Genomic DNA, 97,240 nt, shown 5'->3' with positions numbered 1-97,240 from the left:
AAAATCGAAATTAAATTTACTCATAACGAAACCCCCAAGATTGGATTTTTTCTGTCCAATCTTGGGGGTTCACTTTACAGAGATTAATACTCTGCGCGACTTTTTACATACTTACATATAGTAACATTAACAAAAACAACCCAATTAGCTTCATAAGTAATTAAAGTTTAGTAAGATAGCACTTTACCGGTGTACTTCTTTGAGCGTTGAAATCAAAATTATAGTGTTAACCAATCACGAACATGTAACAAAACCTAGGTCAACATACAGCCAATTATTTACGTATATCAACGCTATATCCAATGACTTCACACTGATAATGCATCCAAAATCACACGCCAATCACTAGGAAATCCAAAATAGCTGATATCAACTAGTGGAAACGTTGCAAAGGCTTGCGCTAATAAATCGACTGTATCTTCAAAAAAGTTTTTGCTTTTACACATTTTTTTAGCCACAAATAACGCTGAAAACAAATTTCCAGAGGTCAATTTGTTTGTTCGCCGTTTTTCTTTATTATCGATCCGCGGTGTAACAGGAAATTGACGCCGAAACGTTCTTGAATTATGTGCACAATAATTTCGTACAGTCACCATATAGTGAATCCAGCTCTTAACATAAACGTAGTTCTGGCCATATACTTTCGCAAACTTTTTTTGATCGGCGATACTAATATCGGAATAAAGCTTGGAAGCATTACCAAATGAAGACATTTCTAAAACAACCCAAATTGGGAAATCATTTTCATAATCATGTTGATAGTGTTGCACATAAAGCTCGTGACGCATTGTAGCGTTTTTTTGTCCGCTATTTAAAGTAACCAGCCAATTATTGAATAATTTTTCATTACGAAATAAACTATCATCTTGATAGCCTAACGGACCATAATTTGTAGCAATATAGCAGCCTAGTCTAGCTTTAAATTGCGTTTCAATTCGACTAGCTAAGCCAAAAAATAGTAAATGGATTTTTTGATCTAAAATATAAGATTGATAGATTTCTTCAAATGTGTACTTTGTACCCTTGTCTGCATCTTTCAATGCAAACTTATCCTTCGTGGCGTAAAACGGAAAGCAATAGCCTTTGAATTTAAAGTAGCCAATATTTTCTAATTTTTGTATCGTTGTTTTATCGTTGGTTATTGCTAAGCCGCGCTGCGCTAAGATAGCTATTTGCTCATCAATGGTTGTCGCCTTGCGCGTATAATGTGCCATATTTTTCTCCTGATATACAAAAAAGTCCCCACTTGGGACACATTGTTAGGAGGTGTGTGGGGTGCGATTAATGCCATTTTAGCATCTTTAAGCCTTTAACGTCAACATACTACATATTGTAGTACGGGCTACCCAAGCGACCAACTCATTTAATAGCCAGCCTTCCTACAAAATGTCGGTCATCAATTTTTGTCAGAAGTACATTGTTCGCGATCATATTTCAATCCTACAGATAATACTTAGCCACCCCTAGATTAATTTGACCACCTTGCAATAGATAAGGTCCGTTAGTCAGCCACTTTAACGTGGTTATCAATAACTCGGTATTTTCAATAAACGGCTCCAACTTGTCGCAGTCTACAGATGTCAACTATGCTCTGCTAACCCGATTCACCATTTTCCAATTGGTGGCACACTGTCATCGTAATAATATCCTAGATGCCTCACTTAAATACCTTGACCTTATCCAATGAATTATTGGCTGATGCAAAAATAATTACTTCATTCCAGTAATTATTCAACTACCGCATTAATCAATTATCTGCTCTATTGCTAACAAATATAGCACCTTCTTGACAGCTACTGCGGCTATTTTTGCAGCTTTAATTTACACTTTAAGTGCAACGAAAGAGACTTCCTTTAGTAAGTTAGAACAAAAGTAAAGAGAGTCACATTTAGCATTTTCCCAATTATCATGTCGAGTGGTGCGTCCTTTAGTATAGGGTTGGAAATAGCGATTTAATCTTGTCTCATCGTCCATCGGTTGGCTCATAGCAGTGAATAATCAGTTACTAGCCCCGCGACCTTATCATATCAGGATCTGAGCTAAAGACGAATAATTTTGACTTCGAAAACACACCCCTAGTACAAAATAAAAAGGCAAGAACTTGTTCGGTCCTTACCTTTCATTTAAAAAATCATTTTTTAATGTTCACGTTTACCCCAATACTGGAATAAATCTGTTCGTAGGGCTCCATTATACAGCTTACGGCGTTTGGTTGCCTTAGCCCCATAATAACTTTCAAATTGTAGATCACTAGTTAAGATGTACTTACTCCATGAAGTTAACGGCCGATAAACGTCACCCATTTGCTGGTACAATACGCGCACGCTTTCCTGATCACTCAAACGTTCCCCGTATGGTGGGTTGGCAACTAGTACGCCATTCTTCTTTTCCGTTCGAAAATCCTGCACGGCAACTTGCTTAAACGTTATATCGTGTAATACACCGGCTTCGTTGGCATTTAGTTTTGCAATATCAATCATATTTTGATCAATATCGGCGCCCATAATATCCAGGACAACATCATTATTTCGCTCAGCCTCTGCTGCTTGGCGTTTTTGCGTCACTAACGTATTATCTACCCAATCCCAATTTTCAAACGCAAATTGACGCTTCAAACCAGGCGCAATGTTTAGCCCAATTAAGGCTGCCTCAATCGGTATTGTTCCTGAACCGCAAACAGGATCCAAGAATGGCATATCTGTGTGCCAATTGGTTAGTTTAACTAATGCGGCCGCCATATTCTCTTTTAGTGGCGCATTGCCCTTCTCAACCCGGTAACCACGTTTAAACAGGCTACTACCAGTAGTGTCCAAAGTTAACATCACGTGGTTTTTCAAAATTGCGACTTCTAAAGAAAATAGTGCGCCTGTTTCTGGTAAGCGTGAGCTGCGATGATAAACAGAACTCATTTTTTCAACAATTGCCTTTTTTGTTAAACGTTGCACATCCGAAACACTGTATAACTTAGATTTAATTGACTTACCTGCTACTGGAAACTCGGCGTCTAACGGCAAATATTGATCCCATGGTAAGGCCTTAACTTGTTCAAATAAGCTATCAAACGTGATTGCATCAAATTCACCAACAATAATTTTTACCCGATCGGCCGTTCGTAGCCACAGATTGGTCCAAATAATATCTTCTAGATTTCCTTGAAAACGTACACGACCATTTTCTGTTCGTCCTTTATAGCCTAGTGATTTTAGTTCATCCGCTGCCAAAGCTTCGATTCCACTAGCAGTGGTCGCAATTAAATTATAAGTTGTCATTATTTACTCCAATTTCTTTTGCTATTTATTTTTATTTTGCGCGTGCAATAAAATGCGTTTTTTAAAACGATCCTCTGACACCCACTAATTTTTACCTAATGAAAAACCCTCCATAAAGGAGGGCCATCCTGATAGCGTGTAAATTTCTATAAGCCATGTTTCGTCTCGTAAACACTTTCAGGAAAAATGTTTCGAGGGTAATCATCTATCTGCAGATAAAAATCTGCTCTCATGCATCGTTCAATTCCTTACATGAGACGCCCCTACCAAAGTTTGGGTTACTCGCTCGCGGGGTTTACCCGTTCCAAATCGGCTGTTTCCAACCGACATCGTCACTGTGGCACTTTTCAGGAACGTGACTGCGTAGATAATAAAATCCTTAGCAGCTTATTCCGCCATTACTTTTAAAAAAAGCACCTTAGCTTATTGGGCTAAGCACGAACACTACAGACATCGCAGTCTGTGCGGGCATGGACTTTCCTCAGCTAGCAAAAGCTAACCGCGATTACCCGAAATTTACACGTTATGGTTAACTATTTAACTTACGCGGACCATCTTGATTATTGTCATCCAACTTTGCGCCAAAGACATGTCGTTCCAAATTAGATAACCGTTTCAAAATATCGAAATTGGTTACAGTTGGATTAGGCTGAGCACTCTGAACATCCTTATTAACAGTTACCTGTTTATTCAATTCATCGTTTTTTGCTCGTAATCTTTGATTATCACTTTGTAATTTTTCAGCTTCTGCCTGATAAGACTCGTAATCTTTAATCACTGAGTCCAAAAATTCATCTACTTCTGTGGGATCATAACCCCGCATCTTGTTTTTGAATTCCTTTTGCAGAATATCTTGGGTCGTAAAATTAAGATTTTCCATTAGATGTACACCTCATTGTACGCTGTCGTTAACATGACTGTCACTAAGTATAGCAAAGTTTATTCCGCTTGAAAACCATTTTCTTCATCATTTGCCAAATTATCCGCAACTTCCTGTAAAGTATCAAAATCAATCGTGACTAAACGGTAGTCATGGGTCTCCTGAAATCGCTGAATTGCTTCGATTGTGTAGTGTAACTTTGCCGGCGCCTGTGGATCGTAAATAAATAGCGCTTGGTCAGTGTGGCTTAACATGAATGCTTGATAATTACGGAGTTGCTGTGGCGAATGGTACGGCTTATCACTCACTGCGGCACTAAACGTTGCCTTACTTTTAACGACTGCCAAATTTGTTTGGTTCGCTTCGTTCCAATTTTTTCCGAAATCGGCAAATGGCTCCATTAAAGCTGTTCGCAATTCAGGATAATCCTTTTGGAGCCCAGCTGCAACCTCAAGCGACCACTGCTCGACACCTAGCTGACCGCCTGTTATCAGCCAGTCTAGGCCTTCATCCAGTAATTGTTCCAGAGATTGTCTTAACGCTTCTTTAATAACTTTTAACTTTTTGTCATGCTGATCAAAAATACCTAGTTCATAGCTTCGGTAGCCGCTTACCCAAACACGCATGACTAACACTTCCTCAATTAAGTTTAAAAAGGCCGGCGCAATTGCTATAATAAAGCTCTAGGAGTGTGATAAAAATGCCATTTCATTATCCTAATGGCAAGCTTTACTTAAATGATGCCAAAGACAACCCAAAAAAGCAACCCAAAAACCAAGAAGTCCGTTTTGACAATCGTGGTATGTCGTTAGAAGAAGAAATAAATGAAAGCAATCGTTATTACCTAGCTCACGATATCGCCGTTGTTTATAAAAAACCATTACCAATTCAAATTGTCAAAGTTGATTATCCAAAAAGAAGTGCGGCCGTCATTAAGGAAGCTTACTTTCGTAAACCCTCAACAACTGATTATAATGGTGTTTACAAAGGTTACTATCTGGATTTCGAAGCTAAGGAAACCAAAAATAAAGCAAGTTTCCCACTAAAGAACTTTCACCAACATCAAATTGAGCATATGCGCCACTGTTTACGCCAAGACGGTATTTGTTTTGTAATTATTCGTTTTGTGTCGTTAAAGCGACTGTTCGTTTACCCAGCTACACCATTAATTCGTGCGTGGGATACACAAGAAACGGTCCAAGGTCGTAAATCAATTCCACTAAAAACAATTGAAACTGAAGGTTTTGAAATTCATTACGCCTTAAATCCATTAATTCCGTATCTTAGCGCAGTTGAACAACTCATTCATTATCTCGAATCACGTAAAGGAGTCCATTATGGCAACTAACAACTCACGGGTCGCCCGTAACTCACGACAAAAACCGAAAAGGCCACACTACTTTAGACGGATTTTTCTTTGGCTAATCGCTATTGTGGTCGCCATTATACTACTTGGTGGTGGTTTGTTCACTTATTACGCAATGAGCGCACCAAAAGTAACCACCGCTAAGTTATCCAGTAAATCCTCATCAGTCATTTATGATAGTAGTGGTAACCAGATTAAAACGCTTGGCTTAGAAAATCGAACTTATGTCAGTGGTGACCAAATTCCCCAAACTTTAAAGGACGCTGTTGTGTCCACTGAAGATCGTCATTTTTATACCAATATTGGGATCGATCCGGCTCGGATTGTTGGAGCAGCATTTTCTAATGCCCGGGGAGAAAGTGGTTTACAAGGCGGTAGCACTTTAACCCAACAATTAGTCAAGTTATCCGTCTTCTCTACTAAGTCTTCTGATCAGACCCTGAAGCGTAAGGCCCAAGAAGCTTGGCTCGCGTTAAAGGTTGACCGTACCTACTCTAAGGATCAAATTCTTGAGTTTTATTTAAATAAGGTTTATCTGGCCAATGGTGTTTACGGGATGGGAACGGCTGCCGATTATTATTACGGTAAATCGCTTAGCCAACTAAACCTGCCACAATTGGCCTTAATCGCAGGTATGCCCCAGGCACCAACCACCTACGATCCTTTCGTTAACCCCACTGCAGCTAAAAGTCGGCGGGACACGGTTCTGCAATCGATGGTGGCAAATAAAAAGTTAACCCAACAACAAGCTAATCAGGCTAAAAACACGCCAATTACGGATGGCCTAAAAACACAGGCCCAAGCACAAGCTAGTGAAAAGAGCGAAAGTGATCCAACAATTGACGCTTATGTTAGTCAAGTTATCGCGGAGGTTAAACGTAAAACTGGCCTTAACCCTTATACAAGTGGTCTAAAGATTCACACAAATTTAAATCTGGATGTTCAAAAACGCTTGTACAATATTGTTAATTCTAATGATTACGTTAATTTTCCTGATGATCTACTTCAAACTGGCGTTACTATGACAAACGTAAAAAATGGTAAAGTCATGGCCATGATCGGCGGTCGTAAACAAGGTGACGTTCAACTAGGCCTAAACCGTGCCGTCCAAACTAGTCGTAGTAACGGATCAACGATGAAACCAATGTTAGATTATGGTCCAGCAATTGAATATTTAAATTACTCAACCTATCAGCAGATAAACGATACAAAGTACGTTTATCCTGGTACTAATATTCAATTAAATGATTGGGACTTTAAATATATGGGTCAGATTTCACTACGGACGGCTTTAGCACAGTCAAGAAACGTTCCTGCTGTTCGAACTTTGGCCAAAGTTGGTATCAATCGTGGTGGTGAATTTCTAAAGGGTCTTGGTATTACCCCTAAACAGCCCTTAACTTTACAGAACGCAATTGGTGCTGAGGTCTCTTCCCTACAGGAATCCGCGGCCTACGCTGCCTTTGCTAATGGTGGCACCTATTACAAGCCTTACTTGATTAATAAAGTTGAGAAGCCTGACGGAACAACACTTTCATTTGATGCTTCAGGTAAACGGGCAATGAAGAAATCAACAGCCTATATGATTACCGATGTACTAAAGGACGTTATCACTGATGGTACTGGAACTAACGCTAGTATTAGCGGTGTCCACCAGGCTGGTAAAACCGGCACAACTAATTATTCAACGGCCGAATTACAAAATAATACGAATATTTCTAGTAGTATGTCGAAGGATTCTTGGTTTACTGGCTATACGCCTGACTACGCAATCTCCGTTTGGACAGGTTATGATCAGCCACAACAACACGGCTTAGATGCCACTGATCAACGGATTGCTGGTAGCATCTATCAATCGCTAATGTCCTACGCCATGACCAGTACAGGGGCTTCAAATAGCGACTGGATCAAACCAAGTAGTGTCATTACCGAGAATATTCTCAAGGGTTCTAATCCGGCTCAAATTGCGGGATCTGGAACAAGTAGTAGCAAGATTACCAAGGAACTATTTGTTCGCGGTACCCAACCTAAGAAAACGTCTAAAAGCGTCAGTCGTAGCAGTAGTAGTGGCTACAGCAGCAGCTTTATGAGCTCGTCTTCTTCAAGTGAGCAACCATCCAGCTCTAGCAGCAGTTCTGCGGAATCCAGCAGTCAACCTGAAAGTAGCAGCACCGAAAGTAGTAGTTCTTCTGAATCCAGTAGCCAATCAAGCGTTTCTGAAAGTAGTTCCCAACCAGCACAATCCGAAAGCAGCGCCGAACAAAACACTGCTTCAGTAGCACAGCCGGAGACTAATTCGCAGCAATAAAATAACTAAACAGTAAGAGGCCAGGACAAAAGTCCTGGCCTCTTACTGTTTCCGAACATTGCTCTAGAACGTGCGCCAAAAGTCTGGATTTACGTTACGCAGTAAACCCAAAACCGACTTTTGTCACACTCCCTTCCTTTTTGGCTATTTTAGAAACAACAATAGCACACAGAACTTATTTTGCCTTAGCCAAACGCTGTTGCCCAGCTAGGCAAACGGATAGTAATGGGCACGTTGTACACTTTGGCGCCCGCGCAAGACACTGATAGCGGCCAAAATAAATCATTCGGTGGTGAGCCGTAATCCACTTTTCTTTAGGTAGTTTTTGCATCATCAACTGCTCAACTTCTAGAACGGATGCCTTTTGCGGAACCATGTGTAACCGCTTGGTCACCCGTTCAACATGTGTATCCACCGCAAATGCTGGTTCAGCAAACGCATCGGCCAGAACCACATCGGCAGTTTTTCGACCAACACCGGGTAGACTCATTAAATCTTGCCGATTGCTCGGGACAACCCCCGCAAAGTTAACCAAAAGCGCCTGACTAGTCGCCTTTATGTGCTTCGCCTTATTTCGGTACAAGCCAATTGAATGAATATCCTGCTGAATAGCCGTTTCGGTCGCCGCGGCCATTTCAATCGCTGTCGGAAAATGTTTAAAGAGTTGTGGGGTTACCTTATTAACTGAAATATCCGTTGCCTGGGCGCTTAACATCACCGAAACCAAATATTGAAACGGACTTGCCGCACGTAACGATGGCCGCGCATCAGGAAACATTTCTCCCATTACCTTAACAGCATACTGTGTTTTAGTTTTAGATAACACCACATCATCTCCCTATTCTTTTGATCCAGATTGCTCATCAGGATCGGCCCAATTATACATCGGAATTTGTGGTCCATTATTAGTAGTGTTAGCTGGTTGTTTCGCATTTGAATCACGTTGCGTTCGTTTCTGCTTTTCCTGTTGAATCTGCTGTTTAGTTGTCAAGTGCTTTCGTTCCCAGCTTAATAAAATTCGATCCATGTACTTAAGACTATAAGCCTGATTCAAAACGGCCTCCCGTAATGCTAATTCGATTACCTCAGGTTGGTAGTGATCTTCATCCAGCCAGGCGCCAATCGTTTCCAATTCAATTGGTGACAGTGGCCGGCCGAACTCAGCCTCAATCGCTTCAAATAATTTCTGCCGACTATCATCTTTTTTTGCAGTGGCAACCTGCTGCGTTTGTTGTAATGATAAAGTGGCCAATTTATCGTACAGCAATGAAAAATCGTAATGATCTTGACTGCGACCTGATTTATCTTGTGAGGTCTGAATTTCCAGAACTTTTTTTTGAATCAGTCGGTGCAACATTTGATAAACCTGTGAGGTTGCCAAGTGTAAACGATCGGCAACCATCGTCATATCTGGAAAATCATTGCCACCAGAATGAAAACTTTCCAATTGTAAATAAAGTAAAAATTCATCGTTAGTTAGACCAAGCTCGTGAAAATGAGCTAACAACAAATTAGAAATTGCTGTTTCGCCAGCATTAATAAATTGATGCATAAAGTTGGCCTCTGCCATATTCTTCATCCTTTTTTATTTGTCTAAAGAACGCGAAACAAAAGAATTAACTAGCGTGTCCAATAAAAAACAGTAAAATTCTGTCTTTTATCCATCATTACGCTAAAATAAACGATCTTTTGCTTCGCGCCTGTATTTTATAAATTATCTAACTAAAAATCAATTCAGCTGACTAAAAACTTACGGGTAAATTCGATTTAATAATCTAGGGAACGGAATTGCCTCACGTACATGGTCAATGCCACAAATCCAGACGATTGCTCGCTCTAAACCAAGTCCAAAACCAGAATGTGGCACACTACCGTATTTGCGTAGATCAAGGTACCATTCATATTCTTTTGGATCCAGCCCAGCAGCCCTAATCTGCGCTAATAAATAATTGTAGTCAGTAGCACGTTCACTACCGCCAATGATTTCACCATAACCTTCCGGCGCTAATAAATCAGCACAAATGACGACATCATCCCGTGTTGGGTGAGGTTTCATGTAAAATGGTTTGATTGCCTTCGGGTAGTTTAAAACGAAAACAGGCTGTTCAAACTGATCGGCCAAATAAGTCTCTTCTGGCGAACCAAAATCAAGGCCCCAGTCGGCGTCAAGGCCACCCTTTTGCAACATTTTAATTGCTTCATCATACGTAATTCGATTATAAGGCAACTTAGTGTAACGCCGTAAAACTTCCTTATCCCGGCCTAAAACATCCAGTTCATAGTCACAATGATCCAAAACGTTTTGAACCAAATAGGCGACGTATTCTTCTTGAATTTTTAAACTTTCTTCTTGGTGCATAAAGGCCATTTCTGGTTCAATCATCCAGAATTCGATTAAATGCCGGCGTGTTTTAGATTCTTCAGCACGAAAAGTTGGCCCAAACGAAAAGACTTTGCCAAACGCCATGGCTCCAGCTTCTTCATATAATTGCCCACTTTGAGATAGATAGGCATCCCGACCAAAATATTCAGTATGAAATAGTTCAGTGGTTCCTTCAGGTGCACTACCCGTTAGAATTGGTGCATCAATCTTAGTGAATTCTCGATCGTTATAAAATTGGTAAGTTGCCCGAATGACCTCGTTACGAATCTTCAAAATGGCGTGAGGTCGTGTCGAGCGCAGCCACAGGTGCCGGTGATCCATCAAAAAATCGACACCGTGTTCTTTTGGCGTAATTGGATAATCATGACTTTCTCCAACTAACTCCAAATTGGAAATCTCAATTTCATAGCCAAATTTAGAGCGCGTATCCTGATGAATTTCACCGTAGATCCACAAGCTCGCTTCTTGATGGAGTTCCTTGGCCAACTGGAAAATTTCTTCAGAAACTGCACTTTTGACCAAAACGCCCTGAAAATAGGCCGTCCCGTCACGTAATTGTAGAAAAGCAATTTTGCCGCTTGAGCGTTTATCCGTTAGCCAAGCACCAATTTTAACCTGTTCATTGACGTGTTCTTTAGCGTCAATAATACTAATCTGTTCAACCATTTAAAATTCCCCTAACTCTGTTATTACTTACTTTTTGTTTCCAAAAAATCTTTGGTTCGTTTGTAAGCCTCATCTAATGACGCCTGATCCGTTGCGTAACTGATCCGAATGTAATCGGGTTGCCCAAAAGAACGCCCGGATACTACTGCAACGTGAGCTTCCTCAAGTAAGGCTTCAACAAATTCCTCAGTTGTTGAATAACCACATTGAGCAACCGCTTGTTTAACCTTCGGGAAAATGTAGAAAGCTCCCTGCGGCTTGGTCTCAATTTCAAAGCCAGGTAGACTTTGAATTTTCGGGTAAAGGAGATTGAGTCGCTTTTCAAAAGCTAACCGCATTTTTTCAGCATCCTTCTGATCACCATTAAGGCCTGCCAAGGCAGCGTACTGACTAACTGCCGCCGGATTACCCGTTGCGTGACTAGCCACTGTATTCATGGCCTTAATAATTTGTGGATCACCTAAAACGTAGCCAATCCGCCAACCTGTCATCGCATAGGTTTTAGAAACGCCGGTCACTAAGAGTGTCTGCTTTTTAATTGCTTCACCCAAACTGACCAATGACGTAAACTGATTGCCGTTATAAACTAGGTTACTGTAAATATCGTCAGCAACAATTAAAATATCGTGTGCCACTGCCCAGTTACCTAATTCCCGTAATTCTTCCGCTGTATAGAGTAGGCCAGAAGGGTTTTGAGGTGAATTAATGACCATTGCCTGCGTTTGCGGCGTCCGCATCTGTTCCAGATCTGCCACCGTTACTTTATGGTCCTTGCCACTTGCCTTAATGGCTAATGGCTGACCACCAGCTAAGCGAACCTGTTCTGAGTAACTTACCCAAAATGGTTCTGGCAATAAGACGTTGTCACCAGGATTTAAAATAACTTGAAAAATTAAAAATAATGCAAACTTAGCGCCATCCGTGACAATCACTTGATTTTGCCGATAATCAACGCCATCTTCTGCTTTAATTCGGGCTCGAATCGCCGTCTTTAATTCAGGCAGTCCACCTGCTGGCGTATAAAAGCTTGCTTTGCCAGAGTTGATTGCTGCGATTGCTGCATCCCCGATTGCCTTTGGCGTTGTAAAATCTGGTTCCCCAATGGAAAGATTAATCACGTCAATCCCCTTTGCAATCATTTCCTTTGTTTTACTAGACATGGCCAGCGTTGCTGATGGCTGAACCTGTTGAACCTTACGTGATAATGCCATACTTGCCACTTCCCAACCTTATAAATTTTCGACTAATTTCAATTGCTTACCATTTTTAAAAGCAAGCGTTTCGTAACCTAATTGACCATTTTTCTCCCGATAAGAAACTTCCCAAGCAGGTTGCCCCTGATAGAGTCCTAAATTGATATTATAAACTTTCTTCGGTGAACGCTTTTGCCAAACTTGCTTTAAAGCGGCATTTCGACTCAATCCATCAGCTTGATGGATGACCCGAATCTTACCCCCTTTTTGAGCAATAATCACGTAAACACGCGTATTATCCTGTGTTGTTCCCGCTACGGTAAAATAGCTCTTTTGCCGGTTAAACCAATAAAAATGGTCCACTGTTTTTAAGTGTGCGTATTTCTTGGCTAAACCCACCGCCTCATCCTGAGCCGTCGCCACTGGCTTATTAGCCTCGTGAAAGACTAGAAAGCCGCTTAACAAAATTACCACTAACAACCCAATTAAGGCGTAAGGCTGCCAACGTTTTCGTTTCCACTGTTCTCGCATTTGCCGCTCCTTCTTAGTCTAAAGATACATCCCATATTATAGCAGATTTTATTTTCTGATTACCGCCTTCAAAAAAAATTAAGGGTTATTTTTAAAAAAAGCATCGATGGCCGGAACTACCTCCGCCAAGTCGGCCTTAATCTGCGGTAGGCCAGTTGGTAGTGCCTTTAACATTTTTTTGCCGTAAGTTGTTGTCAAGACCCGGTTATCAAGAATCACTAGAACCCCACGATCAGTATTCGTCCGAATCAGGCGACCAAACCCCTGCCGTAAACGTAAAGTTGCTTTAGGTAACGCATCATTAATAAATGGATTCAAGTTTTGCGCTTCTAATTGGTGGTAACGTACCTTCGCCAACAAGCCATCAGGAGAATCAAATGGTAAACGAGTCATGATAAGTTGTTCTAAGGCCTCATTCGGCAAATCAATGCCCGTCCAAAAACTACTTGCCCCGAGTAAAATACCACCCTGGCTTAATTGAAAGCGCTTGGTAATTCGTTCCCGACTTCCTGTTACTCCTTGGGCAAAAAGTTCATGATCATTTCCTAAATCACTTGCCAACAAGGCATGGTAAACATCATTAATCATTTGTAATGAATTAAACAGAACTAATGTCTGCCGCCGGTTGTCCTTAGTTAGGCGATAGATGGCAGACGCAAGATAGGTCACGTAATCCACGTGGGTACTGTTCTTGATTGCTGGGCTGTCCGTCGTTAAATATAATCGTGCCTGGCGTTTATAACGAAAAGGACTGGCAAAACGTTTTTCAATTAATTCTGTCCTGGATAGACCAAGTTGTTGCTTAAAGAAACTAAAATCACGCTTAATACTTAAAGTCGCACCCGTATACACGGGCGATTCGAAGTTTGCCGCTAATGCGGTCATTACTGGCGAGACATCTAGCAGGCTAACGTGAATACTAAGACTACGACTATCGCTATAATCCCGTAATGATAACCAAATTAAGTTTGGCTCAGGTTGAACCAGCTCTAAACTTGCTAACATTTGTTGCCAAGTTTGCTGGGCAGTGGTTAAATGATTTGCCTCGTTACTAAAACGTAATAACAAGGCGTAATCACGTGGCAACCAGCGTTCACTCTGCCGATTAAAAGACTGAATAATTTTACTAGTCAAGAATAAATTATCCGTTAATAACTGATCTATTTTAGTCAATTGGCGTTGCCAGTCCTGGTACCAAGACTGTAAGCCCGCTGTTAAAGGAACTTCTAAGTAACCAATCCGAGCCGTTTTTTTGACGTGCTTGAGCACAAAATTTTGGTAGAGACTTTCCTGCAATTGAGTCAGTAAGCCTTCCAATTCACCTAAACCAAAATCTAATGAAGTTATATTGTAAAGTGCCACGGCATCTTCCTGAAATAATGGCGGCAAAGTTTTCTTTTCGTGCTTAGAATTCAATAACTTACGCAAATTTTTAATGGTTTGGTAAACTGCCGCAAAAATAAATTGTCGGCTACCCGCCTGCATGGCTGCTCCGGCAAAATTCTGTGCTTCATCAATAACCAAGTAAGGTTGATTCTTAAAATCGGTGGCGTGCTGACTGAGGTAGGCGTGGTTAGTTACCAAGACATCGGCCACCTTTTGTCGTTCTTGCTGGCGACGTAAAAAATCCTCTTCGTAAAATGTGATTCCCGGCGCAAACTGATCACCATTTTGATGACTGACAGTTCCGAAAAGTGGTGATTGGTAAGTGGTCAAATGTAGCTCTTCTAAGTCACCAGTTTGGGTCATCGTTAACCATACCAACAATTTCATTTTCAATAACTGAATTTGCTTAACCTTTTCATCCACAATAATGACCTGGCTAAATTTATTCAAATCCAAATAGTGGCGAGCGCTCTTAACTGTCGCAACTTGTAAATCAGTTTTTAATAGTTGATTAAGTAACGGAACAGTTTGATCCGCAAATTGATCCTGTAGAATAGTTGTTGCCGTAGAGACCACCAATTGTTTCTGACTACTGATTAAGTAGGCAAAAGGAAGTAAATAACCCAATGATTTACCCAAACCAGTAGCGGCTTCCAACAGCATACCTTGCCCTTTCTGCGTATAATTGGTATAAATCAGATCCATCATATTGCTTTGCGTTTTACGCCACTTCAATAGTGGTTTAAATAATTGCTTCTTCAGTTGTTCAGTTTCTGGATAACTACCTAGCTGGTTAGTTAAGTGCGTTAGTGGAACGGTTGTTTTACGTAAGGCTAACCCCGCCTTGATGAAGAGATAGTCAGGTAATGCCTGCGGGTGCTGTTCCGCTTGCTGAGCACTCAATGCAAAAAAACGGCCGGTTTCTCGCGTTAAGCTGGTTGAGCACTTGGCCAAACGCTGTTGGGTTACGAAGGGTAACTGCTGTAGTCGTTTGCTTAAAGTAATAAATAATTTGGCCGTTACCAGTGCGTCACTATCGGCCTGGTGTGGATTATCATGGGTTAAATTTAAATAGCGCGCCAAGTCCGTTAGCTTAAAGCTCGTACTCGTTGGTAATAGAATTTGCGCTAGATCAACGGTATCAACGCCCTCCAGCTCTAGTGGTTCCTGACCCACCCGTACTAATTCAGCGTTTAAAAAAGGATAGTCAAAATTAATGTTATGGGCAACAAAAACACAACCGCGCAATAAATTGACGATTGTCGGCGCCACATCCTCAAATAAAGGGGCCTGGTGCAGTCGTGTTTCCGTCAGGTGGGTTAAGCTAGTAATTACCTTAGGTAGCGGTTGTTCAGGATTAACGTCTGTTGCTAGGCGATTAATAATTTTATGGTGTTGAACTAAAACACAGCCAAATTGGATAATTCGGTCACCAGATTTAACGCTGGTACCCGTTGTTTCCAAATCTACAACGGCGTAAATGGTATCTTCATTCATATTTGCACCAAAGTCTCTTTTCTAAATTTTCTAACCAAATAGTAGCATTTTATGGACTAGTTGGACAACACATACTAGCAGATTACCGTCACAATTAACCATTAAATTAACGAAAGCGCTTCAGACATTTACGACTAAGTATTTACAAACATTGTGACAATGTTTAAACTGTTTATGTTAAGTTGTCTTATACAACAACTAATTTTACGGAAAAGAGTGGCAATATGACTTTAGCAGAAGGTATTGGTGTTAGCAATGCAAAAATCATCTTAATTGGTGAGCATTCGGCCGTTTACGGCCAACCGGCAATTGTAATTCCGTTAACATCAATCCAATTAACCGCTAGCACAACACCAATTCAATCTGGTCAGTATATTGACAGTAATTATTATACAGGGCCATTGCAACGTGCTTACAAGAATTTGGCAGGTGTCAAAAAATTAATTTTGACTGTTCTTCAACAGCTTAACCAAACAAACGCCAACTTTAAATTAACAATTAAGAGTGCTATTCCCTCTGAACGGGGCATGGGTTCTTCGGCCGCAGCAGCAATTGCTATCATTCGTAGCCTTTACGCTTATTTTGAGCAACCACTTAACCGAGCTACTTTGTTAAGGCTAGCTAACGTGGCAGAGACCGTTACCCACGGTAATCCTAGCGGGATGGACGCCGCAACAACTAGTGCCCACGCCCCAATTTGGTTTGTCCGTGGTGAACAGAGTCACAATTTACCGATTAATGCCTCAGGTTATTTGGTCATCGCCGATAGTGGTATGAAGGGACAAACTGGTCCCGCGGTCGCAACTGTTCGTGATCGGCTTGCTGACTTTCCCCAAGAAACCGATGTCTTTATGAAGCAATTGGGTGCTCTTGCAGTGACTGCGCGGGATGCCCTGGCTAATAATCAATTAACTACTTTGGGAACATGCTTGTCTCACGCCCAAATAATTTTACAAACACTAGGTGTCAGTAACTATACAATCGATCATCTCGTTTTTTTGGCTCAACATAATGGTAGTCTTGGAACTAAATTAACCGGTGGTGGCCGTGGTGGCTGTATTATTGCCCTTGCCCCGGATAAGGCCACAGCAACACATTTAATTGACGTTTTAACAACGGCTGGTGCTACCCAAACTTGGTTGCAGCCACTGGCCCATCTCAACGCTGCAAATGAGGTGCAAAATTAATGACGGCCGTTACTGCACGAGCTCACACAAATATTGCTTTAATTAAATACTGGGGCAAGTTAGACCAGAAATTAATTATTCCGCAAAACAGTAGTTTATCGCTTACTTTGGATCAGTTTTACACTGACACTACTGTTCAGTTTTTACCTAAATTACAGCAGGATCAAATTCAGTTAGACGAGCAGCAATTAACTGGCCCTGCCGCTGAACGTATTAGCCATTTTCTCAACCTTATTCGGCAACAGGCTCACTGTCAGCAATTCGCTTACGTCGATTCAACTAATCACGTTCCCACTGCGGCCGGTCTAGCCTCCTCGGCTTCCGGCTTTGCCGCCTTGGCCGCCGCTGCCAGCCGTGCTGCTGGTTTGCGGCTTGAACGCCCGGCACTTTCTCGCTTGGCCCGGCGTGGTTCTGGTTCGGCCACACGCTCTATTTATGGTGGTTTCGTTGAATGGCAACAAGGTCATGACGATCAGACCTCATTGGCTATTCCTTTTAGCGAAGAAGTCGATTTCGATATCCAGATGATTGCGATTGTTTTAAATAATCAGCAAAAGCGCGTATCCAGCCGTTCTGGGATGGCGGAAGTCGTTGCAACTTCCCCCTACTACCCGGCTTGGGTAAAAGCAGCTAACGCCGACTTAATAGGAATGAAGCAAGCAATTCTTAAAAAAGATATAAATTTAATTGGTCAAATTGCTGAGAGTAACGCAATGAAGATGCACGCGACAACCCTTAGCGCCAACCCACCCTTCACTTACTTTGAGCCAAAAAGTCTGACGGCAATGCAGGTTATTCAAAACTTGCGTCAGGATGGATATTCTTGTTATTATACTATGGATGCGGGGCCAAACATCAAGGTTATTTGTTCGGCAAAAGAAACGCCCGCAATTCTAGAACGGTTAGGTCACTTTTTTGACCAACAGCAATTATTAGTTGCCAAACCTGGTCCAGGCGTTCAGTATCTTTAAATTAAGCAGTGCTTTAAAAAGCAAATTCTAATTACCTTTTTAAGACACCCATAAATTAAAAAGCTCCCAAGTGGTGCGAAAGGAAATGATTGTTTGATAACGGCTCAGGCCCCTGGCAAACTTTATATTGCGGGCGAATACGCAGTTGTTGAGACTGGTTTACCCGCGATTATTGTTGCACTAAATCAATTTGTAACGGTTACAATTGAAAAAAGTGAGGACTACGGGAGTATTGTTTCAAAACAGTACCAAGAAAATTCCATTTATTGGTTGCGACAGGGCGACAAAATGGTATTTGATAACCGGGATAATCCTTTTCACTATATTTTATCCGCCATCCATTTAACCGAAAGGTACGCTTTAGAAATGGGTAAGCACCTAACCCTTTATCATTTGCACATCAACAGTGAACTGGATTCTGAAGATGGCAAAAAATACGGCTTGGGTAGTTCCGCTGCCGTGACGGTCGCTACGGTTAAGGCCTTACTGGATTTTTATGAGTTACCGATTACTAAGGATAAGCTCTATAAATTGGCCGCCATTGCCCACTTAGATGTCCAGGGCAATGGTTCTTTAGGCGATATTGCTGCTAGCGTTTACGGCGGCTGGATTGCCTACCAGGCCTTTGATCGCGGTTGGCTAGAAGCAATGCGCCGAGAAACCAGCTTACACGATTTATTGGCCATGGCGTGGCCCCAACTAAATATCGATCTGTTAACACCCCCAGATAATCTGAAATTAATGATTGGGTGGACTGGTTCGCCTGCTTCAACTTCGCAATTAGTTGATAAAATCACGATTGCAAAGGCAAAAAAGCGGCAGGATTACCAACGTTTTCTTCAAAATAGCGAACAGTGCATCAAGCAAATGATTGTTGGCTTTAAAACTAAGGACTTAACTTTAATTCAGCAACAAATTCGGAGAAATCGAGAATTATTACACACCCTGAGTTCCTTTAGCCACGTTTCGATTGAAACGCCACTTCTACAAAAGATGTGTAATTTAGCTGAAGGTCTCGGCGGTGCAGCAAAAGCTTCCGGTGCCGGTGGCGGTGACTGTGGCATTGCCATCCTTAATAAAAGCCTGGCAACAGAAGAGTTGGCCCAAAATTGGGTTGATAATGGGATTGAACGATTAAATTTGGCTGTGCATAACGTGACTTTATAATATAATGAGACAAGAACGTAACAAGAATCCTTTGGTTTATTTTTTGTTACCCGTTCTCATTAATACTTAGAAATACACATAGGGACTGCGGCAAAATTAACTTTTGTCCCAGCCCCTACTTTTTAGGTCTTATTCAAGTTCTGCGTTTGGAGGAAAAACACCTTGACGAATTCACAATCACACCGTAAAGACGAGCACGTTTTTTTAGCAGAAAAATTTTATCAATCAGAACGGGCAAATGATTTTGACCAACTGTGCTTCATTCACCAAAGTTTACCCGAGATTGCTTTTGACGAGGTTTCACTAACCACAAAAATAGCTAATTTCACTTTACCCCTTCCCTTTTACATTAACGCGATGACTGGTGGGAGTCCTAGAACTGGTGAACTAAACCGTCAATTAGCCCAAATTGCGGCCACACTTGGTGTCCCTATTGCAACTGGCTCCCAAAGTGTCGCATTGCGCCATCCTGAACTGATGGCCACCTTTCAAATTTTACGGGAAACCAACCCAACTGGCCTAATCTTCGCCAATTTAGGCGCTACGGCTAGTGTAGACGCTGCTAAGCAGGCCGTGACAATGTTGCAAGCCGATGCCCTACAAATTCACCTGAATACCCCTCAAGAAGTTGTTATGCCTGAAGGTGACCGCGACTTTCACTGGTTAAAACAAATTCAAGCAATTGTCGCAGCGTTAGATGTTCCAGTGATTATTAAGGAAGTCGGTTTTGGGATGGCCCAAAAAACTTTCAAACAATTATTAGAGGTTGGCGTTCAATACATTGATGTTGCTGGCGCCGGTGGCACTGATTTTATTGCCATTGAAAATGAACGCCGTAAAGCACGTAATATGGCTTACTTACGCGGCTGGGGCCAATCAACCGTTGAATCACTTTTAGAAAGTCAATTCTATCAAAACAAGTTAACAATTCTGGCTTCTGGTGGCGTCCGTAATCCATTAGACATTATCAAGGCCTTGCGCCTAGGTGCACAGGCAGTGGGCCTATCTGGTACCATTTTGCACCTGTTACAAAAAAACGGTCCCAAGACCACTACCGAAATATTATTAGATTGGAAGGAACAATTAACTGCCATCATGGCTATGCTTGGCGCGCATGATCTAACAGAATTACGCCAAAAACCCATTATTTATGGAACTAAATTACAAAGTTACATCGTACAGCGCCAGCTTGAGGTAAAGTAATTAAAAATAGGAACGTGGCTTAAAAGATAGATCCGCTAATTAATAACGGATCTATCTTTTAAGCCACGTACTAACCGTTTCAAAATTAATCAGCAACAAAGCGTAATCCCTTAGGAAAAAAATTCTTCACTGTTTGATTGACAAGTTTGCCAAAACCAACTGTTTTACCCTCGTACAGTAAAAGTAGCCACGTCTTCCCAGCTAATTCACTAGGAAAAGTATCTCCGTGAACGTAACGCTGGTAATCGGCCGTAGTTAACGTCAGCCGCCGTTTAAATTGTTCTGGAACTAAAGCTAAGGCCAAGGCGTAGGCTGGCTCAAAACGGTGGGCTTTGAAGGTTCCGAGATGTAGCCCTGGACGAACAATGTTTAAGCGATCTAACTTTAAAGCTTGCGGTAGCGCATAGAGTTGCTCACCAAAAACAATTAACTGCTTAAAAGTAATCCCATTTAGATTTTCTTGGGCAAATGCCTGCCAAACAGCTAGCTGTTCTTTACTCAACTGATTGGTTGATTTGGCCCGTTTCTTTTTGCGTGGTCGTTTAACGTCAATTACTTCTGGCTGCCCGGCCTTTTGTAATTTAGCGATAAAATGACCTTCCCCGGCTAAAAGATGTGGAAATAGGCGAACCGTATTCTTTAAAGTCGGATTACCATCCGCCCAATCAGGCCGCCCCGCCACCATTCCGGCAGCACGCTCAACTGGCACTAGGCTAAATTCTGGATAAGTCGCCACTAACCACGCCATCATTTGCTCGTCTTCTTCTGGACTAAAGGTACATGTAGAATAAATTAATTGGCCACCGGGTTTCAACATCTTAACGGCCTCAGTTAGAATTTCCCGTTGCCGCTTAGCACACTCGGCCGGATACGCAGGGGTCCAGTACTGGGTAGCACTGTGATCCTTGCGAAACATTCCTTCCCCTGAGCAAGGTGCATCCACTAAAATACGATCAAAGTAATCTGGAAAATGCTTAGCGAGGTGATCAGGCGTTTCGTTTGTAATTACAACGTTACGGCAGCCAAAACGTTCCACATTTTCTGCAAGAATTCGCGCACGTTTGGGCATAATTTCGTTACTCACTAATAATCCAGTTTGTTGCATAAAACCAGCTAAGTGAGTTGTCTTGCCACCAGGTGCCGCACATAAGTCTAATACACGTTCACCAGGCTTAGGTGCAGCAACCTCGCCCACATACATGGCACTTGGTTCTTGACTGTAGACGTAGCCTGCCTGGTGATCAACAGTGCGCCCATTGACACTACCAAAATAGCCCCACTGGGTGTAATTAATCGGCTGCGTTAGATCTAAATTAACTTGCTTAGGTCGGGGTTTTAAAGGATTCAAACGAAAACCCTTGTAGCCTGATTTATCAAAGCTGGCCAAAAAAACGGCTGCTTCATCACCTAATAATCGTTGATATTTCTGCGTAAAACCTTCTGGTAAAAGCACTCGTTCTAGTCCTTTCCACTTTTAATTTGTTGCCGTAAATAATAATATAGCCGGCCACCATAATAAATTTGTGTTACAAGATAGAAGGCCAATAATAGCCACCACAAGGCAGTGTACTGTGAAATGTATAAGCGCCACATTCCGAGAATACCGCCGACTAATAGCCCACCTAAACTACTAACCGCAAACTGACGCCATTCACGGCCAAAAATCTGCCAACGAGTTGTCGCCTGGAGTACATTAGTCACTAATGCAGGCCGGGAAACAATGACGCCAAGCTCCGCAACACCAACCAATAAGATAAAGACCAGGACAATCGCTAAGCCATAACCCCAGTAACGAGCAAGCCAAGAGGTCCCAACAATTGGTGTTCTACGTGGCACTAAATGAATCGGTGTTTTGGCCGCAAAGATGGATTGAAAAGTTGTCCGCTTTTTTAGATAGGGCTTCCCATCAATAACAATTCGAAATTTATTAACTTTGGCCGCCGTTAAACTTTGCTTGGTTGAAGTTGAGATAAAAATTCGGTTGTCCAAGTGGCTGCTGCTTCGATTACCAACAACCCCGATCACCGAAATGTACCGGTTACCGTATTTTAAATAACTTTGTTCGGTTGGTGAATATAACTTTTTTGCCACCTTTTTACCAACAACGGCAACTGGAATTTGCGATTTAAAATCACTATCGTTGAAAAAGCGACCTGAAATCAGCGGTAAGGTTTTAAAATTACCAGCACCGTAGAGGTAAACTGTATTGCTATGTGGCAGCTGGTACTGGACCTGATAATTCTCTAGGTCATGCTGGGCCGCAAACGTTTGGTTTAACGCCACAATTGAAGATTGCTTCGGTGACTTAAAAACATAAGCATTAGTTGATAACCCGCCCCGGTCCAAAATATCCTGATAATCGGCACGATTCATTTGACTGAAAAAAAAGACACCAGCAAACGCTAGAATTGCCGTCAACACGGCAAGCATTGATTTTCGTTTAAACATATTAGTTAGACCTATCCTTACTTTATTTACGCTTAATTAAGCATAAACGGTGCCCATTAGGTTGTCAAAAAATCTTGCGGTAAATTAATTAAAAAGAAATTTTTACATATTTTACTTTAATTTTTCATTTACTGGACCCAAAACAGCGCTTCTTTAACAAGATCCAGTTGCGGTAAATGGCGGTTCAATTTACTTACGAGAGCATCAGTCTTGAAATTAGCCGTTTGCCAAAAAATAGGACTATTCGTACAGCCATTTTTTTCACCAATACAAAGTAGCGGTAACTGTGGTTTAGTTTGCCGCATTAATTGTAATAATTGCCAATCAATTGGAACACCATCAGGACTCCAGCTCATAATGACGTAATCAATTTGCGAAACGTATTTTTTATAGGCCGCACAAGCATCCAATGCTTCAACTTCTGTCACTAAATGGCGGCCCGTTTCATTTTCATGAACCCAACCCAATGTGTCCGTTGCAAAAACTGTCTGGCCTAAGTGACGTAAACCTGCACTAATATAGCCGTTACCCGCCATGACCTCTAAGTACCGTCGACCTGGTAAGCGCGCCAAATCAGCAACAAATTCCTGGCTTGTATGAGACCACATACCAAAATGGACTTCAAGGTAGTCCCGGTAAGCACCAAAAAGTTGATCAAGTTCAGTAATTTGTTGGCTTAACGCAGACAAGGTCCACCGTCTTTTTTGAATAAACTCTGGATAGACTTGGATAAAGAAACCTTCTGGAATCCCTAAATAAGTCAACTCATGTGGCAGGCGATCATGCCTTAATAACCAAATGTTTCTTAAAATGCCGTCAAGTTGCTGACTGACGCCGGGATAGTCCGCAAATAGTTGGCGAAATTTGTGTAAGCTCGCAACATACTCTGTTGTCGGCAGTGCCATTAAAAATAACCTCCAAATAAAAAGCGTGAGCCAAAAGGCCGCTTTTAAGAAAGTTAGCTGTCAATTGATTTATTTTCAATCAACCGCAACTAGCTACTCAAAAAACAATTACCTTTTGGTCCACACTTACTATCTATTAACGAATCCCCAACGCAATACGCGCATAACGACTCATTTTATCAACACTCCACGCTGGGTACCAAACAAGTTCAATATCAACATCCTTGACCTCGGGAACCTCATTTAAAGCTTGGGTAATTTCATCATTTAACAAATCAGACAGTGGGCAACCCATAATTGTCAGGGTCATCTTAATGTGGCATAAACCTTCTTCATTAAGATCTACCCCATAAATTAGGCCCAAATTGACAATATCAATCCCAAGTTCTGGATCAATCACAGATTCAAGCGCCGTTAGGATTTGGTCTTTAACGTCATCAATATCTTCTGCTGCTACCTTCTTTTCCTCACTCAAGAAATTCACCCCTTTGTTTTTCTACATTATACTTAAAAAACAAAGCGGATACAATGCTAAATGAGAAACCTTTTCAACTGGTATCTAAAATCAACGTTTTCTTGGTTTAAATTTACGTGCTGCCGCAACGGCCTGCTGCCAACCGATTAATTTTTCTTGGCGGATCTTTGTGGAAAGCTGGAGTTTGATCGGTTTAATTTGTTTGGCCAATTGTTCTAAATGATCAAAATTCTTAAAGTACCCGGTTGCCATCCCGGCCAGAAAGCCGGCCCCCAACGCAGCACTATCTTGATAATCATTAGCCGGCAAAACTGGAATGCCTAAAATATCGGCTTGGAATTGTTGCAGGTAACGGTTGCGCGCGGCCGGACCATCCATGTGCAATTCAAGTGCCTTTACGCCAGTAATTTTTTGAATTGCCGCTAACAAATCACTGGTTTGGTAGGCCATCGTTTCCCAGGTTGCCCGTGTTAACTGAGAACGATTCGTAGTTTGCGTTAACCCGAATACGGCACCTTTGGCCACATTGGCGGTGCCCATATCGGCAATCGCAGGTACAATGTACAAGTCAGTTGCGGCTAAACTTTTAGTAGCTAAATATTCTGACTCGGCGGCAGTAGCGAAAAAGGCCAGTGTCTCCTGCAACCATTTAATTGTTGCCCCTGCCGTTAAAATGGTTCCTTCTAAGGCGTAAGTTGGTACTTGACCGGCAGTTTGGTACGCCAATGTCGTTAATAACTCCGTTTGCGTCGTTGCCAGCGCTTTTGTTCCAGTATTAAACATTAAAAATGTACCTGTTCCGTAAGTTGTTTTTACTTTTCCTTTAGTCAAACAATCTTGACCAACTAAAGATGCCTGTTGGTCACCAATAATTGCCGTAATCGGAATTTGTCGTCCAAATGTGACCGCCGCGGCGGTTTGCAGTGTTGTATTAGTTGACGGATAAACGGTTGGTAGAATAGCTGATGGCAACGCAAATAACTGTAACAATTCTGCATCCCATTTTAGCTGGTGAATATCAAATAATAACGTCCGACTAGCGTTGGTCACGTCCGTCACGTGCGCTGCCCCCTGAGTTAGCTGCCAGATTAGCCAGGAATCAACTGTCCCAAATAATAGTTCACCAGCCTGAGCCTTCACTAGCGCTCCTGGGACTTGTTCCAAGAGCCAACGAATTTTGCTTGCTGAAAAATAGGCGTTCACAGGTAGCCCTGTTTTACGTTGAACTAACGTCTGCTCAGTTTTTGTTGTTATTCGGGCCGCAATTGCCGCCGATTGATTGGAACGCCAACTAATTGCGGCGTGAATTGGCTGGCCAGTTTTTCGATCCCAAACAATCGTTGTTTCCCGTTGATTAGTAATTCCAATACTAGCTAATTCGGCAGGACTCACACTAGTATTCAGTAAAACATCCGTCATGGCCCGTTGAACACTGCGCCAAATTTCTAGCGCATCCTGTTCAAACCAACCTACTTGTGGTGTCGCCGTTGCTACTGCTACTTCAGTCGCACCAATAAGTGTCCCGGCCTGATCCATAACAGAAGCCCGGGTTCTAGTTGTGCCTTGATCAATAATTAAAAGGTAACGTGCCATCGCACTCTCCCCCTTTCCCCTTAAGTCTACGTAAAAAATTACACAGAGAAAAGAAAAAGGCTTACAGTTTAACTACTATCACAAAAATAAAGTTACCTTTAAAAAAGATTAGTCACCGGTAATTTCCAATTTATTAACTAGAAGATAAACTTCACTGTAACAAGCAGTCATGATTTGCGGTGTTCTTTTGGTCTAACCTAATCATCTGCTAAGAGTGTCAAGCACTTTGTCAATCGCTGAACTAGTACTACTGCCTGCTCAGGGGTTAACTGCGCAAAACTTACCCGAATGGTGTTTTCTTGTAACCCAAATAAAAAGCCGGGTAAAACCAACAAACCATTTTTCAGAAAAACGGTGTAATCGGATGGCGTTAATTGACGGCCTATGTGTAATTTAAGCCACAAGTTATAGCCAATTTGCGGCAATTGAAAACTAATTTTATGCTGTTGTTGCAGTGGTAATAACAATCGTTGTAATTGCTCTTTTTTTTGCTTTAACTGCTGTTGCAATTGTTGCAGGTAAACGGTCAAATCTGGATCAGCCAATAAGCCAGTCGCCACTAATTGCGGGAAAATACTGAGCCCAGAATCTAATTGCTGGCGGATGTCGGCCAAGCGCTGAACGATTTGGCTAGGTGCTACCAGCCAACCAATTCGCGTGTTCGGCCCGGTTAAAGTGGATAAAGTTCCCACGTAAAGAACGTTTTCTGGATCAAGTGCCTTTAATGGTGGAACTAAGACATTCGCGGCCCGTTGTAAAAGTGCCAGGGGATCATCTTCAACGATCGGTAATTTTAATTCGGCGCATAGTTGAATTAACGCCTGCCGTGCACTCAACGGCATTGTGCAGCCAGTCGGATTTTGGCCGATTGGGTTAACAAAAATAAATCGAACATGATGTTGATAATATAATTGGCGGAGTACCGCTAAATCCAAACTACCGTCAGAGCGCAGTGGTACCCCAAAAATACGAATTCCAGCGGCCTGAAATAAACCTAATTGATAAAAATAAGAAGGTTGTTCAACTGCGATGGCATCCCCAGCAGCCAGTAAGCCTTGGGTAATCAAAAAGAATGCCTGCTGAGCCCCTGAAGTAATCAAAATTTGACTAGTAACCACGTTTTGCCGCAAATGTTGGCCTAAAAACGACTGCAATTGCTTTTTCAACTTAGGCGCACCACTAATTGCTAAGTGGGCTTCTTGGGTCAATACCGTTTGCCAAGTCATTGCTGGTAAAGGGCTTTTAGCGAGTAGTGCCGCTGGCAAAGTTGCTTGTGCCAAATTAAGTCCCTTTTTTTGATCGAGTAAAACCTGTAATTGTGCCATGTACTGTGTTGGATCAGCCAACCGATCGGCCGTTAAATAGGATTGCCAATTAATACTGTTAGGTAACACACCCCACTTTTCAGTATTGACCCAAGTACCACTGCCAACTTTACGAACAAGAATTCCTTGACTAACGAGTTCGTCAAAAGTACGCCGCACCGTTGAGCGACTTACCGCCAAGGTTGCGGCCAATTGACGTTCTGGTGGTAACTGTTGGCCCGGTAATAAAGCACCAATTTCTAAACTATGACGAATAAAATTAATCAGCCGAAGATAGGCTGGCTGCGACCCGGTCGGTAATTGCCAGTGCAATAAAAACACTTCCTTAAATGAAGCCGGAACAGACGTCCTAGCCTCTTATTGTTTCCGAACTTACTCTAGAACGTGCGCCAAAAATCTGGGTTCACGTGCCTAATCCAAAACCGACTTTTGTACCACTTTCTTTCTAATTTACCTAGCCACTTCTTAATGATCACCTAAAATAGGTCAATCACGCTAGGTCATATTCTGAAACTGCTATTGGTAAATATTCTATAGCAAAATTTGCCGATTGAGAACAATTATTTAAATAAAAAGTGCGTTAATAAGAATACCCTGAACACCTTGGCCCACCGTAAATTCTGCACTGGCTAAAAAGTTTATACAACAGACTTAAGAACTATGAAAGTTGTATTACTAGTTCTAGCCTCTTATTGTTTCCGACATTACGCTAAAACGTGCGTTAAAACCGACTTTTATTCCACTCCCGACCGTTTAAATTTGAAGAAGACCTAACTTCATCAGAAATTAGGTCCACATGCTTTCCACTGGTTATTCACTTAGTTAATACTTTTCAAACTTTAGCGACGTAATTGAAGTCCCAATAATAATTGACGTGCTCCTAGATAACAGAGATAGGTTAGCAATATCGAGGTAGCAAATAAAGGCCATGGATTTGCGCCAGTAGTTGATAGTCCTAATAAAATTTGCATAATCTTTGCAAATATAGGCTGTAGCGTCGCACCCAACGTATTAAATACAATTATCAATGCAACAATAATAATTCCCAACAGCCACTTGCCCAAACTACTTAGACGGACCCATAGACTGGCAAAAAGGAAACCAATACTACTATAAAGTAATGTTTCAACAAAGTAACCCAGAACGATGGTTATTTGAAAAACTAATGAATGCTGAAAATAACCTTTGTATAGGGCTAAATTTGTTGCCGGTGTAATGGCCATAAAATGATCGAAAATCAATTCAATAGTCATTAAGCTCATAACAAATGCGGCATCAATAACAAAGCCTAAAATTAACAGCCTAACAATTTGTTGACGGGAATAACCATTTTGTAATAAGAACCGATATGGACCGCCAACTGCTTGACAGCCTAGAATTAGAACAACAATCTGCAACGTTCCAAAAATGCCACTAGCTTTCCAACCATGAGTAAAATAAGCAATCCCACTAAATAAAGCCAGTAAAATCAAGCAAGTCACAGCGATTACTTTCATACAATAATTTAAATAATACCGTATTCCCGCGCGCGTTCTAGTTGTCATTGACCGCTACCTCCGTTGTTGTTAGATGAATAAATAATTCCTGTAAGGCAACTTTTTCTAATTTAACGACATCTGGCAAAATTTTGGTTTCATCTAGGTCACCTAAAACATAGACAACTTTAAGCCCACCTAATCTATCGCTGCCAATTACACGCACATTTTCTGTGTAATCATCAACTACTTTTGCCGGTCCACTAACTGCGTGACTTTGTTCTAACAATGATTCAGTTGATTGATTAACGAGCAATTCGCCATGCACCAAAATAAAAACGTGGTCGATTAAATGTTCAATCTCACCAATTAAGTGCGTGGCAATCACAAAGGTACGGGGGCGCTGCGTATAGCTTTCGATCAGTGCCTGATAGAATAAATCACGGTAATTAGCGTCCAGACCTAAAACAGGTTCATCTAAAAAAATAAAATCGGCCGGCACGCAAAGCGCCACAATTAATTTAAAAATCGTTCGATAACCAGTTGAAAGTTGACCAATTCGCTGGTGTGGTGCAAGTCCAAATTGATCTAATAGCTTAGTCGCAAAAACTTGATCAAAATGATCATAAAACTTGTTGGTCCAGTCAAGTGCTTGCTGCACACGCATTGAATTAGGGTATAAATCAGTCTCACTCATTAAAAATAGTCTAGCCGCTAATTCCGGCTGCTTTCGGATATCCATATTTGCAAATTTAACTTGACCTGCATCAGCGAAGATTTGATTAGTCATAATCTTAAAAAGTGTACTTTTACCCATGCCGTTGCGTCCCAATAGACCATAAATACCAGATGCCCCTAATTCAAAGGACACTTGATTTAAAATCTGGTGGTGGTGAAAGCTTTTACTGATTTGCTCAACTTTGAGTGTGCTCATCCGAATATCCCTCCATTATCATTTGCTCTAATTCCTCGGCCGTAATATTCAGCGCCTTTGCGGCCGTAATAAACTGGTGAACATCGCGCTGCAAAAAATGGGTTCTTCGCTGCTGTTGCAGCTGTTGATGCGCACCAGCAGTAACAAACATTCCCAGCCCCCGTCTTTTTTCTAACAGTCCCTTCTCAACCAATTGATTCATTCCCTTCAAAATAGTTGCCGGATTGACGTTAAATTGCTTTGAAATTTCTGTTGTTGAAGGAACTTGACTTCCTTCGGCAAAGGCGCCGGTAAAAATAGCAGCCTCAAGTTGTTCAGCAATTTGCCGGTAAATTGGTTCTTCATTAGTAAAATGAAATTCCACGGTCACACCTCGCTTTTAATTAACTGGTAAGCTGGTTAACTACTTATGCAACTAACTATATAGGCCGAATAATTAATTGTCAACTTTAATCGGTTAACCACGGCCAACAGAATTAAATACTAACCGGTCTAAAATCATTTTCTGGATATTTCTACAATTAGACAAAGAAGAATTAATTTCAATTAAATACAGATCCATTTTTAAATCGAAATTCTAAATTTGAATGTCATTTTGCTAAATTTTTTATGTCCTTTTATTGTCCGTCGCAAACAAATGAATTCATTTGTTAATTTCCAGTGAGAGTACCTAAAAAGGCAACCTTAATTTCCGAAAACCTAGAATTAAGGTTGCCTCTTAATTATCGTAGAAAACATTATTCTCAGTATTATGTTTAAAAATGACCCAGAACACTTCTTAAATAAACGCGCAATTGAAAAATAATCTAACGAGCAAATCTTGCCTTTAGTACTGGCCAAAGTGCCCGCAGTATAATGTAGCCAACTATTACACCAACAAGTGCACTGAGGAAAAAGCTAGGTATGAATACCCACAAAGCACCAGTCGTGCCTAGAAAAAGTGCTGCTAACGGGTAGGCGACTAGTGCACCCAGAATACCAGTTCCAATTAATTCACCTAAGGCCGCCGCCAACAAATTCTTAAACCAACGATAACAGTACCCAACGCAGAGGGCGCCAATCATACTACCAGGGAAGGCCAGCAAGGTTCCAGTGCCTAGCATGTTGCGTAATAGTGACGTTAAAAAGGCCTGGGCAACCGCGTAGTACGGACCTACGAGCACACCACTAATTAAATTAATCAAATGCTGTGTTGGCGCAACTCGTGCTGGTCCAATTGGAAATTCAAATAAATTACCCCCAACTACCGCAATGGCCGTTAGCAACGCTGTCAAAACTAATTTTTGATTCCGTGTTTGCCGCATAAAAAAGACTCCCATCCATAAAATCACTAGGAGTCTCGTTAACGTTGTCCATTGGCACAACAAAATATAACCAGTACACTTCCCTTCGCTAGTCCTAACTAGAGCAGGTTTAAAGGGTTTGACCACGGTCATCTCAGCAACTAAGCACCCCTAGTGAATTATTTTATTGTTATTAGTATACCTAAATCACTTGGTAAATGATAGCGCTAACGTAAAATTAGCAACCATGTTACCATAGTTACAAACTGAGACGAAAGCTATCAAGTCAATGTTATCCCAAAATAATTGCTTTTTTTCCATAAAATTCACGTCCTAAGTCTAATTTTAGTAAAAATTAGCCACAAAAAGACACCTTACCTTCCAAAGATAGAGAGCAAAAGTGTCTTTTCGTGTGTTTACGGCTACTTCGCTACTACCGCGTACTGTTGTTCCAACACTTGTTGTAAGTACAACGCTAAATGCTCGTGAGCAAAGATTTGGGCCTTGCTTTCGGCTTGATCATTATAATTTGTATTAGTGTTTACGTCGTACACATATTTTTGGTGATTGGCGTCTTCTACCCACTCCACCGCAGCCACATCTAGCCGGTTGGCCGTTAAGAATTGTTCATAGGCACTTTGCTGCTGCGCTGCTAGTGGTGCAATAATTTTAAACTTGGATTCAGAAACGTTAGGAAGTTGGCACTCATCCGCTGGGCAAAGCTCAAACCCTTGACTAGAATCAATTGCTACTGTGTAAAGAAACTTACGACCAATGAATTCTGAGCGGCGAATGCGACCATCAATTGGTTTAATGTATTGTTGCAGTAACGTGATTCCATCAACTGGTTCCTCAAAATCGGTGCTGTTAACGTAGCGTTCTAATTCAGCGATTGAATCAAAACGGTGCACACCAGCACCTTTACCGGCCCGATTATGTTTAGTGATCAGCGGAAAAATATTCAATTGCTGGGCGGCCGCCACTAGTTTTTCTTTACCGAGAACGGCAATTGTTTTTGGTGTTTTGATATTACTTTGCTGCAGGGCCAAATACTGTCTGACCTTGCTAATCTCCAAATCAATGGCATTGGAACCGTTAAGAACAATGCGGTGATTGTCTTCCAGCCACTTAATCACTTGTTGCCCAAACTCCGGCGTAAAGCGATGATTACGGGTATGAGCTGACGCTGAAATTCGATTATAAAAAATTCCTTCCCGTGGCGTACTGGTTAAATCCAAAACACCAGTAGCGAGATCCCATAATTCGTACGGAATAGCGTTTCGTTCTAACCAGGTAACTAAATGTTGGGTCCATTCCAAATTTTCGTGTAAAACGTAAACTTTTGGTTGTTTTGCAGTCATATTAATTCCTCCAATATAATTAAATTAAGTCGGCCTAACTAAGGGCCGCTACCAAATACTAATTTTTCGCAACTTTAACAATTGACTGTGGAATTTTTACTGTTTTAGATTGCGCATCCAGTGCTTTAGCCGCCAAGGCATTGCCTAAGACGTTTAAGGCTGTCCGACCCGCGTTAGCAAAGAAATCAACGGCAAAGATCAACGCCACGCCTTCCTTAGGTAACCCTAGCTGTGAGGCCGTGGCCAGTAATACGACTACGGCCCCAGACGGAACAGTCGCAATGGTTTTGCTGATAAAAGTCAACAACAGCGTAATCGTCAACAGTGAGGTCAAAGACATGGTCACCCCATAACTATTGGCAATAAAGGCCACGGCAATGGCTAAATAGACCGCCGCACCCTCTAAATTGAAGGTGTAACCTAGTGGTACAACAAAGTCAGTAACGGTGGCAGATGTGCCGGTTTGCTTTAAACGTTCCAATAATTTTGGTAATACGACGCTGGAACTACCGGAGAAAAAGGCCAAGGAAAATAAATCCTGAATACTACGGAAAGTTTGAAAATAAGGAACTTTGAAAAATAAGGCGATCAGTGGAAAAACAATTAAGGCCAAGGCTAGATAACCGATATACAGGCCACCAATAAAGTTAACCAGGGAATACAGTTTCCCACCGCCAACTGTATTAATATCATGAGCAATGATTCCAAAAATTCCAATTGGTGATAGTTTGATGACAAAATCAGTAATTTTATAAATTGCCTTGATCCAAATATCGAATAACTTCAGTAACGGCGCCGCATTTTTTGGTCCATAAGCACCTAAGCCAAGCCCTAAAACAATGGCGAAAAAGATGACGGATAACAGATTATTATCTGAAAAGGCCGCAAACAGATTTGCTGGAACAATATTAGCGATAAAGGTCCATAAATTGACCTTCGTGGCGATTCCTTTTAACGTCTGTGTACCGGCACCACTTTGAAGACTGGTGCCAAATTTGAAATAATAACCAGCTGCTAAATACACTAAAATAATCACTGTGGTGACAACGAAAAAGTAAACAAAAGTTTTCAACAGAAGTTTACCAAAAGATTTTTGCGTAAAAATCTGCACTACCGCTACCACCACCGTGGGAAAAATTAGCGGTAAAATCACCATGGTAATCGCATTGATGAATAGTGTCCCCAATAAATTATAGAAATTATCGGCTGCGGGGATGAATTTCCCTAAAATAATACCTAAAACTAAAGCAATTAATAATTGATACGGTAACGTAATTTTTTTAATGGTCTGCATCGTTCAAACCTACTTTCGTATTGTCTGTTGTTTCAAATTATTTACAACAGACAACACATGGCCGTGTCACTACGGGAACTTCCCCGCCATAAAATTAACCATTTATTAACTGGATTGATTCGTAAGCGGCTCATATGAGGCCCTCCTTTTATGCAAGTAATTGCGTGATTGGTACTAATCGATCCCCTGAAAAATGAGCACCATCGAAAATAATCGTTGGTAGACTGGTAATGCCTTCAGCAGTAATTGCCTGATCAATCTGGGTCAGTACTTCTTGGGTAACAACTCGGTCGACCTTGAATTTAGTGGTCACAAATTTATTAACATCAATTGCGGCGTTTAAATCCGCCTGCTGCGCATAAACTGCCGCAATGAACTTCAAGGCCGCTTGAGGTTCGGTATAATCCACAAACTTATTGGCCTCATTACCATTGGCCAAATCGGCTACTGGTTTATTCCAAAATTTAATTTCAAGTTGAATCTGACCAGCCTGAACCGTTTGAAGCAGCACTTGCTGATTGGCCAGGTACCATTGTCGACTATCTGGACAACCTAAATTTAAAATTGCGGTGACTTGATGTTTCGCTGTCGTTTTTCCAAAATCAAGTGCCGCTGCGACACCTAGATGCTTTTTACTCATTATTAACCAATCCCTCTCATGAAAATTTAACAACTAACTAAAAAACGCCCCTGCAAATTAATGCAGGGACGATCATTTCGTGGTACCACCCAGATTTGTAACCAGCTTTACAACTGGTCACCTTAAAAGCACAAACATGCTTGGAGTTATAACGTACCCTAACGTGCTAGTGGCTTGCACCACCAACAAGACTCTGGACTCATGTTCAGTTTTGTCTTTGATCTGCCCTTTCACCAACGACAGTCGCTAATAATCAATTCACAAAGCTTACTCTTTCCATCAACATCTTTTTTAATTAAAATCTAATTTTTATTGAGTATAAGAGCTTTACTTATAAATGTCAACTAGCTAATTCAAACTTTTAAACAATCAAGTAGATTTTAATTGATGGAAGCAGGAAACTTGCCTAAATTACTACTAGCACCAAGGCCACAATTAAAAATTAGCTTTTATTCGATAAAACTTCAGCAAAGCTCCCTTGCCAGATACTTTCGTGGTGGGCGCGGATTTTAATTGCAGGTAACAATTCATTATCAAACGTGGAACTTAATCCAGCCAAAATACTCATTTTAAAACCAAGGTGATGGCCAACTCGCAATGCAGTATCAACGCAATATTCAGTTTGCAAACCACAAACCTCAATTGATTGCAGGTTGCGGTGTCGTAAATAGCTTTTTAGGCCAGTTTCAAAGAATGAATCCGAATGGTATTTCAAAAACACCCTATCCGTCGGCGAGCGTGTGATTTTGGCGTCTAACTGCCAGGCCTCACTACCATAAGGTAATTCGGCGTCCGTGTGCTGAACGTAAATAACGGGTAAATTTGTTTGGTGGTAGGCCTTAATTCGTTGATTAATCTTTTCGATTAATTCAGTATACTGATAGGCACCATTTAGGCCATTTTGCATATCAATAACTAATAAACTATGGAGTGTTTGAAAAAGTGCTCAGGTTCCGAGCATTAGTCTAGATTGACGAATTATCTGTGAAACAGATGATTTGGCGATCGTAACTAAGCACAGGAACTTACTTTTTCAAACATGAACTAGTTTGCATTTAAATTTCCTCCACTGGTTAATTATCATTTATTAACTAATTTGAGCAATCTTTTACTAATCAATTTTGACTGTCATTCAAACAATACCCAAATTCTAAATATTAGCCCGAAATCTGAGCCAAACACACTATTCGTTAATCCAATTTTCTGCCTGTGCGTAAAGTTTCTTAATATCAGCGGGGCGGTCAATCCCTAACAAATCAGGACTAATTTCGCCACCAGCGTTTTTTCGCGTGTAAGCTAAATAACGGTAAGAACGACGGAGACCCACTAGGTCCTTAGGATCAACTTTTAAATCAGTGCCTGGAATTGCCGGGTGTAAATTATCACTTTCGTTAATTGAAATCATTGTGGCAATTTTCCAAACACCATTACGCTTTTCAACGTGGTAAATTAACCGACGAAAGGATTCTAGTTCGGCTTCAGCACCGTTCACCGTTAACCACATGTACGTAGTCGTAGGAAATTCTACGTAAGCGCGCTGACCATTTTGGTGAATCGTCGGTATACTCATACGACCAACAATCATGGTTTGATCGCTAACCTCAGTTGGCTGGCCATTGATAAATGAAGCTACACTGCCACTTTGCCAACTTGTCTGAATCGTTGCGTCAGGATAATAACAATCAGCCAATTCCTTAACGTGTCGCACTCGGTACTGCCGTTCTCGAGCAACTAACTGACTAATTTCCGCATAATCATTCATCTAAAAACCTCCTAATTATTAATCGGGCTTAAAAGCCACCTAGAGATATTTTCTAATTCTTGTAAATGGTCGGTGTTGGGAAAAATGGTTAGATTCTACTTCACAATTGAGGATTATTGGCCCAAATCGCTAATAATTTTGCTATGCCATCTAATGTCCATTCAACTACTACTTCGCAATGACAGTTAGTTATTTGCAAAGAACGCAAATAACTCATGATGCTTCGAATGTTGCCTATTCTTGTGGCAAAAACAAGGAACACAGTTATAAAGTCCATAACTGCTCGCAACTAAGTTCGCCTCGGTCACCGCAAGAACTAGCAAGGCAAAGAGCTCGAAGTTGAACCATAGCAATCCCCAGGAATCCGCTTTTTCAAACAACTCCTTATACCAAACAGGTAAAACCGTAATCGATCTGCTCACCAACACTGCCAAATAGGTTACTTGTTCTAGCTATTACTGTTAGTTAGGCCACGTAAAAAATTAGAAAACATAAAAAAAGTTATTTGTATGTTTTACAAATAACTTTCTATTACTATAAGATAGTAGCCCAATTACTATTAAGAAACAAGGTGTTCGTTTATTGAAAGAATCCACACCTGAAATGGAAATGTACCAGTTCAGAATAAATACTCTTTTCAACGCTTACTGACTACTTTTTCTGTGCCAGTTCATCTTTTAAGCGTTGATTTTCTTCGCGCATCTTACGGCTCTTACGGTGCATGATGAACCAGATGAGTCCACCAAGTATTAGTAAGATACCAAATCCAATTAGCGTGTACAGCAATGTGTGGTCAGGCTTAATTGAAACGTCTCTCTTATTCAACTTAGTGGCCGTTTTACCACTAATCGTAAACTGCTTCTTGAAGTGCCAGGTGTGGCCCTTAGATTTAGCTATAATATCCATTTGATAAGTTCCCGCCTTCAAACGCTCACCGTTCAACCGTAATGGATAGCTAAAAACAGAATTCGGTGCTAATTGTAAATTCGTACTCTTCTGTTGATGGATTTTCTTGCCGTTTTGTAAAACTTTTGCGTTAACGGAGAACTTATTAATGTACATTGCCGAAACGTTGCGTAACTCCGATGTAATCACGTTACGATAATTAGTTTGTGTAGCGGTAACTTTACCTAGTTTGAGTTGCGGTGTAATCTTCTTAGTCGATTGTTGTAGCACAATGCCAAGGAGGTAGGCGTATTGATTTTGTACGGTAGTCCCTTTTTTCTGCTTTTTTTGAGCATCAAGTTGATTTTGATCTTGTAGTCTCAGACCACCGGCGATAACTCCCCTAAAGGCGCGATTAGGCATCGTCACATTCAATTTAAGCTGCTTAGTTTCATGTGGCGCTAAGGTCAATGTCTTCTCAGTAGGTTGAACGTAGTCAGCAATTTTATACTTCAAAGTTTTATCAGACTTAGCAATTCCCTTATTATACTCAACTACCCCGTTTAAGTTCGTTGTCGCTTGACTAACAGTTGGTCTTATTTTTACTTCTTTGGCCGTGCTGTTATTCACAGTTACGCTTATTTGTTGTTTTTGCCCAGGATCAAGCTTAAGATCAAAGTAATTAACGGTTCGATCAACTTGATTATCAGGCAAATTTGCCTGAACACCAAAAGTTAACTCGTTGGCTGCCGCTGGTTGAACTACAACGAACAATCCAATTAACAGGAACAATCCAATTAGCCAATTTTTTTTCCGTAACAAAGTCAATCACTTCTTCCTCAATGACAATTTAATTTTTACTGATTAGCGTGTCTCGAAATTATTTTTCAACGAATTTAGCGTGGACGTGACTAAAAGGCCTGTTTAGTTACTGATCCCCCAAACGATCCATTTTGTAAATTATTGGTGGATTTAGGCTAAACCTGAATGGCCATTTAGTCACTTGCTAGTAATAACAATTAATTTTTACGCATTAGCAGGAGTATCTTCTAAATTCCAAGTTAACGTTGTATTATACGCGTCTGCTTCTGGATGGGCCGCCGCCGGAACCATAAGTTTAACCGTTGAACCACCTTTTTGGCCAAAACTATCAACCCATGTACCAAAACCATTTCCAGTAGTTGCATTCATTACTTGGGTTGTTGCACCATCTGTGCTTAATTTAGCTTCACTAGAAGTTACTGTACCGCCAGCAGTATTATCCGAAGTTGTTTTTGTAGTCCCTTTGCCTAAGCTCAGTTCAGCACCAGTTAATTCAGTCCCACTTTTTGCTGCCTTAAACTGAGCATCCTCAGAAACGGTCAATGACCAGCCTTTAACGGCACCAGAACGTTGGTCAGTTACCTGTGCGTAGTTAGCGAAAGTTGTGCTGCCATCCTTGTTGTGATCATCTTTAGCTATATAAGTGGTATTAGTTTTTGGTACGGCATTAGTACCAAAATCTAGATTTGACGCGTAATCGAGACTTAATGGTCCAGGGTTTTCTGTTTCACCGCCACCACCAGGATTGTCGATATCTGGATCTTCTGGATCAACTGGATTAGTTGGATCTGTGTTATCCGTAAAACTAGCAGTTGCGTCTGTATTCGCCGTACTTGTACTTGCTGCCAAAGCTGTTCCTGAGATACCACCACTGATTAATAGGCCACCAGCTGCGGCCAAAGTGAGTAAAGATAGTTTTTTCATAATATTCGAGCTCCTTTATTGTTTGGTTTGTTTTAACTGATAAATACGACTGGTTATTGCCACTAAAGAGATTAAAGTAATGCCAATCAGGCTTAAAAACCATGTGGATTGACCACTAGTTTGGGGTAACATTAAGGCCACCTGTGTATGCGCACCTTTGGTTGGTACTGCGTTCTGCTTTTTCCGACTGTTAGTTGCAGTATCAGTTGCGGTTATCTGACCACCATTATCTGGCCGATTCGTTGGTGACTCACCTCCGGGTTTAACGTCAGTCTGTCCTGCCTGAAAACCAATCGAAGCGTCAGTATTAGTTTCGGCCCGAATCGGCGTTGCCACTAAAAAGGCACTGCTGAGAACTAATCCTAACAGTAATTTTCTTGAAAGCATTTGCCTATCCTCCTTAACTATTTATTAGCTGGCGTTTCCTGTAAGTTCCAATTGACAGTCCCACTATATTTTTCACCAGTTTTAGGCTGCCCTGGCTGCGGTTCAAAGGCCAGTCCAGTTGTGCCATTCCAACCGCCCGAAATGGAAGTTGTTTTTCCTGGTGTAGAAGCTGCTAAGTTATACACGGGTGAAGCGGCACTACTCAAGGTATAATCGGTGCCACCAGCTAAATAGTGCAGGCTATTCGTCAAGGTGCTACTAGAAGTTGTACTGGTCATTTGCTTAACTAACGAAGCGGTAACTTCCCAGCCGGTCAATTGAACACCAGTTGGGATCGTTCGCGTATCTTCGACTGCCAATTTTTGTGTTGAATCAGTAATTTTTCCCATAATGGTTGGCTTAGTTGCAAAATCTGCCGACATGGTTCCGAAATCAATTTGGCTAGGCGCCACAAGATTAAGTGTTCCCTTTACATAAATGAGCCGGAAATTATTACTAATGGTATCCCCCTTACCAGTACTTACATCGAATCGCAAGCCATAAATACTACCTAGCCCGCTGGCGAAGGGCGCCAGTTTTGCGGCAGGAATTGTAATTGAAAACGGTGTTTTTACGTTATTTCCAGTCGTTCCAATAGTACCTAATGGCTGGGACACAGCGTTCCCAGGGGGATTGGGTCCGGAACCAGAAATCTTTTTAGGAATATAGGACATAATCAGTGTCTCCTTAATCGAGTCCGTAATGTTCCCGGTTAACGTCACACCCGTGCTATTTTCGTAATAATAAATATCACTTAGACCACCAGATAAGACTTGTTGGTCAACCTTGACTGTAAATGATGCTCTGGCCGACTTTCCACTATCACTTTCTTTAACCGTTTGTTTTGCTGGACTTTTAGTTGTTATCGCACTACTACTTGAACTATTGTTCGCGGCCGCACTACTATTAGTTGCCTCATCGCTTGCTGCCTCATCGCTTGCTGCCTCACTGCTTTTTCCTTCATTGTTCGCTACTGAACCACTAATGACTGTGGAACTATCCGAACTGCTACTGGCTGCTTCACTGGTAATTGAACTGCTACTTGCTACCTCGCTAACACTTGGAAGTGAACTGCTACTTTCAGTATTTGCAGGTGCAGCAACGGTAAACGCTAATGGATTACTGGCCGCCTGACCATTTGCAAATTGTGCGGTCATTTGGTAATCGCCTGCCGTCTGAAGTTTTACCGGTAAATTAATAGTTTGTGTTGCGCCTATCTTAGTTAGTGTTAAGGTAATCTGTTGCGGTTTTGCCTGATTAACTTCATAATCAGTTTTTTCATCAACCACCCTAGCTAGATCGAATTGCACCCCCTCTGGTAATGTAATTTTGACCTGATCCTTCTCCGTCGCACCAGTTACATCTAACTTAAAATCTGCCGTTTCACCGACAACTAAGGCCTGCTGCGGCTGTTTCAGAATCAGCTCTGGTTGGCTTGCTAAACTGTCGGTTGGGCAAACGATTAAAAGAAAGCCACCTAGGATTAGCAACATAACTTCAACTATTTTCTTCAAAAGCCAATCACCTCCCAACTTTGAAAAATAGGTTTAATAACTTCCTCTATTACAACCCAAATTCTAGCAGCAAAAGCAACTTATGCGCTTTCATTTAATCGACCAAATCTGTTTTTTTTTGATAGTTATAAGTCGGTTATGCTTATCATTACGGCATTTCTAGTCCCAATCATCATACTTACTTCACAATTTATTCATATTTAGAAAGCATAAATTAATCAATATGAACACAAAAAGAGCCTTATAAATAACCAATCATGATAATTAGCCGTTTATAAGGTCCATTTTGAATTATTTTTGAATTCATTTAGCTACTTTTAATAATTTATTTAGTGTAAATATGCTAAAAAATAATTCAGAGTGTTACTGAAGCCTATTTGTGGCCTTCAGTAATAACTTAGCGTACTTGCGCAGCCAAATCTAAGCACTTTCTAATCTAACAATCAACTCATATTTTTGGTAGCCACTTTTAATTAAGTACAACTGTGTCCTCACTCAGAATTAGTGGATTTTATGCAGATTAAGTTGTCCCAAACTAGGGCCAGAATCTGACCACTTTCATGAATAGTTCTGAATTTAGGAATGCCGTTCTAGTGCCAAGCCATCATAGTAGTTTTGGTGAATTAAATCGTGAATATTCTTAATGTCACTTTGGTTTCCCAAATTAGCAATCCAATAAGTACGATCCGCGTCATCATAAGCACTCGTTGCTGTATTAGTCACCACTAAATCGTAGGCGTATCCCGGTTGATACAACATGACGATTACATTTAAATCAGTGCGAAATTGCTGCTCTAACTCCTCACGCAAGATCCGTTCTAAGTGCGCATTAAGGTTGGTATCTAAACCAACAAAAATTTCGCGCCGTTGCTGATACTGAAACTCACGTAAAACCAAGTGAAAGCTCTGGTCAAAATACAACCAATTATTTTGCACTAAATTTCGTAATTGCGGTCGGCTACTCTTCAGTAGGCGGTCATGAATTACGTTGACTAATTGACTCACATTGGCCGAAAATATCGTTGTTTCATAATATTGCGCATATTGTTGATCAAAATTAGAAATAGTACCGGTAAAACAATAGGGCCGGGCACAGATATCAAATAAAAATTTTGAAAGTTCAAAGGACCATTCATCAGACGTAATTTTTAATGCGGCAAAAAATTCAGCCTCAATATGACGCACAATTTGGTTTAGCCGCGTTTGATTTTTCCGATTAATAAGTGAAAAACGGGAAACAACCTGATTTTTACTGTTAAAAACCGCCAAACTGATTAACATCGTACATAACGATTCAACCTCAAACGGCCGGGTAACTTTAAAAAATTGCTGAAAACAATGCTGTACCTTCCCGTACAAAACATTATTTTGGTATAGCTCGCGAATGTGCGTCGGAATTGTTGAATCCATATCCACTGACTGCCGAGCACGCCGATTAGATATTTGTAACCAGCGATTAACGTGCCGGCGAGCTGATTTGGAGAAAGTAAAGCCTAACTCCTCTTGCAAACAGTGAATAAAATCATGAACGGCTGGCGTAGAGGCCACTGGATAACTTGATAGCCCGAACAGACAATAGTAGAAATACCTTACCTGTAACTCGCTACCAATCAATTGGCCATTTTGAACCGTTAGCTTAAACTCCGCAAGAATAGGTCTTATTTGTTTTAATCGGCGGTACAAGGAGGCCTCACTGATATTAAGCCCATTAGCCAAATTAAACATACTAATACCCGGCTGCTGGTAAATTAGCACCAATAACCGGTAATTTATTGACTTTTGAACGTATGTTTCCGTAATAAATTGTTCCACCGATAATTGCCCTTTTGTATTAAATTGTAACGTTGTTCCAGTATTCATCAAACTAGCGGTACGTGTTGGTTCGTAGGCCTGTAAGTCTTCCTGAAGGTGTCGACCATAACGATTTAATGTGCTTAGTGAAATCTGTAATTCCTGCACTAATTGCTGTTTGGGTAACGCATTTTCCGCAAGATAAAGTTTTTCAATCAGCCGCGTCAGGACCTGTTCTGATTTATCTAATAGATCTTCTTTTAACATACTATTTATTCCCCCCAGTTGAGCGGTTTAGTCTGACGACAGTATTCACGAAGTTACGTTTATGACTAGTATTAAATTAATATATTCGCAAATTTTTAGCTTATATGTCAAGTCTATCATTTTTGGATAAATTACGGTAAGTTGCGGATTATGAGCATCGGCAAAAACGATCAACTTAATTAAAACAGCATTCCGAATCCTTGTTTAGGTCCGTTCAAAATCTATTTATTGTTAAAAGTAACCATAATTCAGGCCTAATCATCTTTTGATTTTTAACCACTCAAAAACCAGTAAACTATGTGGAGACTTCTCCAAAACTCATAATTTACTGGTCCTTATTGACTTAACCCAATTATTTAACGCTAATTTTTTGACAAAATTATTAAATAAATCGGCCTTCCAAATGGTCAATCAATTACCTTTATAAGATAAAGGTAATTTTTCGCTTACAGGTCGCCGGCCGTAATTTCACCCTTATCGATGGCCCGAGTATTCAAGAACCAATATTGGTGCCAGTCACCAACTAATGCCGAATAAGGCACTGGTTCCTGCCCATTATCCGCCACTTTATCATTTAGATAATTGCGAAGAATCCATGGATCATCCATGGATTGCTGCGTTAAACTAAATAAATGATCGAGCTTAGTCATACTGATATTCAAGTCACTGGCCACCTGCTCCTTGGTCAAACCACTACGGACAAAGTTTTCGTGTAATTCATTGATCGTATTTTTAATTTGTTGTGGATTTAATGACATAAATACTACCTCCCAAAATTTTTAATGGTTGTTTTATGTTTTGCATAAAATTTATAATTTACGCGCAACTAGTATGGCAAAATTATCGTCATATTTGATCCGCTCTCCATAACAGTTACCAAAATAGGTTTGAACTGTTTACTGGCACTCTTCTGGCACGAAACTCGCACACTGAAAATAGGTCACCCTCTAAAACGCATATTATTTTGTGCCCTATACAAAAAATCTCACAAGTTTTTGCGGACTGTTTTGTGTAAAACCAATTCTATAATCATTTATTATTATAGAGACACTAAAGTAAAAATTAAAGAGAATTATGATACGTATTACTAAATATGTCTCATAAATAAGATCAATTATAAAAATAGTGTAACAGCGTTTCAGAAAACGCCATTACACTATTTGATCATTTAAAATTTTAATTATTTACAACCGTGAATCGTTGCCGTAAGTGTGTTGGTTTCTCCATTTCAGCAACTACGGCCGAAGCAAAATTACCCGTTGTCACAGTTTGTTTACCGTTACTATCAGTCATTGCATTATCCGTTCCGATACGGTAACTGGTTGCTGGTCCCACCACAAATTCGATCTGCGGTGAAACGGCCGTCCATTTAACGTTGTCAACCCATTTTAAATAATTATATTCATGTGTTTGCTGAATTGGGGTTCCAATCCAAGGTTGGCCCGCAGCACGTTTCAAAACCGCATCTAGTAATAAATTGCCGTTTTCATCGCGCAACGAGCTAGATCCAAGAATAAAAAGTAATGTTGTATGCGTATCTTCTCGAAATTCAGTAATTAACTGCGTCGCTAAATCTAAGTGTTGGTAGGATTTCGGTGACGCAAACGCATCAACGACGTAGTCAAAATTATGTAAGTCGCTATACGTCAGCGCCAGCGCATCCTTTTCTAAAATTTTAGCGTCGGTCCCAAACATTTTTTGTGCCTTAGCTTTATTACGCACAATTGCGGTCACCGTATGCCCTTTTTTTTCAGCCATTTTAAAAATTGCACTGCCGGCATTACCAGTCGCGCCAATAATTCCAATTTGCATAAACATCAACCTCCAAGTTTTATTCGAATTTATCAAGTTCTGGCTGTTACTATAACACTACTAAGGATAATTTACTAAGTAAAATGTCCATTAAATTAACGGCTTAATTTTTTCAAAATAATTTCTTAATCCAGATTTTCTTCCATTGATAAACGGATAAATGCCGCCACGTAAAAACGCTACCGAAATTTCGGCAGCGTTTTTTTAATTATTGATCAGCAGATCTTACCACCGAGTTCAGTCATTTCGGCCTTTAAAGCTTTCTGATCTTGCGTTGGTACAGTGGCTGGTGCAACCGTGACGGCACCATCCAGAATTCCGCTGTCATCAGTTAGTTTAAGCATTGCATTATTGTAATCTAAGGCCAAACCATTCCCCAAAAAAGTGGTTTCTGGTTGCGCCGTGGTTAACGTCAGACCCAGATTATTATCTACCTCAATGTTATATTCGGCATCGGCCTGGTCAGCGACAACTAATTGAAATTTATTACCAATCGAGCAAGAACCGCCCAGTTTGGAAAACTTGTTTGAACCATCGTCTAAGGCCAAAAAGACGTTTTTCCCAACCGGAATCTTGGTGGCCAAATAAGTTGCAGCCGCTTGTTTGATATTAATTTTCATTTTAATTCACCATCCTATAATTTAATTGGAGCCGTTTAGCGTAAAATCAATTGACGTAAATAATTCTGGTCACTACTAAACAAGTCACTGTCTTAAAGCTAATTACTTGAGTACATAAATAAGTCTATCGCAAAACTATATTTTGCACAATTTATTTGCTCAAAAAGCGACCCCCTTCGTTTATTTACTTATCAGTCACTTATAGACCCACCAAAAACCTACCCGGATTCAGTTAACTTTAACTAATTCGATAATATCTAGGTCACGTTTGGTAAATAACTTACATTATTAAAATAATAACAAGTGCAGCCGCTAGTAAAATCTCTGATGCCGCTGTTTACGTCCTCGTAATAACTATCATGCCAGACAGTCTTAGCCGACCATTTCACACCTACTTCAATTCACAAAAGATCAACTTAAGCAAAACTTTAGTTATCCTTCAGTTCGTCTTCACACCTTCTTCTTGATAGTGTTGTAAACTGACATCAACAGACTTGAAAAAGTATTCTGAAGTTATAAATAAGCCGGACTGATTGGAGTTGTAAAAATGGCGAATAATGATTCTACTATGAGTCGGACGGAATTACGTCACCAGAAAAATGAACAACAAAATAAACAAACGGAACGAAAGCTTAGTAAGGATAAAAAGAGAAAAAAGCGTCGTCATCACCGAAAATTATGGATTTCTTTAATCCTCATTATTGCGGTCTTAGTTGGTGTCTTTGTTTGGACTGGCTCACGCTCATCTTTATCTGGTTCTTGGGTTGAGATCAATAATGCTAGTGGGACGACGTATTCGACAACGGATAATATTGACAAACTCAGCAGTTTAACAATCAAAAGTAGTAAATACACCTATACCCCAAACAATGAGCAAAATAATGCAACTACCGGCGAATTTAAAGATAATAGTTCTAATGAGCTGGCCACATTTGATACTGATACGGCCAACTACACCCTTACTGCCGACAATGATCAAGTGACCTTCACTGCCAACAACGGTTCGATTACCGGATTAGGCGGTGCTTCCACGGTTACATTTGTTCGAAAAAATTCAACAGAATATAAGCAAATTAAAGCTAAAATTGCGGCGCAAAATGAAAACAGCCTAAACACCACCAGCACTAGTTCAAGTAATACGAATGATTCTAATTCGGCTACTGATTCCAGTTCTGGTAAATTGAGCAGTGCCTTCTCCAGTATTAAAGATAAAGTTGCGGGTAGTTCATCCTCGACGGCAGATTCAAGCAGTATTAGCGAGCCTGCTACCACGGACTCGGCAAGCAGCAGTGATGCTGAATCGAATCCCACCGAATCAAGTACCACTAATGACGATACGAATAGCTCTAATATTTTGAACAAAATTCAGAGCCAAGTTCAAGATTGGCTAAGTAATTTCGGCATTCAAACCAACTAATGACGTAACACAAATTAGTGACAAAAATAATGGCGCACCAACCAAGCTAGTGTGTACTTAGAAAAGTGGTTAAATTCTACTCTGTAATTAAGATTATTATTGGCCTGGATCGCCACTAATCCTGATGCTACGAATGTTGTCTATTCTTGTGGCAAAAGTTATGGGGCACAGTCATAAAGCGCAATAACTGTGCTCCCTCAACTAAGTGCAAGAACTAGCAAGACAAAGAGCGCTAAGTTGAAATATGACAAGAATCGGCCCTTTTCAAGCACGTTTACATTAAATTGATCAGGAAAACACTAATAAAGGTGTTTTCCAAATATAGCCTAGCTTATAATAAGAACAATTATAATCAATAAAGGAAGCCATTAACGTGCGTCAAAAATTTTTAATGCTCACCACCGTGTTGGTCATCGGTCTAATCTTCTTTATCGTCAGTCCGTCTACGGCCACAGCACCTACTAATTCCACTAACCAAACTTACCAAAAACAAAAAATTAGCAATCTGACCAGCACAACGAAAAAGGGTGACTATTTAAATGGCAGCAATGGCGTCATTTTAACTTTTCTAAAAAATACCACACCCATTGCTAATTATTCTCGCACTGGTTTGCAGTTCAGTAACCTTTACACCACTGTTTATGCTAGCGGTCCGGAACCCCAACGAAATTTATTGAAATACCCCGCCGTTTTTGCTGATGGGCATCATGCAGTTTTTGATCGACCTAAAACAAAGATGGTCAACCACCATTATTTTGTCGCCTTGCTAGTCAATACTGACATCAAAAACACCACTAATCACACGATCACATTTACGGGCCTAGCTGGCAATCCGCAAGATCGTTACCGCGTGACAACTGGAAACAAAACAAAAAATATTAGAAAATCTGCCAAAATTGGCATTAACGATACCACCGCTAATTTAAAGTTAGCACCAGGACAAAGTGTCACCGGCAAAACTTTTCGTATTATCCTTGCTTCTGGTGTTTCCATTCAGCAGGCTTTTGCAAAAGTTCCCCGTGGCCACCTTAGCGTTAAAACTGGCGGCGTTAATGGTACCACCAACGGTAATGCCCGCGTATTGAAACTTAACTTGCATTAACTTTCATCATTATTTGCCCATCCAGAATAATAATGGATAACTTAAAAGGCCAGACTACCGCAAAAAAGAGGTAGTCTGGCCTTTTTGAAATACTATTTATAAATACAACGATCTAAATCGAGTTTAAAGATTACTTCACTAATACTTTTCCGACCAAGCTAGCTTACACTTGAATCACTCCAAAATATGCTCCAACTTCATAGAGTGATCATTTATTAATTACGGTAAAACAACAACCTTACCAAAACTATCTTGACTGTCTAAAAAGGCCGTTGCGGCACCAGTGTGGGCTAAATCAAACGTTTTTTGTTGGCGAAACATCTAGCCGATGTGTCGCAATTAATTTCAAAAGTTCATTAAACTTGGTTTCGGTGACACTGTCGGAACCAAAGTTTGTCAGATAAGCACCTGTAGGAATTGCCATCGGGTCGAAGTCCTTTACCGTCCAAATACCGCCCAGCTCACCAGTCAGACAAATAATACCGGCCGTTTTCAATGCAGTCAAAGAATTCGCCAAGGTCAATGCGCCAACTAACTCTAAGACCTTGTCGAAGCGTTCGTTGTCAACTTGTAATTGGTTATCCTTGTCTTCAAAGACACCGTCAAAACCGGCCGCCTTCAATTCATCACTTTTGGCAAGATTACGTGTTGTCCCGTAAACTTTAACGCTTGGCTCCATCGCTTTGGCCAATTTGACCGCTGCCACACCGACACCACTAGTGGCACCGCGAACCAACAACGTGTCATTCTTTTGTAATTTCAAATTTAACAGTGAACCATAGGCCGTAAAATAAGTTTCAGGAACGGCCGCTAAATCTGCCCAACTCAAATCAGTTGTAACAGGATAAATATTATCGTTAGGAATTAACGCGTATTCTGCGTAACTGCCATCAAACGCCCGGCCCATGCCACCCATCAGTGTAACTACTTTTTGACCTTTGGGTAAACGTTTTTCGTCAGACGTGTCAGCAATCTCACCAACGCCTTCGATTCCTAAAATTCGTGGTAATTTAACACTCGGAGACCAGCCATTACGCGTAAAGATTTCGGAACGATTGATCCCGAATCCTTTAATTTTAATTAGCGACCAGCCTGGTTTGATCTCCGGTGTAGCAACTTCTTTATAATCAAATACACTGGCGTCCCCAGTTTTTGTTAAAACGACTGCTTTCATATTAATTCCTCCTCATATCATTTGATTAGAGTTAAAATACGATCGACGTTTTCCGTAAATATTTTCTGATCATGAATAATTTCTAACGATCCCATTGTCACTAAGGCCAAATTACCGGTTATAAAATTTAAAAATAATTCTTCGTTTTTATTCACATTGACCGGATCGTTGGTAATATCACTGATAATAGTGACCAATAATTTCCGTAAGTTTGTAAGTTGCTTCACTACTTGTGGCGTGTGGCCGTATTCAGTTAGACCGCTAACCATTTCCGCAAACGGAATACTAATTTGGCTATAGGAAATAAAGTAAATTGCAAATTGACGTAAGGCTTCTTTACCCGAATAAGGTAATAATTGTTTTTGCAAACTAGCAATTAAATGCTTAACGTATTCTGCCACAACACCAGCCTTTACGTCCGCGATATTATCCACATACCGGTAAAGCGACTGGGGTTGCACATCTAATCCGCGGGCCAAACCATTATAGGTAACCTGACTAAAGCCCTGATTACTTGCCATCTGTAAAGCTTGATCAAGCACAATTTGTCGGGTTAATGAATTGTGTTTCAAACGTTCACCTCTTTGAAGCCTTTCGTTTACCTAACTCATGACATGAGTCTATACTATTTTTTTAGAGTCCGCAATTTATAACCTGACTAAAGACGTTGAGGTTTAACTAGCAACGCCGTTAGGTACAGTATTAATCCAAAAATAAACTTCGTCCGTAATTGCTTTACATTATCGGATCGATCGAACCACAACCTTAAGTTTCGCCTGTAGGTTACTGGCCAATCGTTTGGCCGCTATACTTGTGTCTGCGTTAACAATAAAGTAGCCCAAACGATCATCAGAGTTTTCCGGAATTTTAACCTTTGTACCGACTTTGGTTTCAATAACATAACGTTTAATAAGTGCATTATTTTCAAGTAAGGGCAGATTCTCAATTTTTTCAAAAATACCGGCCTTAGTTGCAAATATAAAACCCGTTGCGGCGGCCTGCCGTTTGCTTGGTTTCAACGTTAACGCTAAACCCAAATACAACTTGATTGTCTCCGTAAAAATATTAATTCCGTAAGCATCATAAACTAGGTCCGAGGTAATCGAATCACCGCCTGGCCGTCCATTCACTTCAACAATTCGTGGTCCAGTAGCCGTTACTTTCACTTCTACGTGCGTAGGACCAGCTTGGAAACCTAATGCCGAAACTGCAGCAAAGGCTGTTTGAATAATTTTGCTTCGCTGTTCTTTTAAAATAGTAGTTGGAAAAATATGCATTGTCTCAACAAAAAATGGTGGTTGTGTCGTCTTTTTTTCGGTTACTTCGGCAAAAGCAATCTGACCTTGTTGCAAAAAAAGTTCCACGCTAAATTCAGGTCCTTGGAGAAATTCTTCTAACAAATACTCATGCCGTACTTGAAAGCCTAAATAACTCGTTTTAAGTCGCGTTATTGTCTGAAAACGACGTGCTAATTCTGCTGCGGTGCGGATATAAAAAACTGCAATACTACTGGCCGTATTAGTTGGTTTCAATACCAACGGGTAACCAATTCTGTTTGCAGCGGCTTTGGCGTTATTCAATGTGGTTACTTTTTGAAAGGCCGCACTACTGACGCCCTTTTCTTGGTAGATCTGTCGGGCAAGATCCTTGTTACGAGCGGCCTGAGCAGCTACTAATGGTGTTCCAAAGACACCTAAAGACTGAGCAACTGCCGCAGTTACTGCGGTAACGTAATCTGTGCAAGGAATCAGAGCAGCAAAATGACTATAAGGACTTTCCTGAATTGACGTTAAAATTGCCGTAACAGAACGCACATCGGTAATAATTAAATCATCAAATAAATCTTGATAACCATATTTTTCAGGATCGGTTGCAGCTTCAACCAGACAGATTACTTCACAACCTAATTCTTTGGCCGAGCGCACAAATTCAACACCGTAAAAACTTGGTTCAACTAATAAAACTCTTTTTTTCATACGTAAACACCTCAACTGTTTTTAGACATGGCAGTCGTCAAAATCATACCAATTGCCATGATGAACGCCATGCATAAAAAACCATAATTTGCGCCGTAAGAATCATTTAGAATACCAATGTAGGTTGACGCAAAGATCTCAATGAATTGCGCTAATCCATTCCACAACGAAGTGGCCCGCCCCATGAACTGACCATCAATGTGCGTCATTAAAATTGTATTTAGAACAATTCGTAAAGATGAGTTGGCCAGGCCGATTAGAAAACTAGCAGCGTACATGAGACTAATTTGGTGACCAAGAAACAGCGCAATTAAGGCTAATACAACTAGGCCAAATAAAGTAATCGTAATCATCTTTTTTCTGAATTTTTTTAAAATATTGGCCATTAATAGACCAGAAACTAAACCACCAATCCCGTAAGACATATCTGCAAAACCATAAACAACACTATTTGACCTTAATATTGTTGCAACATAATCTGGTGATGATACATTAAAAAGTTGGGTGACAATCAAAGGCAAAATTGAGAGCAACCCGACAATTAAAACTAGGCGATTATGCAAAACATATTTCAAACCACCCTTAAACCCACTGTTCGTCCCCTGGGTCATAGAAGGCGGATCTTTTTTTATTTTAACGATGAGTAAACTACTTACCAAAAAGACTAAGGCATTGATCACTAAAATAACCGTAAAACCAGTGTAATGTAAGATCACACCAGAGGCAGCGCCCGCCGTAAACATCCCAACTTGTAAAGAAATTTCAATAAATGAATTGGCCGAACCGAGCATTCCTTTTGGGAGCACTGTTTGCACGTAACTACGTGAGGCCGCCATGTAAGTAATCCAGCCGGCACCTGTGATCAGTGCTAGTAAATACATTAACCACAGTGAAAAACCAGTAATGGCAAAATAAAGGGCAATTAAAGCAATGAGCCCGCTGCGAACCAAAAAGGTTATAAAAATAACGGTTTTTCGAGAAAAACGATCGGTAATGCTTCCAGCCAGCGGCGCCATTAAAAATCCCGCTAACACGTTAAGTGTTAAATAAATTCCCACGTATTTATTTGAATGTGTTTGTGCCAGCAAATACCAGTTGGCTCCTACCGTAGTCATGCCAACGCCAAAACTAGAAATAATGTCGGCAAAAAAGAAGTTTCTAAATTCATGGTTTTTTAATAAATTAAGCATGCTGGTCACCATCCCTTTTAAGTTGGTGACCAAGTTGGGCCGCAAGTTGCAAGGCCGCCTGATCATTTTTAATTTCTAAGGGCCGATTTGCTTCACCAATAAGCACTGTTTTAAAGTTCATTTGGAGAAACTCACAAATATAACGAAACTGTTGCTCAATCAATTGACCTTTTTTACGGGGCCGGTCACCACCAACTAAAACTAAATAAACCTGCTTGCCTTTCATTCCTTCCCGAAAGCCTTGCACCAGCTTAAGTGACTCTGACCAGCGATCAATAAAGGTCTTCATTAAACCGGACATGCCATACCAATAAATTGGAGTGGCAAATACAATAACCTGCGCCGTTAAAACCTGCTTAATTAGGCGCGGATAATCATCGGCCACGCGGGGCCACTCCCGGTCGTGTCGGTGATCAACAATTGGCTGGAGCGTAAATGTTTTAATCTCAAGCTCCGTAAATGGTAATCCCGCTAACATCGTCTTCGCCAGGTAGGTTGAATTACTTGCCTGGCGTGAGCTACCAGTAATCAAAACTATTTTCATGTCGCCATCCCCTCATTTATTTTTTAGTCTAGCATGCTAACCGCTAGAGACGTATACTTGTTGCATATAGTTCACAAGGAGTGTGAAATCGGCTTGATTACTACTTTCGGTACCACTTATAAACGCTTGCGCGAGGCCAAAAACATCACCATGCAAAAGGCGGCAAACCAAATTGTTTCTAAATCATTTTTATCACGCTTTGAGCGAAATTTAACCAACATTAGCTTTGCAAAACTTTACGCATTGCTCTTAAATATCAACGTTTCCGTTGCGGAATTTATTTTTATTGATAACGTCTACCACCACCGGCACCAGGCCTTTTATTTTGACGACACCAAGGATTATCTCGATCAAATCACAAAACTTACTCACCAACAATTGATTAACGACTACTTTAAAAAGTGGCAGGAAAATCAATCAACTTATAATTATTTCAATTATTTGAAGCAAAAACATTTAACCCGCACTGAGCATTTAACGCCCACCGAAATTCACGAGATTAGTAATTTTTTATTCAATATTGAAACCTGGACACACTACGAAATTCGTTTGTACATGAGTACCATGGATGTTTTTCCTGCACCAACCGTTTACGCTTTGACCAAACAATTACTTCACAACGGCGAAATCACCTTGAATGTCGATTGGAATCACCAGGCAGATTTCACCTACATTTTATTAAAATCGGCCTTACTAGCCAGTTATCAGCACGATCTGGAAGACGCCGTTTATTTTTCTGATCAGGTAGCCCAAACTATTGATAACGAGCAGTACCTTTACGAAAAAACTGAACTACACTTTATTCACGGCCTGATTTACTTGCAAAAAAATAAAACTGCCTTGGGAAACCAAACTATTAATGAAGTCTTTTCAATATTTAAACAATTAGATTCACCAAACCTGTTACGCCTTTACCAGCAACGTCTGAAAAAGTTTCAGGCCTGGCAGCATTAAGGAGAGCACTGACTCGCTTTTACATTTTGAATGTGATTTAGGCAAAGGTGTATCGACGCAAATAAAACGCTAATCGTGAAGTTACACCAGTCATATTTGAAAATAATTTTCCAGGTCAGTTCAGTCTAAATGTATAAAAAAAATGGGTTGCTTTTTTAATTACACCACTTCAAAATAAAAATGGCCTGTAATCAGAACAATCTGGTTACAGGTCACTTAATTTAGAGAATGTTTAAATTACACCATAACTGAGCCTTATTACAAACTTCATTGGCAATGTTGATCAGATTCTAGAAAAAATTAATTCTATCTAATTTAACGTGACCACTAAACAATGTGCACTAAAACACTAAATTGAATTATTTAATCATCTGAACTAGGCTAAGTTTGCGAGGTGATTGGATGTCGTATTTTAAAACTAACGACAATGTAAAACTTTATTATTCTGAATCAGGTCAGGGCCAAAATTTATTATTGGTGCACGGTTATGGTTGTTCCGGAAAATATTTTGAAAGAAATATTCCTGAGCTTGGCCAACATTTTCACGTTATCACAGTTGATTTACGCGGTCATGGTAATTCTAATACCGTTAACAGCGGTGCCAGGATTTCTCGATTGGCAACTGATATTCATGAGTTATTAACGCAATTGAACCTAACAAATGTTACTTATCTCGGCTGGTCAATGGGCTGCTCCGTTGGCTGGTCATACTGGGATCTTTTCCAAAATGATCGATTAAGTAAATTTATCTTCGTTGACGAACCTGCATGGGCGCTTTCTACCAAAGAAAATCCATCGGGCCTACTAAATTATCAGGCTACACTCGATTTTTGTAAGTCCCTATTTACCAATAAAGAAGAAGCACTCGGTAGTTTTATTAAGGGTATCGTAATTAATAAAGCACTTAATTTAACAGATTTATTGGCCGAATCAAATAAGGGTAAAGCTGATTTCATTGCCCCTTTATTTTATAATCATATGGTAAATAATTGGTCAGATGTTATCAAAACAATCACAATTCCTAGTTTGGTAATCTCAGGTAAAAAAAGTTTCTTTAATTGGAGACTGGTCAAGCAAGTTAGTGATGAATTACCAAAAGGTCAATTTGAAAGCTTTGCTAACGTTGGCCATATGCTATTTTATGAAGAGGCAGATCGCTTCAACAAATTAGTTACTAACTTTGTCCAAGCATAACTGGTCGCTTTAGTAAACTGTTAATCACTTTATCTATACCAAATTAGATTAGCCAGACTAGATGCTAATAAGGGAATGGGACAAAAGTCGGTTTGGGGTTTACGCCGCGTAACGTAGGCTAATTCAATAACCGTATTGTGGCTATTGAATTAGCCGTAGTTAGGCACATGAACCCAAACCTTTGGCGCACGTTCTAAAGTAATGATCAGGAATAGTAAAGAGGCCAGGACTTTTATCCCGGCCTTATTTACCAACATGAATTAGGTACGTGTTCGGAAATCGGGTTTAATTTTATTTTCGACAGTTCATCCGGAAAAGGCTATTTATAACTTTCCTTTGCTTTATCGCCGACTGATAGCGTATGATAGAAATTAAATCATTATTTACAAATTTTACCAAGGCGAAATGACACGTTCATTCGTTGTGCGGTGCTTGTATATCTTTGTGGCCTCTAGGTTACCATTGAAAAGTACCTTCTGTAGTTTGCATACTACTGAAGTGCGTTTTCCTTGGTTCTGGAGGTTATTTTTTGCACCAAATAGAAAAACAAGTCCCATTGCAAACCAAACTGGCTATTTTCGGAACCGCTGGACTAGCCTTTTGTGGTGTATTAGTTGAAACATCGATGAACGTTACCTTTCCCACCTTAATGAACCAATTTAACACATCATTAAGTACCGTCCAGTGGGTAACCACCGCCTATTTACTGGCAGTGGCCGCCACTATGATTGTTGCGGCCTTTGTTCAGAACAATTTTAAAACGCGAACGATCGTCAACATTGGTGGACTCGCATTTGTTTGTGGTGGCCTACTATGCGCCACAGCACCGATTTTACCAGTACTCTTATTAGGTCGCATCATTCAGGCCTTTGGAACCGGCTTTGCCATGCCTTTAGTTTTTGCACTAATCATGCAGCAAGTGCCGTTTCATCAACAGGGCAAATTCACCGGAACTGCTGGAATGATCATTGCCATGGCCCCTTCATTAGGCCCAACCTATGGGGGGTTGATCACTCAGTTTACCACCTGGCCCGTGATTTTTTGGATCACAATTCCTATCGGCGCAATCTGTTGGTTAATCGCTAGTAAAAACATGCCCCAATTAGCTAACACGCAACAACAAAAATTTCCGCTGTCCCAGTTTATTTTCGCAGTAATCGGCCTAATTCTATTGACACTAGGCCTTAATAATGCTGGAACTGCCGGCCCTGGTGCCCCCAGTTGTTATCTGCCAATAATTCTCGCTTTACTCGCCTTTGCCACTTTTATCCACTTGGCCAACCATAGTACACACCCACTGATTCAACTGGCAGTTTTCAAAAATCAAACCTTTGTTAAAGTACTATTGCTCTACTTTTTAATTCAGTTCGTTCAAATTGGCATGTCTTTTTTACTACCAAACTTTGCCCAACTAGCTTTAGGCCAAAATGCCTTAATTTCTGGTTTACTTCTATTAGCCGGTAGTTTGACCTCTGCCATATTATCGCCACTCGCTGGTGCTTTGATGGATCGTCGTGGCTTCAAACAACCAATCTTACTAGGAACTGTTTTCTTGCTGGTCTCCACACTGTTATTTGCACTCTTTGCCCAGCATTTAACCATTTTGCCGATCATCATTTTTAATGTACTTTACATGGTTGGTTTCAGTTTCATGTTCAACAATTCATTGACTTTCGGATTACAGCAGGTCCCCCGCACCCAAATCGGTGATGGTAATGCGCTTTTCAATACCTTACAACAATACGCAGGCTCCCTTGGAACAACAGTCATGGCGGTTATGCTGGCCACTGGCGTCCGCTTAACGCCTAAAGCAACTTCAGTGGTCCAAACAGTCAATGGGAGTCAACTTGCTTTATGGCTGAGCTTCGGCATAATTGTGATCGTTGCCCTGTTAGCACTATCAATTAAACCTAACCGCCAAAAATAGAAAGTGTTTGGAAAAGTAAATTAGTTAAAAAAGTACTACCGAAGGGACTTTCAAAACAAATATTAACGTATTACTGCCCACAAAGAGGCTAGGACAAATGTCCTAGCCTCTTACTGTTTCCGAACATTGCTCTAAAACGTGAGCCCAAAACTGACTTTTGTTCCACTTTCTTTGTGGCTTACCAATTAGATATAAATTTATTTTTGCCTAATTCGACATTTTTTCAAACACTTGCTAATTGATTGCGGCCGCGTAGTCTACACCTAATCGTGTAGCGATTCCAACAATCTCCTCCAACGTTCGATCGTCAATAATGATGCCATTTTGCTTCCGATCTTCGTAAGCAATTGCCTCTTTATCACCGTGAACGTAAATTGTTTTACCTGGAATGGCCGGCAATTCGCGAATATCCTGTAAGTAACGAGAAAAACGATCAATAATTTTATCCTTATCACCAAAAATAGCGGGATCAATCACCGTGAAACTTTGGCACGGGCCAACACTCAAATCATCCGGCGTAATCTCAGTCGAAATATTACCCATCGATAAAATTGACGTGAAGACTTCAACAATAATACCCAAACCAAAACCTTTGTGACTGCCGGTATCCTCAGAAACGCCACCTAAGGGCGCCAAACCAACATTGGCTTCCGGATCCCGAAGTGCCGCAAAATCGGCTTGATCACGGTGATCATAGACTGGCTCGTTACCATTCTTTGCCACCCATAATGCTGGCAAATCTTTTTCCAATTTATTATAAACCTCGATTTTCCCCTGAGGGACTGTTGTCGTCGCACAATCAAAGATAAACGTGTGCGGCTTGGCCGGCATGGCAAAAGCAATCGGATTAGTGCCAACAAAGGCCTTAGTGGCGTGCGTCGGTAACATCGCTGGTCGTGAATTACACGAGGACATTCCGATCAACCCCTGTTCCGCCGCTAAATTGGCGTAGTACCCGGCAATTCCGTAATGACCAGAATTCCGCGTAGTCACAATACCAATCCCATGTTGTTTGGCCTTCTTAATTGCTAAATCCATGCTAAAAATACCATTCAACTGTCCAAGACCAAAATGGGCGTCAACCACAGCAGAAACATCCGTTTCCTTAACGATTTCTGGCTTACTATGTACGCGAATCTTACCATTTTGAATGAAGTCATCATACATGATCAACCGCTGCACCCCGTGCGATTCAATGCCGTGTAAATCAGTATAAATGAGCATCTCCGCCAACTGCTCACTTTGCTCGGCGGAAAATCCATAACCCTGATAAATCTCAAAAACTAGTTGTTTCATTTTATCACTATCATATCTTTTTACCACGTTGGCCACCACACTCTTTAGATTCTTAAATAAACCGCTGTACAATTCAAGTTATGCTATTTATGCTAAAGAAAATAATGTTATTTGTCAACCTTATTTTTAATCAAAAACAAATTATTTTACAATAATATCCTCTATATTTTAATTAATTATTCATAATATTAAATTCTCTAGTAAATAATTTATTTTCTAGATGTATTGAAATTACGCCCACTGGGTTCTATCCATAATTTGAATTTGGTTACTATTGGTTTAATATTGGTTTTGCGCTGCTTGCAGCGCTATTTTTTGTTTAATTAAGTTAAAGTAACTTTTTTATGTTATACTTTAGTTAATTATTAAGAAAGTAAGTGCTGCCATGTCCTTCCCTTATCAAAAGAGTTTCAATAAATATTTACAGAATAAAGAATTGGCTCCCATCACAATTTCGGAGTATCAGCACACCTTGACCGATTTTTTTGACTACCTTCAACAATTTAATTGGGCCTACCAAAGTGATCCGGATTTAAATAATATTTTAGAAAACGATATCCGCGATTACCTCACCATGCTACTGAATCAGCGTGCCTTAAAAAACGATACCTATAACAAAATTATGTCCCACCTAAATAATTACTTTAAATTTCTTTTTACTCGCGAATTAATTACCAATTATCCAACAGTTGGCCTAAAAGGTTTACCTAAAGAACGTTTGACTACAACTTTTCAAACTGATTGGTTACAGGAATTACCTGAACTACTACAAAATGAACAACTAACTTTTTATACACGGGCGGCCCTTTTATTATTGGCCAAGGGATTCACAGTCAAGGAATTTCTTAGCCCCGGTTTTTACCAACAACTTGATCTATCAAAATTAACACCCAGTGAACGCCAATTCTGGTCGGAATTTCAGACTTACCGCCAGCCATTTGCCACATTACAGGCTAGTCAGGATTTATTTCTTAAAACACGGCGGGATACCGACCAGCCGCAGTTAACCTTACCTGGTTTACACAAATATTTGAAGCGGGATGGTAATATTCTAAAAATAACTTTGTTACCTAGTAAGCTGCACCAAGGTTACCTGATGTACTACATTATTAATCACCGAGAATTATCTGACCAAGAACTAATGGCGGCCCTACGCCTTGATCCCGCCTCATTGGCGTACTATAAAAAGAATTTACCATAACAAAACGGACCAACAAAGTTGTCAGCGCAACTTTGTTGGTCCGTTTTATCGATAATTTGATCTACTTTATTCTTGTTGGTATTCTTCTAAAAGTAAGGCCATATCATCGTCGGTGGGCACTAATTTAACGTAACGCTGTAAGGCCGCCAGAGTTTCATCGCGCAACCCTTCTTCGCGAAAGAAATTAATGATTTGCCGCAAAAAATTAGGCTCATTTTTAAAGGTTGAATAGGCTAGTAAATAGTTTTCCCGTGCTTTTTTATAGGCCTCTAAGCGCTCGTAGGAGACGCCTAAATTCCAATAGGCCTGCGGATCTACATCCCCCTGATCAACCGCCTTAGCCAACAATTTAACGTTATCAGTATCTCGTTGCTGCTTAACGTACAAATTACTGAGCTCGATTTTTGCGGCCATATTATCCGGGTCAATTTGCAGTAGCTGAATTAAATATTTTTCCCCAGCCTTACTGTCATCCAGCCGCAACGCAACGTGGGCCGCCTTATTATAGAGAACCTCATTGTATTGATCCATACCAATACCTTCCTGCAAAACCCGCATGGCTTCCTCTAATTGTTGGTTGGCCTCCAGAGCCTCCGCCAAATAGGGATAAAGTGATGTGTACTGCGGATCTTGATCACGCAAACCTGATAAAACTTCAATTGCTTTTTTGTAATCCTTTAACTGTAATTCAACAAAACCGTACTGAAAAGCGGCATCAGGATCCAATTCTTCAGTCGGAATTTGTTCCAAATATTCTAATGCCCGCTCAAACTCACCAGTATTAGCGTAAGCAACTCCTAAACGTTGAATTATATTAACCTTAGAAAGTTCAGTCACCCCGGCCGCTACTAATGTTTCGTAATAGATGACCGCCTTATGGAATTCCCCACTATCAAAATAGAATTCGGCCAACGCAAACGTAATCACTGATTCATCTGGGAACAAACGGCGAGCAGTTAATAACTTTTGTTCACTGACCTCATAGAGCCCTTGTTGCTGGTACATATCGGCCGCAACCAGTAAACTTTCCGCATAAGCAGGTGAATCCGGTTTGATTGCGTCCAAATAGGTCAGCGCCTCATCATTATTACCATCGCTAATCGCAATATCGGCCAAAGTGGTTCGAATCTCATCTTCATCGGGATACTTTTTCAATAGTTTTAAATACGTGCGTTTGGCTTGTTTTAAAAATCCTAAGGCATATAGATTCTCAGCTAAACTAAATAGGGTTTCGTCATCATCACGCCGTAACGCTTGAATAAATGCCTTGTTGGCCGCATCAAGTTGGCCGCTAGAGAGTTTTGTTAACATTTGTTCTGAATAACTCATCTAAAAACACCCTTCTTCGTTTTGTTGTCAAATACACATTAGTTTAGCATAAAAGTACTTAATTTGCTCAAAAATTGACGACAAAAAAACTAGCAATCTAAATTGCTAGTCCTTCATTACTTATTTAACAGCATCTTTCAATGCCTTACCAGGTTTAAATGCTGGTACCTTGCTTGCTGGAATTTGAATTTCAGCGCCAGTTTGTGGGTTACGACCCTTACGAGCAGCACGGTCACGAACTTCGAAGTTACCAAAACCAATCAATTGAACTTTTTCGCCTTTTGCTAATGTATCTTGGATTGAACCAAAAACAGCATCAACAGCAGCAGTTGCGTCCTTTTTGGTTAAACCAGTTTGACTTGCAACATTTTCGATTAATTCAGCTTTATTTGCCATAGTGAATTCACCTCCGCATCAAAATAATAGACTCATCGTCTAATATCAGATTTGCCATTTCTATTAAAAATAGAAAGTGACGAAATAATGAAACAAAATCATCATTTCTGAATCAAAGATATCATAGGAATGCCTTGATAGCAAGGTTTTTTCGTGATTTATCACGTATTTTTTAATAAAATAGCCAAAATTAGTAAATCTGGCATCAATCTGGCCAAATTTGCGTTACAGCAAGCTCTAACTACTTTCGCCGCCGGGTAATAATGTGAATTGGCGTTCCTGAAAATTCGAAGGCCGCGCGAATTTGATTTTCAATAAAACGTTCATAAGAAAAATGCATCAAATCAGGATCATTCACAAAAATAACAAACGTTGGTGGCTTAATGGCCACTTGTGTTGCGTAATAAACCCGCAACTTTTTACCGTTAGTCGACGGTGTTGGGTTAGTTGCAATTGCATCCATCAAAACATCATTCAAAACAGAAGATTTAATTCGACGATTTTGATTTTTACTTACTTCTTGAATCATTTTCGGTAGCTGATCAAGGCGTTGCTTAGTTTTAGCCGAAACAAAAACAATTGGGGCGTAATCTAGGTAAGCAAAATTGGCCCGAATGGCATTTTCAAAATCACTTAACGTATGGTTATCCTTTTTAAGCGTATCCCATTTATTAACTGTTATAATAATTCCCCGACCGGCCTCATGCGCGTAACCCGCAATGCGCTTGTCCTGCTCGCGAATACCTTCTTTGGCGTTTAACGTGACTAAGACAACATCAGAACGATCAATTGCGGCCATTGCCCGTAAAACACTGTATTTTTCGGCATTTTCGTAGGCCTTACCCCGTTTACGTAAACCAGCCGTATCAATCATCGTAAACTCTGAATCATCAGCAGCAATAAACTGCGTGTCAACGGCATCCCGTGTTGTCCCGGCAATACTAGAAACAATGACCCGGTTCTCGCCTAAGATAGCATTAACTAGTGATGACTTACCAACATTCGGTCGGCCAATCAAACTAAAATGGATTCGATCATCATCAACTTCATCAATTTCTTCGGGAAAATGCTTAACAATCTCATCAAGTAAATCACCCATCCCAATGCCATGAACGCCAGAAACACCAACTGGATCACCAAATCCTAAAGCATAATAATCATAAATATCTTGCCTTAGTTCTTGGTTATCGACCTTATTAACTGCCAAAACAACTGGCTTATCCGATCGATAAAGTAATCTAGCAACTTTCTCATCAGCATCAGTTAAACCTTCACGAACACTGGTCAAAAAAACAATAACATCAGCTTCATCAATTGCAACTTCGGCTTGTTCTTTAATTTGTTCTAGAAATGGTTCATCACCAATGTCGATTCCGCCGGTATCAATTAAATTAAACTCATGGCCCAGCCATTCTGCCGGCGCATAAATCCGATCACGCGTCACACCTGGCGCGTCATCAACAATGGAAATTCGTTCGCCAGCAATTCGGTTAAATACAGTTGATTTACCGACATTAGGCCGACCTACAATTGCCACTACAGGTTTTGTCATTACAATCCCTCACTTTCATTTAAAATTCACAACTTCAAACAAAAAAGAGATTGGTATTGGGCCAATCTCCAAATTGTTATAAAACTGATTTAGTTCTTATCATCATCGTTATTAGACGTACTCTTTTTTAATTCATTGCCAATAAGATCGCCTAATGTGAAGCCACCTTCATCATCATTACTTTGATAATTGCTGGTTTCTGCAGGTGAAGCCGTATTTGTTTTATCATCAGTATTTGGTTTTGGTGTTAAAGCCTTAATCGAAAGTGCTAAACGGTGCGCCTCAGGTTTAACTTCTAAGACTTTAACCTTGATTGTCTCGCCTTCAGAAAGTACTTCATTCGGTGTTGCAATATGTTCATGTGAAATCTGAGAAATATGAACTAAACCTTCAACACCAGGGAATACTTCAACAAAGGCACCAAAAGTTGTTAATCGTTTAACCGTACCTTCAAGGACGGTACCAGCTGGTGCCTTATCCTCAATACCATCCCAAGGTTCAGGAAGTAAAGCTTTCAATGAAAGTGAAATCCGGTTCTTTTCAGGGTCAACTGCTAACACCTTAACCTTAAGCTGTTGACCTACTTTAAGAACATCGGAAGGCTTAGCAACACGTTCATAAGAAATTTCGGAAACGTGAACTAATCCATCAATGCCACCAAGATCTACAAAGGCACCAAAATTAGTCAAACGAGCAACAGTACCTTCGACAGTGTCGCCGGCCTTAATTGTTGCTAAAATCTTTTCGCGTTGTTCAGCCTTTTGAGCTTCAACAATCGCACGGTGCGATAAAATCAAACGATTCTCGCTTGGTTCGATTTCGATAATCTTAAGTTCTAATTCTTGACCTTTGTATTGTGACAAGTCATCAACAAAATGGTCAGAAATCATCGATGCTGGGATAAAACCACGAACACCAGCGTCAACTACCAAGCCACCCTTAACAACTTCGGTAACGGTTGCGGTAAGCGTATTGCCAGCTTCAAATTCCTTCTGAATATCGGCCCAGACCTTACGTGCTTCTAACCGACGTTTAGAAAGGAGGTAACTACCATTCTCTTTATCCTTACCAATAGTTGAAATAACGACTAAATCAAGTACATCACCAACTTTGGCAATATCCTTAATGTCATCAACTGGTTGACTGGCCAATTCCTTAAGTGGAACAACGCCTTCAACCCCAGTACCCTGGAATACCAACGATTAATTGCTTATCATCGTCAATTGCGAGTACTTCACCTTTCACAATGTCACCGATCTTCACATCGTGGACGCTATTTAAAGCATCCGCCATGGCATTTTTATTTTCATTTGTATTATTATTTTCACTCATGCCAAAAATCCTCCTTAAACAGCTTGAAACTACAGTGTCTATTTTATAGTAAAAGCAGACGAAATGCTAGGAAAAGCTATTATTTATTATGATCTTTCTCTTTTTCTTGGACAATTCTAATAATTCGCGCAACAACTTGATCAATATTTAATGACGTTGTATCAACTAACACCGCATCTTTTGCTTGAACTAACGGGGAAATTTTACGCGTAGAATCCTTTTTATCCCGTAATTCAATTTCTTGCTTTAAAACGGCAAGGGGCGTATTAATCCCCTTCGTTAAATTTTCTTTATACCGTCTTGTAGCCCGTTCGGAAACACTGGCAACTAAGAAAATCTTAACTTCAGCGTTAGGTAACACGGCCGTTCCAATATCGCGACCATCCATCACAATATTTCCCACCGCCGCAATTTGATGTTGTAGCTGAACTAACTTCTGCCGGACGCCACCTAATGCGGCAATCGTTGAAACATTATTGGTCACATCAGGTTGCCGAATGGCCGCTGTAACCTCGGTTTCATTAAAGAAAACCCGCTGCTCAACCTCTCCCGGCTCAAAGCGAATCGTACTTTTATCCAATAAAGCAACAACCGCTACTTCATCAGTTAGCCTTAAACCATGTTGCATCGCCGCCCAAGTAATTGAACGATACATCGCACCTGTATCACAGTAAGTATAATGTAATTGTTTAGCAACCAATTTTGCTACTGTGCTTTTCCCAGCCGATGCCGGACCATCAATTGCGATCTGTAAACCCACTGCCATTAATCAAAACCCCTTTTTCCACAAAAAAATTGAGGTCAGCCACAGACCTCAGTAGTTAACTTTTAATATTTTATTTAACCCGTAATTGCTGACCTGGCTTAATTGTGGCTGCACTAGTTAACCCATTTAATTTCAAGAGTTCTTGAACACTTAAACCATTATTAGCCGCTACCCGGTAAACACCTTGGCCAGCCGCAACGGTCACGTAACTGCCACTGCTGCTATTAGCAGAAGCGGCACTACTGCTAGTAGACGCTGCACTTGAACTACTAGAACTCGCGGCGGCCACTTGCTCAGAAGAAGAGGCCGCCTGTGCAGTACTTGTTTCTGTTGTGGCAACCGAACTCGTCTTTTGCGCGTTACTTGTCGTTACTTTCTTACGACTGCTTGCCTGTGCATTTTTTTTTGACTGCGTTTTTTTGCTAGTAGCTACCTTTTTCTTAGAAGAGCTCACAATTGCAGTCGTGTTATGTGGTGTCACTGGCTTATTCATCTGATTTTGAAAAATCATCCAAGCCCCAATAGGTAGTGCAGCTAAAGCTAACAAAGCAATCGTCAGGATTGTCACAAAAGTTGCGTTACCCCGGTCTTTTTTTCGAGTTGCAGCACGCGAGACGTTGCCCCGATCATCACGGGTATTGTCAAACTGCTTGGCCCAAGGACGTTCTTCATGAGCAGCAGTTTTTTTATTTGGTTCCTCATTCTTATTCATTGACGCTCCCCCTCATTCACGAAATACCATTAACAATACCTGGTTTCGTTAGCGGACCAATCATATTCTTAGGTCGAACTTCTAGGAATTATTGTAACATAAACCACTTTCAAATTCTTTAATATTCCGTAAAGAAAAGTTGCTTTAGGCGGCTTTGCCAATCGGCATAGGCAACGCTCTCTTTTTGTTCTTCCTTTTTTGTGATCAAATTCAATTGTTCAAGGTAATCGGTCATTTGATTATGGCAACAACAATCGTTATCACAAGTGATTGATTTATGGTCCGCAAAATAAGTTAAAATAAACTGCCGTTTACAATTTGGCGTTGTGATGTAACTTAGCATACCACCTAACGCCAAACGTTTTTCCTCTTGCCGTTTTTGTAAAAGTTGCTGAATGGCCGAAGCAGAATAACCATGCTGTTGATAGAAGCGGAGCAAATCGATCTCAGGAAAGTGCATTGCTTTAAAATTATTTGGATTCTTAAAATATTGATTAATGAGCCCCTTATCCGGAATACCACTCGCCATTAAATTGGCTTGAATTCGGATATCGCTAGGTTGAAACAGTAAAATGGCAATACTTTGTTGCCCATCGCGACCTGCTCGACCTGTTTCTTGTAAATAGCTTTCTAGATTAGAGGCTAAATGATAATGCAAAACAAATCGAATGTTGGCCTTATTGATCCCCATTCCAAAGGCGGTAGTTGCACAAATAATTGCTAGGTCGCCTTGCATAAATTGTTGCTGAATGGCGTAGCGATCTTGACTAGGTAGGTCTCCATGATAAAAGCTAGTTCTTATACCCGTTTCTTTTTGAATTTTATCGGCCATTTCTTCAGACTTTTGTTTGCTAGAAAAATAAACAATTCCTGGTTTTTTTAGTTGCCGACAGAATTGAATCAAGGCCCGCTCTTTTTCGGATTCATTTGCGTATTGTTGAACGTCTAAATAAATATTAGGTCGGTCAACAGAATAAATAACTTTTTTCGTTGTGGCCGCCGTTAAACCTAGTTTGACTAGAATATCGGCCTGTACACGTTTAGTGGCCGTGGCTGTCATGGCCAACGTTGCACGCGGTTGTAACTGCTCACGCAAAGAGGCCAATTCAAGATAATCCGGCCGAAAATCCGTCCCCCACTGTGAAATACAATGTGCCTCATCAATCGCTAGCAGTGAAATTTCTAGCCGGCCTAACGCAGTGCGAACACGCGGTTGATTAGCCATTTCTGGTGATAAAAAGATAAAACGGTACTGCTGTAGCTGTTGTAATACGCCATTTTTCTCCATTATTGTTAGGTCTGAAGTCAAGGCCACTACTTTTTTTTCACCTAAATAGTGTAGCCGTGCTACTTGATCTTGCATCAGGGATAATAATGGTGAAACGATAACAACACTTCCGCTGGTCGCATAACCTGGTAATTGATAACAGAGCGATTTACCAGTCCCAGTAGGCAAAACCGCAAACGTATCTTGACCTGCTAAAACCGCCTGAATAACGTCCAATTGGCCTGGTTTAAAAGTTGTATAACCAAATCGTTTAGTTAATATTTTTGTCAATTCCGCCGTATTCATGGCTTCTCCTCCATTCAATTTGGTATAAACGAAATGTAAAAAATGAAATATCTTGCGCCGCTACTAGATCATATTGCCAGTCATCAATAACTGTTCCAGAAAAGGCCGTTGCTAATTTTTGCCGTTGCGTCGCTGTTAGATAAGTTTTATAAGGAAAATTTGGTGTTAAGATAGCGGCCTCTAATAAATGTTCAGTAATTGTACCCGGCCTTAAACGCCGCATTTGCGCAATTTTAGTTAGGTCAGTGCCCTGAAGTGCCAGACGATAAGTCAATGCGCTACTCTGACTAAGCACACCTTGTGCGAGCGGTTGCCAAAGCGCGGCCAGTAACGGAAAATCCACCGGTGTCTTTTGCAGTAAATTAATTAAATGGGCCGTAATATCAATTTGATACAGCGCAACCTCAAGCGGCATTAGTTTAAATAATTGTGCAACTTGGGGCAACGCAAACCGCGTAATTTTGTAGCCAACTAAAAATTGACTGTAAATATCGGCATCATGCTGGGGTAACTGTTGCAAAAATTGCTGCCATTCCCTTAATAAGGCATGACCTAATTGCGGTGATTTATGCTGGGTAAACCACACTTTTACGGCCTGCTGATCAACTTCGGATACTTCAAGCGGATAGTAACGTGCATTATGGCGGGTATACTCGGACGTTACTTGCGTGGCCAAAAATAATCGCGCCATAAAATGCTGCAAATTAGGTTGCTTAAATCCATTGAACCACTGGGGAACAAAATGCGCCAACATAAAGGTCTGCTGTGATTTTAAACCGGCTTCAGTTAACCGGTAACGTTTTTCTTCCATCTCCAATTGGCCACGTTGTTTTAATCGGTCAAGGCCACGCTTAAAATTCACATCATTTAAGTGAGGCATAAGCTGGTATAATGAAAGTAACTGATAGGTCAATCCGGCGTATAAATTGGACACTGTCCGTTTTCCCTTGAGTAAATTTAAAATTGCTCGCGATCGCCGCCACTGTACCCGATCAAATAATAGTAATAAATAATCTTCTTGTTCCATGAGAATCCCTTCTTGGAGGCCAAATTTATGTACAGTAAAGTTCAGCAAGAACAGTGTATTGCCTGTGGCCTATGCCAGATCAATGCACCCCAACTTTTTGACTACCAAACTAACGGTATTGCCTACTTTAAGCCCGACAACAATTTAGGAAAAACACCAATTGCTGCTGACCAGTTAGCAAATTTCAAAAAGGCATACCAAAACTGCCCAACACACGCAATTATCCGCCAAAATATTCCATTTAATATAAAACAAATTTACTAAAGTAGCTTTAAAATATAAAAAGAAGTGTGCCTTAAGTAATTCTAATTATTAATTATATGTATTTATATGCCGTAAGACCTTAATTACGCTCAATACGCACTCGTGCCTAAAAAATAAAAGAGAGGCTGGGACAAAAGTCCTGGCCTCTTATTGTTTCTGAACATTATTCTAGAACGTGGGCCAAAAGTCTGGGTTCACATGCCTACTTTAATAACCATAGTACGGTTATGAACTAACTTACGTTACACAGTAAACCCAAAGCCGATTTTTGGCCTACTCCCTTAATTTTAACATATCGTCGTCTGACTTCGGCAAATGTGTCCCGGCTAATGAATTTTACCAGTTCTGGCCAACTTTTTAAGAGCCGCTACTTCCTGAGCCTGAAGTGGTCGTGAGTCACCAGAGACTAAACCATCAGCAGTTAAAAAAGCGTACCTTTCCCGCCGTAACTTTTCAACTGGATAACCAACTGCCGTTAACATGTCACGAACTTCATGGTTCATTCCTTCATGAATTGTGACACTGATTTGGGCAGTTCGGTGTACCTTATCACTGGAAAGTAACTTAATCTTAGCGGCAGCCGTGCGTCGTTTTTCTAAACGAACGCCTGTCCGTAACGTTTTCTGGGCCTCACTAGTGGGAATCCCCGTTACTTTAGCGATGTAGGATTTTTCAATTTGGTAGCGCGGGTGCGTTAGTAAATTAGCTAATTCACCATCGTTAGTTAAAATAATCAACCCTGATGTGTTGTAGTCCAAACGACCAATCGGGTAAATTCGTTCATTAACTTCAGGAAAGAAATCAACAACCGTTTTACGCTTTTTATCATCGCTGGCCGCCGAGATAACCTGCCGGGGTTTATAAAATAAGAAATAACGCTTTTTTTCTTGTTCTAACGGAACACCATTAACCTCAATCTGATCCCGATCACTAACTTTAACTCCCATTTCCGTGACCGTTTCACCATTAACGGTAACTCGACCGTCACTAATTAAGGTCTCGGCCTTTCGCCGGGAAGCAACTCCTGCTGCTGCAATAACCTTTTGTAATCTTTCCATTATTTTTCTTCCTTATCTTTTAATTGCGCCTCAAAGGCCTTAAATAGATCAGCTGTATCTGCCGTTTCTAATTCAGTAGTCGTCGCTTTTTCTTGCGTCAAAGGCGGTAGTTCATTCAATTGCTTTAGCCCAAAATAATCAAGAAAAAAAGGACTAGTTACGTATAAAATTGGTCGTCCAGGCGCATTTTTACGGCCTTTTTCTTCGATTAGTCGCCGTAAGGACAAGCGTTGCAGTGCACCGCTACTTTGAACACCACGAATTTCATCAATTTCAACCCGCGTAATCGGTTGTTTATAGGCAATAATTGCCAAGGTTTCTAATGAGGCCTGACTAAGATTAGTCGTTAGTGGTATTTCGTAGTAGTGCTTAATAATTTCGGCGTAAGCCTTTTTAGTCACTAATTTATAGTGATCGCCAAACTGAAAAAGTGTCAGTCCCCGGTGATGATCCGCTTTTAGATCACTCTCAAACTGTTGAAGGGCGCGCATAATCGTTGTGCGCCCTTCAGTTAGTAATTCGTCCAGCTGATCCAGCGTAATACCCTCGTCACCGGCAACAAAGAGTAAACTTTCTAAAGTTGCCGTTAAATTCATGCTTTTGACTCCTTTAAAGCAACCGTAATTGGTGTCAAAACAGCTTCCTGATAACAGGACACTTGACCATTTTTCATTAGTTCTAAAACCGACATAAAAGTGGTTACTGTCTCTTCGACACTTGAATTATTTAACAAATCATCAAAATCCACTATGCCGCGTTTATTTTGCTGTAATTGTTTTATGATTGCTCGAACTTTATCCTTAATTGTAATCGTTTCCCGAACCACATTGCGTACCGAAACCGGCTTAACAACTTTACCTTGCAGTAAATTGACTAGCGCCGCCGTGACCTCATCTATCCGCAAATGTTTCTTCGGCATTGGTAAAGGTTCGGCACTGGCAGTTAGGCTAGGTGCCTTACTAAAATGTGTCTTACGGGCCAGTTCCTTTTGTTGCAAATCAGTTGCGGCTTTTTTGTAGGTTTGGTAAACAAGCAATTGATTAACCAATTCATCCCGTGGATCAATCGAGATATCCTCATCTTCAGTTAATTCAACAGTTGGCTGCCGTGGCAGTAAGGTTTGACTTTTAATGCGCATTAAAGTTGCCGCCATCACAAAATAATCGCCGGCCACTTCTAACCTTGAGGCTTGCATATGGTGCAAATACTCCAAGTATTGGGAAGTAATGGCGACGATTGGAATGTCGTAAATATTCATTTCTGATTTCTTAATTAAATGAAGTAATAGATCTAAAGGACCTTCAAACTCCGGTAATTTTACGGTTAAGGCCAAATCAATCATCCTTTAGTGTGTCTGTTCCCACTTTGCAATTAACGGCGATGTACTAATGGTTCCCATTAATTTATTGTCCGGGTATAATTCAGCCAACTCTGTCAACATCGCAAAACTATTTCCTTCGTTGCGGTCAGAAGGACTTAGTGCAAGGTGGCGTATGATAACGTAATCTTTATTCAATTCGATACCAATAACCCCGGCAAAATCACCACTTGCATTCTTCCACAGGTATAGCTGCCGGCTGGCCTCAGTTTGGTACCAAGTTAGTTCTTCCTTTAAATGACTCACTTCATCCAAATCAGGAATAAAAGACAGTAAGCCCATTGCAATTTTTTCGTAATCTGTTTTGTATTTAAACAGCACTATAAACCTCCAAGGTTAAAACCTGCTTAACTATAAGTACTAATAACCATAACACACAAAAAAATGAAATACAATTCACCTTCAGGCCCGCGGATGATACTTATTATAAACTTCACGGATCCGCTTTTGACTAACGTGAGTATAAATTTGTGTCGTTGAAATGTCTGCGTGGCCCAATAATTCCTGAACAACTCGTAGGTCGGCACCATTTTCCAGTAGGTGCGTTGCAAATGAGTGCCGTAACGTATGCGGCGTAACATCTTTTTTTATTCCCGTTTTTTTAACTAGGCCCTTCAAATTTTTCCAAATACCTTGGCGGGTGAACGGTCGACCATAGTGATTAACAAATAGCGTATCACTACGCTGACCAGACTTTAAAAACTGCGGCCGAGCCGTTTTCAGATACCGTTGAATCCAATCAATGGCAACATCACCAATCGGAATAATTCGTTCTTTATCACCCTTACCAATTGTTTGAATTAAGCCCAAACTTAAATGTAGTTCACTCATTTTTAAGTGGGTTAGTTCGCTAACCCGCAATCCAGTTGCGTACATCACTTCCAAAATTGCACGATCACGAATACCAATGGCCGTGGTTGTATCCGGTGCCTTCAACAAACTGACAACCTCATTTTGCGATAATACCTGAGGCAAATGTTGTTGTCTTTTAGGCGAATCAATTTGAAGCATTGGGTCAGTTGTCATTTGCGCCGTTTCAAGTAAAAAACGGTAAAATTTACGTAGACTTGAGACCATCCGAATAATGCTATTTGTTGCTAAATTTTCATTGTTTAGTTCACTTAAAAAATTTAAGATGACAAAATGGTCTTGATCAAAACTGGTTAATTTCTGAGCCTTTAAATAAGCCATAAAGCGCTCTAAATCACGACAATAACTAGAAACAGTGTTAGGTGCCAGTCCTTTTTCTACTATTAGGTAATGTTTAAAATCAGCTATTAATTCATCCATTAATTTCTCCTAGACCCCTATAAAAAGAGAGCGAAATTAAAAAGTTAGTAATAATACCCACTACTAAACTAATTTATTCCACTCAACCAATTTAATCCTTCGCCATCTGGTTCTTATTTTTACGTTGACAGTCCGCACACAGACCCTGAAAAGTAAGCTTATGGTCCGTAACTTGAAAATGATACCATGAAGCGACAACCTGCTCAACATCGGCTAATAAGTCTTCATGAATTTCTTCAATCTTGCCACACTGGACACATAATAAGTGATGATGAAAATGCTGCTGGGCACCTTCACGCCGCAAATCATAACGAACTAAACCATCCGTAAAACTTACTTTATTAACAATTCGTAGTTCACTTAAAATATCCAACGTTCGATAAACGGTTGCTAGGCCAATATCAGGAGTTGTTTGCTTAACTCGTAAATAAATTTCTTCAGCACTCAAATGACCTGCCTCATTCGCAAGCAATGAGACAACTGTTGCTTCACGCTGTGGGGTTAATTTAAATCCCGCCGCGTGTAGCTGCTGTTTGATTTTTTTGACGTATTTATCATCAACCATCTAAACGCCCCTCATCCGATTACGTACCAATGACTAAATTCTATAATAATTTAGGGCCAATTGCAATTAGTCTAAAAGTTGCCCAGATTCTAATACACAACGATGCCGAACAGATTGGAATAAATCAAATTTTACAACATGGCCAATTTAATGCCACTGACACTAACCAGCCAACTATTACTTCGTGAACGTAAAAGCTTTAAGCATGATCCGGTTGATCAGGGTCGCCTAAAAGATGGGTTTTACCGTCAGCCTGTTCCACTAAATGTAGCTTCATTAAATGGCCCAGTGCACGCTTAAACTGCCCCTTACTAATACCAAAGAATTCACGAATTGCTTCCGGATCACTCTTATCCGTATAGGCCATAACGTTACCTGGCTGATGTTTGAGTACAGCCAAAATCATCGCCGAATCATCACTAATAGCTTCATAAGCACGCGGGCGCAAAGAAAGATTTAAAACGCCATCTGGTCGAACACCAATTACTCGTGCCTTTAGTTTTTGACCAATCCGTGGCTCAGCATCACGTTCACTAGGGTGAATAAAACCAATGTATTTCTCATCTGTCAGTAAGAAACTACCCACAATTTTTAACCGGTAAATAATGCCTTGCACATCAGAATTATTTTGCTGCTGCGTTGCTTTCTTAGCCATTTCTTGAAAAATATCTTCATCGGCTAATTGCCCCCAAAGCCGGCCCTTCTTATCCACAATAAGACTGACCAAGAGCTGATCACCCTTTGCTGGCCATAAATGGTGAATCGTTGGTAATAAATCGCTAGAAACGACAATATCCTTATTTGGTAAACCAATATCAACAAAGACACCCAGATCACGTCTTGAGGCAACAACTGTCGCCCAAGCGTAGTGTCCGATTTTAACCATTGGCAATTTAGTGGTTAACTGTAGTTCATGTTCTTCATTTTCGTAGGCAAACCCCGTAATGGCATCCGTAACTTGGTGGGGTTTATCAAATTCACTTTTTTCAATTCGAAAAGTTACACCGTCTTTTTGTGCAAAATAATCCTGTTCATTTTCATCGGTTACCGTAACCGAAATAATTTGGCCCATATAATCTGTTGTTTCCATTCAAAAACACCTCACTTTAAAATTGGACTAACATGTAACAATTGCAGAATAACGTACGTCATTCCGGAGGCAATAACTGGTCCAGCAGCAATACCTCGAAAAAAAACAACTCCCATAATTGTACCAAAAACAAGGGCAACCGTAATTTCAGGACTTTGGGCCAATAGTCCGACACCCTTACCTGACAATATGGCCACTAAAACACCACAGAACACGGCAACATATCCAACTGGCGATTTAAACGCGTTAATTAGATCCTTATAACCAATTTGACCAGTGGCAATGGGAACTAAAATGGCCACCGAAATAATTGTAACACCCCAATTAATTCCTTTTGCTTGAATCGTTGTTAATAGTTTTTGCGTGTGCGGTATTAATTTAATTACCAAGACAATTGCCGACGCAATTAATAATGATTGGTTTTTTGCCAAATAGGCAATTAATAAAATAACGCCTAAAAATAACCAGCTTTCCATTGGATTCTCCTTTATATTTAGTTGAATTCTACTTCTTACGGAATAATTCTAATCTTTTTTAACAGTATTTCCTACTTTACCCAGTATTAATGGGCCTAAAAAGAGACTTTTTATTCACCAAATAATCCATTGCCATTCAGCCCAGCAACATTATTGGCAACTAAGGGTTACTGCCTCTTTGTAATACTGGCAACACTTCTTATAGTAAACACTAAAAAAATCCATCATGCAAACGCATGGTGGATTTTAGAGTAACTAATTGATTACATTGCGTTTGAAGCACCGCGATAAACAATCCCACGACGAGAATCAACCGTAATAACTTCATCATCAGATACAAGACTAGTTGCGTCCTTGGCACCAACAACAACAGGAATTCCCATTGCGATACCAACAACAGCAGCATGGCTTGTTAAGCCGCCTGCTTCAACAACTAAGGCACTAGATTTTTCGATTGCTGGTAAGTAATCTTTATCTGTTGTCTTAACGATAAGGACGCCGCCTTCAACAGCTTTTTGGTTAGCTTCTTGAGCGTTAGATGCGATAACAGCCTTACCAATAACGGTTTGGTCGCCAACACCTTGGCCTTCAACAAGTTTAGAACCAATTAACTGAATCTTCATGACATTTGTTGTGCCACGTTCACCAACTGGTACACCAGCAGTGATTAAGATCAAATCGCCTTCCTTAGCAAAACCAAGGTCTTGGGCTTTTTGAGAAGCTAACGTGAACATATCATCAGTTGATGCTGGTTTTTCAGCAACAATTGGGAAAACGCCCCAGTTGATTGCTAAGCCACGACGAGTACGTTCGTCAAATGTGATTGCTAAGATATCAGATTTTGGCCGGTACTTAGAAATCATACGAGCTGTGAAGCCTGATTCTGTAGCCGCAACAATTGTACGGATACCAAGGTTCCGTGCAGTATGGGCAACAGATTGACCAATGGCTTCAGTAACATCAGTCTTACCGAATTCCTTCAAAGCAAATGAATCAGCATCGACCATGGCTTTTTCAGCACGTTCAGCAATCCGTGCCATTGTAGCAACAGATTCTACTGGGTACTTACCATTAGCGCTTTCGCCTGAAAGCATTGTTGCGTCAGTACCATCAAAGATGGCATTGGCAACGTCAGTAGCTTCAGCACGTGTAGGTCGAGGATTTTCTTGCATTGAGTCTAACATTTGAGTTGCAGTGATAACTGGTTTACCAATAGCATTGCACTTCTTGATCAAACGTTTTTGAATAATCGGAACGTTTTCAACAGGAATTTCAACACCCATATCACCACGAGCAACCATCAAGCCATCAGAAACCTTCAAAATTTCATCCATATTATCGATACCTTCTTGAGATTCGATCTTAGGGAAGATTTGAACGTGTTCCATGTGCTTTTCTTCTAATAATTCGCGAATATCAAGAACATCTTGTGCTTTACGAGCGAAACTAGCAGCAATGTAGTCAATATCATGGTCTAAGCCAAAACGAATATCACTAGCATCTTTTTCAGTAATACCTGGTAAATGGATGGCAACGCCAGGAGCGTTAACACCTTTACGGGAGCCTAAGAGACCATCATTTTGAACTTCTGTAATCAGTTCTTTATGTGCGTCATCTTTTTCGGTAATCTTCATATCGATTAAGCCATCATCGAACAGTACATGGCCGCCAATATGAACGTCATCAAAAAGGCCAGGGTAAGTAACGGCAATCTTTTCGTGGGTGCCTTCAAGTGAGTCATCCATTGAGATACGGGCTACATCGCCAGTCTTAAATTCGATTTTGCCTTCTTTTTCAACTGTGGTACGAATTTCCGCACCCTTAGTATCAAGCATGAAAGCAACCATTTTGCCCGTAGCCTTTTCGGCATCTAAGGCCATTTGCATACGTGCAGCATGTTCTTCATGATCACCATGTGAGAAGTTGAAACGGAATACATTAGCACCAGATTCAATTAGTTTTTGAATTGTTGCTTCATCGTTACTAGCAGGACCAAGTGTACTTACGATCTTGGTTTTCTTCATAGGTAGAATCTCTCCCTTTACATTTTTTATAAAATGGCTTTACGCCAGTTTTAACAGAATTAATAGTAGAACTAAGAGCATCTCAAAAGGCGCTTAAATTCTGAGCATTGACCTAAATTGCCAAACACAAGATTCTGACGTTTAACCCACTTTTGCTACAAAATAGTCGCCAAAAATAATTTTCAAAATACTCTTTAAAAACTAATAAGAAATATCATTGTTTAAATCATACAAAGATATCTCTGAATGGTGTTTGGCATCAAATAAGTCTAAGATATCGTGTGAAACGACCTTGTTATTTTCAATACCAATGGCCAAACCGCCCTTACCTTGCATTAATAATTCAACAGCGTAAGACCCCATTTGTGAAGCCATAACACGATCACGGGCAGTTGGTGAACCACCACGTTGAACGTGTCCTAAAACCGTAACCCGTGTGTGGAAGTCACCGAATTTACCAAGTTCTTCAGCAAATTCATCAGCGTGCATTACACCTTCAGCTAAAACAATCAAGGCGTGCTTCTTACCACGATTACGGCCGGCACGAATCTTGTTGGCAACTTGCTTCATATCGAATTCCTTTTCAGGAATGATAATTGCTTCAGCACCACCAGCAACACCAGACCAAAGTGCGATATCACCAGCGCCACGACCCATAACTTCAATAACAAAAGTTCGTTCATGACTGGTTGCAGTATCACGAATACGGTCAATTGATTCCAAAACGGTATTAACTGACGTGTCAAAACCAATTGTGAAATCAGTGTAAGGAATATCATTATCAATTGTTCCTGGTAAACCGATGGCATTATAACCGTGCTCAGTCAAACGTAAAGCACCATGATAAGAACCATCACCACCAATAACAACTAATGCTTCAATTCCAAACTTGTTTAATTGTTCAATCCCCTTCAATTGCCCTTCTTCTTGAGCAAATTCAGGGTATCTAGCAGAATACAAGAATGTCCCACCACGTTGAATGATATCACCAACAGTTGCTTCGTCCATCTTAAAGATATCACCCGCAACAAGTCCAGCGTAACCGTAGTTAATTCCGTATACTTCTAGTCCTTCATGGATAGCTTTTCGAGTGACTGCACGAATTGCCGCGTTCATACCCGGCGCATCGCCACCACTTGTCAAAATCCCAATGCGTTTCATTTCTTCACCTCAGGCATTTTTAATAATTTGTTAAAGCGCAGCTCTTCTGCACTCAAACCCAAACAATATTCTAACACTTTTCTGAAAACATGTCTGCTTATTCTCGCTTTTTTTCACAAGAAATCCAATTTAACTTTTATTATGAGAAAGCTCTTGATTTGTCACTGCAACGTTGGCTTTACCAAGCAATTTTTGCAAATCTTGAGTTAGTGCAGTTGTAAGCGTCACCCAATAATCGCGGTGCAATAATATTTTATTTTTAGTGGTGGGATCAAACAGAACAACTGGAATTGGTCCATTAGATTTTTTTAATCTTTGTGGTAACTCCAATTTGGCCGCCGCTTGCTCAGTTACTCGCAAAAAAAGCGTTTGCGTCGTTTTCTTTGGAAGCAAATTATCGGCCAATTGAATCTGTTCAGCCAATAATTGAAGCTCACCGCGATCATTTGCTACCTTCCCCTGGACCAATAACACTTGATCGTTGGCCAACCATTGACTGATTTGCCGGTAAACTCGGGGAAACACAGTGACGTCCAAATCAGCGGTAGCATCACTTGTACTGAGAAAAGCCATCTGTTCTCCGCGTTTGGTCCGAATTACCTTTATTTTCTTAACAAAGAGTAACACGCTACTCCGCTTCCCGACAACTAAAGCGCTAACTTGGTCAATTGGCTGCTTGGTTAACAGGTTAGTGTATTTCTCCACTGGATGACCAGATAAATACGCCCCTAAATAACGATCTTCAACCTCAAGTTTCTCGGCCAAGCTCAAATCTGGTACTGCTTTTTTCTTAGGCGCCAGCGTTTCAAATAATGAAACGTTTGCACCACTTAAATTTAGCGCCTCAATTAATTCCGGTAGCGCCTGCATTAATTCCGCCCGATTGGCATTAAATTGCGTAAAGGCCTCGGTATAGACTAACGGTGCCAAATAATCCATTTTTAACCACTTGGCATCAATGCGTTGTAAGAAATCTTGTAACGATTTAAACTGGCCTTGTTTTTTTCGGTTTGCTAAAATTTGCAATACAAATTCCCGCCTTAAACCCTTTATACAAAGTAAACCGAACAAGATTGCCTGCTGCTTGAGGCGATAATAGAGCTGACTTTGGTTAATGTCGGGCGGCAAAATTTTAATTCTACGCAGTTTGGCCTCTTGCAAGTAACTTTTAGTTTTAGTTGGGTTATTAATTGCTGAATTTAATAAAGCGGCGAAAAAGGCGGCTGGATAATGAGTCTTTAAATAGGCCAGTTGAAAAGCTATCATACTGTAAGCAACCGCATGGGAACGATTAAATCCATAATTAGCAAAACGTTCAATGTACTCATACATTTGAGCAGCTGCTTGTTTCTGGTAACCCTTTTTAAGGGCCCCACTAATAAATTCGGCTTTCTTTTCGTCAATAACGGCCTTTTTCTTCTTGCTCATTGCCCGGCGTAAAATATCAGCCTCACCTAAACTAAAACCACCCATCGCCGCCGCAACCTGCATGACTTGCTCCTGATAAACTAAAATGCCGTACGTAGGTCCTAAAATACCGGCAATCGTTTCATTTGGAAACTCTGGCTTAGTGTTGGCGTGCTTTCGTTTTATAAAAGTTGCAATGTTTTCCATTGGCCCGGGACGATACAAGGCGTTAACCGCAACAATATCTTCAAAGCTAGTTGGTTTTAATTCCCGGAGGACATTCTTGATGCCACTTGATTCAAATTGAAAGACACCATTTGTATCCCCCGCTTGAAAAAGGTTTAAAGTCTCCGGATCATTTAGTGGGATTTGATTGATTGGTAAACTTTCACCCGTTTGCTGCTTCACTAATTGCAAGGTATTCGCCAAAATACTGAGATTTCGCAAACCTAGAAAATCCATTTTCAATAAACCAAGTTCTTCAACGTTTCCCATTGGCAATTGCGTTAGTAAAATACCTTCACTACCTGTTTGTAAGGGTAAATAATCGGTTAAATCTTGGTCGGCCAGCACAATTCCTGCCGCGTGTGTAGAATAATGCCGGGGTAATCCTTCTAATCGCAGCGCCGTTTTGTATAATAATTGATTACGTTTGCTATCGCTAACTAAATTGCGTAACCGCAACGATTGCTTGTAGGCATCCGTTAGATTAATGTGTAAAATGTTTGGAACGGCCTTTGACCAATCGGCCATTTCAAACTGCGTTAACCCAAGAACACGACCAACATCGCGCAATGCCTGTTTGGCCGCAAGTGTGCCAAAAGTGATGATCTGGGCCATGTGGGTGTGACCGTATTTCTGATGGACGTACTGCAAAAGATCCTCCCGGCGGTTATCCGGAATATCCAAATCAATATCCGGCATGTTATGCCGCTCTTGATTCAAGAAGCGTTCAAACAGTAAATTATATTTTAATGGATCAACTTCCGTAATAGCCAGCGCGTAGGAAACTAATGCTCCAGCGGCCGAGCCTCGCCCAGGCCCAGTCATAATATTTACCTGGTGGGCATAGTGCATAACATCCCAAATAATCAAGAAATAATCGTTAAATCCCATTTCGTTAATTACTTTTAACTCATGATCCAACCTGGTTTGGTAAGCTGGTGGAATAACTTTATCAGCAAAACGTCCTTTTAAACCAGTCGTTGCCATTTGCCGCAAGTAGTCGGCGGCTGTTTCATGAGTAGGTACTGGATATTTAGGCAACAATGGCTCATGAAAAGTGAGCTTGACCTGACAGGCCTGAGCAATCTTCTCCGTTTCTAAAGCTGCTGGCGCCAAGTTGTTGGCCTGGTAACGTTCAAAGACTTGCGTTGCTGGTGCCAAAAAATTTTCACCATCTTGGGCCGCAGTCACCTGTTGCTCAGCATTCAGAGTTGTTCCCGCCTTAATTGAGCGCAAAATTGTTGTACTAAAGGCATCATCCGGTTCTAAATAGCGCACATCCTCTAAGGCAACTAACGGAATCTGTGTGGTATCACTTAATTGTTTTAAAGGCTCCTTTAGCGCAATTCCTTGTTTTTGTAAACTAATGCCAATTCGCAGATCGGACGTTATTTTTGCAAGTTTAGTTAAATACGTTTGGGCCTGCTCTAAATCATGTGCCGCCAACGTGGCCAATTCACTGGTATAGGCAGGTGTAATTACAAAAACATGGCTTAACAAATGGCCAATATCCGCCAATGTTAGTGGCTTTTCGGTCGTCATAACGGCCGTTGATAGTTTTAACAAATGCTGGTAGCCGACTTTATCTTTAGCCAAGATCACTAATGGGTACTGATTTTCAGAATCTAACAACCCACTAACTGACAACTTCAAACCTAAAATTGGTTTGATCTTGGCCGCAATACAAGCTTTATAGAAATCAACACTTGCATAAAGTACTTGCTGGTCAGTTAGCGCCAGTGCTGAATAACCACGTTCTTTAGCAGCCGCCACGAGCCCTTTGATTGTCGTGGGACTTTCCAGTAAACTATACGAACTCATCACTTGTAATTGTACAAAAGCCAACTTGCCACATCCCTTCATAATTGATTATAACAAACTCTAGTGACACAAATAGTTCTTTTGCTTTCAAAAAGAGTATGCTAAAATACATCTGTATCGAAAGAAGGTGCGCTATGAAACAGATTATTGTACTGATTTGGGCGCTAATTTTAGGACAATTAATTGGTTACATTGGCTCAGCGGTCACCAGTCGGCCTTATAGCGTTGGCTCATTGGCAGTTGTCTCGATTATCTTTGCAATTATCCTCATGTTCTTACCTGGATTAATGTCTGATAAACAAACAAATCATAGTAATCAATAAAAAAAGACTGGTTAAAACCAGTCTTTTTTTGTTGACCTTTTTAAAAATTTGCTAAATATTAACTGATTAGTCACCTTTATTTCGTGCTCACCGTTTTATCCGCAACTTGATTTTCAAAGACTAAATGATTATCGAGTAAATTAATTTTGACAGTTGTGTGCGGCGCTACCCGACCGGAAATAATTTCCTTAGCCAGCGGTGTTTCCACCTCACGCGTAATAAAGCGTCGCAGTGGTCGCGCACCAAAAGCTGGGTCATATCCCTGTTGCGCAAGCCATTTTTTAGCACTATCCGTGATGATTAGGTTAATTTCCTGATCAGCCACACGTTGCGAAAGCTGTGCCAGTAATTTAACCACAATCGCCTGAATATCGTTAAGGCTTAACGGTGTGAACATAATAATGTCGTCAATTCGGTTTAAAAATTCAGGCTTAAAGTGGGTTTGAATAAGTTGCCGAACTTGTTCTTGACTGGATTTAGTGATTTCACCTTGCTCATTTACACCATTTAGTAAAATTTCGGATCCTAGATTAGACGTCATAATAATAATTGTATTTTTAAAATCAACCGTTCGGCCTTGGCCATCCGTTAAGCGACCATCATCCAATACTTGTAATAAAATATTAAAAACATCTGGATGGGCTTTTTCGACTTCGTCTAATAGGACAATTGAATACGGATTCCGCCGAACAGCCTCGGTTAATTGACCGCCTTCTTCATACCCAACATAGCCTGGTGCGGCGCCAACTAACCGTGAAACCGATTCCTTTTCCATATACTCGCTCATATCGATTCGTACCATATGATCCTCCGAGTCAAATAAATTCTCGGCAAGGGCCTTGGCCAATTCTGTTTTACCAACACCAGTTGGGCCTAGGAATAGGAAAGAACCTAGTGGCCGATTAGGATCCTGCAATCCAGCACGGGACCGCAATACGGCATCAGTGACAGCGTCAACGGCCTCATTTTGGCCAACCACACGCTTATGCAAGCTTTCACCAAGCTTCAGTAATTTAGTTCGCTCACCCTGAACTAATTTAGCCACTGGAATGCCGGTTTCCCGGCTGACAACGTCCGCAATTTCGTTTTCCGTAACGGATTCTTGAACCATCCAATTTTCAGGCCGATCCTGCTTTTCCATTGTGGCCAACTCTTTTTCCAGCTCAGGAATTGTGCCGTGTTGCAGGCGCGCCGCCGTCTCCAAATCATAACTAGACTGCGCATCTTTTAACTGACGCTTAGCCTGATCAATTTCAGATTTCTTTTTGTTAACTTTAGAAATATCCTCTTTTTCTGATTCCCACCGCATTTTCATGCTATTGGCTTCTTCACGCAAATTACTTAGCTCTGATTGTAATTCGGCCAACCGCTTTTTCGAAACTGAATCCGTTTCTTTTTTCAGAGCTGCCTCTTCAATCTCCATCTGCATTAAACGCCGCGTGACCTGATCGAGCTCAGTTGGCATTGAATTCATTTCCACGTTAATATTGGCGCTAGCTTCATCAACCAAATCAATCGCTTTATCGGGTAAAAATCGATCCGTAATGTAGCGATCAGAAAGTGTTGCTGCGGCAACCAAAGCGTTATCGTGAATACGAACGCCATGATAAATCTCAAACCGCTCCTTTAAACCACGTAAAATACTAATTGTATCCTGAACTGTTGGTTCCTGTATGACAATCCGTTGGAAACGCCGTTCTAGTGCTTTATCTTTTTCCATATACTGCCGGTATTCATCTAGCGTCGTTGCCCCGATCAAGTGTAATTCCCCCCGGGCCAACATTGGCTTTAGCAAGTTACCAGCATCCATACTGCCTTCAGTCTTACCAGCGCCCACGATGTTATGAATTTCGTCAATGAATAAAATAATTTGGCCTTCACTTTTACGAACGGCCTTCAAAACACCTTTCAACCGTTCTTCAAATTCCCCCCGGTACTTTGCACCAGCAATCAACGATCCCATATCCAGACTAAAAATAGTTTTATCCTTCAAATTATCCGGAACGTCTTTATTAACAATCCGTTGAGCCAAACCTTCAACAATTGCCGTTTTCCCAACACCAGGTTCACCAATTAAAACGGGATTATTTTTTGTTTTCCGCGACAAAATCCGAATGACAGCACGAATTTCTTCATCACGACCAATAATCGGATCTTGATCACCAGTCCGAACTGCCTTCACTAAATCAGTTCCGTATTTTTCTAAAGCCTGATATTGTTCTTCCTGATTTTTCGAAGTCACTCGATCACCACCGCGCATCTCAGTAATTACCGCCTTTAATTTAGTAGTCGTTAAACCTGATTTGGTTAAATATTGAGTCAGTGAATGATCCTTCAAAGTCATCAGCGCCAAAAGAATGCTTTCGGTTGCCACGTATTCGTCCCCAAGATCTTGGCTGATCTTATCCGCAGCCTGTAGCAATCGATAGAGATTTTGGCTCATGTTCTGACCATAGGCCACATTACCTTCAACAGTTGGAATCGCGTCTAACAAACGATCGATTTCAGCCTCTAAAGTTGGTATTTCAAGACCAGCCTTTTCGTAAATTTTTCGGCCTAACTGTTGTGGTTGTATTAAAAACTTAAAAAGCTGGGGAATATCAATTTCCTGTTGGTGCCGGGTTACCGTAATTTTTTGTGCTTCCGCAATTGCATCTTGAACTGCTTGGGTCATTTTTTCTGGATTCATTTGATCAACTCCTAAACTAAATATTTTCAAAGTTAAATTTTAAAATTTAGTGTCAAAAAATCGGCAGAGCTTTCCTGCCGATTAAAACTACTTTTCTCAACAACTACAGTTTAACGCGAACATACATTCGTGGCAACTAATTTGCCTGGCGCCATTCGGCTACTGGCTATTTAATTTAATGATTTGCAAAATAACATCCGTGGCCCTTGCCATTACCTGTTCAGAAACAAACTCATAGCGACCGTGCATATTTTCTGGACCGGCAAATAAATTAGGGGTTGGTAAACCCATGAAGGAAATCTTCGAACCATCGGTACCACCACGGACAGGGTCAATCAATGGTTTCACACCAACTTCCTCCATTGCCTTTTTAGCCAATTCAACACTGCGCATATCTTTTTCTAGGACTTCACGCATATTATAGTATTGATCAAAAATAGTTAAGCTAATCCGCTCCTCAGGAAAACGTGCATTAATCGTTGCGGCAACCCTTTGCGCCACTTCCTTACGCGCTTGTAAACCAGAACGCTTAAAATCCCGAATAATGTAGGTCATGTCGGCCTCTTCAACGGTCCCTTTTAATTGATACAGATGGAAAAAGCCGGCCGTCCCACTTGTTTTTTCAGGCACTTCTTTTTGGGGAAGGCCATTTTGAAAATCAGTAGCTAGTTGTAAAGCATTAACCATGACACCATTGGCAGTGGCCGTATGAACATTTTTACCCTGAATATGAACTTTCATCTCCGCGGCATTAAACGTTTCGTATTCCAGCTGGCCTTCAGAACCACCATCAACGGTGTAGGCAAAGGTGGCATTAAAATCGGCAACGTCAAAATGATCCGCCCCAGTGCCAATTTCTTCATCTGGGCTAAAGCCAACCCGAATTTCACCGTGTTTGATTTCTGGATGCTTAACTAAGTAAGCCATCGCTGTCATAATCTCGGCAACTCCAGCCTTATCATCACCACCTAATAAAGTTGAGCCATCGGTTGTAATTAAATCATGCCCTTTATAATTGGCCAAAAATGGAAAATCAGTCAAATTCAAAGTGAACTTACCAGCTTGATCAAGTTTAATTAGCGATTGACCGTCATAATTAGGCACAAACTGAGGATTGACATTTTCTGAATTAAACTCCGCCGTATCCATATGCCCCATAAAACCAATCACTGGTACCTTTTTTTCTTGATTACTTGGTAAAGTCCCAACAACGTAACCATTCTTATCCAAATAATGTACATTCTTTAGGCCAATCATTTGCATCTCTTCAGCTAATTTTTTTGCGAAAGCTATCAGCCTAGGCGTTGACGGAATTGTATAAGAATCCGGATCTGAACGGGTGTTGCTTTTAACGTAACGTAAAAAACGTGGTACTAAGTCTTCATAAATTGCCATTTTAAAGGTCCCCTTTATTTCGATTTAAAACCATTTTTCCACTCAAATTTAGTCTAGTGGCGTGTAGCGCTCATAGTTAAATTAAATTATATCGCTATTAAAAATAATACTTATGCCGCTGGACCACTGAATGACACGTGAATAAATTTAGTTAGGTTCCATTCCGACGCTGGCGTATGGAACACATGCGACATGAACTTACCGGGCTTTAGCCTACTAGTCCAATCGACATCGTTAGTGCAACCAGTAATAATCCTCAATTGCGGAGTAGAACCTAGGCGCCGTTCCCTAAATTTACATAGAAATAAATCTAAACGGATCAGTATTCAACTTAGAAGCAAAGAAACTAACGTCGGCCCACTTTTCTTCCTTGGCCCAACCTTGGAATAGTGGAACTGCCTTTTCCTTCACGATACTTTCAATATGATGCCCTGGATCAATGACGGATAAACCGGCAGCCAACATATCATGGGCCGTGTGGTAATAAACGTCCCCTGTGACGAAGACATCCGCCTGCTGTTTTAAAACGGCCGGATAAAATTTGCCACCGTCACCACCAATAACTGCCACCCGCTTAATTAGTTTAGCAGGATCAGGTGTGACTAAACGTAGGCCAGTTAGGTCAAATGCTTGCCGAACCTGTTGAGCATAGGCCTGTACCGTCATTGGTTGCGCCAATTCGCCAATTCGACCAATACCAAACTGCTCACCTGGATTATCCAACGTATATAAATCATACGCCGGTTCCTCATAGGGATGAACTCGGTACATTGCTGCCAATACCTGCTGGGTTAACGTCTCTGGAAAAATGACCTCGATTTTTTCCTCAGCAACTGTCTCTTCTTGACCAACATGACCAATTGCCGGTTGGGCGCCCTGTTCAGGCGTAAACCGACCTGTACCGGCCAAGCTATAACTGGCCCCGTGATAATTACCAATTTGACCGGCTCCGGCCTGAACCAAGGCTTGGCGCAATATAGTTGCTTGTTTTTGTGGGACAAAAACTGCTAGTTTTTTCATTTTCCGTTGATAACTAGGCTGTAACAAGCTAACTTGCTGTAAGTGTAATCGTTCGGCCAACCAATCGTTCATCCCACCATTAGCAGAATCAAGGTTGGTATGTGCCGCGTACACCGCAATATGGTGCGCCAATAATTCGGCGTACATCGCATTTTGGGGATTATCGGTAATTAAATTTTGGACCGGGTGAAAGACAACTGGATGATGTGCAAAAATAAAATCAACTCGTTGTTCAATTGCTTCTTGAACCACTTCTGGTCGAACATCTAAAGTAACCATTACTCGGTGAATCGGCTGCTTCGTTGATCCAAGCTGCATACCAGTTGGATCACCAGGTTCCGCCAAGTATTGCGGTGCAAAACGCTCAAATCGATTAATAAAATCTTGAACTAAAAGACTCATGCTAAAACCTCCTTAATCTGTTGGTTCTCAAGTTCTAATGATCGCAGTTTCGCTGATTTATCAGAATGTGCATTCGCTTTTAAATTGGTAATAATTCGTTGATTCGTTAAAGCACGGTGTTGCCATTTTTGTTTAAAAACGGCCGCTTGTTGCTGCATTAATAACGGTCCAAAAATCAGTTGTTGTTGCGTATAGCTTGGTGCAACGGTAACCTTAGTTGCCTTAATAATTTCATAAATATGATTATCTTCGGCCAAAATTGTCTCCGCAACAATTTGGTAATTATGCTGCATTAACCATTCGCGAACCAAAGCTTCCTGAATGTTGGCCTCTAAAATTAGCGTTTTAACCGTTTTTAATGCTTTTTCACCGCGAGTTAAAATATCGCTAATCAGTTGACCGCCCATTCCAGCGATCACAACGGTATCAATTTGATCCGTCGTTTGAATGGCGGCCAGTCCATCTGCTAAGCGTGTCTGAATGTTAGGTGTTAAACCTGCCGCCGCAATCGCATTTTGGGCGCGATGAAATGGACCCGCAATAACCTCCCCGGCAATCGCAAAAGTGATCTTCCCACTAGCAACTAAACTAAGCGGCACCAAAGCGTGATCCGAACCAATATCGGCTACCCGCCCATTTTCTGGTACAAAATCGGCAACTGCTGTTAGTCGCTTGCTTAAATGTACTTTATTCACGTTTTTCATCCTCACCTTTAAAAGTTTCTAAATTCATTGTACCAAGCAATAAGCACTTGTAAACGAAAATTAATTGAATCTGCTTTTCCGACCACGTTTACACTATAGTAGTCAGGAAAATACTTTTACTAGTACTTATCATTTACTTGACCAATTTAGTGTGACATGTTTGCGACACAAATAGGACCAAGACAAAAATGAATTTTGTCTTGGTCCTATTATTTATTACTAAAGACTATCCGGAAATTATTGTTACAACAGCCGCTATAAAATTAGTCTAAACGTGTTCGCACCTGACGTCTTTTCAAACGTGCCTTTTTTGAATCACGCTTTAAATTAAAGTTATTCCAAAAAATCTTTTAGCTGTTTTGAACGACTTGGGTGACGTAATTTTCGTAACGCCTTTGCTTCAATCTGCCGAATTCGTTCCCGCGTAACGCCGAAGACCTTACCAACCTCTTCAAGCGTCCGGGTTCGACCATCATCAAGTCCAAACCGTAAACGCAACACATTCTCTTCACGGTCAGTCAAGGTATCCAAAACGCTCTCTAATTGCTCTTTTAATAATTCATAAGTAGCGTGATCGGCCGGACTAGTGGCGTCTTGATCTTCAATGAAATCACCTAAATGGGAATCATCCTCTTCACCAATTGGTGTTTCCAACGAAACTGGTTCTTGGGCGATCTTTAAGATTTCTCTAACCTTCTCCGTTGGCATATCCATCTCAGCACCAATTTCTTCTGGTGTGGGTTCGCGACCTAAGTCCTGCAAAAGTTGTCGTTGAATTCGAATTAACTTATTAATCGTTTCAACCATATGCACTGGAATCCGGATTGTCCGTGCCTGATCAGCGATCGCACGGGTAATTGCCTGCCGAATCCACCAGGTGGCGTAGGTGGAAAACTTAAAGCCCTTACGGTAATCAAACTTTTCAACTGCTTTCATTAGGCCCATATTACCTTCTTGAATTAAATCAAGAAATTGCATGCCACGCCCAACATAACGTTTAGCAATTGAAACAACCAACCTTAAATTGGCCTCGGCAAGCCGCTGTTTGGCCTCTTCATCACCTTGTTCGATTTTAAGTGCCAAGGCAACTTCTTCATCGGCCGTTAGCAATGATACACGACCAATTTCCTTTAAATACATCCGAACTGGGTCATTAATTTTAACACCGGCCGGTGCAGACATATTTTGTAGGTCTTTTTTCTTAACGTTTTTTTCTTTCTTCAAACTTCGTACGGAAGGCTCACCTTTTTCATCGACAACGCTAATACCTTGGTCTTCTATTTTTAGAAAAAGCTTATCAATCGCATCAGCATCAAGGTGAAAAGGTGTTACGATCTTGTCGGTTAAAGCATCCTCAGTAACCTGTTTTTTAGGCTTAAATTCTTTAATTATTGCTTTAACTGCGGCCGTATACTTTTTATCGTCACTTTTTACAGTTTTATTTGCCATTCGATCGGCCTCCTATATCATTTGTTGTGTTGCTACCTCTTGTATCTGACGCTTTAAATCAATAATCCGTTGTAATAATTGTACCGCCTGTTTGTCGTCACCAGTTCGCGCCGCATCACGCAAGTCATTCTGCGCTTTTTGCAATTGTTTTTCAAAAACTGAACGGCGCATCGCAATTAAATAGTCCGTTACTTGCTCATCGCTAGTAGTTGGTGGTACGGCCATTTGCTCAACCGCGCTAACTAATCGTTGCAAACGATCATCCGAGCTGGGCAAATAATCCATAAATTCTGCAATTAAAAATGAATCATGTTTTTCAAAATAACCTTCACCAAAAGTGTACAATAACTGATAATTATCGTGAATAAAACTAAAATTTGTTCGGTTACGCAGTCGCATTCGCACAGTTGGATCATGGAAGTACAGCCTTAATAATTCACGTTCGGCCAACTCAACACGATCTAACTTATGCACCTGTTGCTGGTAAACGGGCACCACTTCTTTTTTTGGTTGTTGCTGTGCCCGTACACGATCATGCTCAGCCGTGGTTTTTTTTAATAACTGCTGTAGCTGCTGAACTAACGCCGTGTAAGAAACGTGTAGCTCTTCACTAAGTTGATTCAAGTAAACATCCCGTTCAACTGCTGAAGGGACCAAAACCAACTCTTGTAATGCATCATTAATGTAAGCAATCTTATCTTGTTCATTATCTAAATTCCGATTTTGCTTTAAAAAATGCAATCGAAAAGCCGGCGCCGTTTCTAAAGAATTAGTGACTTCATTTTGAAACTGCTCACTACCATATTTTTTAACGTACTCGTCAGGATCAAGATGCTCGGGTAACGTCACAATACTCAAATTAAATCGTTGATCGTCTTTTAATAACTCAATAACTCGGTTAGTTGCCTTCATGCCTGGTGCATCACCATCGTAGCACACAACCAATTGATCGGTTGCCCGGCGCAAGTGATAAAGCTGTTCATTGGTTAAACTTGTTCCCATTGAAGCGACACCATTTTTAACTCCAGCCTGAAAAGCGGCAATAACGTCCATAAAACCTTCAAATAAAATAACCCGCTTAGCCTTTCGAATCTCACTTTTAGCCAAGTCAAAATTGAACAAAACATCGCGCTTATTAAATAAATCAGTTTCGGGACTATTTAAATACTTTGGCTGATTCTCAGCCACTTGTAAAATTCGACCTGAGAAGGCAATGACTCGCCCTTGCTCATCACGAATTGGAAACATCAACCGACCAACAAAACGATCACGTAGGGTTCCATCATCATTTTCGATAAAAAGCCCTGATTGCCGTAATAATTGAAAATCGGTTTGTTTTTCTTTAAAGAAGGTTATTAGTAAATCGCGTTGCTGCGGAGCAAATCCAATTTGGAAAGTATCTAACAACGTTGTATTTAAATTACGCTGTGTTGCGTACGCTAATGCCGCCTCACCAGTGTCTGTATTCACCAAAATGTGGTGGTATAACACCGTTGCGTCACTGTACAGTGCAAACAACTTTTCCCGTTTAGGATCAACTGGTCGCTGCGGCTTTGCTTGATAGGTACTTAAATCAACTGAGACGTTCCCCAGTTCAGCAACCTTAGTTACTGCAGCGGGAAAATCTAAATTCTCAATCTCCATAATGAACTTAAAAACGTTACCACCACGACCACAACTAAAGCAATGAAATATTTGCTTATCTTCCGTTACTGAAAAAGATGGTGTCCGCTCTTCGTGAAATGGGCAAAGACCAAATAAGTTTTTCCCAGACTTTTTTAATTGGACATACTGCCCGACAATATCGGTAATATTAACGGAAGTACGAACTTCTTCAACCACTTCTTCTGGAATTCTACCGGCCAAACCCTCACCTCACAAACACTTTAAAAGCTTTAAAAGTCGCACTCTTCTGGAAAAAGTGCGACTTCTACTGGATTATCAAGCGCAAAAATACATTATTTATGATAGCACAACCGGTCACTAGCAACAACTAATTTGCTCCATAAAATTTCGATTAATAACTAACACATTATCAAGACCACGCTGTTAGCTACCCAATGGTACTTGCTAAGGGGCCTCGTTTACAAATTCAACTTAACGACCTATTTAACAATTAATTCATTTAGATTAGCAACTGTAAAAATTAAACGCGCTAAGATGGCTAATTGCGTCAGTCGATTTTTGCGAATTTTTTCGTCATCGACCATTACCATTGTTGCCTCAAAATAGGCCTCAATTAGTGGGCGCAGATCACGAAGTGCAACAAAATTCTCGGCAACCGAATGTTTTGGTGTCGCTTCTTGAACCTTTTTAACGGCTTCATACAAATTCTTTTCAGCGTCATTTTCAAAAAGTGCTGGATCAACGCTCAAGGTCTCTTGATCACCAAAATTGGCCTTATCTGCCAAGCGTAACACCCGGGTCAACGCTTCAATCGATTCTTTAAAGTTCGTGTCCTGGCGTTGTTCACCAAGTACCTGCGCGGCATCAAACATCGCCATCAAATCATTATTGTGACCACCCAGTACTGCATCAACAATGTCATAATTAACTTGATGATTACCGAACCACTGTCGCATCCGATCATCCATAAATTGCTTAATCGGTTGAATATTTTTACCGTAATCTAGATTAAAGGTCACTTGATGTTTCTCCAGTAACTGCGCCATTTGTTGTTCGAAATTAGTCACACTCAAATGCCACTGTCGATCATGAAGAATCCGCACAATACCAAATGCTTGTCGTCTTAAAGCGTAAGGATCATTGGAACCATTTGGAATCATGCCAACCGCGAAGAAGCTAGAAATACTATCAAATTTATCGGCCAGTGCTAAGACGGCTCCTACCTTGCTTTCGGGTAAGACTCCATCAGCAGAGATTGGTAAATAATGTTCACGAATTGCTTGAGCAACGGCAGGCCGTTCACCTTGCAATAAGGCGTATTTCTCGCCCATCACACCTTGCAACTCAGGAAATTCGCCAACCATTCCGGTAACTAAATCAAATTTATAAATCTCACTAGCACGCTGCAAATCAGTTAGCTCATCCGCAGTTAAACCAACTTTCTCACCTAAGGCCTGGGCAATTAATTGAACGCGCTGCATTTTTTCGTACATCGTTCCAATCTTGTCGTGGAAAGAAACTGATTTCAAACGCGCAACATAATCCGCGATTGTTTGTTTTTGATCTTCAGTGTAGAAAAATTCAGCATCTTCCAAACGAGCCGCTAAAACTTTCTCATTCCCACTAATCACATTATCTAGGTGTTCGGCATTCCCATTCCGAACAGAAATAAAGTTTGGCAATAACTTACCCGCCTGATCACGAACGTAGAAATAACGTTGGTGATCTTTCATGGATGTAATCAAAACTTCATCTGGCATATTCAAATATTTAGCCGCAAAAGTGCCACTAAACGCGGTTGGATATTCAACTAAATTAACCACTTCTTCTAGTAAGTCAGGATCAAGTTCAACCGTCCATTTATTGGCCTTAACTAATTTTTGAATTTGCGCCTCAATCATTGCTTGTCGTTTGGCTGGATCAGCAATAACAAATTGGCCTTCTAAAACCGTCAAGTAATCACTTGCCTGGTGCAATTCAATCGCCTTACCTAAGAAACGGTGGCCCTGCGTTTTCCGACCAGATTTAATATCTAAAACCTGGAATGGGACAATAACTTGATCTAATAGTGCAACAATCCAGTGAATTGGCCGAATATATTCAAAATCATGATCGCCCCAATGCATATTGGTTGAGAAAGTCATGGCTGTGATAACGTCTTTCATACCCGTTAGAACTTCTTTAGCAGGTTCTCCGGGAATAAATTTATCCAAAAAAACGTACTCTTCGCCCTTTTGTTCTTTAAAAATAATATCATCCGTCGTCATTTTTTGACCCCGAACGAAACCTTGAGCTGCTTTAGTCCAATTACCATCCGCATCCTGAGCAATTTTCTTAGCCGGTCCGCGGACTTCCTTTTTAACATCAGTCTGCTTAGCGGCGAGTTCTTCCACCATTACCGTCAAACGTCGCGGAGTAGAAAATGAAGAGACCTTGCCGTAACTCAAACGATTTTGTTGTAAAAATTCTTGCGTTCGCTTAACCAATTGTTGCCGACTAGGCGTAACAACATGTGCTGGCATTTCTTCCAACCCAATTTCCATTAAAAATGTATGTGTCATTTTAGTTCTCCTCCTTTTTTTCAGTATCTTGTTTTAGCAATGGGAAACCGAGCTTCTCACGTTCAGCCACGAATGCTCGTGCAACTGCCCGGGCCATATTTCGAATCCGTGAAAGATAGCCAGCACGCTCCGTAACACTGACCGCGCCACGTGCATCCAACAAGTTAAAAGTATGACTACACTTTAAAATATAATCATAAGCAGGATGAACTAAGCCGTTATCAATCTGTTTTTTTGCTTCATTTTCGTACATATCAAATAATTGCAGCAACATATCTTGATTGCTTTCTTCAAAAGAATATTTTGAATGTTCAAACTCAGGTTCCTTAAAGATATCACCATATTTGACACCATCGCCCCATTCAAGATCAAAAACAGAATTAACGTCCTGAATATAAGAAGCTAATCGTTCAATTCCGTATGTAATCTCTGAGGTAACTGGCCTAACGTTTAGGCCGCCAACAACCTGGAAATAAGTGAATTGTGAGACTTCCATCCCATCCAGCCAAACTTCCCAACCAACACCGGCACAGCCCATTGATGGATTCTCCCAGTTATCCTCAACAAACCGAATATCGTGGGCCAAAGGATCAATGCCTAACGCCCGCAAACTATCCAGGTAAAGTTCTTGAATATTTGCTGGGGAGGGCTTCATGACAACTTGAAATTGGTGATGCTGGTACAACCGATTAGGATTTTCACCATACCGTCCATCAGCCGGCCGTCTTGAAGGTTCAACGTAAGCTGCATTCCATGGTTCAGGTCCGATTGCCCGTAAAAAAGTATACGGACTCATCGTCCCGGCACCTTTTTCAGTGTCGTAGGCCTCCATGAGCATGCAACCTTGCTTACTCCAATAACGCTGTAAAGTCAAAATCATATCTTGAATATTTAATTTTTGATCCATAAGTGAAACTCCCTTCACATTTAAAGCCAAAACACCACTAATAAAAGTAACGCTTGAGCCAAGCGACTTGTTTTGAATAAGTTATACTGATAAGCTTCTCTACGAATTTAAATAAAAAAGCCCCTATGCAGATTAACAATCTACATAGGGAATAGGGACGATTACTCGCGGTTCCACCCTAGTTCTAGTGATTTATTCACTAACACTTTAATATTAACCTAATCACTCAGGAATGCCCCGCAGTCATAATTTAGTTCGGCTTGCACTATTTCCGAATTCGCTGATAAATCATTACCTGTTTCTTTCCGTCATCGTTCATCTAAACTAAATTCTACCGATTTTCATTTAACTTGTCAATTATGGTTTCAACAGGTGATCCCAATTTTTCATATCATCAATAAAATGTTTACTTTTTAATGATAGACCTACTGTATCACTATAAATGCGGTCAATTATTCGCCGCAATTCATCCTTAGTAGCTTGCTTCACCGAAATTGACGTCAACTTACTTAAATTAAGCACCGAAAACTGGCGCAGCAAATAAATTGCCCGCGCACTTGCATGAAAGCGATAAGGATCCAAATGGAAGTGCTTCTGACACAACAGGCCGCCATAACTTTCAGAATAGTCTAAGGGAAGATCACTTCGGTGACAAATGACACAGCTTTCTAAGTAAGGTGCCACTCCAAACGCCGCCAACAACTGAATTTCATTAATGTTCGTGATAATCTCTGGATCAAATCCATCGTCGATCAGTTGCACCGATAAAACGGCCTGTTGGTACCAGCGCGGTAACGGTTGGTTATCCGTAAAAGCAACATCAATCAAATTTAAGATGTAGGTTGCGTACGCATTTAAACCAATATCAGTCGAGATGCTTTGAAATTGATGGTACTCTTTAGCCGCGTTAATAAATGACAACCCTTCTTCGTGAATATTTCCAACGTAAGTTCCTTGCGTAAAGGGTAGTAATGCAGCCGCCAATTTAAAACCGCGTTTGCGTGCGCCACGAATAAAAAACATTTTTTTACCAAATTGATCAGTAAAAAACTTAACCAACATATCACGTTCCCGGTAATCCCGGCGAAACATCACTAAACCATTAAAGTCAGTTATTTGTCGCTGTGCCACACGCACCCCTCCTTCAAAGCTTGACCTTCAAACACGGCCTAAGTTCATTATCTCACTGCTTAATAGTCTTTCTTACGGTAACCTAATTCATCTAGATACTGCTGATTATCGCGCCAACCCTTGTCAACCTTAACCCATAATTGTAAATAGACCTTTTCACCTAGTAAACGTTCAATATCTCTTCTTGCGCGCGTACCAATTTCCTTCAACATTTTGCCGCCTTGACCAATAATGATTCCCTTTTGACCGGGGCGCTCAACAACAATGGTTGCGTCAATTTTCATCTTTTCGTTATCATTATGCCGCATTTTCTCAACTTGAACTGCAACTGAATGAGGGACTTCTTCACGGGTTAATTCTAAAATTTTCTCACGAATTAGTTCAGAAACAACAAAATATTCTGGATGATCGGTAATCTGATCATCTGGATAATATTGCGGTCCCACCGGTAATTCACGTTCAAGTTCCGTCAATAATTCAGTCACATTGTTGCCTTGCAGTGCTGAAATTGGAAATACTTGCTTGAACGCCATGTCTTTTTGGTAGCTTTCAACAAACGGTGCCAAATCATTCGGGTGAACTGTATCGATTTTGTTAACAATTAAGTACACAGGCTGCTTCACCCGTTTTAATTGATCGATGATAAACGTGTCACCAGGACCCTTTTTATCTTTGGCACTGACCATAAATAGGACGGCATCCACTTCATTAAGTGAAGAAGTTGCCGAACTAAGCATAAACTCATCTAATTTATTATCTGGTTTATGAATTCCTGGTGTATCAATAAAAACAATCTGGGCCGTTTTAGTTGTATATATTCCCTGAATTTTATTACGAGTTGTTTGTGCCTTATTTGACATAATCGCAACCTTTTCGCCGACAACCCGGTTCAAAAAAGTTGATTTACCAACATTAGGCCGTCCAACAATCGCGACAAAGCCAGAATGAAAATCTGCCTGTTCACTCACAATGTATCCTCCTTATTTGGTTCTAAAAACCTGCTAGTTAATTAGCGGCCATAAATGGGGCATAAAAATAATAATTCCAATAATAATTGCAAAACAGGCCGCCAATAAAACAGCCGTTGCCGCCATATCCTTTGCATTTTTGGCCGCTAATTCATAGTGATGTTGCGTTAATAAATCAACCAAATTTTCAACCACTGTATTGACTAACTCACTTAGCATCACTAAAAAAATTGCAAGTAATAGCCATAGCCACTCAAAACGATGCAACTTAAATAAAAAACCAAGTCCCAACACCAAAATACTCGTGCCAAAATGAAAACGCATGTTGCGCTCTTCAATAAATACTTGATAAATACCCGTTAATGCATGGTGTAAACTCTGCCAAAAGTTATGGTTTTTTTCAACTTGCCGCTTATCTTTTAAGCCCATAAGCATCCAAAATTTTACGCTGCAGGGCAAACATTACTTTTTCATCTTCGGCCGAGCGCATGTGATCATAGCCGTTCAAATGAAGAAAGCCATGTACGACCGTGTAGCCTAATTCACGTTCAAAAGAATGCCCATAATCATTTGCCTGTTCAGCAACCTTATCTACCGAAATCATCAAATCACCAATATTACGGGGAATTTGCATCTCCGGATCCAAAATAATAACATCCTGATCATCAGGATCCTCTTCAATCGCAAAACTAATGACATCCGTGGCGCGATCAGTATCACGGTATTCTTTATTGATTTGATGAATCTCATCATTATGCATTAATGTTACTGACATTTCTGTATCTTCAGGTAACTTCATGTAGTTACCGGCAAACTCGGTAATCTTTTTAATTAATTCCAAGTGTGCTTGCGTTACAGCCTTTGTATTATCATAAATTTCTAAATCCACTTAGTAATTCCTCCATCAAAGATTAATGACCTAGTATTAATTTTTTGGCACTTTTTCCTGGCGTTCATAAGCCTCAATGATACTAGCCACAACTGGGTGCCGAACCACATCGTTTGCCGAGAATTCAACAAATGCAATATGACTAATCCCCTTTAAAACATGCTGCGCTTGCACCAAACCACTGTTAGCATTGCGTGGTAAATCAATTTGCGTAATATCACCATTAACAATCATTTTAGAACCAAACCCAAGGCGAGTTAAGAACATTTTCATTTGTGCTGTTGTTGTATTTTGTGCTTCATCTAAAATAACAAAAGCATTGTCCAACGTTCGACCACGCATATAGGCCAGTGGTGCAATTTCAATAACCCCGCGATCCATTAAGCGTGTCGTATGTTCGGCACCTAAAACTTCATACAAAGCATCATAAATTGGCCGCAAATACGGATCGACCTTTTCCTTTAAATCACCAGGTAAAAAGCCTAGGCTCTCTCCCGCTTCAACGGCCGGGCGCGTTAAAATAATTTTTTCTACTTCTCCATTTTTTAACGCCGCAACCGCCATGACAACGGCCAAAAAAGTTTTGCCCGTCCCGGCCGGCCCAACACCAAAAGTGATATCATTTTGGCGAACTGTCGTAACGTATTGCCGTTGACCAAAGTTCTTCACGCGAATTGGTTTACCCCGCCGGTCCTTAATTAATTCGGTTTTATACAGCTCTTGAAAGTGCTCCAATGTATCCCGCTGGGCCATCTTCATTGCACTGACTACATCAGCGCTACTGATTTTAATTCCTTGTGTATATAATTGTAGAAGATTAGCCAAAACTGCATAAGTTTTACTTGCATCACTGGAAGTGCCGGTAATTTTAATTTCATTACCAAAAGCAGCCAACGTGACGTGCAGCCCTTCTTCTAGGATCTTTAAAAATTTATCCTGTGTGCCCATTAAACTGACAGCCTCATCCGGGTTGGTGACGCGAAATATTTTCGTTACTTGTCCTTCAGTCAAATAAGAGACTCCCTTTAGTGTATTCTTTAACAATAAAAATGATAGCACAAAGCGGCCGGAAAAGCACCACAACTGCAAATGAACAAAGAAAAAAGGCTGTGCCTTAAAGTGAACCCCCAAGATTGGACAGAAAAAATCCAATCTTGGGGGTTTCGTTATGAGTAAATTTAATTTCGATTTT

85 protein-coding genes, 1 other RNA gene, 1 pseudogene and 1 riboswitch are annotated in these 97,240 nt (G+C 40.7%); of the genes and pseudogenes, 14 read left to right on the top strand and 73 right to left on the bottom strand.

Going from position 1 to position 97,240, the window contains the following annotated elements:
- Window positions 1-308: 308 nt before the first annotated feature.
- The 5 genes from EKM61_RS01065 to EKM61_RS01045 form a co-directional block, all read right to left on the bottom strand.
- Window positions 309-1,214, bottom strand: coding sequence for an Abi family protein (locus EKM61_RS01065; protein ID WP_068224269.1), 906 nt, complete (start codon window positions 1,212-1,214; stop codon window positions 309-311).
- A 924-nt stretch (window positions 1,215-2,138) separates the two neighbouring features.
- Entirely contained in the window at window positions 2,139-3,269 is a 1,131-nt protein-coding gene (locus EKM61_RS01060) for a THUMP domain-containing class I SAM-dependent RNA methyltransferase (RefSeq protein WP_068224272.1), read from the bottom strand.
- Between the two features lie 144 nt (window positions 3,270-3,413).
- Window positions 3,414-3,786: RNase P RNA component class B (gene rnpB, locus EKM61_RS01055), an RNA gene on the bottom strand.
- 12 nt (window positions 3,787-3,798) lie between these two features.
- On the bottom strand, window positions 3,799-4,149 hold the full coding sequence (gene gpsB, locus EKM61_RS01050; RefSeq protein WP_068224275.1) for a cell division regulator GpsB: 351 nt from the start codon (window positions 4,147-4,149) through the stop codon (window positions 3,799-3,801).
- A gap of 59 nt (window positions 4,150-4,208) precedes the next feature.
- Window positions 4,209-4,775: a DUF1273 domain-containing protein gene (locus EKM61_RS01045; protein WP_068224279.1), complete on the bottom strand. Its 567-nt coding sequence runs from the start codon at window positions 4,773-4,775 to the stop codon at window positions 4,209-4,211.
- Between the two features lie 74 nt (window positions 4,776-4,849).
- On the opposite strand from EKM61_RS01045, the gene recU reads away from it, so the two are divergent.
- On the top strand, window positions 4,850-5,497 hold the full coding sequence (recU, locus tag EKM61_RS01040) for a Holliday junction resolvase RecU (protein ID WP_068224281.1): 648 nt from the start codon (window positions 4,850-4,852) through the stop codon (window positions 5,495-5,497).
- Entirely contained in the window at window positions 5,487-7,823 is a 2,337-nt protein-coding gene (locus EKM61_RS01035) for a PBP1A family penicillin-binding protein (protein ID WP_068224283.1), read from the top strand. Before recU ends, EKM61_RS01035 begins: the two co-directional genes overlap by 11 nt.
- A gap of 175 nt (window positions 7,824-7,998) precedes the next feature.
- Here EKM61_RS01035 and nth read toward each other — a convergent pair whose 3' ends face one another.
- The 6 genes from nth to EKM61_RS01005 all read right to left on the bottom strand — a co-directional run bounded on the left by nth (window position 7,999) and on the right by EKM61_RS01005 (window position 15,479).
- Entirely contained in the window at window positions 7,999-8,649 is a 651-nt protein-coding gene (gene nth / locus EKM61_RS01030) for an endonuclease III (RefSeq protein ID WP_068280627.1), read from the bottom strand.
- Window positions 8,650-8,661: 12 nt separating this feature from the next.
- Complete coding sequence (locus EKM61_RS01025; protein WP_068224288.1) at window positions 8,662-9,393, bottom strand: DnaD domain-containing protein; 732 nt, start codon at window positions 9,391-9,393, stop codon at window positions 8,662-8,664.
- A 180-nt stretch (window positions 9,394-9,573) separates the two neighbouring features.
- Window positions 9,574-10,872 carry an asparagine--tRNA ligase gene (gene asnS / locus EKM61_RS01020; protein ID WP_068224290.1) on the bottom strand — a complete coding sequence of 433 codons (1,299 nt, stop codon included), beginning with the start codon at window positions 10,870-10,872 and terminating at the stop codon, window positions 9,574-9,576.
- A 23-nt stretch (window positions 10,873-10,895) separates the two neighbouring features.
- The gene (locus tag EKM61_RS01015) at window positions 10,896-12,083 is read right to left on the bottom strand and encodes a pyridoxal phosphate-dependent aminotransferase (RefSeq protein ID WP_068224293.1); all 1,188 of its coding nucleotides are present in this window, start codon (window positions 12,081-12,083) and stop codon (window positions 10,896-10,898) included.
- Between the two features lie 18 nt (window positions 12,084-12,101).
- Complete coding sequence (locus EKM61_RS01010; RefSeq protein WP_068224296.1) at window positions 12,102-12,596, bottom strand: cell wall elongation regulator TseB-like domain-containing protein; 495 nt, start codon at window positions 12,594-12,596, stop codon at window positions 12,102-12,104.
- A gap of 78 nt (window positions 12,597-12,674) precedes the next feature.
- Window positions 12,675-15,479, bottom strand: a complete 2,805-nt coding sequence (locus tag EKM61_RS01005) for a helicase C-terminal domain-containing protein (RefSeq protein WP_068224299.1) — start codon at window positions 15,477-15,479, stop codon at window positions 12,675-12,677.
- A 224-nt stretch (window positions 15,480-15,703) separates the two neighbouring features.
- Here EKM61_RS01005 and mvk point away from each other — a divergent pair, with 224 nt between their 5' ends.
- From mvk to fni, 4 genes are all read left to right on the top strand, one after another.
- Entirely contained in the window at window positions 15,704-16,666 is a 963-nt protein-coding gene (gene mvk, locus EKM61_RS01000) for a mevalonate kinase (RefSeq protein WP_068224302.1), read from the top strand.
- On the top strand, window positions 16,666-17,637 hold the full coding sequence (mvaD, locus tag EKM61_RS00995; RefSeq protein WP_068224305.1) for a diphosphomevalonate decarboxylase: 972 nt from the start codon (window positions 16,666-16,668) through the stop codon (window positions 17,635-17,637). The genes mvk and mvaD overlap by 1 nt, the downstream gene beginning before the upstream one ends.
- A gap of 93 nt (window positions 17,638-17,730) precedes the next feature.
- Complete coding sequence (locus EKM61_RS00990; RefSeq protein WP_068224307.1) at window positions 17,731-18,804, top strand: phosphomevalonate kinase; 1,074 nt, start codon at window positions 17,731-17,733, stop codon at window positions 18,802-18,804.
- A 162-nt stretch (window positions 18,805-18,966) separates the two neighbouring features.
- On the top strand, window positions 18,967-20,007 hold the full coding sequence (gene fni / locus EKM61_RS00985) for a type 2 isopentenyl-diphosphate Delta-isomerase (RefSeq protein ID WP_068224310.1): 1,041 nt from the start codon (window positions 18,967-18,969) through the stop codon (window positions 20,005-20,007).
- Between the two features lie 85 nt (window positions 20,008-20,092).
- On the opposite strand, the gene EKM61_RS00980 is transcribed toward fni, so the two are convergent.
- From EKM61_RS00980 to EKM61_RS00870, 23 genes are all read right to left on the bottom strand, one after another.
- Window positions 20,093-21,460: an RsmB/NOP family class I SAM-dependent RNA methyltransferase gene (locus tag EKM61_RS00980; protein ID WP_068376950.1), complete on the bottom strand. Its 1,368-nt coding sequence runs from the start codon at window positions 21,458-21,460 to the stop codon at window positions 20,093-20,095.
- Between the two features lie 5 nt (window positions 21,461-21,465).
- Window positions 21,466-22,455 (bottom strand): ABC transporter permease, encoded by a 990-nt coding sequence (locus tag EKM61_RS00975; protein WP_125636139.1) that lies wholly within the window; start codon window positions 22,453-22,455, stop codon window positions 21,466-21,468.
- 128 nt (window positions 22,456-22,583) lie between these two features.
- Window positions 22,584-23,360, bottom strand: a complete 777-nt coding sequence (locus tag EKM61_RS00970; RefSeq protein ID WP_068224316.1) for a class I SAM-dependent methyltransferase — start codon at window positions 23,358-23,360, stop codon at window positions 22,584-22,586.
- Between the two features lie 136 nt (window positions 23,361-23,496).
- Complete coding sequence (locus EKM61_RS00965; protein WP_068224319.1) at window positions 23,497-23,835, bottom strand: metal-sulfur cluster assembly factor; 339 nt, start codon at window positions 23,833-23,835, stop codon at window positions 23,497-23,499.
- A gap of 90 nt (window positions 23,836-23,925) precedes the next feature.
- Window positions 23,926-25,428 carry an FGGY family carbohydrate kinase gene (locus EKM61_RS00960; RefSeq protein WP_068376944.1) on the bottom strand — a complete coding sequence of 501 codons (1,503 nt, stop codon included), beginning with the start codon at window positions 25,426-25,428 and terminating at the stop codon, window positions 23,926-23,928.
- 197 nt (window positions 25,429-25,625) lie between these two features.
- Entirely contained in the window at window positions 25,626-27,065 is a 1,440-nt protein-coding gene (locus EKM61_RS00955; RefSeq protein WP_068224325.1) for an aminotransferase-like domain-containing protein, read from the bottom strand.
- Window positions 27,066-27,592: 527 nt separating this feature from the next.
- A complete protein-coding gene (locus EKM61_RS00950; RefSeq protein WP_068224328.1) occupies window positions 27,593-28,297 on the bottom strand; it encodes a hypothetical protein in 705 nt (234 codons plus the stop codon).
- Complete coding sequence (locus EKM61_RS00945; RefSeq protein ID WP_068224330.1) at window positions 28,287-29,162, bottom strand: ATP-binding cassette domain-containing protein; 876 nt, start codon at window positions 29,160-29,162, stop codon at window positions 28,287-28,289. Before EKM61_RS00945 ends, EKM61_RS00950 begins: the two co-directional genes overlap by 11 nt.
- Complete coding sequence (locus EKM61_RS00940; protein WP_068224333.1) at window positions 29,143-29,526, bottom strand: GntR family transcriptional regulator; 384 nt, start codon at window positions 29,524-29,526, stop codon at window positions 29,143-29,145. Before EKM61_RS00940 ends, EKM61_RS00945 begins: the two co-directional genes overlap by 20 nt.
- A 442-nt stretch (window positions 29,527-29,968) precedes the next feature.
- The gene (gene thiW, locus EKM61_RS00935; RefSeq protein ID WP_068224335.1) at window positions 29,969-30,466 is read right to left on the bottom strand and encodes an energy coupling factor transporter S component ThiW; all 498 of its coding nucleotides are present in this window, start codon (window positions 30,464-30,466) and stop codon (window positions 29,969-29,971) included.
- Between the two features lie 63 nt (window positions 30,467-30,529).
- Window positions 30,530-30,628, bottom strand: a riboswitch (TPP riboswitch).
- A gap of 239 nt (window positions 30,629-30,867) precedes the next feature.
- On the bottom strand, window positions 30,868-31,806 hold the full coding sequence (locus EKM61_RS00930) for an ATP-grasp domain-containing protein (RefSeq protein ID WP_068376941.1): 939 nt from the start codon (window positions 31,804-31,806) through the stop codon (window positions 30,868-30,870).
- Between the two features lie 58 nt (window positions 31,807-31,864).
- Entirely contained in the window at window positions 31,865-33,100 is a 1,236-nt protein-coding gene (locus EKM61_RS00925; RefSeq protein WP_068224340.1) for a dicarboxylate/amino acid:cation symporter, read from the bottom strand.
- A 148-nt stretch (window positions 33,101-33,248) separates the two neighbouring features.
- On the bottom strand, window positions 33,249-33,740 hold the full coding sequence (locus EKM61_RS00920; protein ID WP_068224342.1) for a thioredoxin domain-containing protein: 492 nt from the start codon (window positions 33,738-33,740) through the stop codon (window positions 33,249-33,251).
- Between the two features lie 442 nt (window positions 33,741-34,182).
- The gene (locus EKM61_RS00915) at window positions 34,183-34,653 is read right to left on the bottom strand and encodes an isochorismatase family protein (protein WP_263850754.1); all 471 of its coding nucleotides are present in this window, start codon (window positions 34,651-34,653) and stop codon (window positions 34,183-34,185) included.
- A 270-nt stretch (window positions 34,654-34,923) separates the two neighbouring features.
- Window positions 34,924-35,502 carry a nuclear transport factor 2 family protein gene (locus EKM61_RS00910; RefSeq protein WP_068224347.1) on the bottom strand — a complete coding sequence of 193 codons (579 nt, stop codon included), beginning with the start codon at window positions 35,500-35,502 and terminating at the stop codon, window positions 34,924-34,926.
- A gap of 651 nt (window positions 35,503-36,153) precedes the next feature.
- A complete protein-coding gene (locus EKM61_RS00905) occupies window positions 36,154-37,209 on the bottom strand; it encodes a DUF916 and DUF3324 domain-containing protein (RefSeq protein ID WP_068226219.1) in 1,056 nt (351 codons plus the stop codon).
- Window positions 37,210-37,413: 204 nt separating this feature from the next.
- Complete coding sequence (locus EKM61_RS00900) at window positions 37,414-38,133, bottom strand: WxL domain-containing protein (protein WP_068224348.1); 720 nt, start codon at window positions 38,131-38,133, stop codon at window positions 37,414-37,416.
- A gap of 15 nt (window positions 38,134-38,148) precedes the next feature.
- Window positions 38,149-38,520 carry an LPXTG cell wall anchor domain-containing protein gene (locus EKM61_RS00895; protein WP_068224350.1) on the bottom strand — a complete coding sequence of 124 codons (372 nt, stop codon included), beginning with the start codon at window positions 38,518-38,520 and terminating at the stop codon, window positions 38,149-38,151.
- A gap of 17 nt (window positions 38,521-38,537) precedes the next feature.
- Complete coding sequence (locus EKM61_RS00890; RefSeq protein WP_068224352.1) at window positions 38,538-40,073, bottom strand: hypothetical protein; 1,536 nt, start codon at window positions 40,071-40,073, stop codon at window positions 38,538-38,540.
- A 576-nt stretch (window positions 40,074-40,649) separates the two neighbouring features.
- Window positions 40,650-42,131, bottom strand: a complete 1,482-nt coding sequence (locus EKM61_RS00885) for a helix-turn-helix domain-containing protein (protein WP_068224354.1) — start codon at window positions 42,129-42,131, stop codon at window positions 40,650-40,652.
- Between the two features lie 446 nt (window positions 42,132-42,577).
- On the bottom strand, window positions 42,578-42,889 hold the full coding sequence (locus EKM61_RS00880; protein ID WP_068224357.1) for a DUF2316 family protein: 312 nt from the start codon (window positions 42,887-42,889) through the stop codon (window positions 42,578-42,580).
- 418 nt (window positions 42,890-43,307) lie between these two features.
- Entirely contained in the window at window positions 43,308-43,943 is a 636-nt protein-coding gene (locus EKM61_RS00875) for an NAD(P)-dependent oxidoreductase (RefSeq protein WP_068280680.1), read from the bottom strand.
- A gap of 215 nt (window positions 43,944-44,158) precedes the next feature.
- Entirely contained in the window at window positions 44,159-44,563 is a 405-nt protein-coding gene (locus tag EKM61_RS00870; RefSeq protein WP_068224360.1) for an iron-sulfur cluster biosynthesis family protein, read from the bottom strand.
- Window positions 44,564-45,110: 547 nt separating this feature from the next.
- Between EKM61_RS00870 and EKM61_RS00865 the strand changes: the two genes are divergently transcribed.
- A complete protein-coding gene (locus EKM61_RS00865) occupies window positions 45,111-45,980 on the top strand; it encodes a hypothetical protein (RefSeq protein ID WP_068224363.1) in 870 nt (289 codons plus the stop codon).
- A gap of 373 nt (window positions 45,981-46,353) precedes the next feature.
- A complete protein-coding gene (locus tag EKM61_RS00860) occupies window positions 46,354-47,082 on the top strand; it encodes a hypothetical protein (RefSeq protein WP_068224366.1) in 729 nt (242 codons plus the stop codon).
- Between the two features lie 219 nt (window positions 47,083-47,301).
- Here the strand turns inward: EKM61_RS00860 and EKM61_RS00855 are convergent.
- From EKM61_RS00855 to EKM61_RS00835, 5 genes and pseudogenes are all read right to left on the bottom strand, one after another.
- Window positions 47,302-48,256: pseudogene (locus EKM61_RS00855) on the bottom strand (alcohol dehydrogenase catalytic domain-containing protein).
- A gap of 17 nt (window positions 48,257-48,273) precedes the next feature.
- A complete protein-coding gene (locus EKM61_RS00850) occupies window positions 48,274-48,828 on the bottom strand; it encodes a TetR/AcrR family transcriptional regulator (protein WP_068376938.1) in 555 nt (184 codons plus the stop codon).
- A 168-nt stretch (window positions 48,829-48,996) separates the two neighbouring features.
- Window positions 48,997-50,232: an ATP-grasp domain-containing protein gene (locus EKM61_RS00845; protein ID WP_068224383.1), complete on the bottom strand. Its 1,236-nt coding sequence runs from the start codon at window positions 50,230-50,232 to the stop codon at window positions 48,997-48,999.
- A gap of 11 nt (window positions 50,233-50,243) precedes the next feature.
- Window positions 50,244-51,422 (bottom strand): MFS transporter, encoded by a 1,179-nt coding sequence (locus EKM61_RS00840; RefSeq protein ID WP_075168884.1) that lies wholly within the window; start codon window positions 51,420-51,422, stop codon window positions 50,244-50,246.
- Complete coding sequence (locus EKM61_RS00835; RefSeq protein WP_068224385.1) at window positions 51,415-51,966, bottom strand: flavodoxin family protein; 552 nt, start codon at window positions 51,964-51,966, stop codon at window positions 51,415-51,417. The genes EKM61_RS00840 and EKM61_RS00835 overlap by 8 nt, the downstream gene beginning before the upstream one ends.
- Window positions 51,967-52,059: 93 nt before the next feature.
- On the opposite strand from EKM61_RS00835, the gene EKM61_RS00830 reads away from it, so the two are divergent.
- The 3 genes from EKM61_RS00830 to EKM61_RS00820 all read left to right on the top strand — a co-directional run bounded on the left by EKM61_RS00830 (window position 52,060) and on the right by EKM61_RS00820 (window position 56,041).
- Window positions 52,060-52,920: a helix-turn-helix domain-containing protein gene (locus tag EKM61_RS00830; RefSeq protein WP_158234218.1), complete on the top strand. Its 861-nt coding sequence runs from the start codon at window positions 52,060-52,062 to the stop codon at window positions 52,918-52,920.
- A 402-nt stretch (window positions 52,921-53,322) separates the two neighbouring features.
- Window positions 53,323-54,114, top strand: a complete 792-nt coding sequence (locus tag EKM61_RS00825) for an alpha/beta fold hydrolase (RefSeq protein ID WP_068224389.1) — start codon at window positions 53,323-53,325, stop codon at window positions 54,112-54,114.
- 529 nt (window positions 54,115-54,643) lie between these two features.
- Window positions 54,644-56,041 (top strand): DHA2 family efflux MFS transporter permease subunit, encoded by a 1,398-nt coding sequence (locus tag EKM61_RS00820; protein WP_068224392.1) that lies wholly within the window; start codon window positions 54,644-54,646, stop codon window positions 56,039-56,041.
- Window positions 56,042-56,275: 234 nt separating this feature from the next.
- Here the strand turns inward: EKM61_RS00820 and EKM61_RS00815 are convergent, their stop codons facing one another.
- Entirely contained in the window at window positions 56,276-57,364 is a 1,089-nt protein-coding gene (locus tag EKM61_RS00815) for an Ldh family oxidoreductase (protein ID WP_068224395.1), read from the bottom strand.
- Window positions 57,365-57,722: 358 nt separating this feature from the next.
- Here EKM61_RS00815 and EKM61_RS00810 point away from each other — a divergent pair, with 358 nt between their 5' ends.
- A complete protein-coding gene (locus EKM61_RS00810; RefSeq protein ID WP_068224398.1) occupies window positions 57,723-58,538 on the top strand; it encodes a site-specific integrase in 816 nt (271 codons plus the stop codon).
- A gap of 66 nt (window positions 58,539-58,604) precedes the next feature.
- Here the strand turns inward: EKM61_RS00810 and EKM61_RS00805 are convergent, their stop codons facing one another.
- The 9 genes from EKM61_RS00805 to EKM61_RS00770 all read right to left on the bottom strand — a co-directional run bounded on the left by EKM61_RS00805 (window position 58,605) and on the right by EKM61_RS00770 (window position 67,225).
- On the bottom strand, window positions 58,605-59,867 hold the full coding sequence (locus EKM61_RS00805) for a tetratricopeptide repeat protein (protein ID WP_068224401.1): 1,263 nt from the start codon (window positions 59,865-59,867) through the stop codon (window positions 58,605-58,607).
- 120 nt (window positions 59,868-59,987) lie between these two features.
- A complete protein-coding gene (locus tag EKM61_RS00800; protein ID WP_068224403.1) occupies window positions 59,988-60,263 on the bottom strand; it encodes an HU family DNA-binding protein in 276 nt (91 codons plus the stop codon).
- Between the two features lie 241 nt (window positions 60,264-60,504).
- Window positions 60,505-61,815 carry a ribosome biogenesis GTPase Der gene (gene der / locus EKM61_RS00795; RefSeq protein ID WP_068224404.1) on the bottom strand — a complete coding sequence of 437 codons (1,311 nt, stop codon included), beginning with the start codon at window positions 61,813-61,815 and terminating at the stop codon, window positions 60,505-60,507.
- An 89-nt stretch (window positions 61,816-61,904) separates the two neighbouring features.
- Window positions 61,905-63,014 carry a 30S ribosomal protein S1 gene (gene rpsA / locus EKM61_RS00790; protein WP_455709269.1) on the bottom strand — a complete coding sequence of 370 codons (1,110 nt, stop codon included), beginning with the start codon at window positions 63,012-63,014 and terminating at the stop codon, window positions 61,905-61,907.
- Window positions 62,989-63,147: a hypothetical protein gene (locus EKM61_RS12390; protein WP_455709268.1), complete on the bottom strand. Its 159-nt coding sequence runs from the start codon at window positions 63,145-63,147 to the stop codon at window positions 62,989-62,991. Before EKM61_RS12390 ends, rpsA begins: the two co-directional genes overlap by 26 nt.
- Window positions 63,148-63,226: 79 nt before the next feature.
- The gene (cmk, locus tag EKM61_RS00785) at window positions 63,227-63,913 is read right to left on the bottom strand and encodes a (d)CMP kinase (protein WP_068224408.1); all 687 of its coding nucleotides are present in this window, start codon (window positions 63,911-63,913) and stop codon (window positions 63,227-63,229) included.
- A gap of 70 nt (window positions 63,914-63,983) precedes the next feature.
- Window positions 63,984-64,625, bottom strand: coding sequence for a LysM peptidoglycan-binding domain-containing protein (locus EKM61_RS00780; protein WP_068224409.1), 642 nt, complete (start codon window positions 64,623-64,625; stop codon window positions 63,984-63,986).
- A 118-nt stretch (window positions 64,626-64,743) separates the two neighbouring features.
- A complete protein-coding gene (locus tag EKM61_RS00775; RefSeq protein ID WP_068224410.1) occupies window positions 64,744-66,198 on the bottom strand; it encodes a RecQ family ATP-dependent DNA helicase in 1,455 nt (484 codons plus the stop codon).
- Window positions 66,164-67,225, bottom strand: a complete 1,062-nt coding sequence (locus EKM61_RS00770) for a helix-turn-helix domain-containing protein (protein ID WP_068224411.1) — start codon at window positions 67,223-67,225, stop codon at window positions 66,164-66,166. Before EKM61_RS00770 ends, EKM61_RS00775 begins: the two co-directional genes overlap by 35 nt.
- A gap of 27 nt (window positions 67,226-67,252) precedes the next feature.
- Here EKM61_RS00770 and EKM61_RS00765 point away from each other — a divergent pair, with 27 nt between their 5' ends.
- Window positions 67,253-67,489, top strand: coding sequence for a ferredoxin (locus tag EKM61_RS00765; RefSeq protein ID WP_068224414.1), 237 nt, complete (start codon window positions 67,253-67,255; stop codon window positions 67,487-67,489).
- A 326-nt stretch (window positions 67,490-67,815) separates the two neighbouring features.
- On the opposite strand, the gene EKM61_RS00760 is transcribed toward EKM61_RS00765, so the two are convergent.
- From EKM61_RS00760 to dnaE, 11 genes are all read right to left on the bottom strand, one after another.
- Window positions 67,816-68,547, bottom strand: a complete 732-nt coding sequence (locus EKM61_RS00760) for a pseudouridine synthase (RefSeq protein ID WP_068224417.1) — start codon at window positions 68,545-68,547, stop codon at window positions 67,816-67,818.
- Window positions 68,547-69,143, bottom strand: a complete 597-nt coding sequence (scpB, locus tag EKM61_RS00755) for an SMC-Scp complex subunit ScpB (protein WP_068224421.1) — start codon at window positions 69,141-69,143, stop codon at window positions 68,547-68,549. The genes EKM61_RS00760 and scpB overlap by 1 nt, the downstream gene beginning before the upstream one ends.
- On the bottom strand, window positions 69,140-69,889 hold the full coding sequence (locus EKM61_RS00750; RefSeq protein WP_225417794.1) for a segregation and condensation protein A: 750 nt from the start codon (window positions 69,887-69,889) through the stop codon (window positions 69,140-69,142). Before EKM61_RS00750 ends, scpB begins: the two co-directional genes overlap by 4 nt.
- 3 nt (window positions 69,890-69,892) lie before the next feature.
- Window positions 69,893-70,246, bottom strand: a complete 354-nt coding sequence (locus tag EKM61_RS00745) for a RibT protein (protein ID WP_068224424.1) — start codon at window positions 70,244-70,246, stop codon at window positions 69,893-69,895.
- 81 nt (window positions 70,247-70,327) lie between these two features.
- Window positions 70,328-71,215, bottom strand: a complete 888-nt coding sequence (gene xerD, locus EKM61_RS00740; RefSeq protein ID WP_068224432.1) for a site-specific tyrosine recombinase XerD — start codon at window positions 71,213-71,215, stop codon at window positions 70,328-70,330.
- 91 nt (window positions 71,216-71,306) lie between these two features.
- Window positions 71,307-71,780 (bottom strand): ferric iron uptake transcriptional regulator, encoded by a 474-nt coding sequence (gene fur / locus EKM61_RS00735; RefSeq protein WP_068224434.1) that lies wholly within the window; start codon window positions 71,778-71,780, stop codon window positions 71,307-71,309.
- Between the two features lie 199 nt (window positions 71,781-71,979).
- Complete coding sequence (locus EKM61_RS00730; RefSeq protein WP_068224437.1) at window positions 71,980-72,870, bottom strand: CvfB family protein; 891 nt, start codon at window positions 72,868-72,870, stop codon at window positions 71,980-71,982.
- A gap of 11 nt (window positions 72,871-72,881) precedes the next feature.
- Complete coding sequence (locus tag EKM61_RS00725; RefSeq protein WP_068224441.1) at window positions 72,882-73,346, bottom strand: DUF441 domain-containing protein; 465 nt, start codon at window positions 73,344-73,346, stop codon at window positions 72,882-72,884.
- Between the two features lie 263 nt (window positions 73,347-73,609).
- On the bottom strand, window positions 73,610-75,370 hold the full coding sequence (gene pyk, locus EKM61_RS00720) for a pyruvate kinase (RefSeq protein WP_068224443.1): 1,761 nt from the start codon (window positions 75,368-75,370) through the stop codon (window positions 73,610-73,612).
- 201 nt (window positions 75,371-75,571) lie between these two features.
- Window positions 75,572-76,531, bottom strand: a complete 960-nt coding sequence (gene pfkA, locus EKM61_RS00715) for a 6-phosphofructokinase (RefSeq protein WP_068224449.1) — start codon at window positions 76,529-76,531, stop codon at window positions 75,572-75,574.
- Between the two features lie 129 nt (window positions 76,532-76,660).
- The gene (gene dnaE / locus EKM61_RS00710) at window positions 76,661-80,008 is read right to left on the bottom strand and encodes a DNA polymerase III subunit alpha (protein WP_068224452.1); all 3,348 of its coding nucleotides are present in this window, start codon (window positions 80,006-80,008) and stop codon (window positions 76,661-76,663) included.
- A gap of 110 nt (window positions 80,009-80,118) precedes the next feature.
- Between dnaE and EKM61_RS00705 the strand changes: the two genes are divergently transcribed.
- Window positions 80,119-80,307 carry a YjzD family protein gene (locus EKM61_RS00705; protein WP_068224454.1) on the top strand — a complete coding sequence of 63 codons (189 nt, stop codon included), beginning with the start codon at window positions 80,119-80,121 and terminating at the stop codon, window positions 80,305-80,307.
- Window positions 80,308-80,383: 76 nt separating this feature from the next.
- On the opposite strand, the gene clpB is transcribed toward EKM61_RS00705, so the two are convergent.
- From clpB to EKM61_RS00640, 13 genes are all read right to left on the bottom strand, one after another.
- The gene (gene clpB, locus EKM61_RS00700) at window positions 80,384-82,996 is read right to left on the bottom strand and encodes an ATP-dependent chaperone ClpB (protein WP_068224456.1); all 2,613 of its coding nucleotides are present in this window, start codon (window positions 82,994-82,996) and stop codon (window positions 80,384-80,386) included.
- Window positions 82,997-83,155: 159 nt separating this feature from the next.
- The gene (pepT, locus tag EKM61_RS00695; protein WP_068224459.1) at window positions 83,156-84,391 is read right to left on the bottom strand and encodes a peptidase T; all 1,236 of its coding nucleotides are present in this window, start codon (window positions 84,389-84,391) and stop codon (window positions 83,156-83,158) included.
- Between the two features lie 294 nt (window positions 84,392-84,685).
- Window positions 84,686-85,813 carry a Nif3-like dinuclear metal center hexameric protein gene (locus EKM61_RS00690; RefSeq protein WP_068224460.1) on the bottom strand — a complete coding sequence of 376 codons (1,128 nt, stop codon included), beginning with the start codon at window positions 85,811-85,813 and terminating at the stop codon, window positions 84,686-84,688.
- Window positions 85,810-86,508 carry a tRNA (adenine(22)-N(1))-methyltransferase gene (locus EKM61_RS00685; RefSeq protein ID WP_068226223.1) on the bottom strand — a complete coding sequence of 233 codons (699 nt, stop codon included), beginning with the start codon at window positions 86,506-86,508 and terminating at the stop codon, window positions 85,810-85,812. Before EKM61_RS00685 ends, EKM61_RS00690 begins: the two co-directional genes overlap by 4 nt.
- 342 nt (window positions 86,509-86,850) lie before the next feature.
- On the bottom strand, window positions 86,851-87,966 hold the full coding sequence (gene rpoD, locus EKM61_RS00680; protein WP_068224463.1) for an RNA polymerase sigma factor RpoD: 1,116 nt from the start codon (window positions 87,964-87,966) through the stop codon (window positions 86,851-86,853).
- A gap of 12 nt (window positions 87,967-87,978) precedes the next feature.
- On the bottom strand, window positions 87,979-89,832 hold the full coding sequence (dnaG, locus tag EKM61_RS00675) for a DNA primase (protein WP_068224466.1): 1,854 nt from the start codon (window positions 89,830-89,832) through the stop codon (window positions 87,979-87,981).
- A gap of 239 nt (window positions 89,833-90,071) precedes the next feature.
- The gene (gene glyS, locus EKM61_RS00670; protein WP_068224470.1) at window positions 90,072-92,153 is read right to left on the bottom strand and encodes a glycine--tRNA ligase subunit beta; all 2,082 of its coding nucleotides are present in this window, start codon (window positions 92,151-92,153) and stop codon (window positions 90,072-90,074) included.
- A gap of 1 nt (window position 92,154) precedes the next feature.
- Window positions 92,155-93,060, bottom strand: a complete 906-nt coding sequence (gene glyQ / locus EKM61_RS00665) for a glycine--tRNA ligase subunit alpha (protein ID WP_068280758.1) — start codon at window positions 93,058-93,060, stop codon at window positions 92,155-92,157.
- Window positions 93,061-93,417: 357 nt separating this feature from the next.
- Complete coding sequence (gene recO / locus EKM61_RS00660; RefSeq protein WP_068224474.1) at window positions 93,418-94,191, bottom strand: DNA repair protein RecO; 774 nt, start codon at window positions 94,189-94,191, stop codon at window positions 93,418-93,420.
- Window positions 94,192-94,250: 59 nt separating this feature from the next.
- The gene (era, locus tag EKM61_RS00655; RefSeq protein ID WP_068224481.1) at window positions 94,251-95,159 is read right to left on the bottom strand and encodes a GTPase Era; all 909 of its coding nucleotides are present in this window, start codon (window positions 95,157-95,159) and stop codon (window positions 94,251-94,253) included.
- A 33-nt stretch (window positions 95,160-95,192) separates the two neighbouring features.
- Window positions 95,193-95,594: a diacylglycerol kinase family protein gene (locus EKM61_RS00650; RefSeq protein WP_068224484.1), complete on the bottom strand. Its 402-nt coding sequence runs from the start codon at window positions 95,592-95,594 to the stop codon at window positions 95,193-95,195.
- Window positions 95,572-96,048 carry an rRNA maturation RNase YbeY gene (gene ybeY, locus EKM61_RS00645; RefSeq protein WP_068224488.1) on the bottom strand — a complete coding sequence of 159 codons (477 nt, stop codon included), beginning with the start codon at window positions 96,046-96,048 and terminating at the stop codon, window positions 95,572-95,574. Before ybeY ends, EKM61_RS00650 begins: the two co-directional genes overlap by 23 nt.
- A 36-nt stretch (window positions 96,049-96,084) precedes the next feature.
- Entirely contained in the window at window positions 96,085-97,059 is a 975-nt protein-coding gene (locus EKM61_RS00640) for a PhoH family protein (RefSeq protein ID WP_068224491.1), read from the bottom strand.
- Window positions 97,060-97,240 lie beyond the last annotated feature (181 nt).

The organism is Loigolactobacillus backii (genome assembly GCF_003946275.1).
GTDB lineage: Bacteria > Bacillota > Bacilli > Lactobacillales > Lactobacillaceae > Loigolactobacillus > Loigolactobacillus backii.
Note: the sequence above shows the minus strand (reverse complement) of the source record. Positions and strands in the feature narration are given on the sequence as shown.

What these genes read in the sequence shown, in the direction of transcription:
- EKM61_RS00725 (WP_068224441.1), bottom strand. Translation starts at nt 73,346, where the DNA reads ATGGAAAGCTGGTTATTTTTAGGCGTTATTTTATTAATTGCCTATTTG.
- glyQ (WP_068280758.1), bottom strand. Translation starts at nt 93,060, where the DNA reads ATGGATCAAAAATTAAATATTCAAGATATGATTTTGACTTTACAGCGT.
- asnS (WP_068224290.1), bottom strand. Translation starts at nt 10,872, where the DNA reads ATGGTTGAACAGATTAGTATTATTGACGCTAAAGAACACGTCAATGAA.
- mvk (WP_068224302.1), top strand. Translation starts at nt 15,704, where the DNA reads ATGACTTTAGCAGAAGGTATTGGTGTTAGCAATGCAAAAATCATCTTA.
- EKM61_RS00925 (WP_068224340.1), bottom strand. Translation starts at nt 33,100, where the DNA reads ATGCAGACCATTAAAAAAATTACGTTACCGTATCAATTATTAATTGCT.
- EKM61_RS01005 (WP_068224299.1), bottom strand. Translation starts at nt 15,479, where the DNA reads ATGAATGAAGATACCATTTACGCCGTTGTAGATTTGGAAACAACGGGT.
- pepT (WP_068224459.1), bottom strand. Translation starts at nt 84,391, where the DNA reads ATGGCAATTTATGAAGACTTAGTACCACGTTTTTTACGTTACGTTAAA.
- EKM61_RS01045 (WP_068224279.1), bottom strand. Translation starts at nt 4,775, where the DNA reads ATGCGTGTTTGGGTAAGCGGCTACCGAAGCTATGAACTAGGTATTTTT.
- xerD (WP_068224432.1), bottom strand. Translation starts at nt 71,215, where the DNA reads ATGGATGAATTAATAGCTGATTTTAAACATTACCTAATAGTAGAAAAA.
- scpB (WP_068224421.1), bottom strand. Translation starts at nt 69,143, where the DNA reads ATGAATTTAACGGCAACTTTAGAAAGTTTACTCTTTGTTGCCGGTGAC.
- EKM61_RS00770 (WP_068224411.1), bottom strand. Translation starts at nt 67,225, where the DNA reads ATGGAACAAGAAGATTATTTATTACTATTATTTGATCGGGTACAGTGG.
- EKM61_RS01035 (WP_068224283.1), top strand. Translation starts at nt 5,487, where the DNA reads ATGGCAACTAACAACTCACGGGTCGCCCGTAACTCACGACAAAAACCG.
- EKM61_RS00705 (WP_068224454.1), top strand. Translation starts at nt 80,119, where the DNA reads ATGAAACAGATTATTGTACTGATTTGGGCGCTAATTTTAGGACAATTA.
- EKM61_RS00775 (WP_068224410.1), bottom strand. Translation starts at nt 66,198, where the DNA reads ATGAATACGGCGGAATTGACAAAAATATTAACTAAACGATTTGGTTAT.
- cmk (WP_068224408.1), bottom strand. Translation starts at nt 63,913, where the DNA reads ATGGCAGTGGGTTTACAGATCGCAATTGATGGTCCGGCATCGGCTGGG.
- EKM61_RS00945 (WP_068224330.1), bottom strand. Translation starts at nt 29,162, where the DNA reads ATGAGCACACTCAAAGTTGAGCAAATCAGTAAAAGCTTTCACCACCAC.
- EKM61_RS00840 (WP_075168884.1), bottom strand. Translation starts at nt 51,422, where the DNA reads ATGCTTAATTTATTAAAAAACCATGAATTTAGAAACTTCTTTTTTGCC.
- recU (WP_068224281.1), top strand. Translation starts at nt 4,850, where the DNA reads ATGCCATTTCATTATCCTAATGGCAAGCTTTACTTAAATGATGCCAAA.
- EKM61_RS00760 (WP_068224417.1), bottom strand. Translation starts at nt 68,547, where the DNA reads ATGGAAAGATTACAAAAGGTTATTGCAGCAGCAGGAGTTGCTTCCCGG.
- EKM61_RS00930 (WP_068376941.1), bottom strand. Translation starts at nt 31,806, where the DNA reads ATGACTGCAAAACAACCAAAAGTTTACGTTTTACACGAAAATTTGGAA.
- EKM61_RS00730 (WP_068224437.1), bottom strand. Translation starts at nt 72,870, where the DNA reads ATGGAAACAACAGATTATATGGGCCAAATTATTTCGGTTACGGTAACC.
- EKM61_RS00875 (WP_068280680.1), bottom strand. Translation starts at nt 43,943, where the DNA reads ATGCAAATTGGAATTATTGGCGCGACTGGTAATGCCGGCAGTGCAATT.
- EKM61_RS00880 (WP_068224357.1), bottom strand. Translation starts at nt 42,889, where the DNA reads ATGTCATTAAATCCACAACAAATTAAAAATACGATCAATGAATTACAC.
- EKM61_RS00870 (WP_068224360.1), bottom strand. Translation starts at nt 44,563, where the DNA reads ATGAAAATTAATATCAAACAAGCGGCTGCAACTTATTTGGCCACCAAG.
- EKM61_RS00825 (WP_068224389.1), top strand. Translation starts at nt 53,323, where the DNA reads ATGTCGTATTTTAAAACTAACGACAATGTAAAACTTTATTATTCTGAA.
- thiW (WP_068224335.1), bottom strand. Translation starts at nt 30,466, where the DNA reads ATGCGGCAAACACGGAATCAAAAATTAGTTTTGACAGCGTTGCTAACG.
- EKM61_RS00950 (WP_068224328.1), bottom strand. Translation starts at nt 28,297, where the DNA reads ATGACAACTAGAACGCGCGCGGGAATACGGTATTATTTAAATTATTGT.
- EKM61_RS00960 (WP_068376944.1), bottom strand. Translation starts at nt 25,428, where the DNA reads ATGGCACGTTACCTTTTAATTATTGATCAAGGCACAACTAGAACCCGG.
- EKM61_RS00900 (WP_068224348.1), bottom strand. Translation starts at nt 38,133, where the DNA reads ATGAAAAAACTATCTTTACTCACTTTGGCCGCAGCTGGTGGCCTATTA.
- EKM61_RS00835 (WP_068224385.1), bottom strand. Translation starts at nt 51,966, where the DNA reads ATGAAAATAGTTTTGATTACTGGTAGCTCACGCCAGGCAAGTAATTCA.
- EKM61_RS00895 (WP_068224350.1), bottom strand. Translation starts at nt 38,520, where the DNA reads ATGCTTTCAAGAAAATTACTGTTAGGATTAGTTCTCAGCAGTGCCTTT.
- EKM61_RS00765 (WP_068224414.1), top strand. Translation starts at nt 67,253, where the DNA reads ATGTACAGTAAAGTTCAGCAAGAACAGTGTATTGCCTGTGGCCTATGC.
- EKM61_RS00750 (WP_225417794.1), bottom strand. Translation starts at nt 69,889, where the DNA reads ATGATTGATTTGGCCTTAACCGTAAAATTACCGGAGTTTGAAGGTCCT.
- rpoD (WP_068224463.1), bottom strand. Translation starts at nt 87,966, where the DNA reads ATGGCAAATAAAACTGTAAAAAGTGACGATAAAAAGTATACGGCCGCA.
- glyS (WP_068224470.1), bottom strand. Translation starts at nt 92,153, where the DNA reads ATGACACATACATTTTTAATGGAAATTGGGTTGGAAGAAATGCCAGCA.
- EKM61_RS01065 (WP_068224269.1), bottom strand. Translation starts at nt 1,214, where the DNA reads ATGGCACATTATACGCGCAAGGCGACAACCATTGATGAGCAAATAGCT.
- EKM61_RS00920 (WP_068224342.1), bottom strand. Translation starts at nt 33,740, where the DNA reads ATGAGTAAAAAGCATCTAGGTGTCGCAGCGGCACTTGATTTTGGAAAA.
- EKM61_RS01025 (WP_068224288.1), bottom strand. Translation starts at nt 9,393, where the DNA reads ATGGCAGAGGCCAACTTTATGCATCAATTTATTAATGCTGGCGAAACA.
- EKM61_RS00910 (WP_068224347.1), bottom strand. Translation starts at nt 35,502, where the DNA reads ATGAATGATTATGCGGAAATTAGTCAGTTAGTTGCTCGAGAACGGCAG.
- EKM61_RS00970 (WP_068224316.1), bottom strand. Translation starts at nt 23,360, where the DNA reads ATGGCACTGCCGACAACAGAGTATGTTGCGAGCTTACACAAATTTCGC.
- EKM61_RS00805 (WP_068224401.1), bottom strand. Translation starts at nt 59,867, where the DNA reads ATGAGTTATTCAGAACAAATGTTAACAAAACTCTCTAGCGGCCAACTT.
- mvaD (WP_068224305.1), top strand. Translation starts at nt 16,666, where the DNA reads ATGACGGCCGTTACTGCACGAGCTCACACAAATATTGCTTTAATTAAA.
- EKM61_RS00885 (WP_068224354.1), bottom strand. Translation starts at nt 42,131, where the DNA reads ATGTTAAAAGAAGATCTATTAGATAAATCAGAACAGGTCCTGACGCGG.
- clpB (WP_068224456.1), bottom strand. Translation starts at nt 82,996, where the DNA reads ATGAATCCAGAAAAAATGACCCAAGCAGTTCAAGATGCAATTGCGGAA.
- EKM61_RS00865 (WP_068224363.1), top strand. Translation starts at nt 45,111, where the DNA reads ATGGCGAATAATGATTCTACTATGAGTCGGACGGAATTACGTCACCAG.
- EKM61_RS00845 (WP_068224383.1), bottom strand. Translation starts at nt 50,232, where the DNA reads ATGAAAAAAAGAGTTTTATTAGTTGAACCAAGTTTTTACGGTGTTGAA.
- EKM61_RS00650 (WP_068224484.1), bottom strand. Translation starts at nt 95,594, where the DNA reads ATGCTTATGGGCTTAAAAGATAAGCGGCAAGTTGAAAAAAACCATAAC.
- EKM61_RS01010 (WP_068224296.1), bottom strand. Translation starts at nt 12,596, where the DNA reads ATGCGAGAACAGTGGAAACGAAAACGTTGGCAGCCTTACGCCTTAATT.
- EKM61_RS00690 (WP_068224460.1), bottom strand. Translation starts at nt 85,813, where the DNA reads ATGAGTCTTTTAGTTCAAGATTTTATTAATCGATTTGAGCGTTTTGCA.
- gpsB (WP_068224275.1), bottom strand. Translation starts at nt 4,149, where the DNA reads ATGGAAAATCTTAATTTTACGACCCAAGATATTCTGCAAAAGGAATTC.
- EKM61_RS00810 (WP_068224398.1), top strand. Translation starts at nt 57,723, where the DNA reads ATGTCCTTCCCTTATCAAAAGAGTTTCAATAAATATTTACAGAATAAA.
- EKM61_RS00780 (WP_068224409.1), bottom strand. Translation starts at nt 64,625, where the DNA reads ATGAATAAGAATGAGGAACCAAATAAAAAAACTGCTGCTCATGAAGAA.
- EKM61_RS12390 (WP_455709268.1), bottom strand. Translation starts at nt 63,147, where the DNA reads ATGAGTGAAAATAATAATACAAATGAAAATAAAAATGCCATGGCGGAT.
- EKM61_RS01060 (WP_068224272.1), bottom strand. Translation starts at nt 3,269, where the DNA reads ATGACAACTTATAATTTAATTGCGACCACTGCTAGTGGAATCGAAGCT.
- fur (WP_068224434.1), bottom strand. Translation starts at nt 71,780, where the DNA reads ATGGTTGATGATAAATACGTCAAAAAAATCAAACAGCAGCTACACGCG.
- EKM61_RS00975 (WP_125636139.1), bottom strand. Translation starts at nt 22,455, where the DNA reads ATGTTTAAACGAAAATCAATGCTTGCCGTGTTGACGGCAATTCTAGCG.
- EKM61_RS01015 (WP_068224293.1), bottom strand. Translation starts at nt 12,083, where the DNA reads ATGGCATTATCACGTAAGGTTCAACAGGTTCAGCCATCAGCAACGCTG.
- pyk (WP_068224443.1), bottom strand. Translation starts at nt 75,370, where the DNA reads ATGAAGAAAACCAAGATCGTAAGTACACTTGGTCCTGCTAGTAACGAT.
- der (WP_068224404.1), bottom strand. Translation starts at nt 61,815, where the DNA reads ATGACAAAACCTGTAGTGGCAATTGTAGGTCGGCCTAATGTCGGTAAA.
- EKM61_RS00800 (WP_068224403.1), bottom strand. Translation starts at nt 60,263, where the DNA reads ATGGCAAATAAAGCTGAATTAATCGAAAATGTTGCAAGTCAAACTGGT.
- pfkA (WP_068224449.1), bottom strand. Translation starts at nt 76,531, where the DNA reads ATGAAACGCATTGGGATTTTGACAAGTGGTGGCGATGCGCCGGGTATG.